We start from the raw sequence: 115,343 nt of genomic DNA, 5'->3' as shown, positions 1-115,343 counted from the left end.
CGATCGGTTCAAGCCGGCGCCGTATGGCATCGCGATGCAGCGGCCACACTAACACCATTCATCGCCCCGGCTGTCGGGGCCGAGCAGAGCGGAGGAATGCTGCCATGACCCCGGCTATGATGTCTCCGGTCGCGCTGCGCCTGGGCGAACGGGAACTAACGATCTCTCACCCGGACAAGCTGCTATGGCCCGACTTGGGCATCGACAAACTCCAGTATGTCCGAACTTTGGCGGATTTAGCGCCTTACATGCTGCCCCACACCGAAGGCCGTTATCTGACGACGATCCGTTTTCCGGAGGGGTATGCGGGCAAGTCCTTTTATCAAAAAAACGCGCCCGCTCCCGTGCCCGAGTTCGTACGGACCGAGACGGAAGGCGGCATCCGGTACGTCGTGCTCGATTCGCTGCCGACGCTGCTGTGGATGGGGAGCTTGTATGCGCTCGAATTCCATGTCTCCTGCGAACGGATCGGGCAGCCGCTGCCCGACCGCTGGATACTCGACATCGATCCGAGTCTCGAGGTCGAGCCGAGAATTATGGAGGCCGCGGACAAGGTCGGGGACCTGCTGCATTCGCTCGGTCTGGAGGCCGTCCCCAAGACCTCTGGCGCGACGGGCATCCAGGTCGTCATGCGCATCGAGCCCGGGCCCAGCTACGACGATCTGCGCCGGTTCGGCAAGTTCATATCCGAGTATTTGACGGCAAAAGATCCGCAGCTCTTCACCGTAGAACGGCTGAAGAAGAACCGCGGATCGCTCATCTACCTCGACTATCTGCAATATTATCCGGGACGCACGCTGGCCGCGGCTTATACGCCGCGGGCCCGCCCGGGCGCGCCAGTGTCGACGCCCCTTGGCTGGGACGAAGTGCGCGCGAACCCGCGCCCGTCCGACTTCAATCTGCTCAACATCGCCGCCCGGCTGCGGCAGCGCGGCGATCTGATCGGACAGATGCGGCCGCAGCGGCTCGCGGACGTGCTGAGCGGGATCGGGCGGACTTGACTTAAGAGCGACCGCCCGAACCGTCTCATCGGGGCAGGCTCAGATTCGCGCCAGATACGGGATCGCCAGCGCGGCGATCCGCTCGTGACCGCGCGCATTCGGGTGGAGTCCGTCGTCGGTGAAGTGCGGCAGCGTCAGACTGTTCAGCCCGCTCTCCGCATACAGATCGAGCACGGGCAGCGCGTATTCGCGCGCCAGCGCGCGCACCGCCTCGGCATAATCGCCGAGCCGATGCCCCTGCGCATTCGGACGAACGACGTCGTAGCCGTCCTTGGCCCGCTGCAGCGGGGTCCACAGGCCGAGTCGGCATCCCGGATTCGCCGTCAGCACGGCTTCGATCGCCGAGCGGTATGCGCCGACGAACGTCAGCGGATCGCGGCTGTCCGGACCGCCGAGCGGCTTGTCCAGCCGATAGTCGTTGGTGCCGGCGAATATCGTCACGCAGTCGAGCCCGGGATCGATGCCCAGCGCCATCCGGTACGTAGCGCCTTCGTCCGTCGGTCCGCCGGCCGTCATGGGGCAGCCGCTCCTGCCGTAGTTCAGCACCTCCGCCCACTCGAGCGCAGCTGCAACGATCGGCTGATAGCCGTTCGCCGCCGTGATGCTGTCGCCGAGCGTGCCCCATCTTTTATTGCGCCACTTCATCGTCTCCATCCTCGCCCTCCGTTAATGACCGCCCGCGGGAGCCGGTTCGCCCAGCCATGCGCCCTGCGCCAGCAGTACGCGCTGCAGCTCCGCAATCTCGACGTCTCTGGCGCCGACGCCGTCCCGCAGCGCCAATGCGGCGGCCGTGCCCGACGCCTGCCCCATCGCCAAGCAGTTCGGCATCACCCGCAGCGAGCCCTGAACCGCCCGGTCTGAAGACGCGGCCCGGCCCGGCACCCACAGATTGTCGATGTTAAGCGGCAGCAGCGACCGGTAGGGCACGCCGTGCGACTCTCCCGGCTTCAGATGGGTGAAGGTCATGTTCGCTTTGCTGTGCGCCATATGAATATCAATATAATACGCGTTGCGCGCAATGTCATCATAGAAGGTTCGCGCCTCCATGAAGTCGTCCGCCGTCAGCACGTAGTCGCCCTGAATCCGGCGGGTCTCCCGGATGCCGACCTGCTCCCCGCTCGCCACCAGATGCGCCTGCTCGAAGCCGGGCACATAGTTCTGGAAAAATTGCAGCTGGCGCTGCGCCAGCCTGCGCCCCTCGATCGCGCCTCGCGTCAGGTCCTCCGCCTTCGTCCCGTCGATGCCGAACACATGGCCGAAGTTGACGCCCACGAGATAGTCGTTCACCCAAGCGAGGCCGGAGACCGACTTGCGTCCTTCGGGCAGCGCGCCGTCGGCGATCGCCCGCTCGACGGTCTTGTGCAGCTGCCCCGTATCTCCCGTCCGCTCCAGAAATTCGCGGAAGCGCCCGCGGTCCACGTTCGCCAGCAGATAACACATCGAGCCAGGCTGAAGCTCGCCCGCCTCTCCGCCCTTCTGGAACGGCGCGCCCGCCAGCGCGGCGATGTCCGCGTCGCCCGTCGCGTCGATGATATAGCGGCACCGCACGACCGAGCGGCCGCTCTTGTTGACGACGACGATGCCCTCGATGCTGCGTCCGTCGGCGGACTTCAGCACGTCGTAGACGAACGAGTGATACAGCGGCTCCGCGCCGCTCTCCAGCAGCGCGTCGTCGTACACGCGCTTGAGCGTCTCGGGGTCGATCGGCACCCAATCGAGCGTGTCGGCGTATTCCCGGCGATAGTCCGCATTGCACGCTTCCTTCATCCGCTCCATCAGCGCCAGGCCGATGCCGCGGATGATCGGCTTCTGCTTGTCCGTGAACGGGCAGAAGGCCGGCACCAGCGATACCGTGCCCATGCCGCCCAGGTAGCCGCGCTGCTCGATCAGCAGCGTGCGGGCGCCGTTGTTCGCGGCAGCGATCGCCGCGCCGACGCCCGACGCCCCGCCGCCCACGACGACGACATCGACCTCGCGGGATACGGGGATCTCCTGTGCGGGTACACTTACATGCTCCTCATTGCTCACTAGCGTTCACGCTCCTCTCATTCGCCTTCCAGACAGAGCCGGATCAGATCGTCGACGTCGGCCGTCGCCAGACATTCCACCGTGTCGGCCGCGCCGTAATAAATCTTGACCTCGCCGCTGTCCTCGAGGACCATGCCGCCGGGGAAGATGACATCGTTGCGGAAGCCGCCGTCCGTCTCGTAGGCCGCCTCCGGCGCCAGCAGCGGCCGGCTGGACATGCCCAGTATTCTGCTCGGGTCCTCCAGATCCAGCAGCATGATGCCTGCGGTATACCGCTTCTTCCAAGATGGCTCCCAGCCGTTCTTGCCGCGGCTGTCGTCAATGTCGACCGCGTGGAAGGTCGTCAGCCAGCCGCGCTCGGTGCGGACCGGCGGCGCGCCGGGACCGACCTTGTCGTTGGCGAACGGCACATGCTCCACGCCGAGCAGCAGCTTGGACCCGCCCCAGTAGCGCAGGTCGGGCGAATCGCTCATCCACATGTCGAAGCGGTCGGCGCCGCCCCGGCTGTACACGGGGAAGGGCCGCTCGAGCCGGACGTACCGGCCGCCGATCCGCTCCGGGAACAGCACCATATTGCGGTTGTCCGGCACGGACAGGCTGAGCACGTCGAACTTGGCGAAGTCATCCGTGACGGCGATGCCGCCGCGCAAGCCGTGCCGCGTGTCCACCGCGAAGCACATATGGCAGCGTCCGTCGATGACGGTCAAGCGCGGATCGTACACACGGACGACCTCCTCGTCATGCCAGCTCCAGCAAGGAGACGGCTGAACCTCCCAGCGAATGCCATCGTCGCTGAACGCCAGTCCCAAATTCGTCGTGCTGTGCGGCTCGATCGTGCCGAGCTCGGCGTTGCCGTAGTCGTTGCGGAATACCATCACGTACTTGCCATTATATTTGGCGACGCCGGCGTTGAACACCATGGCCGGGCCGTAGGGGACGTCGCCCGGGGTCAGGATCGGATTCGCCGGGTGGCGGGAGACCAATGGGCTGGACTTCAGGTCGCCGATCGCGGTCGTTGCGTTCATCAGTAGGTACCCTCCAATTTTTGCGATGATGTTAGAATGGCGCACTCGGCCTCAGCCCTTGACCGATCCGGCCGTCACTTGCATAAAGGACTTGTTGGCCAATATATACACGGCCAGCATCGGCAGGATGGACAGGCAGGCGCCCGCCATCATGAGATTGATCTGCATCGCCGCCGAGGAGCCGTACCGGAGATTGGCGAGCCCTACCGTCAGCGTCTGCAGCTTGGGATCGGTCATCGTGAACACGAGCGGCAGTATATATTCGTTCCAGGCGTGGCGGAAGGCGAACAGGCCCGATACGCCGAGTCCCGGCGCGAGCAGCGGCAGGATAATCCGGTAAAAGGAACGGATGAAGCTGGAGCCGTCGATCATCGCCGCCTCGTCGAGCTCGCGCGGGATGGACTTGAAGAAGCCCAGCAGAATGAAAAACGTGCTCGCATGCGCGCTGATCAAAATGAGGATGACGCCCCACAGCGACGTGTTCAGGCCGAGCGCGACCATCAGGTCGAACTGGGGACGCAGCACGATCGCTCCCATCGAGATGAACATCGTCGAAGCCTGCAGCCCGACGTACACGGACTTGCCAGGGAAGCTCCTCCTGTCCACGACGTAGGCGGCGGCGGCAGCCACGAGCAGCGTGCCGACCGTAGCGGCGACGCTCATGAACAGGCTGTTCCAGGTGTAGCGGGCGAAGTTGCTCTGCTCCCAGGCCTGGGCGTAATTGCCGAACTCCCAGCTTTTCGGCACGATGCTGCCGCCGCCCATCAGCTCCGCATTGGACATCATGGAGCCCGTCACCGTCATCAGGATCGGGAACAAGGTGAGCAGGCCGACGACCAGCAGAAAAATCCATAGGACGGCGCGTCCCAGCACCGCCGCAAGCCGCGCGGCTCCCGGGGATGAGGTCCGCGCTCTGCGGACTTCCGCCGGCTGCCCGAGGATTCCCGTTTGTTGTCTCATCGCTGTATCCTCCTAAAAAACCTTGTTCATTTTGCGGCTCAGCCAATAATAGATCATCGTGATCGCGCCCACGATGAGCGCCGTCGCGAAGCCGACCGCGCTGCCGTAGCCGAACTGCTGGTCGGCCGGCGTGCCGGAGGTCGCAAACGGGAACAGCAGCTTGTACAAATACAGGTACATGACCTCGGTCTTGCCGATCGGGCCGCCCTCCGTCATGACCATGATGCTCTCGTAGCCTTTGAGCGAAGCGATGATCGCCAGCATGATGATGATCTGCATGACCGGGCCGAGCATCGGGATCGTAATGCGCCAGAAGCGCTGCACCGGCCCCGCGCCGTCGATCGAGGCGCTCTCGTACAGGTCCTGCGGGATGCTCTGCAGGCCCGCGATGAACAGCAGCATGTAGTTGCCGACCGCGCCCCAAGCCGCGGCGATGACGACCGTCATCATCGCATGATCGGGTCCGAGCCACGCGAACGGGCTGTCGATAATATGCATGCGGACGAGCAACTGGTTGACCATGCCGTTGTAGGAGTTGAAGATCAGATAGAAGACGACGGAGATGACGGCCGTACTGATGACGGTCGGCATGAAAAATACCGCGCGCATGAAGTGGCGTCCGCGCAGCTTGCCGTTCAGGATGACGGCCAGGATGAGCGATAGCGGCACGGTGATGAGCAGCTTGCCGCCGGCGAATACGAACGTATTGCGCACGGACGCCCAGAACTCCGCATCCCGCAGCAATCTGCGGAAGTTGTCGAGGCCGACGAACAGCTCCTCCCCGTAGCCGGGGTAGTCATAGAACATATACCGGAGCACCCATATCAGCGGATAGATGCCCAGGGCCAGCGTGAGCACGACGCTCGGGAACAGCAGCAGGGAATTTTCCCGCAGTCGGGTCCAGCGTGTCATCTCTTGATCCACTCCCTTCGGAAATGCGAAGGGCCTTCGCCAGTAATTCACGAAAGCCCCCGCTCCCTTTCTATGAATTCGTCTTCAGCTTGGCCGGATCGAAGGACGGATCGGCTTCCGCTTTGACTTCGCCCTTCTCCTTCGCTTTGGCCAGGGCGTCGTTATAGCGCGCATTCAGATCCGCAGTCACCTTGGCCAGGTCTCCGCCGGACAGCATGTACTTGAAGAACGCGTCGCCGTAGTTGGCGCCTTCCGGCGTCACGGTAGGAGATACCGGCCAGATCGAGTCGTTGTCGCCGACCAGGAAGCCTTCCATGCCGGGCACATCCGGATTTTTGGCTTTTTCCGCGATGCTGGGAACAACCGAGATGCCGAAGCCTTGCTCGTGATAAGCGGTCAGCACTTCGTCACGGTACATGTAGGCCATGAACTGCCACGCCGCATCCTTGTTTTTCGACTTGTCGCTGATGCCGAGCCATGTGCCCGCCGATACGATCTCCGAGGTGCCGTCGCGCTTGCCGTCGATCGTCGGCGCGAGCGCCCCGCCCCAGTGGATGTCCGTCGGGAACTGGTCCTTGTAGACGCCGGGCTCGGTGGAGAACGAGAGGTACATCCCGATCTTGCCTGCGGCGAACTGGGCGCGCATCGGATCGATGTCGAGCGTCTCGGCGCCCGGCAGGATGCTGCCGTCGTCCCACATTTGCTTGAAGTATTCGATGACCTGGCTGTACGGGGCGAAGTCGAACTGCGCCGTCTTGAAGTCGTAGCCGAGTCCCTGATGTCCGCTCAGCGACAGAATCTCGCGGACCGAGCGTTCGAAGGCGCTCTTCGGATTTTTGAAGTTCAGCGCAAAGCCGTAAGCGCCTTCGCTGTTGCCGGCCGCGGTGATCTTCTTGGCGTCGTCCACCATCTCCTGCAGCGTTTCCGGCGGCTTCTCGATACCGGCTTTGTCGAACAGGTCCTTGTTGTAAACGAGGCGCAGCGTCTGGCCGGAATTCGGCAGGCTGTACAGCTTGCCGTCGAACTTGTTCACGCCTTCGAGCAGCAGCGAGGAGAACTTGGTCTTCATCTCGTCGGTCACGTATTCGTCGATCGGCGCCAGATAGCCTTTCTTCACGAACGTGCCCGTATTGGCGCTCTTCAGACGCAGCATATCGGGCGCCTTGTTGCTCGAGAACGCGATGTCCACGCTCTGGTTGAAGTTCTCCGAGAGGACGGTCAGCTCCACCTGGATGTTGTCCGTGTTCTCGGCATTGAACTTGTCGATGAGCGACTTGATGTACTCCTGATCGTGACGGTCGTCCGTCCAGTACGAGATGACCTTCTTCTCTCCCGACGGCGCCTGGGACGCAGGCGCGGATGCCGTACCGGACGCAGGCGAAGACGGGCTCGTACTGCCCTCTCCGTTATTCGAGGAATTGCCGCATGCCGCCGTGCCGACCGCCAGCACAGCCGTCAACGCCAGACCTATACCTCTTTTCCACATGTACAAACGACCCCTTTAAACAGTTGATTTGTTGTTCATGTCCTTATTATATAGGCCCGTTTGCAAGGGGAAGGACGGCCACACCACTCTCCAGGGCGACTATTTTATTGTCTTTCCTGCCTCTTGGAGTCGCCCAGGTAGCTGTCCCGGAATTCCGAGGGCGTCATGCCCGTCACCTTTTTGAACGTCTCGCTGAAGTACCGCCGCTCCTCGTAGCCGACCTCGGCCGCCACGTCCTGAACCGGCTTGCCGCTCAGGATCAGCGATTTGGCTTTGGCGATTTTCTCGTTCGTCACATACTGGGTGAAGGTCATCCCGGTCACGCGCTTGAACAGGCTGGAGTAATAGCTGACGCTCAGGTGCACATGCGCGGCGCATTCCCCGACCGTGACGTTGCGGTCCAGCAGCGTCTTCATATGCTCGATCGATCTGTACACGATTGCCTGTCCCTCGGACAGCGTATGACCGCGCACGAGCTCGGCGCCGCCCGCGCACAGCCGGAGCAGCTGCTGCTGCAGGTCCGCCAGCGTGGCGCCGGGCGCCGTACGGTGCGCCTTGTACCGGTCCACGAGCGGCTGGAGCTCCGCCTGGGGGACGAGCTCGTAGAGCGTGCGGATCGCGGCCGCCGCCAATTCCTCGTACAGGCTGCGCAGGTAGTCCGGATTGGGCTGGGGCTTCATCGCGAGCAGCGTCTGCGCGAGCTCGTCCAGCAGCGCGGACACCCGGTCGCCGCTGCCGGCGCGCAGCAGGAGCAGCAGCTCGTCCTGGCGCCCGAGCGCCAGCGGCTCCTGCAGATCCGCCTTCGGCAAGCTGCGGTAGCCGATCGCCCCGTTGCCTCCGGTGAACAGATGATACGCCAGCGCCGATTCGGCCTGCCGGTAGGAATCGGGCAGCTCGTGCACCGCCTCCACCCGTCCGCCCGTGCCGACGGAGACGGTGAACTTGGTGTAGCTCGCGATATTCTGGCAGCACCGCTCCGCAATCTCGTCGGCCGGGAACAGCTGCGGATCGTTCAGCACGGCCGCGAAGCGGTCGTCGCCTGCCCGGAATACGACGGTCCGGGCATGCTTGCCGATCGTCTCCTCCGCGATGTTCTGCAGCGAGAAGCGGATAAGCTCCACCTCGCGCACGGACATGCCGGCCACCCGCTCCGGGAAGCCGTCGATCTTCAGCAACATGACGGTGAAGCCGCGGGGAGCCAGCTCGATGCCGAGAAACGACCAGCGCTCCGCCGCATTCTCCCAGGGCGTGCGATGGCTGACGAGCAGAGAGAAGTATTCCTGACGGAGCAGCGGCATGCTCGCGCGCACTTTGCGCTCCATCTCCTTTTGCCCGAGATATCGCGTCCGGTCTTCCTCGACCTGCTGCCTGGCCCGGAGCACGGCGTCCACAATCTCCTCTTCGGTGAAGGGCTTGACGACAAAGTCGAACGCCCCGAGCTGGACGGCCTGCTTGGCATAGTCGAAATCCGCATAGCCGGTAATCAAAATCACCTTGCACGACTGACCCCGCTCCAGCAGCGCCTTGAACATCGTGAGCCCGTCCATGCGGGGCATTCGAATGTCCGTGACGACGATGTCGGGCTTGATGCGGTCCGCGAGCGCGAGTCCGTCCTCGCCGTTGGACGCGACGCCCGCCAGCTCGATGCCGTGCGCAGCCCAGTCGATAGCGGTCAGACCGGCGACCACGCTCTTGATATCGTCGATAATGACAAGGCTTGCCAGATTAGCTGCGTTCATCTTCGGATCGGCCTCCATTCAGCGGAAATGTTAACGTAACGGCGGTGCCCCGGCCCGGCTCGCTCTCGACCGCAAGCGCGGCCTCGTCGCCGTAGACGAGCTTCAGGCGGCTGATCAGATTGCCGATCGCATAGCCGCCCTCCGCTTCGGGAAGAGCGGACGCCCGGAAGTCCGGCGCCTCGATCCCGCGCCCGTTGTCCTGCACCCGCAAGGTCCATCGTCCGTTCGCCGCGTCCAGGTCCGCCTCGATCCGGATCGAGCCGCCGGATTCCATATTTTCGAAGCCGTGCAGAATGCTGTTCTCGACGAGCGGCTGCAGCATGATCCGCGGCACCGGCTGCTCCATGAGCGAGGGGTCCCCGACCGCGATGTCGTATTCGAACAGATGCTCATAGCTGTAATGCTGAAGCTCCAGATATTGGCGTACGTGCTGGAGCTCCTTGTCCAGCGTCGTCATCTCCTGCCCTTTGTTCAGCCCCAGCTGGAACAGGCGGGACAGCGATACGACCATATGCTGCGAAGGCTCCACCTCGCCGACCTTCAATTTCCAATAGATCGTATTCAACGTGTTGTAAAGGAAATGCGGATCCATCTGCGCGGACAGCGACTTGATCTCCGCCGCGCGCTTGCTCGCCTCCGCGGACTTGACCTCGTCGATCAGCACGACGATCTGCTCCAGCATCCGGTTGAACCGGAAGCCCACCTGCGCCAGATCGTCCTCCCGTCCGCTCTCGAAGCGGGCGGTCAGATCGTTGCCTTCGACCCGCTTCATGACGAGCTGCAGGCTTCTGAGCGGCCGCAGCAGGTAACGCGTGAACCAGCCGGACAACAAAAACGTCACGACGAAGCTGACGCCCGTAATAAACAAAATCGTCCACTTGATCACACTCAGATCCTTGAGCACATGATCCTTGGACTGGATCGCCACGACCGTCCAGTCGTTGAGACTCATCTGCGCATAATTGAGCAAATAGTCTTCCCGGTCGAGCCTGATCGTCGTATAGCCTGCGCCGGGCTCGTCGCGAACAATGCGCGCCGCCTGTCCGCCGCCGGCCGTCTGCACGATCAGCGGGTCCCGCTCGGCGTAGACGAGCGTCCCGTCCGCGTTCAGCAGAAACGTCTTGGAATTGCCGTTCGGGGACGGCGACACGATCTTGCGCAGACCGTCCTCGCGGATGTTGACGACCACATACACGTCCCGCACCGGATACTCCGCAATCGGCTGCAAGATGAGCGACACGACGCGCTGCCCGCCCTTGAACAGCGGGTCCTCGTGGCCTTCGATCCAGATATTGCGCTTCGCCGCCGCCACCCGCCGATAGAGCGCCGTGTCCGTGAACGCGACGGACCGATTGAGATTCATCGGCAGCGGATAGAAGTCTCCGATCGGCGTCGAGATGAAGATGGACTGGATCAGCGGCTCCGCGATGCGCGCCTGGGAGAATACATTGTCCATATTGGTCAGATGGGTGAAGTAGGCGGCGGTATTGCCCCCCTGCGCGTCGCGCAGCATGCTCTGGAACGAATCGCTGATCATGAAGGTCATCATGACGAGCATCAGATTGTTCAGCTTCTCGTCGACGACCTGCGCCGACTTCACGACCGTATCCTGCGTCAGCGTCAGCGCCTTGTCCTCGAGAATGTTGGCTGTCGTCGTATACGAGAACAGGCCGGTGATCAATATCGACAGGATGGAGATGACCATGAAGGCCGACTTGAGCTTGTTGCGAAAGGATAGCTTGCTGATGTCCATCGGGATCTCGCCTCGCGTTCGGGGTCCACAGAATATCACGATTATGTCACTGCCGCGGCGGCCGCACAACTTCGGCGCGAGACAGCATCCTTTATTGTAACCAGGGAGCAAGGCGGGGAGGGAGCGGTGGGTATGCGGCATAGGGGGACAATTCGACGATCGGCTGCTGCCGTTGTGCGTTAGAAAAATCGGCAAAGGACGGCGCAGAATGGCATCTGCACCGTCCCTTGAGGTAAGCATATTCGCTGCGGCATTCGTATGTTTACAGCAGCGGCGACAGCATCCGGCAGAGCGCCTCCGCCGCCTTGCGGCCGCCGGAGCGCTTGCGGAACACCGACAGCTCCAGCTCGCGGCTGTCCTGCAGATCCTGCAGGAAGTCCCGCTCCAGCGCCGCGATCGCGTCCGGATGGAACAGGTAGGCGTTCGTCTCGAAGTTGCTGAAAAAGCTGCGCAGGTCCATATTCGCGGTCCCGACCGTGGCGATCAGGTCGTCGACGATGACGACTTTGGCATGAATGAAGCCCCGCTCGTACTGCCAGAACCGGATGCCGCAGCTGAGCATCTCGTCCACGTAGGACATCGTCGCCGCGTGCACCAGCTTCGTGTCGGGGATGAGCGGCACGATCATCCGCACGTCCACGCCGCTCAGCGCCGCCGTCTTGAGCGCCATCACGACACCCGCGCTCGGGATGAAGTACGGCGTCGTGATCCAGATCCGCCGCTTCGCCGTCGCCAGCGCCGCGAACAGCGTCTCGTGGATCGCGTCCGCCCGCCGGTTGGGCCCGCCAGCGACGATCTGCACGACCTCGTTGCCCGTGCAGCTGTGCTCCGGCAGGAAGCCATCGTCGCTCGGGCGCTCCTTGGTGGCGAGCTCCCAATCCTTCAGGAACACCTCCTGCAGCCCGTATACCGCATCGCCCTCCAGCTCGAGATGGGTATCCCGCCAGAAGCCGAGCTTCTTGTGCCTGCCGAGATATTCCTCGCCGACATTGATCCCGCCGACGAAGCCCTTGGTTCCGTCCACGACCATGATCTTGCGGTGATTGCGATAGTTCATCCGCTTCTTCATGAAGGCCGGACGCAGCGGGAAAAAGCAGGCGAACTCCGCGCCGGCCGCCTCGAAATCGGCAAAAAACGACTTGCTCAGCTTGACGCTGCCGATCCCGTCGTAGATAAGCCTGACCTGGACGCCCGCCTTCGCCTTCTCGATCATCGCATCTCTGAACAAACGTCCGATCTCGTCGTCGCGGTATATGTATGTAGCGAAGTGGATATGATGCTGCGCGCCCCGGATCGCCTCCAGCATCGCGTCGTAGGTCATCTGCCCGTTCGTCAGCACCCTCGATTTGTTGCAGCCGGTGATCGGCGCCGCCCCTGCCTTGCGCAGCGTGCGGAACAGCCGCTCCTCATCCTCGAACTTCCCGCCCGGTATGTCTCCGGGCTCGTTGACGAGATGGCTCTTCTTCAGTATCTCGCCCCGGCGCTGCTCGTCCCAGCCGCCCCGGCGCTTGACCTTGCGGCGCCTGACATACTCGCGGGCCAGGAAATAATACAGAATAAATCCGACGATCGGGAACAAAAACAAAATAAACAGCCACGCCATGGCGTTGGCCGGTCGGCGGTACTCGAGCACGAGGATCGTGCCGGTCTGAAATATAAACACGATAAGCGCCAGCAGCAGCCATGTCGTCACCCGCAACCCTCCTCTAGTGCAAACGATATATGCGTGCGTATGCGTAATGCGTATGTAAGCTCGGATGCTACCTATTCTTACCCACAGTCGTCCCGGACGAGCGCGCAGGGCGATGGCGGGTGGGGCCGGGTGGCGCAGGGCGGGCGCGTCGAGCGGAAACGGCCGGGCCGGCGCGCGATCGAGCGATGCAGGGCGAAACGGCCGGGCGGGCGCGATCGAGCGATGCAGGGCGGGCGCGGGCGCGTGTGCGGGCGGCCCGGGCTGGCGCGATTGAGCGATGAAGGGCGGGCGCGGGCGCGATCGAGCGAATCCTGTCCATCGTTTACCATTATAACCGCGCGAACGAGGTTTAGGCAGATTGCGCGAAGCAGAGGCATGCAAATGCAAAAAGCGGAGCCGCGCCCGCGTCGATAAAAACGACGCGAGCCGGCTCCGCTCAGTTGGACGAGACTTGATACGGCGGTGGCTCGTTCGGAGGCGATCGCCTCTCGTAGTGCAGGCGATGCGGCCTCTGGCGGGCCCGGCGGCGCGATCGCCTCTCGTAGTGCAGGCGATACGGCCTCTGGCGGGCCCGGCGACGCGATCGCCTCTTGTGGTGCAGGCGATGCGGCCTCTGGCGGGTCCGATGGCGCGATCGCCGCTCGTAGTGCAGGCGATGCGGCTGCGGACGGGCCCGAGGGCGCGATCGCCTCTCGTAGTGCAGGCGATGCGGCCTCTGGCGGGCCCGGCGGCGAGATCGCCGCTTGTGGTGCAGGCGATGCGGCCTCTGGCGGGCCCGGCGGCGCGATCGCCGCTCGTAGTGCAGGCGATGCGGCCTCTGACGAGGCCGGCGGCGCGATCGCCGCTTGTGGTGCAGGCGATGCGGCCTCTGGCGGGCCCGGCGGCGCGATCGCCTCTTGTGGTGCAGGCGATGCGGCCTCTGGCGGGCCCGATGGCGCGATCGCCTCTCGTAGTGCAGGCGATACGGCCTCTGGCGGGCCCGGCGGCGCGATCGCCTCTCGTAGTGCAGGCGATGCGGCCTCTGGCGGGGCCGATGGCGCGATCGCCTCTCGTAGTGCAGGCGATGCGGCCTCTGGCGGGCCCGATAGCGCGATCGCCTCTCGTAGTGCAGGCGATGCGGCTGCGGGCGGGCCCGAGGGCGCGATCGCCTCTCGTAGTGCAGGCGATGCGGCCTCTGGCGGGCCCGGCGGCGCGATCGCCTCTCGTAGTGCAGGCGATGCGGCCTCTGGCGGGGCCGATGGCGCGATCGCCGCTTGTGGTGCAGGCGATGCGGCTGCGGGCGGGCCCGATGGCGCGATCGCCTCTCGTAGTGCAGGCGATGCGGCCTCTGGCGGGCCTGGCGACGCGATCGCCTCCCGTAGTGGAGGCGATGCGGCCTCTGGCGGGCCTGGCGACGCGATCGCCTCCCGTAGTGGAGGCGATGCGGCCGCAAGCGGGCCCGGCGGCGCGATCGCCGCTTGCGGTGCAGGCGATGCGGCCTCTGGCGGGGCCGATGGCGCGATCGTCTCTCGTGGTGCAGGCGATGCGGCCTCTGGCGGGGCCGATGGCGCGATCGCCTCTCGTAGTGCAGGCGATGCGGCTGCGGACGGGCCCGATGGCGCGATCGCCTCTCGTAGTGCAGGCGATGCGGCCTCTGGCGGGCCCGGCGGCGCGATCGCCTCCCGTAGTGCAGGTGATGCGGCCTCTGGCGGGCCCGGCGGTGCAATCGCCTCTCGTAGTGCAGGCGATGCGGCCTCTGGCGGGCCCGGCGACGCGATCGCCGCTTGTGGTGCAGGCGATGCGGTCACTGGCGGGCCCGGCGGCGCGATCGCCGCTTGTGGTGCAGGCGATGCGGCTGCGGGCGGGCCCGGCGGCGCGATCGCCTCCCGTAGTGCAGCCGATGCGGCCTCTGGCGGGCCCGGCGGCGCGATCGCCGCTTGTGGTGCAGGCGATGCGGTCACTGGCGGGCCCGGTTGCGCGATCGCCGCTTGCGGTGCAGGCGATGCGGTTAGCGCTCTGCCGGCAGCTTCACGAACGCGGCGAGCATCTTCGCCAGCTCCTGGCGCGTGGCCGAAGCCTTCGGCGCGTAGTCGGCGCCGGTCGCACCGGCCGATGGCCGGCCGGAGACGATGCCCGCGCGCTGGACGGCGCCGACGGCATCGGTGGCATAGGCCGGGATCGACGCGGCATCCGCGAAGGCGACGGACGCCTGCTTGACCGGCAGCGTCAGGCGTTCGGCCGCCGCATACCGGACGAGCATGACCGCGAGGTCCGCGCGCGTGATCGCGGCACGCGGGTCGAACCGGCCGACGGCCGTGCCCGAGGCGATCCCCGCGTCTTCGGCCCAGGCGACGGCGGCCGCGAAGTAGTCGCCGCTCTGCACATCGCCGAAGCGGGCGGACGCGCCTTGGTAAGCCGACAGGTCCGCGCCGGCGATCCGGGCGAGCATGACCGTCAGATCGGCGCGGGTGACGGCGCGCTTCGGCGCGAAGGCGTCCTGCCCTACGCCGTCGATAATGCCGCGCGCAGCCAGATAGGCGATGTCTTCCTTGGCGAAGCTGGCGTCAATGTCGGCGAACGTGCGGACGTTGTAGCCGATGCCGTACATGGAGAAATGCTTGACTGCAAACCGGATCGTGCCCGCGGCAGAATCGTAGTAGCCGCCCGGCATCGTCGTAATCTTGCCGTCGTCCGCGATATACTGCACGATGAGACCGGATGCCTGCTCGCCGGCTGGCTTGACGTACGGCAGCGCAATTTGGACCGTGCCGCTCCCAAAGTCGTGCATCGCCGTATTGCCGGCCATCAGCTTCAGCTCGAGGACTGGCCGATTGCCCACCGCAGCGACAACGCTGGCGCGGGCGCCGGCAGGCAGAGCCGCAGCGGCTTCGTCGGCAGCCAGGCGCCGGATGTCCAGCTTCAAGGCACCGGCGCCCGCTGCCGATCCGATCGCCGCGAGCGCTTCGGCGTCGAAGGAGAGCGCAGCGGTCCCCGTCTCGACGGACAGCGTCTTGACCGCCCCGCTCGTCAGCTTGGCGACGGCCTCTGCCGGCAGCTCGACGACTGCCTGTGCGGCATTGCCGGACGAATCCCCCGTCAACTGGATGACAGCCGTGTTGCCGGACGTACTCATCGTCACATCGCCGTACGTCTCGCTCTGACCGGACGGCTTAGGGGAAGCTGCAGGCGTAGGAGATGGCGTCGGCGTAGAGGATGGACCAGGCGTCGGAACGTACGGTCCGCCGGTGGACGCGACCGTCGCGACAGCCTCTGCCTTCGCGAGCCCGTCCGCCGTCACCGCCGAGATGACAGCGGTGCCGACCGAGACCGGCGTCACAAGGCCTTGACCGTCGACCTTAGCGACCGCCGGATTCGAGCTGCTCCACACGACCGTCGTCGCCGCGCCGTCCGCGCCGGTCGCCGCAGCCTTCAGATCCGCACTCGCGCCGCCCGCCGTCAACGACAGTGCCGTACGGTCCAGCGCGACCTTGGATACGTTCAGCTGCAGCACCGTCACCGTGCCGCCCACTTCGTTGGCGACGAGCAGCAGCGGGTAGCCGGTCGGGCTGTCCGCCGCCGGGATGAACTCCAGCCCTTCCGGCCCGCTGTCGGTGTTGACGCCCGGACCCGCCGCGAAGTCGCGGGTGTTCGTATAGTTCATAAATTGCGGGCTCGCCGGGTCGGTCACATCGTACGTCATGACGCCGCCGATCCGCTCCAGCCCCGCAAACGCCAGCGTTCGCGTGCCGACGAGCGCCGCCTTTACATCCTCGGGCTCGGGTCCCTTTTTGCTGCTGCGCTCGTCGATCCCCGTCTTGCTGCTACTGTTGCTCGCGTTAAAATTCATCGGAAAGCGCTGTGCCGTGATGCGCTCGAAGTCGCTGCCCGTGTCGGACACCTGCGTCATCGTCTCGGCATCCCAGATCGACAGCGAGCGGCCGCCGTACAGGTAGATGCCGTCATGACCCATGTCGCTCATAACCTCTACGCCGTCGTACCGCGTCTTGCCCGCCAGGAACTTGGCGGCCGCAGAATCCGGGTCGAGACTGCCCTTCATCGCCTTGACGGTGCTCGCGGTGACCCGGCCATCCCACTCGGTCGCATCCCCTTCGTTGCCGGTCACGAGATACGTCTTGCCGCCGGCCTGGAACGAAGCGACGCCGTCCGGCATGTAGACGCCGTAGAACGGTACATTCTCAAGCTGAATGACGCCGTCCTTGACCAGATCGAGCTTGTTGCCCGGCAGGCTCAGATCCTTCAGCCCGAGGCCCTTGACCCACAGCACCTTGCCCGCTTGGACATCGATCGCGGCCACTGCGTTGTTCTCTTGCAGGGTCACGTAGGCCGTCCGCTCGTCCCCGGAGAGCGCGATATATTCGGGCTCCAGGTCGCGGATCGCGTCCGCCTTCGAGCCGCTGCCCGTAATCTGGCCGGTAACAGGGTCGCCGGCGCCGCGAATGTGCACGTCGTCCGCGATGACGGACGGATCGTCGAACTTGACCTGCTTGACGACGCCCGTCGTCGTATCCACGATCGTGATGCTGCCTTCTGGATCGCCGGCCTTCGTGCGCGGCTCGCCTTCGTCCGCGGTCAGTATATATCTGCCGTCGCGCGTCGACTTGATCATGTCGGGCTGGACGCCGGCCTCGTAGGCGGCGAGCAGCTTGCCGTCGTAGTCGAGCGTCAAAATTTTGCCTTGCTTGAGGCTGTCCTTCTCCTGCACAGACACGGCGATCCGCTTGGCGGCCGTATTAATGTCGACGCTCGTCAGGTCGCCGTAGACGAAGCCGCCCGTCTCGACCAGCTCCTTGATCTTGACCTCACCGGTCTGCTCGGGATGCGTGCCGTCCCCCAGCGCGACGATCTTCAGCGATGGCGGGTCGCCTGCACCGTCGACCAGATAAAACTTGCCGTTGTCCCTGTTGTACTTGACGATCTCGGCGACGCCGCCATTGTCGTCTGGCTTGCCCGCCACGAAGCCGCCCAGCTTCGTGATCGAGATGACGTCGCGGAACACCTCGCCCGTCGTCGATTCGTTCACGCGCAGCGTCATGCTGGCGATGGCGGCCTTCGTCGCCGGATAAGCGGCGTCCTGCACGGACAGCTGCACCGTCGACTGCCCGGCGGCCAGCGGCATGCCGACGATCTTGCCCTTGGCCGCGTCGAGCGTCAAGCCCGCCGGCAGCCCCTCGGCCGCAAACGTGTAAGGCGCGGTGCCGCCGTATACGGCGATCGTCGCCGAGTATGGCGAGCCTGCATATGCGTCCGCGAGTACGCTCGTCCGCAGCTCGAGCGGCTGGACGACCGGCTTCAGATGCGGTCCGACGGCAGACAGATCGATCGAGCCCGAGGAGTAGTCGATCTGGACGAAGTCCGCCCGGTTGTTGTCCGTATCGCCCCCGCCGACGCGGCGGATCGCCTTCTTCTTGGACGTGCCCTGCGTGTCCCCGCTCGGATACGCCGTCTCGTAGCCGTCGATGTTGCTGCCGCTGTCATTGCTGCCCGTGCCGACCATATCGACATAGCCGGGCGCCTTGTCATGCGACGCGCCAATGTCGAACGGATTGACGGCTTGCAGCAGATCGCGGTTGCTGACGAGCGCTACCTTCAGACCTTTGTTGTTGATATAGCGGTCCCAGGTCAGATCGGCGCGATCGGTCAGGTCTACCGCAGGCGTCTGCGCTCCCGTCGCCCTGCCGGCGATCAGATAGAACCCGTGCGCCGGAATGCTGCCGGTCAGATTGAGCTTTTCCCATCCTTTAGTTGCCCCGGTCGTCTCGCTGCTGCCTCTATCCGCATATTGCAGCGACCAGCCTTCCAAGCTGACGGCGGCCTCCGTCTGGTTGTACAGCTCGATGAAGCCGTGCGACACCCAGGCGTCGGACGCCCCCTTCAATCCCGCCCCGTACACCTGGTTGATGACGATATGCGGCACCGTGCCGTCGTAGCGGCCCGCAGCATCATAAGGCGTGCCGGCCTCGGCTGCCGCGGCGGCTGTCGCCACTGCTCCCGCGCCGCACGCCGAAGCGATCGTTCCCGTCAATATCGCCGCCGCCGCGGTCAATGCCGTTCTTTTGCGCCAATTTTCCAACATGAACTGAAGCCCTCCTATCGATCGATACAGTTCATCGTAGTAGAAAATTATTAACGCAGACATGCCCGGCGCATTAACGGAAGGTTAAATCGTGTCGCTGCATGCAAAAAAAACGCGACCCCCGCCAAGCTGGCGGAAGCCGCGTCCGATACCAGAAGCAAATGCTCCTGCGATCAAGCCGATACGTCGCGCTTGATGAATGCCGTCCAGGAGACGGCGTTAAAAACGATGAAGTAAACGGCCAGCACGCCCAATGAAAAGGCATAGGTCGTCGGATAATCGGAAAGCGGCACACTCCCGTTCAAATAGGTTGTGAGACCCAAGTGCGGGAACAGCACGAACTTGATCCATGCCTGGTCCGCCAGCATGAGCAGCCCTGTAATCATGCTGCCGGCGAACAGCAGGAACAGCGACAGACCGATCGCAAGACCGCTGCTGCGGAACGCCGCGGACAGCATGAAGCCGAAGGAAACGACGACGGCCAGCACGATGAACTCGTCCAGATAGTACCGAAGCATGAAGAGCCACGGCGAGCTGCCCGCGAGCGGCGACTGCGAAGGAATCAGACTGTCGGGGTGGGCGGTATAGCCGAACGCCAGCACATTGGCGAGCCAAGTCACCGCGAAGCTGACGGCGGTGAACAGCAGCGCGAACAGCAGGATGGCGATAAACTTGGACAGCAGAATCGATGCGCGGCTCCACGGCCGGATCAGCAGCAGCTTGATCGTGCCGCGCGAGAACTCTCCGGCGACCGACTCGGCCGACTTGACGACGGAGAAGATCATGACGAGCAGGAACAGAATCTCGGACTCTGTCATCATCGCTCCCCAGTTGTTCGCATTGTTGTCTTCGGCTACCAGTCCGAAAATGATCGTAACGAGCAGCGGAATGGCGACGGTGATGCCCAGCATGATCCACGTGCTGACGCGCCGATAAATCTTCATATTCTCGTTCTGCACGAGCTTCCAGAAGCTAGCCAATCGTCTCACCCCCGGTTACCTCGAGGAATTGATCCTCAAGCGACTTGACCTTGACGCGGATGCCGTAGACACGGATTCCCGCCTGGACCAGCCGGGCGTTCATGTCGGCGATCGTCTCGCGGTCGGCCGTCACGCTGAAGCCGCCTTCGACAAAGCGCGCCGAGCCTCGCCCTTCGAGTACGGTCACGGCCTCGCTCGGCCGGTCGACCTCGAACAGCACGTCCTCCATGCCTGCAGCGGCGCCGGCGGATTCGGCACGGAGCGAGCGAATGTCGATGAGCTCGCCCTTCTGGATGATGGCGACGCGGTCGCACATGAGCTCCATCTCGGAGAGCAGGTGGCTCGAGACGAATACGGCGGTGCCTTCCTCTCTCGACAGCTTGCGCAGATAGTCGCGCAGCTCGCGGATGCCCGCCGGGTCGAGACCGTTGGTAGGCTCGTCCAGGATGAGGAGCGCCGGCCGGTGCAGGATCGCCTGCGCGACGCCGAGCCGCTGACGCATGCCGAGCGAATACTTCTTGACCTTGTCGTGAATCCGGTCCTGCAGGCCTACGAGCGCGACGACCTCGTCGATGCGAGCCTTCGTAATGCCGGGATTCATGCGGCCGAAGTGGATCAGGTTCTGATAGCCGGTCAAATACTTGTACATCTCGGGATTCTCGACGATCGCGCCGACGCGCGAGATCGCCTGGGGAAAGGCCGACTTGACGCTGTGGCCTGCGATCGTGATATCGCCGGCGGACATCGTGATCAAGCCTACCATCATACGGATCGTCGTCGTCTTGCCGGAGCCGTTGGGACCGAGGAAGCCGAACACTTCGCCGGCATTCACCTCGAGCGTCAACCGGTCGATAATCGTCCGGCTGCCGATACGCTTCGTTACGTTCTGCAAGCTGACGACAGGCGCTTGGGACATGAATTCTCCTCCGAATCTCTGATTTCCAATCATCTCCATTATAGCAAATGAAGCCTTCTTGCCAAGTCCAGGTTGTGTCAAGCGACAGCAGACGAGAAAATCCCGGCCTGGGTGCGCCGCCAAAAAAGCCGCAAGGCGGCGAAAAATGTCAACGACGGCGACCGTATAAATAAAAAAACGGCGACGGACGCTAATCCGCGCCGCCGCCAAAAATAAACCGTTCGATCCGATCCGCCGCAAGCCCGGGAACATCCGGCGAATTGTCCACATACAGGACGGCATGGTCCGGGAGCGCCCACTTCACTTCCTTGCGGCCGAGCGTCCGCTTGAAGCGATCCCAATGATCCAGCTTCCACTTGTCCAGCTCGCCGCCCCTGCCTGCAATCCGCTTCCTGTACCTTGACTCGTCTGCCAGATAGACGGAGACGACCTTGATCTCCACCGATTCCGGCACGATCCCGGCGCGAGTCAGCTCGTCCCGGATCCAGTCCGGCTCGTCCAGCTCCCGGGTAAAGGGACCGATCACGATCGCGTCCGTGCCGAGCGCCACATTCTCCAGCGCGGCATCCATCGCGATCCGGTAGCCCAACTCCCGGCAGAGCCGCTTGTAAGCGTCCGAGTCCCGGTCGGACGGATCGAGACCCGCCTGCTTCATGAGGACTTCAGCCGCAGGACGAAGCAGCGTGTCCATGTCGAATACGGCCGTATTCCGCCGCGCCGCAACCAGCTTGGCGAGCGTCGTCTTGCCCGCACCCGCCCCGCCTACCACGAATATCAAGGCTGCCATCCCGGCACTCTCTCCCCGCCGCATGAATTCGCCTTCATTATCGGGCCAACCCCGAAGCCGGTCAAGCCCTGACGTGGACAAGCGAGAGCGTGCCCGCGATTCGAGCGGCGTCACATGGCCAGCATCCCGGGTGCGGGCCTGCCCCAATCCTCGCTTCTCTGCAGCCGCAGCAGCTCCGCCGAGCCGCCGGTATCGCCGAGCCCGTGCCTTGAGCAGCAGCCACCGCAGCAACCGAGCGGATAGATGACCGCATAGTAACCCGACTTGAACAGCAATCTCGCTTCCTTCAACCCGATCAGCTTGTTGCAAGCCACGCAGTAGAAGAGACCTTGGTTCATTTGGGGGGCCGCCTCCGTTCAAGACTCAGGATCGTATCGTATATAACATCACTTGTTAGCTTTTGATACAATTCGTATCTTATGCCTTGATCTTACTTACCCGCTACACGCTTGTCAAGGCATTCCGACAAAAATTATTTTTTGTCGTTAAAATGATGGCGCTTCCAAAATTAAAAAGATGAATCTATCGACGCCGGAGCTTGTCCAGCTGCGTTCGATAGATTCGATGAATGCGCTCCTGGCGCGGGCAAGTCTTGAGAATGAGCGTATTGAGCAGACGAACGAGCAAGATCGTCTCCACGATGCCGGGCGCGAACTTCACGCCGTAACGAATGCCGTATTCCTCCTCCCTGCTCCAGCAGAGCTGGCCGCTCACCCGCAGCAGGATGCCCTCGAGCTGCCATTCGAACCGATAGCGGGCGTCATCCCGTACCGGCAAGCGCAGCCTCGTCCGGAAGGAGCAGCCTTCGGGACTCAGGTCGATCAGCTCGATGGCGGCAGCGGGCAGCTCCGGCTTGATGTTGCCGAGACGAACAATATGTAAGCGGGCGATGACCGGGCCGAGCAGGCGCAGCCGTGTCAGTCTGCGGCGATCGGCGCCGGAGCGCGATTGCGAGTGGGCGCCGTACGCTTCGCCGGATTCATGATACTGAAGATGCATATCCGAACGTGACCTCCGTCCTTTTGTGAAATGCGGCGCGTGCCGCCGTTTTGGCCATCTGCAGCCGACCATGCCGCGACGATCATATGCGGAATTCGCGGTCATGCGAAGTTATGCGCGGGTTATGCATTTTTGTCGCCCCCGGCGCCGTCCCGCACGCTGCGCAGTGCTCTGCGCCGTGTCCGCACCGGTACGACGCACAGTCCGTTCACGCAGTAGCTCAAGCGATACAACATATCGTGGGCTTTTTTCTTGCCGTATACCGGACAATAAACGCCGTCCTTGTACTGCAAGCCCCACTTGACGAGCTTGTCGTTGCCGATCTTCGTTCTCTCCTTCCGCCGGCGGGCAGCCGGAGGTTCTGCATCCGTCCGTATCCCGCCGCATTATTGTTTGTCCGCCAGGATGAGCGACTGCTTCATCAACGCATGAATGCGGTCCCGCTCCTGCTGATCCACGAAGTAATAGTAAATACCGTCAATTGTCCCTCCCTTGCCTTTGACCTCGGTCGTGTCGATCGTGCTGATTCTCGGCCTGTACTTGGCCGCCAGATCCTTCATCTCGTCGAAGCCGAGGTTCGTCTTGACGTTGTCGCCGATCGCGCCCAGCACCTTGGGCAGGTCGAAGGCGTTGGTCCACTTGGCGGCGCGCCGGATGACGTCGCCCACGATCTGCCGCTGCCGCTCGTTGCGGCCGAAGTCTCCCCTCGGGTCGTCGTACCGCATGCGGGAGTACTTGAGCGCCTGCTCTCCGTCCAGATGCAGCGGACCTTGCGCGAACGACGCGCCTTCATAATCGAAGGCGAACGGATTGACGACATCGACGCCGCTCAGAATGTCGACGACCGTCTTGAAGCCTTCCATATTGACCTCTACGTAGTAGTCGATCGGCATATCGAGGAAGCTCTCGACCGTGCGCACCGCACCGCCGATGCCTTCGAACGCGTAGGCGTGATTGATCTTGTCCTGGGTCCCCCGGCCGACAATCTCCGTGCGCGTGTCTCTGGGAATGTTGAACATCAGCACGGACCGCGTCCGCGGATTGACGGTCAGTACGATGAGCGTATCCGAGCGTCCGCGGTCCTGCGGGCGCTGGTCGACGCCGAGCATCAGCACCGAAAAGGATGCGAGCTCGTTCGTCTCCACCTTCGCCACCGGCTTCACCTCGACGTCCCTGCTGACATACGGAGCCTTATCCGTCGGCAGCGGCGCGTACACGCGCTTGGCCGTCGTCTCGAGCGAATGGTAGGCGTAGTAAGCGAGGCCGCCTGCCGCGAGGAACAATACGGCTGTAATCCCGATCCCAATCCGAATCCACCTTTTCACCGCATCTTTTCACCTACGCTTCCGCTTGATAGGCTAGCAATTGCCTGAATACGCCTCTCGTTTCCTTGGACAGCTGCTGGTAGCCGCCCTGTTGGATAATCTCGCCCTTGTCGAGCACGATGACCTGATCGGCATTCCGAATGGTCGACAGACGGTGCGCGATGACGATGATCGTCAGCTTGCCCTTCAATTGGTCGAGCGCCTCCTGGATGCGGGCTTCGTTCTCGTTGTCCAGCGCGCTCGTCGCCTCGTCGAGCACCAGAATCGAAGGCTTGCGCAGGATCGCCCGGGCCAGCACGATCCGCTGCCGCTCCCCGCCCGACAGCCGGATGCCCCGGTCGCCGAGCACGGTGTCGAGACCTTGCGGCAGCCTGCGGACGAAGTCCTGGGCCGCCGCGAATGCGAGCGCCTGCCAGATATCCGCCTCCGTCGCATCCGGAGCCGCCATGACGAGATTGTCGCGGATCGAGGCGTTGAACAAGAACGGGTCCTGAGCGACATAACTGATCGAGCGGCGGAACGCCGGTATCCGATCGCCCGTCAGACGCTCGCCGTCGACGAGGACGACGCCCCGCTCCGGCTGCAGCAGTCCGGTCAGCACGTCGATCAGCGTGCTCTTGCCCGCCCCCGAACGGCCGACGATCGCCGTCGTCTGATTGGCCGGAATGACAAGGTTGATATGGTTCAAGGCGTACGTCGCATCTTGGCCGCTGAATCTGAAGGCGAGGCCTTCGCAGGCGATCGCCTGCTTGAGCTGAACAGCCGGGCCGCCATCGAACTCGGAGACGCCGCCGGCTTCTACGGCTTCCTCGCACTCCCGCTGCAATTCGAGCAGGCTCCTGAAGGCAGGCACGGAAGACATGATCTGCTCGACGCTGCCCTGCAGCTGCGTGAAGCGCGGCCAGAGACGCGTGAAGATCAGAATCACCAGCACCAGTTGCTCGGTTCTGACGTGCATGAGTTCAAAAGCAGAGAAGACAAACACGACGATCAACAAAGCTGATGCCACCTTATAAAAAAACTGGCTCATGGATTGATTGACGACAAATTTGTTCGCATTATCCTCCATCTGTCTGTTCATGACACGGAACCAGTTGAGCTGCGTCATCTCCAGACGATTGCTCTTAATATCTTTGATGCCGTTGAAGCTGTCATTGATCGAAGCATGGTAGCTCTGCGAGAGCTCCGACATTCGTCCGCCGAGTCGCTTGGCGCCACGCACGAATCTTCTGGCAAGCAACATGAAGATAGCACCGCACACGATGACGACCAGCGTCAGTTTAGCGGACAGCATGAATGCAAGCGCAATCTGAATCACGGTAAATATGATGGAGGTCAGAAATGTCATAGCTTGAACTGTAGCCGCTGCAACGCGTGCAAGTTCCGTTGTCAGAATATGATTTAAATCAGACTTCCGCTTTTTCAGGAAAAAATGCCAATTGGCGTTAAGCAGCTGCTGATAGATATCCAATCTTAAATTTCTGATGAATGCTTGGTTAATACGACTGTTCTGGATCTGCTGGAATCGCTGCAATAGTGATTGACCCACGATCAATATCGTGTATGCGAGTAAGATGATTGGCAGCCTATAATCGGTGGGAATATCGTCTAACGCTGCCATCAAGCGATCTGCGTAGGGGATGCTGCCAAGGTTGAGATTAAAGGAGTCCATGAGGCTTAACATCGGGACCAGCAAAAAGATGCCGATGCCTTCGAGGCAACTTACAAATACCATACCGATTAAGTTTAAATACAATTTGCCGCCAGCTGAGGAATGCAGCTTTTTGATATAGACCAACAGTTCCTTCATTTGTAGTCCTCCAGCATCCACGATGGTTCTGCTACAAAGCTTCCCTTTCCCCAAAGAAAAGACCCTGGAAGCGTACTCCAATCCGGATGCAAGTCCTGCAAATCAGCTGGCTCATAGGTCGCGAAAGATGCGGATTGTTCTTGCTTCCGTTTATGCGTCAATCCGAAATCGGCTGAGTATGGTTCCAGATCTGCTTCCGATTCTTTATTCATGCTGATGTCTCCTTCGTCCGCGCTGTTCGGGGACGGTGTGCGCAAATTTACCGACTACGATGAATTTGTTCATTTCATTGGCCCCCGTCAGGTAATAAGCACCACTTCGCAGCCAGGCATGTGCAATCAGGCGACCGTCCTCGTCCTTGGCTGTGCCCAAGTAGAGCGTGCTGTCTACACCACGTCGGTGCAACATGATCATTGCGGCTACTGCCTTCACGAGACATTGACTCTCCCACCAGGTGTACGGGCTCATCTTGTGAATTGCCTTTGAAACGCGCCTGATTGTCTGCTCATGCTCAGTTGAAAGTATATGCGACGTTTCAGCCATGGCTGCTCCGAGCCAAGGTGCGACTTTTGAGAAGGGCAGCAACTTAAGTAAGCGGGCCCACCCTAACAGCAGATACGCTTCTACCAGTAACAGTTTTTGTTCCATTGACATTCGCATGAACGATTTCCACTTTTTTTGCAACATCAGTCGTCCCTTCTGACAAAATCGTTTCCAGGATGCGATCGGCTATATCCATGGCGGAGAACGGCGCAAGTGGCCTTAGAATGCGATGGACACAGGCGAGCCCCGCCAGCTGCGCCGAACTCCGAAAGTGCCACTCTTCAAGCCCCAACAACGAAATCAAAAAATTGCGATACGTATGCTGGCCAATCAAGGACAAGCGCGAGAGCTTAACGACCTTCTCCAATTCGACCGACGATACCGCTTCGCTCGGCAGCAACTCAAAAATCCCTCTAAGTGGCACACGGCTTTTGCAATAGGATGCGCTTGTAGGCACTGCATACTTGGACATCTCGGGGAGGAGCCGCCTAAGATCCGCCGCGTCCATGCCAAGCCGATCGAGGCTTTCCTGCCACAGTTTCTGCTGCGGGTAGGATGGTGTGACGAACGCCATCGTGCGACCTTGTTCGTCTATATCGAATGCTACCGGTATTACGTCGTCGGTGAGCAGCTCATAACCTCGCCCTGTGAATAGAGCGGCAAGCGTCGACTTGCCGGCGCCGGACTCGCCGAGAAAACAGTATGCACCGCCGTCGATGACGACTGCACTGCCATGCAGAGGAAGCACGCCTCTTTGCATGAGCAGAGTGCCCATGCAGGACCCCAGCAGGTAAAGGCGGATCCATTTCTCATCAGCATCTTCAAGCGGATGAATGGTAATAGAATGCCCATTCTTAATCTGATAGATGGCCATTCTAGGCACTGCGAACATGACACCGTCGGCGGTCAGCCGAAAAAAAGAAGCTTGTGTTTCGGAAGACTCCCATGCTTGCCCGAGATCGCCGTATGATATCTCGATATCCGGTATCGAGCTGGCCTGCCCGGGCATCAGCTCCGGAAGCGTTATCTCGCTTTTAATATTCAATCCGAACGCGAAGTATCGATGGAATCGGGTTGTCGGCATCTTCTCACCTGGACTTATTGGAATAATTGCCTTAGCGAGCAATGCCCTCCCCTATACAGGTTGAAGAAGGGAAGGACATTGCCGCAAATAAACATGCAAGTGCTGAGCCTAAGAAATCGGTGGGGCCGGATAGCCGCTCCATTTCGGATCATCGTTTGTCACCAGTTGCAATTTGCCGCCGATATAAGCCCAATCCACGTATTTGGTGCCGGTCCCGGCCATTGTCATACCGATGTCAAGCGACTCGACGATCGGCGTTGTCCACGACTTTTTCATATGTATCACCCCCTCTCACACCGACGAATATGCCTTCTGCTTCAAAAAACGATATACGATCAGACAGCGCATTAAAAAACGGACCTCATCATCCATCGCAAACTCCGATCTAGCCCCGTGCTCGATCCGCCTTATACCTGCTGTAACCAAAGGAATATTTATCAGTCCGGCAACGAGCGAATCCTTGCTCAGCGCCCGAAGTTCACTAATAAACTGCGCCCATACGGGTTGCATGCGATGGATCCAATCTACGCCCTGGACGCCACGCACACGTTGATTCAGGCGGACTATATCCGGCAGGCGACCTTTCGTGGCACGTCTAATTAACGCGCGATCCATGCCTTGCTTGACAAATTGTTCTGTCGGAAGAGAGAGGCAGAAACGGATCACGCGCAAATCGGCTGTTGGATCTCGCTCCCATAGACCAAAGCGTAAAGAGAATTTGGCGCCGCTCGTGCCAATCAAATTCTGAATGGCGGCACTGTCGAAATGCCTCTCCCGTTGGCTCCATACGCCAACCTCGTGAAGGGCCGCATCAGCACCGCCCTCCTTTAGTCGTTCCCGTACGCGCATTCTCAGCGCGAAGTCCGGATGGATCATGGCCGGGAACTCGTCATCCGAATTTTGGAGACTGACCGGCAAGACAGAGCGAACGGCCTCTTTTCCTAGGAGAGGAAGCAGGCGCGAACGGCCGACCCGCATCCTGCGGCTATACGCTCTGAGTTCTTGGTGCAATCTGATCCAACGCATGCGTTTGAGAAGACGTGTATAATAATCCAGCGCAGGCCCCCATGAAATCGTATGATTTCCTTGCGCCCCCGTCAGCAGCACGCCTGCTCCTTGGCGCCCAGCGTTGTCATACAGCGCTTTGACCCAAAAGCTGTTCTCGAACGCCTTGTAAGGCATCTCACGAATGTTCAGCAGTTCGTCCATCTCCGAAAAAGGGTCTTGGCTCGCCAAGTCCAGGTATTCCTCTCGAATGTTCCCACCCACGTGTCGAACCGTAGCCTCGATGAACGGCCGCTCATTGGCAACGAACGACGATGACGTCCAGTCGACGAAGTCGCCGGGCGGCAAATAACTGTAGGTTTGCAACTCCCTGTTGTCCTGCTGAAGCGCCGTCGCGGCATAACTGACGACCGCCCCCGAGTCCAGACCGCCGCTCAGCGATGCGCCTACCGCTTTGTAGGTGCGGAGCTTCGACCGTACGGCTTCGCTGAACACCTCGTGGAATGCCTCAATATATTCATGGTCCCGGCGATAGCGAAGAGTCCCGGACAAAGCTAGCCAGTCGAAGCGACTGAGAATGAGACGGTTGGAGCCTGAAATCATCAAACTGTGCGAAGGCGGAATCTGGCGAACAGCTGAAAAAACCGTACTGGACGGATCGGTCGAATCCAGCATGGTAGGGATGGCTAAATATTCTGACAACCATACCTCGTTGATTCGACTGTCTGTCCGTGGCAATCTCAAGAGTGGCTCTATAGCGGTGCAGAATGCGAAACGCTCCTCATTATCGGTGAAGTAGAGCGTTCGATTTCCTAATGGATCGCGGGCAGCGAACAGACAAGCGGACCTCGAATCCCAAATCGCGAAAGCATAATCGCCTATTAAGTAAACCGGTGTATCGACGCCCCATCTGACGTATGCGTGCAAAATCAGTTCGCTGTCCGTCATTTCTCCTCTGCGCGCAAGCGATATCCCCAACCGTTCGAATAGCTGCTCGCGATTATCTAGGATCGCGTCCGCAGTTATGGCCAGCGCCTGACCGTCAGGGACGTAAGGCAGCTTCTCGCTTCTTGATTCTGGCGTGATCCATTGATGTCTACAGGCGAGTCCAACAGCGCCTTCGCTCCAATATCCCGCACTGTCGCCCGGGAAGCACTGGATACGACGATAGAGCATATCAAGCGTCTGCAGTACCCGATCTTTGCCACGTTTGAAGAACACCCCTGCGATGACACTCATAACTCTTCACCAACACCTTCAAAATGATACTATTCGTATCATTAATATAGCATTATTGTTTACATTTTGTAACCTCCATTTTGATTTTTATTTTCTTTTGTCGAATTCACAGCTAGCATAATCAGGATGCCTGCGGCTGCCCCAGTGACGTCTATCAAAACATCGTCAATTGTCGAGAAGCGGCCGGCTGATCGCTTCTGATTCCACTCATCAACAAAAGCGACTAGGGCTCCCCCCATGAGAGTCAGCAGCGTCCGTACATAGAGCGAATAAATACGCCTTCGCAATTGCAAAAAAAGAATGGCTCCCAGAATGCCGTACATAAACAAATGGGCACCTTTGCGGAAAACGAATTCAATGAAATGGTATGGGTCTCGTTGTATGGAGTAGTGATAGCTCTTGTAAGTAATCCGCCAATCAGGCGCATGTGCGGCAATCTGTGCTTCGGAAAAAAGCTTCTTGAGGATGGGAATGATCGTTTGCTGCTGATATGTCTCCGATGAAAATGAGAAGATTGCAGCAAGCCAGAGGGTGAGCGTCAAAATCATGAATAGTGGCCGGCGATTTGTTTTTCCGATTCTTTTCTTCATTATTTGAACTTAGGATACTTTTGCTTTCAATTTATCAAATGCTGCGTCACTTCTTCCCACGCGCTAAACAACTCCATGGTCCGACTTTTCTCGTCTGTACGACGGCTCTCCACGACGATAATTTCCAAATTTGATATTGCCCGAATGGTATGTAGCGTTTTAGATGGAATATGCAGCATGTTGCCCAGGTTAACGGATAAATAATTGCCGTTGAGAACAAACTCCCCTTGACCCTTGACAACTGTCCATACTTCGTCTCTGCCGGAATGCATCTGATAACTCATACTTTTACCTGCATTTACTCCGACCCTCTTTGTGATAACACTGCGGCCATCCTCGTATATTTGTTCGTCCAGAATACGAGTCCATCCCCATCTTCTTTCCTCATACATGGGACCTTGGTCGTAGTTGATATATTCTTTTATCCGGGGACTTGCCCTCTTGTCCGTCACTAAAATACCATCCGGGCTCGCCGCTACGACAATGTTCGACAGCCCCATAATCGTGATCGGTACCTCAAGTTCATTGATTAAGTGTGTATCGATACAATCCTGGCTGATCGTTCCTTTACCGATCTGATTGTTCGCCATTTCATCGGTCAAAGTGTTCCACGTTCCAAGATCCTTCCAATACCCATCATAAGGAAGAACCGCGATCTGCTTTATTTTCTCGACCACCTCGTAGTCGAAGCTGATCTTGGGCATTGCATGATATTGCTCTGCAAGCGCTTCGTATTCCGTCGGAAAACCACGGCTTTCAATGAGTTGAGTCAAAAATCCAAGCCGAAATGCAAATACGCCGCAATTCCATAGCGACTGACGATTAATGAGCTCGGCAGCTTTGTCTCCATCCGGTTTTTCATGGAATCTGTGTACCCGCTTGTATCCTACAGCAGCGCCATGCCCCGCTTGGTCGATATCCGGCTCGATATACCCATATTTCGAGGAAGGGTATGTAGGCTTGACCCCGATTAATGCGAGATCCGCCCCCGAGAGTTGCAGCACCTTCTCCAACTCGATAATTGTCTGAAAAAAGCGATTTTCAACGTATGGATCGACAGGCAAAATAACGACGACTTCGTCTGAACGCTCCTTCATTACGGAATGCAAATACGCACAAGCCAGGGCGATTGCCGGAAAAGTATCTCTTCTCTCGGGCTCGACAATAATAGGCACATCCGAACCGATCTGACTCCGCATAATCTCGATTTGTGACTGACTCGTTGCAATACAGCTTACGCCGCTCAGCCCGCTCGCTTCAATTTGTCCCCATACCCGTTGGACCATTGAGATACGATTCCCGTCGCTGCCTTCAAGCACTTTCAGAAACTGCTTCGATCTCGCATCATTAGAAAGCGGCCATAGACGCTTTCCGGAGCCGCCTGACATTAAAACCAGCTTCACTTCTATCGCTCCCTTGCATCGTTATTGATTGACGTACCTAACATCATCTCCTCGTGCCGCGCGCTGCTTCCGAGATTGGGCCTCATGGCTAATCATTCCGTTGAATCGACGCCAGAGCCACAAAAAGGGACGAAACGGAAAGTAAAGAAAGTGGAGCCTCCGCGGCAACGGCAATGTCTGTGCATCCATGAAGCTGGGGTACAGCAATCGCTTCAAGTACGCCCATTTATGGCGATGGGACAGCATATGGTACCAATACCGGTTAAATTGTCGCGAACCTTCGACCGAGATCTCGGCGTTGATGAACGGAAGTGTTTCCCTTGCTAACGCCTTTGACTTGGGCGTCAGTGTTAAACGCCGCATGGACGCAGTCAACGGCGTACCAAATAAATCGGAAGTCATTATAAGTGCCTGACCCGCCAACTGGCTGCAATGATACGTCTCAAACATTCGCAAGGTGCGTTCCCAATCGAAGCCGAGATTAATGAGCCGGGCGATATCCTCAAGCCATCTCAGTCTAAACCAGGCATGCTTAGCACCGTGTATGACCAAATAGAAGAAGAGATCTTCTTGGTTCAAAATATGTACTTGCATATTAGAAAACGTAACCGTTTTTTTGCGTGTCCAGAGCTCTTCAAATGTTGGTTCCTTACCAAGATTCGCGTATAAACGCCAGTGCAGTTCGATTTGGATGCCTTTTTCCGGGTGGTAGTACGCGTCGTTTCTTCTTTTGTATTTCCATTCGTTCAGAATACGGGGGCCGTCTCCGTCCACTTTATATCCGGCTTGAAGCAACAGCGCTTCAGCCCTCTCAAAGTCCACGATCGGAACTAATATATCCAAATCCTTTGATGTCCTTTGCGAGATGTCTCCATGCAACAAGTAGGCCAAGCCTGGCCCCTTCAGCGATAAAGCTCGCACATGGTTCTCTTCGAAAATACGATTGATTCGGTCCAGCTCGGAGGTCAGCTGCAACATCTGAAATACGTTGGTCATGCAAAGCTTTTTGATAGCTGCTGTTGCTTCCAGCGGAAGCAGCGTTGCATTCTCGCGGATCACGCGCTCCAATGTCGGATAGATACGATGGCGCTGCGTTAATTCTATAAAAAAATTCCAATCAATTTCCTCAGCCACCAATCGTTCAACATCTGTCAGCCAGCTTGGATGATGAGGCGACCGAAGCAACATAAGAATAAGACGAAGCTCCCTGGGCACTGCATTTATCATGCCTTCCTGTTCCAGCTCCACGCATCAACTCCTCCTTCTCCTCATGGATATGACGAAGAGTCCGGCGCTCCGTCGGAGTCCGAACTCCCGCCTTTTTGATTAAACAGCTACAATGCCGCCGCTTCGTTCAGTTGACCGATGCGGTCCGATACCAAGCCCTTCGCAATCGAATCCGATCGCTCGCAGATGCTCATGATCGAGAAAATTCCGTGTGTCGAGAATGTATGGCTTACGTACGGAAAGTAGTAATTGCTGCCAGTTGAGTTCCTGATATTCATCCCAATGCGTGAGAAGCAAGAGCGCATCCACCTGTCTCGCCGCCTCCCCGGCATTATCGCAATAATCAATATCCAGTTCCGGATTGAGGCGTTTAAACATGTCCATTCCCTGCGGATCGTGAACTTTGACGCGCGCGCCGACCTCAATCAGCTCCCGAATGATAAAGGATGCCTGTGTGTTGCGCGCATCGTCGGTATTCGGTTTAAAGGTCAGACCGAATATGCCGATCGTTTTGCCGTTCAAGGATTGCAGCTTGCGCTTAATTTTGTCGACGACAAAGCTGTGCATCCTTTGATTAGAAGTTACGGAGGCTTCGATAACGCTCAGTTCACAGCTGTATTTGCGGCTCGTCGCCAGTAGTTCAGCTGTATCCTTAGGGAAGCAGCTGCCGCTCCAGCCGCTTGACACTTGCAAGAATTTGTTTCCAATCCGAGAGTCCAAGCCCATACCCGTCGCCACGTCCATAATATTTGCTCCTAGCACCTCGGAGAGCCGTGCCATTTCGTTGATGTAGCTGATTTTCACAGCCAAAAATGCGTTTGAAGCATACTTAATCATTTCGGCGCTCTTAATGTCCGTTTCGAAATATTGCGGTTTTTTGGTGCCCAGCTTATATTCAAAATAAAAGTCCGCACTTTTTTCTTCATAATTATGAGCGTTAACAATGCCTTGATACAGCTGACTCATCACGCTTTTGGCCCGTTCGTTGTCCGCTCCGATGACGATACGGTCTGGGAAAAACACATCCTCCAGCGCAAAGCCCTCCCGCAAAAACTCAGGATTGCTGACGACAGCAAAGTGAGTGTTGCATCGAAGGTTCGAACTCTCTTCAATAATTGAAGCGACAAGATCGGCGGTTCCTACCGGCACCGTAGATTTATTTACGATAACCGTGAATTTGTCTGGATTCATATGCTTGCCGATATCCTGTGCCGCGAACTTGATATACTTTAAATCCGCTGTGCCATCAGGTTTAGAAGGCGTTCCTACGCCTATAAAGACGACATCCGCTTCCCGAACAGCATCATAGTTCGTTGTCGCGAACAGCGTATTACCGATGTAAGCAGAGATGAGCTCGTCGAGTCCGGGCTCGTATATCGGGCTTTTTCCAGAATTAATCAAAGCGACTTTTGTTGCGTCAATATCCAGCACCACAGTGCGATGTCCAAGCGTAGCGAACGCCGCTCCCGTTACGCTCCCCACATATCCCGAGCCGATGCAGACGATATTCACATTGGTTCCTCCTTAAGAAATAAAAATATATTTTAAGCGTCTACCGACATCAACCGCTTTTGATAAGCGGAAATCGTACGCTTCATGCCTTCTTCTAAGTCAATCTCGGGCTCCCAATTCAGAATTGCTCTTGCCTTATCGATGACCGGGCGACGAACCTTGGGGTCATCCTCTGGCAGTGGATGAAAAGTAATTTTGCTTGTGGAATTCGTGAGTCTTTTGACCATTTGCGCGACTTCAAGGATGCTGTATTCCGTTGGATTGCCGACATTAATAATCTCTCCGGTCGCCTCATCCGATGCCATCATGGACCTGAAAGCTCGAAGTGTATCGTCAACGTAACAGAACGATCTCGTCTGGCTGCCGTCACCGTACACGGTAATATCGTTACCTAAGAGCGCCTGGGTAACAAAATTTGAAATGACCCGGCCGTCATCGTTGCGTAGTCCCGCGGAATAGGTATTAAAAATGCGCACCACCTTGGTGCGCACGCCATGCAACCTATTGTATTCGTAGCAGAAAACTTCACCGAGTCTCTTGGCCTCATCGTAGCATGCGCGAGGTCCCCATGTGTTCACGTTGCCTCGATAGCTCTCCGGCTGCGGGTGGACCTCCGGATCTCCGTAGGCTTCGCTTGTACTGGCGTATAAAATCGAAGCGCTGTTCAATTTAGCCAGTTCAAGCATATTGTGCGTGCCAACCGTATTGACATAGATCGTCCCGATCGAATCTGCTTGGTAGAGCGGAGGTGAGGCCGGAGAAGCCAAGTGATATATTTCATCAAGGTCTTGGAGCTCCGGAAAACGAATGACCTCCCGCTTGGACACATCGTAATCGAGAAAAACGAAGTTCGGATGTCCGATCAGCGATTCCAGATTCCTTTTCTGTCCTGTGGACATATTATCCATGCCAATGACAAAGTTGTCCGCCTGTATGAGTGATTTCGACAAGTGCGAGCCCAAAAATCCAGCTGCGCCAGTTATAAGAATTTTTTTCATTTGTATTCTCCCCTCGCATCCTCGATTAACCATATGACTCTTCGGGCACGTCGCCGTTAGGCACCAGCACCTGTCTGCGGGACATGCCGGTCCGCTGGGTCAGCAATGTAAATAAGTAAAGTGGATTTAAATATAAATAGCGTCTCCAAAGGCGCCTCGGCTCTTGGTACAATCGATAAAACCACTCTAATCCCCTGTCCTGCATCCAAGTGGGCGCCTGCTTAAGCGTCCCCGCATGAAAGTCGAAGGCCGCTCCTACAGCCAGCAATGGCATGGACAGCAGTTCGCGGTACTCATACGCCCACACCTCTTGACGCGGACATCCAAGTCCGACGAATACGAGCTTTGCCCCACTGGCTTTAATTCTATTCACTGTCTGTGCCTTCTCTTCGATATTCAATTTCCGAAACCTGGAGGGCTCCATCCCTGCAATAACAAGTCCCGGGAACTGCTTCTTCAAGTTGGCTGAGAACAACTCCAAGGTTTCCAGACGGCTGCCGTACAAATATATGGGAAGATTATGTCTCGCTGCCGCTTCCGCAACTTTTAAAGTCAGGTTTGGACCGTACACCCTATCTTCAAGCTTCGTACCATGCAGAAAGTTAAGCCCCCATCTTACCGGCTGGCCGTCAGGCAGCACGATATCGAGGCCGTTAAGTCTGCGCCGATGAACTGGATCAAGACAACCCGTCATGACCCCATGCACTGCCAGTGCGGAGACCGCGCAGGGCAAGCCGACCAAAGCGGCTTTTACAATATGTTGAACTGCCGCTTCGTAATCCATTGCGCATACATTAACACCGCCTATCGGATATTTGCCTTTATTGATCATATTGCGACTCTCCAGCGATCTTTGTTTTCCTCGACAATACCCTGGATGATCATTCGGATATTATTGTACTGCTGCTGCCACTCCGGATAGTCGGTCTGGAATCTCGTGAGGTCTGAGATATACCATTGGTGATCTCCCGCCCGGGCGGCATCGACATATTGATACTCAAGCTTCCTACCGCTGATATCTTCCGTGAGTCTGATCGCCTCGATCATCGATACATTGGATGCTGGTCCGCCTCCCAGATTGTATACGCGACCTCCTCTAAGCGGCTTCCTGAAGAAAGCGTCAAACGCGGCAATGACATCGCTGGAGTGAATGACGTCCCTCACCTGCTTGCCCTTGTATCCAAAAATCGTATAAGGCGCGCCTGTCATCACACATTTAACAAGATAGTTCGTGAAGCCATGGAGCTGCACACCGGATTGCTTCGGACCGCTGAGCACGCCGCCGCGGAAGCATACGGTCCTCATATTGAAATACTTTCCGTACTCCTGAACCAATACGTCAGCCGCGAGCTTGGAGGCTCCAAAAAGCGAATGCATACTTTGATCGACACTCATTTCTTCGGAGATGCCATGTTCAAAGGCATGCCCTGGCTCAACCTCCCACCGAGTCTCTCCCTCAATGAGCGGGAGCGTATTCGGGCGATCTCCATACACTTTGTTGGTGGAGGTGAAGATGAAGACAGCCTCCGGGCAATGTTTCCTGGATGCTTCGAGCAAGTTCAACGTGCCGTTCGCATTGACACCGAAATCGATGTAGGGATCGCGTGCGGCCCAATCGTGCGAAGGTTGCGCCGCCGTATGAATGATGAGCGATATGTCCGCCTTATATTTGGAAAAAAGCGCATCCAGCTCATCCTGCCGGCGAATGTCGATATGATGGTGTTCATAGTTTTTCCCGAGCACCTCCTCAAGCCTTTGGCGGTTCCAAACGGTAGAGCCCTCGGAGCCGAAAAAAGTCTCTCTCATATTATTGTCGATCCCAATGACCTTATAGCCTGCACTTGCGTAGAATTCGGTAGCTTCCGAGCCAATTAATCCAGCCGATCCTGTGATTATTACGATGGACATTGTTTTTCCTCCTCAGTGACTTATACTTTTTTTATGTTCATGATGTGAGGACAGCACTTCCTCATAGATGCTCAGCGACCGTTCGTAGTAACTATCAGCAGTATATTTTTCCTCAAATTCCCTCCGTGCATGTTCCCTCATCTGACACAATTTTTCGCTTGCATGCCAGTACAACTCGACTTGAGCTGCCAGATGCTGCGCTTTCCCCGGTTCGAAATGCGCGCCTGTCACGCCGTCAATCACGATGCTCTCCATCGCTCCTAGTTTGGATGCGATTACCGGCGTCCCCTTGGCATAGGATTCGATGATCGTTCGTGGTAGCCCCTCATACCACACGGAAGGAAAAATCAGCATCCTTGCTTCTCCCATCAGTCGGTACACTTCTTCGATATCTCGGGCACCTATGTAACTTATATTTCGATGACCAGCGATTTCCTGCTCTACCTGCTTGGTCAGCGGCCCGTCACCCGCTATTTTAAGCGGAATATGTTCAGGAAGTAATTTCCAAGCCTCGAGCATCGTATCGATTCCCTTTTCCGGAGAAAGGCGTCCTACGTAAAGAGCAAATCCTCCTTCTCCGTTACCTTCACCGGGATCCGGGACAAAGTTCGGCCTTACGGTAATCCGATCTGCCGGAAAGCCTGCTTGAATCAGCTTGCCACGAGCAAACTCTGTCAGTACGATGTACTTGCTTACCTTATTCTGGTACGTACCGAGCGCCCTGTGCGTCGTTAGCATGGCCGCTACCGTAGCACTGCCGCCCAGGCTTTCCTTATAGCATTTGTTTTTGACACCAGGCCAAGGCATGAATTTGCCCAAGCAATCTTCACATACTCTCCCTTCTCTGAAGAACAGGGCGTTTGGGCAAATAAGTCGGTAATTCCTCACGTTTTGCACAATCGGCACCCCCATATCCCTTGCGGCATAATATATGGAGGGCGATATGAGTGGAAATGTATTTTCGCACTCAACCAGATCGATCCGATTGTCTCTTAGCAAACTTCGAATCGTCTTCGTGGTTTCTTTGGACCAGATCGTCTTGGCTGCGGTACGAAGCTTGCCAAGCTCCTCGACCCTCGTATTGTTTTCTACATGAAGCACGACGTTGTGGCCGTGTTGCTCAAGCAACGCATTTTTGGCCGCGAAGGAACCGTCCTCTCCGCCGCGTATAAGATATTTGTTATGCACCGAAAGAATATTAAGTTGCATAATGCACCGCTTCGCGTTCCATCGCATACCACTCGACGAACTTCTTAATACCGGTACGGATGTCCGTGTGTGGCAAATAGCCGAGCAAATGCTTGGCCTTGGATATATCCGCATATGTTTGAGGGACATCTCCCGGCTGCTCTCCGAACTGTTCAATTGTCGCCTTTTTGCCCGTCGCCTCTTCGAGTATGCGGATAAGCTCGTTTAAAGTGACGGAGTCATGATTGCCCAGGTTAATGACTTCAAAAAGCGTACGGTCATAATCCATAGCGGCGCGTATACCTTCAACAATATCGGCGACGTAGGTGTAGTCACGCCGCGTTTCCCCGCTGCCGAATTTCGGTATCGGCCTGTCTTCGTAAAGATGCCGCGTAAATTTGTGAATAGCCAAATCCGGCCGTTGGCGAGGCCCGTAAACCGTAAAAAATCTTAGGGCAACAAACCGAATTCCGTACAACGCGCTATACACATGTCCCAGCAATTCACCGCTGACCTTCGTGCTTGCGTAAGGACTGATCGGATTAAGTACATGATCATCTTCCCGCCAAGGGACATTCGGATTGATGCCGTAGACACTGCTGGAAGATCCAAAAACAAATTGTTTGATTCCCCTGGTTTTTGCCCACTCCAATAAACGTTGCGTTCCGTCAACGTTTGTCTTGTTGTATGCGATAGGGTCTTCAATACTAGGCCTTACGCCAGCCTTGGCTGCCAGATGTACAATGACGTCATAATTTGCGTCTAGCCGCGCATCCAGCATATCCAACTGCTGCAAATCTCCTTGGACATACTTGTAAAGCTCCTTATGAATTACATGGTTTATATTCGACATTTTTATTGCCGGATCATAGAATGGGTCCAGGTTATCGAGGCAAGTGACCTCCCAATTGCCCTCCTCGAGCAGACGTTCTGCAAGATGACTACCGATAAACCCGCAGCCTCCAGTTATAAGTGCCTTTTTCAAACGATCTCCTCCTTAATGATTGCCGCCAATCTTCATCTGGTGTGGGTATGCTCGCCTAAGCCGTTTGTTTCTTAGTGGACTGCTCGATGTAGTTCCATTCATTGAATCTATAAGCGTGTCGTCCTGTGCCATACTTTCCTGTCTGTGAGCATCGTACGACAGCGCCAACGCTTGTATCCAAAATAACGGAACGAATCCGAAGTCCCACAGTAAATAGTTGGATGTGTACATAAGGACCGCCGCGCATATTGCTGATGCCCAGCTCGCGAGCATAAATGCGGTTGCTCTTGTTTGGGTTAAAATAAAAAGCCGGACAAGATTGCTGCTCCACAGCAATATCAAGATTACCGCCGCAGGTATGCCTCCCGTTAACAGCACTTCCACCCAGCCCGAATCGTTCGTTTCTGAGGTAAATCCAAGGCGACGTTCCCCATGCGATTTATCTCCGACAAACCCGACGCCATAAATTTTATATAGCCAGACAGGTCCGTCCCACACGGCTTCCAGTCGTGATACATCTCTATTCAAACGCCATTGTATGTTGCCGCTGCCTTGATCGGCGTCTGTCACAGCAGACTGAATCCAGGCCATTCTTCCCTCCAAATTTTGCTCAATACTGCGATAGCCGAATAATAGACAAATGATGAGCCCGCAAAAAAGAGTTGCCAATATCCGCATCCGAATTGCCGAGAAGCCGGCCCCCCTAATAAAAACAGCGACAAGTACAGTAACAAGAAAAGATGTAATACTCGCGATCCAGTATCCGCGAAAATTAATCAGATCGAAAAACACATAAGCCCATCCTAAACAAAGCATGGCATTCAACAGACCGAAGCGAGTCATCAGTCTATACACGCTCAATAAAAAGGCGATCATAATCAATGCCGCCGTCGGCGTGAACATTTTAATGACAACATATCCGCCCTGCCATTCCATATTCGAACGAATGCCGGCAAAATCGTGCACGCCATAGCGCTCTAAATATTGAAATAACGCGGCTATTGCAGGAAAAATAAAAAAGGCCGCTTTTAACATCCTCCATTGGATGTGGCGGACTAACAGAGAGGCAGATAGTAAAACGTAAATTCCCGATACAACCCATCTACGTGACCATTGCAAAGATTGCACGTAGTCGCCCCATATCGCCATGGAGTAAACCACAAGAAAAAGGCTCAGGCCTAAAAACACGAGTGCCAAGCTGAAAACATTTCTTGACCATCTATCATTCAACGGTCGAATCAATCCTCGCTTTAATGCAATTGCACAGACAGTGAATAACACCACGTCGCCAAATATTTTAAAATTGTACGGAAGAATTCCCAGTAGTGACAGCTGCAGACTACCCGCAGTCAATAACATGAATGTTGTTATCGTACTGAATTTCATCATCGTGCGGCCTCCACGAGCATACCGATTTCTATTAATAAGTGTTGCTGCGGAAAATTACTTTTATGGTGTTGATGATGATTTTTAAATCTGTCCAAAATGACAGTTCTGTTATGTAGCCGATATCGTGGTGAAGATTCTCATAAATCGGTTTTTTGCGATCTTCGCTTGTCTGCCACATCCCTGTAATGCCGGGCTTCACCAAAAATCTGTAAAAATCGGTTGGCTTATAGTGCAATTCGACAATGGACTTTTGTTCCGGACGAGGACCGATAAAGCTCATATGACCTTTTAATATATTGATAAGCTGGGGAAGTTCGTCGAGACTCGTTTTGCGGAGAATCCTTCCGAGTCTGGTTACGCGAGGGTCACTCTCGCTCTCTGGGGACCTCCCTTCCTTCGGAACGTGCAAATGCATCGTTCTAAATTTATAAATAGAAAACACAGCGCCGTTCAATCCGATACGTTCTTGCCTGAAAATACCTCCTCCTGTCGATTCCAGCCTAATGCACACATAAATAACAGCCATTAAGGGGGCACACAAAACTAGCAAGACGACAGCTGCGATTCGATCTAGAATTGGTTTCAAATATTTTGAATATCCGCTGCTTCTGCCGACAAGCGCTTCTCTCATCGGCATCGGAGAGAGTGCTAGGTCTGCAATACCTGAAGCAGAATCCAAGTGTGGCCACTCTCCAAGTTTTTTCATTTTCCTCCCCTCCGTCTCAGTAGTTTGAAGAATTTGCGTAATAAAGATTATCAGTTCTCTGCGCCTGCCATAATATGGCGGTCAATTGATCGAGATCTTGATCTTGCCGCCGAGAAACAGCATCATAAACCCTCCTGGCCCGATTAATCAGCGCTTCTCTTTGAGGAGCATCCAACATCATACTTAAAATCCGAGTTTTCAATTCTTCAATACTGAACGGATTGAAGTACATAACGCCGTCTCCGCAAACTTCCGGCACGGACGTAATCGACGAAGCTATGACAGGAACACCATATCGCATGCTCTCAAGCGGTGGATATCCGAAACCTTCGTTTAATGTCGGATATATGAAGCAAAAAGCGCTGCGATAAAAATAATCGAGTTCACCCGAACTGATATAGTCGAGGAAAACGAATTGGTCCGGATTTCGAATGAATTTGTAAAATCGCTTGGAATCTTTGACGCCCAGCACGACCGTCTTAATATCTGTATCAAAATCGTCGTAAATTTTGTCTAACGCTTTAACTGCACGAAACCCGTTTTTTAACCACCGATTTCCACTTATGATTAAAAAGTACTTCCCAGGCGTCAAACCGTGCTGTACTAAATCATATTCTATGCTATCAATATCCGTATTTCGCGGGCTATACATCACTTTAAGGAGATCCGGATTCAAACGAGGGAAATAATTCAGGAGACTGAATTTAGTGTGACTGGAAGGAACCACAACTTCAAGATCGGCATCCGTGTACAGTATTTTCTCGATTTGATTTTTTTTATGCCGAACAAATCTGTCCTTAAACATATTTTTGACGACATATTTTAACTTCTCGCGGACACCTTGCCTGAATTTGATTTCGTAACGATCCGTAGGCTGCTCTAGCTGTCTTAGTCCATGGATCGTATAGATCAGTTTCGGACCCGGCTTACGTATATTCAGATCGTGATAGTGATAAGGCAATGCGCTGTAAAACGTATGATAATAGCCACTGTTCAATAAATCCGATATTTCTTTATGCGACTTTACGGAAAATAGTTCAATTTGATTCGTTTGCAAAAGAATACGAATCTCCTCATCCAGTTCCAGCTCCGGATCATAAAAGCATGATAGCTGGGATGCATATCCTTTGTTCACGATGAACTTAAAAATGATCTTGGCATATTCTCCACCCCCATGGTACTTGGATTCTCCACAGGGCTGAGTAGCTATCAGGTCAAACAATAGCTTCATGAACATTCACCAGCTTCTTGTCATAATTGACTTGCATTTTTCTAGTTATAGCGCGCAGCGCGAGCCACTGAGCAGCCAATCTAACCAGACTTGAGATTGCGAGCGAATAAGCGGCACCGAGGATGCCAAACAGCGGAATCATAAATCCACATGCAGCTATGATCGCGATCGTCCATAACAGACCTAAATAGGGCTGTACACCGAAGCGTTTTGTGGCCGAAAGGCCGTAACCGGTGAAAACAGCAATATAATCAATAAGCCCGGCAATCGTTACAATGATGAACACATCAGAATAATGCGCATATTCGTCAGTGTACAAAATCGAAAGAATATGCTCTCCCCCAAAAACCGAGGCCGCAATGCCAGCCAGACCGAGCGCGAAGCCCATTGCCATTAATTTAAAGATTAATCGATAAAAACGATTGTAATCATGTCGGTCAAGGCAAACAGCCAATCTGTTGGTGGCTGCCTGCCCGAGCGCCGAGACGATCGTACTGCCGGCAACAAGCAGATAAGTAAGCGCAGAGAAAATGCCCAGCTGCTCCACACCAGAAGACTTTTCAATAAATAGTCTGGGTATGTTGGTGTTTAATGATGTAAGCATGAAAACAATACCCAAGGGAAGGCATATTTTCATCAAACGATAACTGGATTTAAGCTGGATCCGAAGTCGCAACGTCTCGTATTTCTTCGTCATGGGCAAGTCGAACGCCAGGAACGAGATGAACCACATCAGCCCCCAACCTACTGCTGCAAAGATTAAATTTTTGTACAAGACAAGCGCAAAGATAAAAGCCGGCACAACTAGCGTTCCTTTTACTATTTTGGACATGGCGACCAGTTTCATTCGGTCGTATTTTTGAAATACGCCTTGACTAACATCACTCGCACCCTCGACCGCCTTGGCTAGCCATACCAACCAGAGTAAAACAGTCGTATCCCGATCGTAATGAAAAATTAATACGGCTCCTTCAGCCAAAATAGCAGCCACAACAATAGAGAGCAATCGTAGTCCCATCATATCGCGAAAAGCATATTGATTTTGTGTATCCGTCGCCTGTACGACCCTGAGTTGAAGGTTCGTCAGGGTCATAATCGGCGTAACCACCGCCAAGCATAAAGAAAATTGGCCGACCATAGAAGTCGATCCCCATTTGGCAATGATAACCAGCATAAGCCACTGTGTTGCAGCGTAATATACGTTTCCAGCCAAGCTCCAAGATAGGCTCGCGCGCAATGTTGAGCTTTTCATACAACTTCTCCGATCTCAAGTTCGTTATGCATCGGTACCGTTGACCTCAAGTTTTATCAACGACGACCGCTTGCCCGAATATCAGGTATTGCGCCAAGAACATTTAAACCAAGCGTCCCCGACAAGTCCGCTTCGTTTCTGATGGAATTGTCCAGGAAATACTTGAGCAGTACGAGTCCTACCGTGATCGTGCTGCTCAATAGAAACGCCAGCATCACATTAAGATAAGGGCTTGCAGCAATATTGACCACCGTATAACCATGATCTTCGGTCGTTAACAAGGTAAAACCATCATTTGTGTTCATAATATTCCGAATATTCTGTTGGAACGTTTTCGCAATATCGTTGCATAGCTTGGCGGCAACATTCGGGTCTTGATGAACTGCCATAATCGTCATAACCTGAGAATCCGGCTGTGAACTAACCGACAGATGACGCTTAAACTGTTTTATATTCATATTTAAATCGGGATTTAGCTTAATAACCTTTTGAAGAATCGTTTCCGATAATATGATTTCTTTATACGAGTTCATTAAAAGAAGACTTGCACTTAAATTGTAAAGATCGATTTTGTTTAAACCGTTGATGGACTGGTTGGAATTAATCAATATTTGGGCCGATGTCCTATACAACGGCGTATAGGAGGTGTAGCTTCTATATGCTGACCATGAGCTTGCAATCGTCACAACTGCAAGCATGAACCAAAAGTATTTTTGCAGCGTCAGCAAAGGTCCTTTGAGCCCCATGACGAGCCTCCATCTCAGCTTGCTATTTCTATTTCCTTTTGCAATGAGTCAGTCTGCGGAGAGCATCAGCAGCTTTTTACGCTCGCGTTCGAGCATTTCTTCCATAGCTGAGATAAGCTGCTGTTTAAGCTCTGTATGACGAATAGCAAAATCGAGGGTTGTCAAAATAAACCCAAGCTTCTCTCCAACATCGTATCTGACACCTTCAAAGTCATACGCACAAACGCCTTGTTTCTGATTCAACTTTTCTATCGCGTCCGTAAGTTGTATTTCTCCGCCAGCGCCGGCTTCTTGTTCCTCAAGGCAATCAAATATTTCCGGCGTTAAAACATACCGACCCAATATGGCCAAATTAGACGGTGCATGGCCGATTGCCGGTTTCTCTACGAGTTTATTGACATAGTACAGGCGGCCTTCCGACACAATCGGATCAACGATCCCGTATCTCGACGTTTCATTGATTGGAACGCCTTGAACGCCGATGATCGATTTCTGCACCAGTTCATACTGCCGTATCAGTTGCTTCGTACAGGGCACCTCTGCCTGCACGATGTCGTCGCCCAGCAGTATTGCAAAAGGTTCGTCACCGATGAATTTACGAGCGCACCATACCGCATGACCGAGGCCTTTGGCTTCCTTTTGCCGAATATAATGAATATCAACATTAGCAGACTTGCGTACTTCTCGGAGCAGTTCGTGTTTCCCCTTCTCATTTAGCGTATGTTCAAGCTCAAAGGCATTGTCGAAGTGATCCTCTATGGCTCGCTTGCCTTTCCCGGTCACGATGATGATATCTTCAATGCCGGATTCGATCGCTTCCTCAACGATATACTGGATGGTGGGCTTGTCGACAATCGGCAACATCTCCTTTGGCATAGCCTTGGTGGCCGGCAAAAATCGTGTTCCGAGGCCCGCCGCCGGAATGATGGCTTTACGAACTCGCTTCATCCACTCACTTCCTCTCCATGGTTTTCTCTATCATTGCTCATTTTGCTTTTTCTAAAAAAGCGAGCTACGCTTTCTATAAACAACGTCGCAATTATAAAAAACGTAGCTCGTTTTTTCAGAAATAGGGCATCAAACCCCTCCTCACATCGCACCCTCGACGATGAACGTCTAAGGTCTAAGACCCACAGCGCGACCGAGTGCCTACAGTGATAAAGGTGCAGTAGGCATAACCTAAGCGTTAAGCATGCTTTTTAGTAATAGGTAAATACAGCCCCGCGCTCTCTGCGGTTGATACGATTAAGCACAGTACCGATCAGACGCGCATTCACATGAGACAGACTGGCTGCGGTCTTTTTTACCAGGTTTTTGTCGACCTTGCCGGCGAGTACAACCAGAACGACACCGTCGCACAAACCGTTGAGGACTAAACTGTCTGTAACTGCCAATACCGGCGGAGCATCGAGAAAAATAACGTCATAGTGATTCCTCAACTCATCGATAAGGTCATGCATTCGCTTGGAGCTTAACATCTCTGCCGGATTCGGTGGGATGGGTCCGCTTGTCAAAAGAGAGAGTGTGTCGGCCGCTGTATCACGCACGATCTCCTGCCACGGATGCTGGCCCGCCAGGATGCTGGAGAGACCGGCATGGTTTACCTGAGAAAAGACTTCATGTATGGAAGGGGAACGTAAGTCGCAATCGATGAGAAGAACCTTTTTGCCTTCTTGCGCGTAGGCGACAGCCAGATTGCTTATAGTCGTCGTCTTGCCTTCCCCTTTGACCGAGGAGGTCACCATAATGACCTGATGCTGAGTATCTATGGAGGAGAATTGGATATTCGTGCGTAAAGTTTTGTAAACCTCAGAAACGGGCGACGAAGGGTTGAGCAATGAGATGAGGTTGTTTTTGCTAGTTGACCGGTGTCGCATAGGTTCCTTCTCCTACCTTTTGTTTTTTGGATAGCTTTTGTCTTTTCCGATCGGATTTACGAATTTCCGCAATACTCGCAAGTATCGGCAGAGCGAGCTCACTCTCCAATTCCTCGCCGGACTTGAACGTATGATCGAAATAATCGAGCAAAAACACGAGACCCAGCGACAGCAGGATGCTCAGGACGAACCCAATAATAATGGTGAACACGGGATTCGTATTAATCGGACTGCCGGCAGCTTCGGAATTCGCTTCGTTGAGCACCGTGATGTTATCGACTTTCATGATCGAGGGGATTTGCTGCTTGAAAACATTTGTGATAGCATTGACGATTTTTGCTGCGTTTTTATACGAGGTATCGACATAAGAGATGTTCATTACTTGGGACTGGTTAGCCGCGGTTACGGATATTTTACCGGCCATCTCGGCCGGGGTTACGTTAAAGTCCGGATATTGTTCGGCTACTTTGTTCAGGATTGCGGATGAACGGATAATTTCCTTGTAGGAGTTAATGAGCATAATGTTCGTTTGTACATCGCTGTAGTTGACAGTGGCGGCCCCATTTGCCTGAGAGGTTTGATTCACAATGACCTTGGCATTCGCTTCATAAAGCGACGTCGTAAGCAGATAGCCCTTGATACCTGCTAGCACCGTAATGACCACGATGACCAGAGCAACGAGCCACCAACGTTTTCGTATGACTTGCAAGTATTCCTTGAGTCCCACTATTCATTCCTCCAATACGTTGAGCTTAGATCACCATATTTGATACATTTCGTATCAGTTCATGCCCTTACTTTAAGTTACATTCCGTATCGTGTCAATGACTTTTTCATACAATTTGTCGTAGCCATTTATTTTTCGCAATGAAAGCGATTCACCTATTTAATGAAGGAAAATTCGTACCACTTAGCTCGATAGAGCCGTTTAGGTACTCCGATAAGAAGGGGCTGGTTCTGTAGCAGGAGACTTGCATTATTTTTCAACCTATCGGAGAGTTCCCGGCCAAATTCTTTTTCCAACATCTCATATGCTTGACCGAGTCGATTGCTTCTCTGACTTGTATCGTGGGCGTCCGATGCCAGCAGATGAGCCAAATTATATTCAGCAATTGTGTACGCTGTTCGTTGAACAGCCGGTCCGAATTGCCCTGTCAACGATCCAGCCGTTAATTGAAAAAAGGCTCCTTCTCTGAGCCAACCGGAAAGCAAAGAGAGATTCTCAATAACCGGCTCGTATCTTTCTGGATGCACAATGATCGGAATCAGTCCTCTACTTTTTAAAACACGCAAATAAGGCAGTACAAGTTTCGGGAGATTACGGGAGGAAAGCTCGACAAGAATATACTTCGTTCGCTCGACACTTTGAATCTCGCCGCTGGCAAGATCCGCCATGATCATTGAGGTCATATGGTATTCCTGACCGGTGCAGATGTGTATCGGGATCTTCGCATCACTAAGCTGTTTATTAAGTCGGGTCACCAACGATTGAATATGCGACGGACGGTTTAAAAATATGCCTTTACGATGATGGGGAGTCGCAACGATGATCTTGACTCCTTGTGCGGCAGCTTGCCTTGCCATTTGCTCGGCCTGGCGCCAATTACCGGCCCCGTCGTCGCAGTAGGGTAGAATATGACTATGCGTATCGATCATGTTTTCACCCTTCGCACGTAGAACAAGGGCCTGGCCAAACGGCGGAAGAAGGCCTTTATTCTACTATTTTCGATACTTTTTGTATCTATTTTGATTTCAGCATATATACAAATTGTATCTATGTCAATAGTCTTACTTGTTTGGGAATGATGCGTACGAAAGATGTCTATAATTGATATTAGGTGTCTTCAATACTTTTGCGACATTTTGTATCAACTGGTGCATATGTATCGCCAAAAGTTTATCATGAAGTTAACACGCTTAGAGGGGGGAATTGAGATGAGTATAGGCAGCCGTATCGCCTTTCTTCGCGATCAATCCGGCTGGACGCAGGAAGAGCTATCGTCTTCCTTGGGGATTACTAGAGCCGCTCTCTCCCACTACGAAAAAAACCGGCGCGAGCCGGACACGGAAATGTTGACGAAGCTGGCGGATTTATTCCATGTGTCCATCGACTATATCGTAGGCAGAACACAGCATCCTCAGATGACGCTGGACGACAACGTCAGACGATTTAGCGAGCAATTGGAGTTGACCGATGCCGAAAAATTACTGGAATCGTTCGCGCTAACGGTCGACGGGCGGAAGTTATCGAAGGAAGAAGCGCTCACATTCATCCACTTTATTCGGGCCCAAAGGGCGTCGCAATAATAAAGTTGGGTCCCACGCTCCCCCCGCAAGGAGGCTTATTCTACTTGCCTGCTTGCGGGGTCTGTATCTTGGAGGGCAGTTCTATCCCATATTCTGAACACTGGCGCTGTCTATCGTAATTAGCTGTTGTCGGACTAACTGCTCCAGGAACAATTGAACTTGAGCCTGACAGACCGAACGTTCAACAGCATACTCCTCCAGCAGATGATCGACGATCGCTTCTGCTGTTTGCGGTTTATTGATTAATTCCCAAATCCTCCCTCCCACTTCGCCCAAATTATAATAATTTCCTTTTTGAACGCTAAGCATTACCTTTTCGCCTGCCATGTCACTCACAATATTACCTGGGACCTGGCTGATCACGGCATGTGGTGGGAAATGAGTTTCGAGCGTCATCGACTTTAACCTTCCTTCAATATAGTATTTAGGATTTTTTGAACCATTTTATCCGCCGTAAATCCGCTGCTCGGGCGCTGTAACCGATAAATATCTACATGAGCGGCGGTTGACGCCGTCATCTGGAAATGCCAAGTTGTCAATCCCATCCGGTCGAGCCAAAATTGACGATACGTATGACTTCGCAGCAATGGGAGACTGCTTAGCTTCGATACAGAAGACAAGATCGGTTCGATTTCTTCCGTTTTTGACAGCACGAATAATCCGGACAGCGGAAGCGGCCGATCATCATAACTTTCGTTCACAGGCACGGCGAACTTGGTCTCCCGCTTGAAGATCGGCCGCAGCCTGTCGGACGGCATGCCGAAGCCGTCGAGGCTCTGCTGCCACAGCTTCTGCTGCGGATAGGAGGGAATGACGAGCGGCCTGTCCGAGCCTGGCTCGAACTTCAGTGCGATCACATCGTCGCTCGCGAGCCGGTAGCCTGCCTGCAGGAAGGCCGCGGCCAGCGTCGACTTGCCCGCGCCGGATTCGCCGACGATGCCGTATGCGCGTCCGTCGATAACGACGGCGCTGCCATGGAGCGGCAGCAGCCCGCGCTGCATCAAGACGGCGCCCATGCAGGAGCCGAGCACGAACAGACGCAGCTCGTCCGGATCCGCATTCGGCTCGGGGCAGACTTCGATGACCGCGCCGTCCCGTATCTCGAAGATTGCGGCGCCCGCGATCCGGAACATGAACCGCTTGGCATCCGCCCGCCAGATACCGCCCTGACGGGTCCACTCGGCCCATTCATCCGCCAAATACGCGAACCGGACGACCACCTCATCCGCCACCGTCTCCTGCATCCCATTTTCCCATGCCGGCAGCTCGGGGAATTCAATGTCGCTATGAATACGCAAACCAAAAGCCCGGTAATGCTGCTTGTTAAGAATGCTCGTCGCCATCCGTATCACTCCCGTGCCCGATAGATATAAAAAGGCCCTAATACGCAGCGTATAGGGCCTTGCATGTTTTAGCTATGGTGCTGAGTCGCTTCGTCCGGATCAAGAGAGTCCGGAATCGTCACGCCAGGACCGGCGAACGTTTGATTGACTTCAAGCACTTCCAATGAGGGCTGCTTCCATTCCTTGTTCATTCGTCTCACCTCCCTTCAATCGACCGATGAACCGACCGAGAATTAAGCTGCGCATCAGCAGCGTGAATCCCGGTTCATAAATCGCTTGGGGACCGGGTATGTCCTTGTACCTGGCGATCGTCTCGCGCAGCACGGGCATATGGATCCACTCCGCCAGCTCCCCGCCGGCTGCCGCACGCTCCAGCTCTCCGATAAACGCAGGCCATGCCGCAGTCAGACGCGCGATTCCGTCCGCTCCCTGGATGCCGCGCGTCCTCCCGTTCAGCCTCACCGAATCCGGGAGCAGTCCGGCCGTCGCCCGGCGGATCAGCGCGCGATCCATGCCGTCCCGCACATATTGGTCGAGCGGCACCGACAGGCAGAAGCGGACGACCCGCAGATCGTTGGTCGGATCCCTGTACCATACGCCGTGCCGGAGCGACAGCTTCGTACCGCTCGTCCCGCTGTTCGTCCAGTGATGGACCTGCTCGAACTGCGCTGCCCGCGCTGCGATCATATCCGGGATCGCGCGGCCGGAGAGGTCGACGCCGGCATCCCGGAGCCGATCGAACAAGCCGGTCCGCTCCGCGAGTCCCGGTGCAATCAGACGCGTCAGCTCGCTCCTCTCGCCCGCGTATACCGAAGACGGCAGCAGCTGGTCCCGGATGCGGCGCGCTATGTTTTTCCGGCTCGTTCCCTTGAAGCGGCTGTAGCGGTACATCTCCCGATACAGTCTCGCCCACCGAAGCTGCTTGAACAGCTTCGCATAATACTCGATCGCGGGACCGAAGGAGACGGTATAGTTCCCGCGAGCCCCGTTGAGCAGGACGCCGACGCCGTCTGCGCGCGCCTGCTCGAATATGCCGCCGAACCAATACGAATTTTCGATGAATTTGTAAGGCATCTCCATCGTATCCAGCCAGCCGTCCATCTCGCTGAGCGGGCTGCGGTCCTCGAACCGCAAATACCGGTCACGTATGTTGCCGACATGCTCCACCGTCTGCCGGATCATCGGGCGTTCGTCGGCCAGCCTGGTCTTGGAGGTCCAGCCGCCCTCGGATGCGAGCGGGATCGAACTGTATGTATGCAATATCTTGCCCTCTCGCCCCAGCTCGCGGGCGGCAAGACTGACGACCGCGCCCGAATCGAGCCCACCGCTTAGGAACGAGCCGACTTGCTTGCAGGTACGCAGCCTCGACCTGACCGCCTGCGAGAATACGTCGAGAAAAGCTTCCTCGTACTCTCGGTCGGATGACAGCTTCAGCGGTCTTGAAGGCTCCGGCGACGCATACCTTGTGAGATGAACCCGGCCATTGTGAACCGTAATGGCATGGGAAGGCGGCACCTGCCTGATCCGACGGTATACGGTAGACCCTGCGTCGATGGTCTCCAGTCTGGACGGGCTGCCGATATATTCAGCCACCCATGCTTCGTTGAGATCCGTTCGTGCTCCCGGCAGACATAGCAGCGGGCGGATCAAGGTGCAAAAGGCGAAGCGTTCGCCGGTATCGTCGTAATAAAGCGTGCGATTGCCCGAAAAGTCTCTTGCGCCGAACAATCGGCGTTCCCGCTCGTCCCAGATCATGAAGGCGAAGTCGCCGATCAATTGCTTCGGCATCTGCACGCCCCACCGGGTATACGCCAGCAGGAGCAGACGGCTGTCGGGATATCCGCCGAGATCGGCCGTCCGGATTCCCAGCTTCGCAGCCAGCTCCTCCCGGTTGTCCAGAATGACATCCGCAGTAATGGCCAGCCCCTGCTTTTCTTCATAATAAGGGAGCGCCTCACGGACCGATTCCGGCGTGACCCATTGCGCGTGACAGCCCAGGAACAAGTCCCGGTTGCTCCATGTGCGGATGTCGTCGGCGGGGAATTCCGCCAGGGCGGACATCATGGTTAAGCCTTGATGGTATACGCTGCGCGTCTCTTCGCCGCCGCCGTATTGCAGAACACCTGCGATCGCGCTCACCGTGCCATCTCCCCCAAACCGTTTCATGAATGTTTCTATCTGTATCATATTTAGCTAATGATACTAATTGTATCGTCGCAAGGACGATCATGTCAATCTATTTATGTTAAATACAAGCTGACATGACAATCCCCCGTTTCGTTGGGGACGGAACGGGGGATTGTCTTCGCATCTTCGATTGTGCAAATCTTCAACTCTTTAAATGACAGCTTTTCATTTCGCGCTGTTCTCTTTCTCGCATGCCTCCCATTGTTTCGGGTCGATGCCAAGCTGAGTAAGAATTTTATAAATGTCAATTTCTACGGGTCTTTTCTCCCCGGACGATTCTAAGCGTGGATCCCTCTCCATCTCCGCACCAAAATCCCCTCTCTGGAAAATAAAACCTAAATCAGCTAATCCTTATTATATCGGACAAGAATTGCAGAGGGTGTCGAGTAATGTATGTCGGCAAATTTTTTTTGAGATGCGGATAGTCGCAGCGGACGCGGGATGTCTATGCAATCCATACAGCGATGTTAAGCAGGGCGCAATCTGCAAGGCGGGAGAGGATGCCGAGAGAGCTTAGCTGACAAAGGAAGAGGCGGTAAAACCGCGCGGCAAGCGGGATTGCGGGCGTAGGACCGCTTGCCCGGCGCAAGCCCCGAAGCGTCTGACAGTTCAGGAATAGACGCTTCGAAAGTCCATTAAAAAAAGCGGGACGCTGCGAAAATGGATCGCAGCGCCCCTCGTTATAGACAGTCTTTTTTGTTCATTTTCTCAAATCTCGCCCGATTCCGCACGGTCTGCGGGAGCAGGCGTTGTCGTCATAACGCGAATATCGTCAGTTGCCGCCGACACGCGACAAGTCTCGCATGTTGGCTTCGAAGGCGGCCAGCAGCGCTTGCTCGCCGCTTAGACCCTGGGCCTTGACCTTCTCGATCTGCTCCATCATCCGCTTGTAATCCTTCGGGATGACCTTCACAATCTTCGGCAATACCGAATCCCAATCGCGCAGGACGCGTTCGCCAAGCTCGCTGTCCGTATAGCGGACATGGTTCTCGATCAGACTGCGGACTTCGGCGATCTCGCGCTCTTCCTCGAGGGACTCCAGACTGACCATCTCGAAGTTGCACTTCTTCACGAAGTCGCCGTTCCAGTCCACGACGTACGCGATGCCGCCGGACATGCCGGCCGCGAAGTTGCGGCCCGTGCGGCCCAGGACGACGACGCGGCCGCCCGTCATATATTCGCAGCCGTGGTCGCCCACGCCCTCAACGACGACGCTCGCGCCGCTATTGCGCACCGCGAACCGCTCGCCCGCGACGCCGCGAATGTACGCCTCGCCGCCCGTGGCGCCATACAGCGCCGTGTTGCCGGCGATGATGTTGTCCTCGGCCTTGAAGGTCGCCGCCTGCGCCGGGAATACCGCGAGCTTGCCGCCCGACAGGCCCTTGCCGATGTAGTCGTTGGCGTCGCCCTCGAGCGTCAGCGTCATGCCCTTCGGGATGAAGGCGCCGAAGCTCTGGCCGGCCGTGCCGACGAAGTGGAATGCGATCGTGTCCTCGGGCAGTCCGGCCTTGCCGTGACGGCTCGTCACCTCATGGCCGACGATCGTGCCGACGACACGGTTCGTATTCTTGATCGGGAACGTGCCGCGCACGCGCTCGCCGTTCTCGATCGCAGGCAGGGCCGCTTGCAGCAGATGCTGCATGTCGAGCGACTCCTCGAGGCCATGGTTCTGCGACTTGCGGTTGAAGCGGGCCGAGCCTTCCGGCAGTTCCGGCATGTACAGCAGGTCGGTCAGGTTCACGCCCTTCGCCTTGAAGTGCGAGATTGCCTTCTTCGTGTCGAGACGATCCGTGCGTCCGACCATCTCCTCGATCGTGCGGAAGCCCAGCTGAGCCATAATCTCGCGCAGATCCTCGGCGAGGAAACGCATATAGTTGACGACGTATTCGGGATCGCCCATGAACTTCTTGCGAAGCTCGGGATTCTGCGTCGCGACGCCGACCGGACAGGTGTCGAGCTGGCAGACGCGCATCATGATGCAGCCGAGCACGACGAGCGGCGCGGTAGAGAAGCCGTACTCCTCGGCGCCGAGCAGCGCGGCGATCGCGATGTCGCGGCCGGTCATCATCTTGCCGTCCGTCTCCACGACGACACGGTCGCGCAGATTGTTCAGGATGAGCGTCTGATGCGTCTCGGCCAGGCCGAGCTCCCACGGCAGACCGGCGTGACGGATCGAGCCGATCGGCGAAGCGCCGGTGCCGCCGTCATAGCCGCTGACGAGGATGACGTCCGCGCGGCCCTTGGCGACGCCCGCCGCGATCGTGCCGACGCCGACCTCGGAGACGAGCTTGACGTTGATGCGCGCCTTCGGGTTCGCGTTCTTCAGATCGTGGATCAGCTCCGCCAGATCCTCGATCGAATAGATGTCGTGATGCGGCGGCGGTGAGATGAGGCCGACGCCCGGCGTCGTGCCGCGCACCTCGGCGACCCACGGGTACACCTTGCGGCCCATCAGCTGTCCGCCTTCGCCCGGCTTCGCGCCCTGCGCCATCTTGATCTGGATCTCGTCGGCGTTGGACAGGTAGTAGCTCGTGACGCCGAAGCGGCCCGAGGCGACCTGCTTGATCGCGCTGCGGCGGGAATCGCCGTTCGCATCCGGAATGAAGCGCGCCGGGTCCTCGCCGCCCTCGCCGGAGTTCGACTTGCCGCCGATGCGGTTCATCGCGATCGCCAGCGATTCATGCGCTTCCTTCGAGATCGAGCCGAACGACATCGCGCCGGACTTGAACCGCTTGAAGATCGACTCGGCCGATTCGACCTCCTCGAGCGGCACCGGCGGCTGGTCGAGCTTGAAGTCGAGCAGCGAGCGCAGCGTGCGGATCTCCTCGTACTCGCCCTGCACGAGCGCGGCGAACTTCTTGTACAGCTTGTAGTCGTTGGAGCGCGTCGCCATCTGCAGCGTGTGGATCGTCTTCGGATTGAAAAGATGATCCTCGCCGTCCTTGCGCCATTGATAGTCGCCGCCGGAGTCCAGCTCGCGCTCGGCGCCCTCTTGGATCGCGAACGCGCGGGCATGCGCCTTGAGCGTATCCGCCGCGATCGTCTCGAGGCCGACGCCCCCGATCCGGGACGGCGTCCAGGTGAAGTACTGGTCGATCAGATCGCCGCGCAGGCCGATCGCTTCGAAGATCTGCGCGCCGCGGTACGACTGGATCGTGGAGATGCCCATCTTGGACAGCACCTTCACGACGCCCTTGTTCGCGGCCTTCAGGTAGTTCTTGACCGCCTTCTCGTGCGAGATGTTGCGCAGCATGCCCTGGCGGATCAGGTCGTCGAGCGTCTCGAACGCCAGATACGGATTGACCGCGCTGACGCCGTAGCCGATCAGCAGTGCGAAGTGATGCACCTCGCGCGGCTCGCCGGACTCGAGCAGGATGCTGACCTTGGTCCGCGTGCCCTGACGGATCAGGTGGTGATGCACCGTCGATACGGCCAGCAGCGACGGGATCGCCGCATTGTCCGCGTCGACGCCGCGGTCGGACAGAATCAGGATGTTGTGACCGTGCTTCATGACGCGGTCGACCGCTTCGCACAGGCCGTCAAGCGCCCGCTTCAGTCCGGCTTCGCCTTCGCTCGCCGTGAAGAAGATCGGCAGCGTGATCGACTTGAAGCCCGGACGGTGGACGTGGCGGAGCTTCGCGAAGTCCTCATTGGACAGAATCGGCGACACGAGGCGGATGTGGCGGCAGCTCTCGGGCTCGGGATTGAGCAGGTTGCGCTCCGGACCGACCGTCGTGTACGTCGAGGTGACAATCTCTTCGCGGATCGCGTCGATCGGCGGGTTCGTCACCTGCGCGAACAGCTGCTTGAAGTAGTTGAACAGGCGCTGCGGACGATCCGACAGCACGGCGAGCGGCGCGTCGTAGCCCATCGAAGCGAGCGGCTCGACGCCTGCGGTCGCCATCGGCTCGATGATCTTGCGCACGTCTTCGAACGAATAGCCGAACGCCTGCTGGCGCAGCTGCACCGTCGCGTGATCGAGCTCGGGCAGCTCAAGCGCATCGGGCAGCTCCTCGAGATCGACGAGATGCTCGTTGAGCCACTCGCGGTACGGATGCTCGGATACGATCGCCTTCTTGAGCTCCTCGTCGGCGATGATGCGGCCTTCCTTGGTGTCGACCATGAGCATGCGGCCCGGACGCAGACGGTCCTTGAGCACGATCTCTTCCTGCGGAATCTCGATGACGCCCGCTTCGGAAGCCATGATGATGATATCGTCCTTGGTTACGCAATAGCGCGCAGGACGCAGGCCGTTGCGGTCGAGGACAGCGCCGATCTGGACGCCGTCGGTGAAGCCCATCGCGGCCGGACCGTCCCACGGCTCCATAAGCGTGCTGTGATATTCGTAGAAAGCGCGCTTGTCGTCGTCCATCAGCTCGTCGTTCTGCCAAGGCTCGGGCACCATCATCATCGCGCAGTGCGCGAGCGGGCGGCCGGCCAGGTACATGAACTCGAACGTATTGTCGAACTTGCCGGTGTCGGAGCCGTCGTGGTTGATGACCGGCTTGACCTTGTCCAGATCGGCGCCGAACAGCTCGGATTCGAACAGCGTCTGGCGGGCGTGCATCCAGTTCTCGTTGCCGCGCAGCGTGTTGATCTCGCCGTTGTGGATCAGATAGTGGAAAGGATGCGCGCGCTCCCAGCTCGGGAACGTGTTCGTCGAGAAGCGCGAGTGAACGAGCGCGATCGCGGACACCAGTGCAGGGTCGTGAAGCTCCGTATAGAAATGGCCGACCTGCTCCGTCGTGAGCATGCCCTTGTAGATGATCTTCTTGGAAGACAGACTCGGCACGTAGAAAATCTCGCCGTCCGGAATGCCGGAATAGCGGATCGCCTTCTCCGCGCGCTTGCGCAGCACGTACAGCTTGCGCTCATAAGCCAGGTCGTCGGCGAGCGCGGCAGGGCGTCCGATGAACACTTGGCGGACGCATGGCTTGACGCGCTTGGCCGAGATGCCGAGCGTGCTGTCGTCCGTCGGCACCGTGCGCCAGCCGAGGATGGACAGGCCTTCTTCGGCGGCGATGTCCGCGAGCAGCGCTTCGTGCTCGGCGCGGCGGGAAGCGTCCTGCGTCAGGAATACCATGCCGACCGCATACTGCCCCGCCTCCGGCAGCGCAAATCCGAGCGCACCCGTCTCCCGCGCGAAGAAATCATGCGGAATCTGCAGCAGAATGCCCGCGCCGTCGCCGGAATTCGGCTCGCTGCCCTGGCCGCCGCGATGCTCCATGTTGATGAGCAGGCTCAAGGCTTGCTCGACGATGTCATGTGACTTCCGGCCCTTGATGTGGGCGACGAACCCCATTCCGCAGGCATCCCGCTCGTATTGCGGATCGTACAACCCCTGCTTCGGGGGCAACCCATTCACGAATTGTGTCATGATGAAGCGCAACCTTTCTATAGGAAAAATGGGGTGTCGACTGTCAAAGATTCGCCGGTGTCAGGCCGGTCGGAAAAAAGGGACGGCAGACGGCAGGCGAGCGGCGCGCGGAATCATATTTTCTGCTACAATATGAATGGCAACGCAGTAACGCCCGAATAATCGAAGGAAAACGGCGAGGGAACGGGAGATCGTTCGGAATTTGCTTCGAAAATTCGTGTAAAGCTTATAAATATACATGTTTATTGTTATGCTATTTTAACATTAGCGCGCAAGCTATGGCAATTTAATATTTTTATGAAGGCGATAATCAATGCTTGGCTGATTCCCGCAGCCTGACCTGCCTTCGAGAGGAGAATTCGATGTCCATTCATCACGGACGCCGCCCGGCGGCCATCTTGCTCGGAATCGCGATCGGCGTCCTGCCCGCCGCGACTGCAGCGAGTGCGGCCGATACGGCGCAGCAGACGGCCGCAGCGGCCCACGACGAATTCAGAATTGTCGCGCTCGGCGACTCGATCAGCCTCGGCTACGAGCCGGGCGTCACGCGCGCCGCCGACATCTACGGCTATGCCGACAGATTGTATGTGAACGCGCTGCTGGGCGGCCGCGCCCGGCTCGACAACTATGGGGCGCTGGGCCTGCAGAGCGCGGGTCTCACGAAGCTGCTCGAAGGCGCGACCACCGGAACAAAGCTGACGGCAGACGAGCTGCAGGACTATTCCGCATACGCAGCCGACGCCAAGGCGCAGGCCGACTCGGTCGCGGCCAGAGCGCCCGAGATTCGCGACAGCCTGGCCGACGCCGACCTCGTGACGCTGTCCATCGGCGGCAACGACTTCGCCGCTCTCGTGCGCGGGCTGACGGGCGAAGCGAACGGAGACGCGCTCTCCGCCTTCGAAGCCGCATTTGACGATAAATTGAATATTTATGCAGAACAACTGCAAGCCAACCTGCGCACGCTGCACACGCTGGCCCCGCAAGCCCGCATCGAAGTGGCCGACCAATACTCGCCCGTGTCCAAGATCGCAGGCGATACGATGTACAAGGCGCTGAATGCCGCCATCGACAAGCTCAGCGCCCGGCTGGACGATATTCAGACGAAGCTCGCAGCCGAAGGCGTGCAGGTGGACGTCGCCCATGTCGGCAGCGTGTTCAGAGGTCAGGAAGTGCTGTACAGCCATTTCAGCCCGCTGTTCGGGATCATCGATATCCACCCGACCCAGGCGGGCTACGAGCAGATCGCTCGCGCGTTCGCGGCGCCGATCTGGCCCGCTTACACCGAGATCGCCCCCTCGGACAAAGCCGCGAATCCCGCGCCGGCCGTCTACATCAAGGGCAAGCTGCTCGCGACGGCGAACAAGCCGCAGCTCAAGAGCAACACGACCTTCCTCGCCCTCAGCGACGTCGCCGCCGCGACCGGCGCCGAGCTCAAGTGGGACAACAAGACCAAGACAGCCGTCTTCAAGCAGAACGGCCGCGAAGTCAAGCTCACAATCGGCGCCAAGACAATCCTGGTGAACGGCGTGGCCCGTACGCTGAACGTGCCCGCCTACCTCCAGAAGGTCGGCAAAGAAAACAAAACCTACGTACCGCTCGCCGCCATCACGGAAGGCCTCGACTACCAGGTCGCCTACCAAGCGAAGCTGCATACTGCATTCATCAATTCATAAACCGCTGTCCCGCCGACAAGCCCGCGACCCGTTCGCGGGCCTTTTTTTGCGCTGGTAAGCCTTCTCCCCGATTCGCGCGAATACCCACTCAAGCCTGCATGTACAAAGGTTGCCATTCAGTCCGCGTGACTATGCAGAAGCTTGCGGAGAACAGCGGGCCGGGCGGTGCAGGGGGGATCGGCGGGGAAACGTGTGAAGTTGGCGAGACTTGGGCAGCGGAACCGCACAAAATGGGGTGGCTGCGAGGGGCTCGAAGGGGCGGCGAAGTGGCGAGGAAGTGCGGATGTGCGGATGTGCGAATGTGCAAGGTAGCGCGGATGTATAGATCGGAGTGTCGTCGGTGCGATTATGGGCGCAGCCGCACAAAAGCCGCCAGACGTCCTGATGGACGCCTGACGGCTTAAATAAAGAAGCGACTGTGTTACTTTACTTTGACGCGCACATTGACCGTCTTGCCGCCGTAGGACGCTTTGACGGTGACGCTGCCTTTGCCGACGGCGGTTACGACGCCGCCGGACACCTTGGCGACCTTCGTGGACGAAGCCGTCCATGCGGAGTAGGCGGTGGCATCCAGCGTGCGGCCGTTCTCGTAGATCGCCGTCACCTTCACCGAATCCGCGGCGCCGACGGCCAGATCGAGCGCGCTGTCGGATACCGTCAGCTTGGTCAGCTTGGCCTTCACGGTCGCGGGCACGGTCAGCGTCTTGCCCTGGTAAGACGCGGTGAGCTTGGTCGAGCCCTCGGCGAGGGACTTCGCGGAGCTGCCCTTCACGGTGACGATCGACTCGTCCGCCGAGGTCCAGGTCAGGCGCGAGCTCAGGTTGACGAGTTTGCCGCTCTTGGTCTTGCCCGTCACCTTGATGCTCTGCGACTTGTTCAGGGTGAGCGACAGCGCAGCAGGCTCGATCTGATAGCTTGTGTATTCTTCTTCGACGGTAACCGTGACCTTCACGGTCTTGTTCAGGTAGGTACCCGTCAGCGTCGTCTTGACCGCGAGCAGTCCCTTCATGTTCGCATCCTTGACGATCAGGCTGGTCGAAGCCGACTTCCATACGATATCGGCACCGATATCGTTCGCCTCTTCGCCGTCTTCATAGACCGCCGTCACCTTCGGCAGCGCGACCGTCTGCCCGATGATGAGGCTGATGTTGTCCTGATCGGGCAGCAGCGTCAGCACCTTTTTGCTGACCGTGACTTCAACAGTATCCGTGGCGGTAGAACCGGAGCCCTTCGATACCGTCGCGGTCAGCGTTGCCTTGCCGGTCTTGAGCGCCGTCCACTTGCCGTCTGCGTCGATGTTGATTACCGACGTGTCGGAGGAAGTCCACTTGGCCAGCTTGGATACGTCGACCGTCGATTCGTCCAGCGCCGTGCCTTTGACCTGCGGCAGGTCCCCGGTGTCGTCCACGAATACGTCCATCTTGTCCTTGGCGAGCTCGATTTTGCTCACGGTCGGATAGACCGTCACGGACAGCTCCTTGGATACGCCTTTGTAGGTCAGCTTGACCGTTGCCGTCCCCTTGCCCCACGGCGTGATCGTCGCACTGTTGCCGCTGCCGTTCACGGAGATCACGTTCAAATTCGTAGATTCCCATACGGCATCCTGCAGATCGAGCACCTTGCTCGCGCCGTTAACCGCCTTGGCGGTGATCGTCAGCGGGCCGCCGGACAATGACAGATGCTGCGCGGCGCTCGGCGTGAAGATCAACGCTTCGAACGGCGTGCGCACCGCCACGATCGCGGTCGCGCTGACACCGAGATAACTCGCGGTGATCGTCGCCGTCCCTGCCGCGAGCGGCGTGATGACGCCGTGCTCGTCGACCTTGGCCACCGCCTCGTTGCTGCTCTTCCAGGTCGCATCGTCCGTTACGGACACGCTCTCTCCGTTAGTGGGCAGCACGTTTGCGACGAGCGGCTTGGGATCTTCGCCGACCTGCATTTCAAACGGACCTTTGTTCGCTTCCTCCGCATCCACGATCGACATCGACTTGTAGGGCGAAGCCACCGTGAGAGCGAGCGTATCCGTGCGGCCCTGATACTTCGCGGTGATCGTCGCCTTGCCGGCCGCATTCACCGTCAGTTTGCCTGCGGATACGCTGACGACGGACGAATCCGAGGATGTCCAGGTCGCTTTGTCGGTCAGTTCGGTGCGATCGCTGCCGTTGATGCCGAACGCCTGAAGGTCGACGTCCTGACCCATCTTGACGTCCAGCTTGTCCGCAGCGTCCGCAGACGCGCCCTTGACCTTGAGCTTCAGTTCGGAATAGTGATACTTGGCGTTCAGCGTCACGCTGGCCGAGTAGCCTTGATACTTGCCGGTGACGACGACGTTCGAAGCCTCGCCGGTCGCCGTCACGACGCCCTTCGAGACGGTCACGGCCGAGTTCGACGATACCCAAGTGGCATCGTTCGTCACATTGGTCGTCGAGCTGCCGCCGGTGGAGCTGTCCGTCGTCGTCGCCCACAGCAGCAGGCTCAGCGAGCCGTCGTCGACATAGATCGTCTTCTCGCTGGCGCTCAGCTCATCCAACTTCACCGAAGTGATCGTCGTAGCGGCCATGGCGGCTCCCGCCGACCCGAGCAATCCCGCGACCAGCAGCACCGCCAGCCAAGCCGCCGTCACTCGCGGCAGCCATCCGCTGCGGCGCTCGGGCGGTCTGTCAAATTTCATCATCTTGTGTGAATTCCTCCCATGTCGTTGTTCTAGCTTGCCAATGGTCAGTCCTTATTCTCTTTAACGGCGCATGTCCTTCGAAAATGAATAAAATCGCGAATAATCGGGACATTAGTCGCAAATTGCGGCTCAAAATATATGCATTGTCCTGACGACAAGCAAAAGAGCGACACCCCGAGCGGCCCGAAGGCCGCCGGCAATGTCGCTCAAGTCGCCGCGGTTTACGCCTGCAGCGTGCCCAGCTGCGATTGGATCGGCTTGATCTTGCGGCTGCGAACCGCGAACAATGCCAGCGTCAGCGCGATGAAGACAACCGCGAACGCAGCCAGATCGAGCAGCTGCTCGCCGATCAGGGACACCGACCGTCCGGCCAGCGCCAGACGCAGCGCCTCGATCGCATGGGTCATCGGCATCCAGTCGCCGATCACCTGCAGCCAGTGCGGCAGCAGCTCCTTCGGATACGTGCCCTCGCTTGAGGCCAGCTGCAGCGTGAGCAGCACGACCGCCACGAAGCGGCCGACCGTGTCGGCCAGCGACACGAGGAACTGTACGATCGTCATAAACGTCAGGGCGATGACCGCGCTGATGCCGTAGAAGGCCGCGACGTCAGGCACCTTGAGTCCGATGCCGTAGAGCAGCACCGTGTCGGCCAGCGCCACCTGCAGCAGCACGACCGGCGCGAACAGCAGCAGCTTGGACAGATACCAGCTCCAGCCGCTCCTCACCTTGCCGGCCGCGTCGCGCAGCGGCAGGATGACGGTGGACATCAGCACGCCGACATAGAGGCCGAGCGCCAGAAAATACGGCGCCATGCCCGTGCCGTAGTTCGGCACGTCCGCCAGCTTGTGCTCGGAGACGGCGATCGGATCGGCGAACATCTCCGTCTGACCGTCGCCGCTCTTGACGCCGGCCGCTTCCTTGGAGGCGTCGTGCAGCTTCGCGCCAAGCTCGCTCGACCCGCTCTCCAGCTGCCGCAGGCCGTCCTGCAGCTTGACGGAGCCGTCCGCCAGCTGCGACGCGCCGCTGCCAACCGTGCCCGCGCCTGCGCCGGCATCCCGGATGCCGCTCGCGAGCGTACCGGCGCCGGCGGCCAGCTGGCCCGCGCCCGCCGCCAGCTGCGACGCGCCCGTCTCCGCCTCTGCCAGCTTCGCGCCGAATTGGCCGAGCCCCTGGCGCAGCGTCGTCGTACCGCTATGCAGCCGGGACGCGCCGTCCGCCAGCTGCTGCTGCCCCGCAGCCAGCTGCGACGCGCCGCCCGCCACCGACGCCGCGCCCTGCTGCGTCTGCGAAGCGCCGTCCGCCACGCGCTGCGAGGCGGCCAGCAGCTTCTGCAGCGCCTCGTCGTCCGGATGCGCGGCCGCGTATTGCGCCAGCCCGGCGGCGAGCTGCCCTGCGCCGTCCGCGACCTGCGCCGTGCCGGCCTGCACCTGCCCGGCTCCCGCCTCGAGCTTCGCGGCGCTGTCCGCCAGTTGTCCGGCGCCGGCGGCCAGCTGGCCCGCAGCCGCATCCGCATCCGCCGCGCCCGACGCCAGCTTGCCCTGCCCTGTCGTCAGCTGCTTCAGGCCGCTGTCCAGCTTCGCCGAGCCGCCCGCCAGCGTGCCGGCGCCGCTCGTGAGGCTCGCGGCCCCGTCCGCCAGGCGGCCCACGCCCTGCTTCAGCTTGATCGTGCCGTCCGCCAGCTTGGCCAGATTGTCGTGCAGCGTCTGCGCGCCGCCCGCCGCATCCTTGGCGCCGTCGGCCAGCTTCGTCGCGCCCGCCGCCGCATCGCCGAGGCCGCTCGCCGCGTCGCCGACCGATTCGAGCGCCGCCTTGGCGTACGCCTTCGTCACCTCGCGGCCGACGTCGCCCTTCAGCTTGGCGGCCGCCGACTCTCCGATCCGGCTCGTCAGATAATTCCAGCCGTCGTCGACATAGAATTGGACGTTCGCCTGCTGCGGCGCATCGTCCTGCAGCGTTGCCGTCTTCGCCGAGAAGTCCTCGGGCACGACGAATGCGAGCGAATACCGATGCGCCTCAAGCCCATCCATCGCATCCTTTTCGTCGGTGAACACCCATTTGAACTCCGGGTTCTTTTTCAGCTCGTCGACCAGATCGCTGCCGACCGTCAGTTTTTCCCCGTTCAGCTCCGCGCCCTTGTCCTGATTGACGACCGCGACCGGCATGTTGTCCAGCTTGCCGTACGGGTCCCAGAAGGCTCCGATCAGCATGCCGCTGTACATGAGCGGGATGAGCGCCAGACCGAGTATCGAGATCATCGCCATCTTGCTGCCCGTCAGCCTGCGGAATTCGCCGGATATAACGCCGCCGGCCGCCTTTAACTTGTTCATGACCATCTCTCCTCAAACGTTTGCGTTAACATTGAAGACCTGCGTCCTCAAACCAATTGACCAACACTCTCAAACAGTCAGTATGAAGCAAAAAAAGAAGCGATCAGCCGACCGCCAGCCCTTCCAGGCAATACAAGCGGAAATTCGCAAGCACCTCGTCCGCGTCGAGCGGCTCGTGCAGATGTCTGCCCATGTCCGTCAGCGCCAAGTACATCTTCAGCATCATATAAGCGGTCAGCGCCGGATCGACCGAGCGAATCTCGCCCTTGTCGATCGCTTCGGTCACATGCCCGGCGATATAGGCGATGATGGAACGCTCCACCGCCTCGAGGCCGCCGGTCGCCATCGGTGTGCCGAACTCCTTGACCTCCTGCGACAGCTTGACGATCAGACCGTGCCTGTCGCGATAGGCCAGCACCTGCTGAAGAATGCGCAGCAGATTGTCGGCAAAAGGAAGCGCCGGATCAAGCGTACGCTCGGCGACAGCCTTGAGCTCGCCGATCAGATCCTTGACGATCTGCTCGAACAGCTCTTCTTTGTTGGAGAAAAAAGTATAAATCGTCCCTTTTCCCACGCCGGCGGTCTTGGCCACCCGGTCCATCGTCGTCGCCTTGTAGCCGAACGCGGCAAACGAGCGCGCTGCCGCTTCGAGCACTTGCTTGCGCCGGTCGACCGGTCGCCGCTCGCTCGTCGTATCCACTTTTGTTCCCCCTGACCGTCATATTCCAAATGAAATGACCAAAATAACAATTTGGTCATTTCGTTCTAGAAAGTAGAATATCATACCTTCCCCTTACTTTCAACCGATGATATGCGATCAGTTCTGCAAGCCGTAATCGCGCCCGACGGCATCCAGCCGCACAAGACACTGCTCCGCCCAACGCCGCATGCGGTCCATGCGACGGACCTCCGCTTGCCATGCGGCAGCCAGCGAATCCCGGTAGTCAGGCACATCTCCCGCGAACGGGGCGGCATCCTTCAGCATCACCCATACCTTCTCCCGCTCGGCCGACGCCCGGCGTTCGTGGAAGATCGGCGCATCCGGGTTGTACGCGCTGTGCAGATCGCCCTGCTCCGGATGGCGCAGCACCGCCATAATCTCGACCAGCGCGCGCCGGCCGTCCGCACTTGCGATCTTTCCGATATATTGTCCGGTTTTATGCTCCACCTTGACGATTTGTCCCTCTATTTGTCCCTCTGCCAGCATCGCTTCAGCCTCCAGTTGTTTATCGTTTATTCATTTTACAGCAGCGGCGTCCGTATTGCATGTCCAGATGGCGTATTCTGTCTAAGCGCATAAATCTTGTAAACGTTATCGTTCGGACTTGTACGGGAGCTTCCATATCGCGTAATATGGTAGTAGGTAAAGTGGGGGATCTGTTCCGATGCGCAAAAAACGAATTCTACTGCTCTCCGAAGGCTTCGGCACCGGACATACACAGGCGGCATACGCGCTATCCGTGGGTCTCAGACAACTGTCTCCCCGCGTGCAGACGCGCGTCATCGAGCTGGGGACGTTCCTGAACCCCGTGATCGGTCCGCTCATCTTGTCCGCCTACCGCAAGACCGTCATCAAGCAGCCCAAGCTGGTCGGCAAGCTGTATCGCGGCCACTATCACAAATCATTGAACCGTCTGACCCGGTTCGCGCTGCATCGGCTGTTCTACAATCATGTATCCGATGTCGTGCGGCAGCTCAAGCCCGACATGATTGTATGCACGCATCCCTTTCCGAATGCGGTCGTCAGCCGGCTCAAGCGCCTTGGCTTCGACGTGCCGCTCTATACATTGATAACGGATTATGACGCTCACGCCACCTGGACCAATCCGGAGGTGACCGCCTATCTGGTCAGCTCTCCGACTGTCCGCAGCCGTCTGATCTCCCAGGGCGTATCGCCTTCGCAGGTGGTCGTCACCGGCATTCCGGTCCACCCGAACTTCTGGCATCCGCACGACCGCGCGGAGATTCTGGCGCAGTTCGAGCTCGCGGACATGCCGACCGTGCTCGTCATGGGCGGCGGCTGGGGGTTGATGACGGAGGAACAGATGGTCGAGCATATGACCACGTTCGCCGATCGCGTACAGCTGATTCTGTGTATGGGCAGCAACGACAAAGCCCGGGAGAAGCTGCTCGCGGAGCCCAAGTTCCAGCACAAGAACATCAAGGTGCTCGGCTTCACCAAGGAGATCAGCAAGCTGATGGACGTGTCGGATCTACTCGTCACCAAGCCGGGCGGCATGACCTGCACCGAGGGGATGGCCAAGGGCATTCCGATGCTGTTCTACGAACCGATCCCGGGTCAGGAGGAAGAGAACCTCGAGTACTTCGTGACGCACGGCTTCGGCGAACCGCTGACTTCGACGGAGGCGATCGACCGCTGGTTCCGTCTGATCCAGGAGCCCTACGCATCCGATCAGCACAGGGGCATCCTGCTGGCGCTTCGCAACGCAGAATACAACCCTGCGAAGTGCGCCGAATCCATCCTGTCCCTGCTGCAGGAGGACGTCGCGCCCGCTGCGGAGTAATCGCATCCGCCGCTCACAGAAAAATCGGCCTGCCGTCCGTGGACGGCAAGCCGATTTTTTTGTGTGGTAACCGGGCGATACAGATATCTCGGATGCCAGCCGCCTCAGAGCACGCTGCCGCCGAAGAGGAATCTGTACTCCCAATGCTTGCCCGCCATGCTGTCGATGCGCACGCCGCCGGATGCGACGGAGTAGGTCTGCAGCACCTGTCCGTCTCCCAGGTAGATGCCCGTGTGGGTGACCGTTTCGCCGAACGGCTGCTTGTCTGCGTAGAGCGAAGCCTTGGAGCCGATATAGCTCATGAAAAACATGATGTCTCCGCGCTTCAGATTGTGCCAGTCGGTCGTAATGCCAGTCCCGCGCTCCCGCAAGTAGGCCGCCTGCTTGCGCGAGTCTGCCGGAAGCACCAGACCGAGCGCATCCTTGAACGCCTGCCGCACGAAGTCGGAGCAGTCGAAGGTGTCCGTGTTGCCCCGATCCGAGCCATATTCGTACGGCGTGCCCAAGTACCGGAGTCCGGCTGCGATAACAGCCTCTGCCTTGTCCGACGCGGACGGTGTTGGCGTCGGTGTTGGCGTCGGCGTCGGCGTCGGGGTCGGCGTCGGGGTCGGGGTCGGGGTTGGGGTCGGGATCGGCGTCGGGGTCGGCGTCGGTTTTGGTGTTGATGTAGGCGTTGGTGTCGGGGTCGGCACCGCATTGTTCAGGATAATATAAGTGTCAGACGAACTCACGTAGCCCGACAAGCCGTTCGCGTCCTTAACCGCGTACCAGTAGCCGTTCGGCTGGCCCGTCACGACAACCGTCTCCCCGGCCTTCAGCATGCGGAGCTTGTCCCCGGAAGTAGAGGGCTGCGACCGCAGCGTGACCGTGGCTTGGACGGTCGCCGTCTGCGCCTGCGCCGGCTTTGATGCGGGCGTCGGGGTCGGGGTCGGCGTTGGGGTCGGGGTAGGTGTCGGGGTAGGTGTCGACGTCGGTTTTGGTATGGACGGCGGTGTCGGGGTCGGCATCTCGCCAGTCAAGATTATGTAATCCTCCGAGGTACTGACGTAGCCGGTCTTCCCGTCGTTGTCCCGGACCGCATACCAGTAGGCGTTAGGCTTGTCCGTCACGATGACGGTTTCTCCCGCTTTGAGCATACGGATCTTGTCTCCGGAGGTCGCAGGCTGCGTCCGAAGCGTCACCGTCGCGCGGATGATGGCCGTTCGCTCCGCAGCTGCCGATTCGGTCGCCGTTTTTACGTATTTGGCATCCGAGGATACATAGCCCGTCTTCCCGCCGCCGTCCCGGACCTGGAGCCAGCTGCCGTTCACGACTTGCAGCAGCGTCAACGACTCTCCGGCTTTCAGATAACGGATCAGATCGCCGCTCGTGCCGGGCGCTTCGCGCAGGCTGACTGTGGCTACGACCTCCACCGCCGCAGCGCCAGAGACTGCAGCCCCAGCCACTCCCGGTACCGCCACCGTCAGCATCGTGAGCAATAATAATCTTGCCACCCAACGCTTCTTTCTCATGCCAACGCCTCCCATGATGTTTTGGAGAATATTGTCGAATTGCTTGCCCATTCATTATAAGAAGGAAGACGATTCGAGCCATCATGCGGAATGCTTAGGCCGAGCTGGATATATAGGAAATAGGCGCCATGGAAATATAGGAAATAAGATGGATTGCCTTAGGCCCACAAGACTTTCCAATTGTTGATTTCATTTATTTACCAGATTCAAAATTCAGCTCAGTGGGTATTCGCAGCAGCTCAGGTGCGCTTCACACTCTTAATCGTCCTATATACATCGTATGACCGTACTTCAACGTCCCGCGCTTGAGGCTGGACCGAGCGCCGTTATATGACAGCACATCGCTGCAGACAGATCTGAGGCTGGCTCATGTACGGCCCTATGGACGAACCTGGCCATGCCCACGCCTGGAGCTGTCATTTGTACCGTTATACGGAGGCAATTGGCCGCCCCTCATGCTCGCGGCCGTCCCATGAACAAGTCCACAAAAAAAGAGAGCCCCCGGCATCCGGCCGGTGGGCTCTTAAGAAAAGATATATTGAAAAGGGGGGTCATAGATACATTGTACAAAACGAACCTGAATGAAACATAAAACGCATATTACATTTGTGTTACAAAGATGTCGAACGCGATTGCGGACGATTACGCCGGCAGCATCCGGGCGCGGAGTGCCGCGATCTCCGGGTTCTCCAGGTACTCGTCGTACGTCGTCATCCGGTCGATCAGGCCGTTCGGCGTAATCTCGATGATCCGGTTGGCGATCGTCTGGATGAACTGATGGTCATGCGAAGTGAAGATCATCGTCTCGTCGGTATCGACGAGCGCATTGTTGAGCGCCGTGATCGACTCGAGGTCCAAGTGGTTGGTCGGCTCGTCGAGCAGCAGCGTGTTGGCGCTGGTGAGCATCATCTTGGACAGCATGCAGCGGACCTTCTCGCCACCGGACAGCACTGACGCCTTTTTCAGCGCTTCGTCGCCGGAGAACAGCATCCGACCGAGGAAGCCGCGGATGAACGACTCGTCCTGGTCCTTGGAGTACTGGCGCAGCCAGTCGACGAGCGAGTCGTCGTTGCCCTCGAAGTACGCCGAGTTGTCCTTCGGGAAGTAGGCCGGCGTGATCGTCACGCCCCACTGTACCGAACCGGAGTCCGGCTCCAGCTCGCCCATCAGCACTTGGAACAGCGCGGTCTTGGCTTGTCCGTACGGACCGACGAGCGCGATCTTGTCGCCCTTGTTGACGACGAAGGACACGCCGTCCAGCAGCTTCTCGCCGTCGACGGTGAGGGTCACGTTGTCCACGGTCACGATCTGCTTGCCCGCCTCGCGCTCCGGCTTGAACTGGATGAACGGGTACTTGCGGCTCGACGGACGGATGTCGTCCAGCGAGATCTTGTCGAGCATCTTGCGGCGGCTGGTCGCCTGCTTGGCCTTGGACTTGTTGGCCGAGAAGCGCTGGATGAACGCCTGCAGCTCCTTGATCTTGTCTTCCTTCTTCTTGTTCTGGTCGCGCATCAGCTGCGTGGCGAGCTGGCTCGACTCGTACCAGAAGTCGTAGTTGCCCACGTACATCTGGATCTTGGCGAAGTCGATGTCCGCGATATGCGTACACACCTGGTTCAGGAAGTGCCGGTCATGCGATACGACGATGACGGTGCCGGTGTAACGCGCCAGGAACTCTTCGAGCCAGTTGATCGATTCGAGGTCCAAGTGGTTGGTAGGCTCGTCGAGCAGCAGAATGTTCGGCTGGCCGAACAGCGCTTGCGCCAGCAGCACGCGTACCTTCTCGTTGCCGCCGAGCTCGGACATCTGCTTGTCGTGCAGGTCGGTCGTGATGCCGAGGCCGTTGAGCATCTCGGCCGCGTCGCTCTCCGCTTCCCAGCCGTTCATCTCCGCGAACTCCGCTTCAAGCTCGCCCGCACGCATGCCGTCCTCGTCGGTGAAGTCCGCCTTTGCATAGATGGCGTCCTTCTCCTTCATGACTTGATAGAGGCGCTCATAGCCCATAATAACGGTGTCGAGCACCTTGAACTCGTCGTACTCGAAGTGGTTCTGCTTGAGCACCGCGAGGCGCTCGCCCGGCGTCACATGCACTTCGCCGCTCGACGGCTCCACTTCGCCCGACAGAATCTTCAGGAACGTCGACTTGCCGGCGCCGTTCGCGCCGATCAGGCCGTAGCAGTTGCCCGGGGTAAACTTGATGTTGACATCCTCGAAGAGCGGTCGCTTGCCGAACCTGAGGCTGACATTGTTAACTGTGATCAATCCAATCCATCCTTTGCTTCATTATCGATGACATGGCTCCGCGAGAAGCGCATGGTCTCTCCGTGCTGGAGCAGGCAAATCTTGTCCTGCGGAATGCCCAGGCGCGCGCGCTCGGTCTCGAGCCGCTCAAGCGCCTCCATCGGCGTATCGTCCGACAGCTTGAAGGCACCGTAATGCATGGGCACGAAAATATCGGCCTTGAGATCCTGGTAGGCCCGGAGCGCCTCCTCGGGACTGACGTGCTGCGCGGCCATGAACCACTCGGGATCGTACGCGCCGATCGGCATGAGCGCCACGTCGATCTTGAAGCGGCGGCCGATCTCCTCGAAGCCTCTGAAGTACCCGCTGTCGCCCGCGAAGTAAATCGTCGGCCCTTGGTGCGTCTCCATGACCCAGCCGCCCCAGTGGGAGTTGTTCATGTCCCAAGGATTGCGCCGGGTCCAGTGCTGGGCCGGTACGAAGGTAAACTTGACGCCGTGTACAGTGCAGTGCTCCCACCAATGCATCTCGTGGACCTCGCCGAAGCCCCGGATCGTCATCTTGCGCTTCAGGCCGGCCGGCACGTACAGCCGCTTGGGGCCCCGCAGACGGCGCAGCGATCCGAAGTGCAGATGATCGTAGTGGGAATGGGAGACGAGCACGAGGTCGACCGACGGCATGTCGGCCAGCTCGACGCCGGGTGGCGCCAGCCGCTTCTGCAGCGCCATGCGGCGCGCCCAGACCGGATCGGTGACGATATTGAGCCCGCCCATCTGCAGCAAAAACGTAGAATGCCCAATCCAGGTGACGGACGACTCTTGACGGTTATGATGAAGGAAAGGCAAATCCGGCTTCACGTTCGGGACGCATTCCAGGTAACCCTTGTTCCTCATCTTCTGCAGGCGTTCCTGACGCCATCGCGCGAACTGGTCTCTTCCCGCAGCTCCTGCGCGGATAGCGTCCAGATTGCCGAAGCGGCTTTTAGGCATGGTACCCCTCCGTTGACGTACTAATCTTACTATAGCAGGAATCAGGCCAATGTTCCAAGGCCGCTCTGTCACTTAAATACCCCTCCTTTGGCAATACGGAACGCGGTGCGGTATTGTATAGAGAGAGATTCGCGAGATCACCATATGCAAAGCGAGGTCGTATGTACATGAAGCTGCTGTCAATTGAGCCGACGCCCAGCCCGAATTCGATGAAGCTGAACGTGGACGAGAAGCTCCCCGCCGGAGAGCGGCACACCTACACGATGGACAAAAAAGATCAGCTGCCGCCATTCGCGCTGAAGCTGCTTGAGATTCCCGGCGTGAAGTCGGTATTCCGGACCGCCGACTTCTTCGCGGTCGACCGCAGGCCGAGCGCCGACTGGGCCGGCATCCTGGCTGCCGTACGCGAGCTGTTCGGCGCGGCTGCGGGCGCAGGAGGCGCCGGGGCCGGCGCGGACGCGCTGGCCTACAGCTTCGGCGAAGCCCGCGTGCTCGTGCAGATGTATCGCGGCATCCCGATGCAGATCCGCGTGCAGAGCGGCGGCCAGGAAGCGCGGGCCGCGCTGGGGCCGCGGTTCACGGACGCCGTGAACGAAGCCGCCGGCGGCACGTTCATTCGCGAGCGGCGGCTCGCGGAGTTCGGCGTGCGCTACGGCGAGCCGCAGGAGATACTGGAGGAGGTCGCGCGCGAGCTGGACGCGGCGTACCCCGACGAGCGCCTGCGCGAGCTGATCGCTGCCGCGCAGGCGGCCGGCGCAGCCGGAGCCGGCGACGCTGCCGCGCAGGCGGGCGAGAGCGAGGGCGGGCCGGGCGGTGTCCGGGCGACGACGCCGGACGAGCTGGCCGAGGCACTGCGCGCGCCGGACTGGCAGACGCGCTATGCCGCGCTGTCGCGGGCGAAGCCGGACGCGGAGCTGCTCCCGCTGCTCGCGCAGGCCGCGCGCGACCCGCAGGTATCGGTGCGCAGACTCGCCGTGGTGTACCTCGGCGATCTGCGCATTCCCGAGGCGCTGCCGCCGCTGCTGGCCGCGCTGCAGGATACGTCGGCGGCCGTGCGCCGGACGGCCGGGGACACGCTCTCGGACATCGGCGATCCCGCCGCAGGTCCGGCGATGGCGGAGGCGCTCGGCGACGTCAACAAGCTCGTGCGCTGGCGCGCCGCGCGCTTCCTGTACGAGGCCGGGGACGAGGGGGCGCTTGAAGCGCTGGAGCGGACGGCCGCGTCCGAGTCCGAGTTCGAGGTCAAGCTTCAGGCCGAGATGGCCATCGCCCGCATCCGCAGCGGCGAAGAGGCCGCCGGCTCCGTCTGGCAGCAGATGACGCGCATGCGGGAGCAGCGCCAAGGCGACGACGAAGCGAACAAATAAGGTTGGCGCTGTTCACCGGCGGGTTGGTGCATGGGGCCGCGCTTGTCCCGTTTGTCAGATCACCACCGTATGGCTAAGGTGCCGGATCGCTGAGTGTCCGATGAGCAGGATCGCCTGATCATCGAGCCGCCGGATTACGAATCGCCGGTCATGCACATGCCTGCGGAAATACGTTTGAACAATATCCCCTTGGGTCAGGAATCCGCTCTGCATACGGAGATGAGGGTTCATTTTCCTGCTGCACAAGATCATAGTTCTTAAAAAAGAGGGCGGGTGCGGACAGAGTCTGCATTCGCCTTCCTGATTGAAGGGGATATCGTTAAAACGGAAAAAACGAGGTTTGCAGCCGCAAACGCAAATACGAGGCGTACCTCCGCAGCAGCAACTCCCAGTTGACAAGAAACCATTCGGTTTCGTATTATGTCATTATGAAACCAAGTGGTTCCCATTAGAACGAAGGAGGAATTCCAATTATGTCCGCTTCCCGCACACTCCCTGATATCGTACGCACCCTGGAGCTGAACGCACCCATCGAAAAGGTATGGGGCCTGGTGTCCACAGTCGAAGGCATATCCGCCTGGTTCATGCCGCCTGCCGGATTCGAGCCGATCGTCGGCCACGAATTCACTCTCAACGCCGGGCAATTCGGCATGTCCCCGTGCAAGGTCACTGCGTTCGATCCGCCAGAACGGCTCGCCTTCACTTGGGGCAAAGATTGGACGCTGTCGTTTGAGCTGAAGGCGCTGTCCGACACGCGAACAGCGTTCACGTTGACCCATGGCGGATGGAGCGAAGATACAGTGACCGAATTCGGGCAACCGCATACGGTCATTCGCGAAAACATGTCCGGCGGATGGAACGGTATCGTCGCCAAGCTGCAGCGCGTGGTCGAGGCCTAATGGGTCAAGCGCTGCAGCAGCATGACGTCTACCAGGCGATCGCCGACCCGAGCAGACGGCGGCTGCTGCGTCTGTTGACACAGGGCGAGCAGCCCCTGTCGGCGCTTGCCAGCCAGTTCGATATGAGCCGGCCCGCCGTCTCCAAGCACCTTCGCGTTCTGCGGGAAGCCGGCCTCGTCACAGAGCGCCGAGCCGGGCGCGAGACGCGATACGCCTTCCGTCCCGAGCCGTTGGCCGAGCTGAAGGACTGGCTCGCCTACTTCGAGCAATTTTGGGACAACAAGCTGGCCATGCTGCGTCATCTCGTCGAAGAAGAGGACAACGCGAAGTAACCCCAACCAAAAATAGACGCCAACGCTTCCGGATGTGGAATGCGATGGCGTCTTTTTGATGCCGGCTCGGCCTTTCGACGTCACCGCGAGAGGCGAGATGCCCTTCATGGCGCCTCCATTACGCAAGGCGATACGCCTCTTCGCACTGCCGACGGCCGACGGCCGCCGGCCGGGCCCTCTCTATCCCTTCCAATGCGCCAGCAGCACCTTTTGGATCAGGTCTGCGGGCTGCGGGCGGTAGAACAGGAAGCCCTGGATATCGTCGCATTCGTGTTCGGCGAGGAAGTCGTACTGCGCCCGGGTCTCGACGCCCTCGGCCACGACGGACAGGTTCAGGCGGCGGGCGACGAGCAGCATCGCATGGATGATCGCCTCGTCCCGTTCGTCTTTGCCGATGCCGCTGACGAAGGAGCGGTCGATCTTGATGCGGCTGATCGGCAGACGCTTCAGATAGCCGAGCGAAGAGTGCTGTGTGCCGAAGTCGTCAATCGACAGCGTGATGCCCATGTCCCGCAGCTGTTCGAGCGTCGGGAGATTTTCGTTTTTCATCGCCATGTTCTCCGTAATCTCTAGTTCGAGGTACTGCGGATCGAGCCCCGTCTCCGCCACCACGCTGCGCACGGAAGCCGCGACGTCGCTGGCGAACTGGCGGGCCGACAGGTTCACCGCCATGCGCATCGCCGGGAAGCCCGCATCCTGCCACGTCTTGTTCTGGCGGCATGCCTCGCGCAGCGCCCACTCTCCGATCTCGACGATCAGCCCCGTCTCCTCGGCGAGCGGGATGAAGCGCAGCGGCGATATCGGACCCAGCTTGGCGTGATTCCAGCGCAGCAGCGCCTCCATGCCGACGAGGCGGCCGCTCCCCGCCTCGATCTGCGGCTGGTAGTGGAGCTCGAATTCGTCCCGCGCCAGCGCCTTGCGCAGGCTGCTCCGCAGCTCCATCTGCTCGCCTGCGCCCGTAGGCGCCGAGCCGTCGAACCAATTGTACCGGTTCTTCCCCGCTTCCTTCGCAGCGTACATGGCTTTGTCCGCATGCTTGATCAGCGTCGGCGCATCGGCCCCCTGATCGGGATAGAGGGCGATGCCGACGCTGGCCGTCAAGTAATACTCGGCGTCCTGCAGCCAGAAGGGCTGCCGGAACCGCTCGATCACTTGCTCCGCAAGACGCGTCCCTTCCTCCGTGCGCTCCACCATCGGCAGGACGATCGCGAACTCGTCTCCCCCGATGCGGAAGATCGCAAGTCCGGCGTGCGTCTCGCCCTGAATGCTCTCGAGCCGCTTGGCCGCCTCTTGCAGCAGCATGTCGCCGTACGAGTGGCCGAGCGTATCGTTGACCAGCTTGAATTGGTCCAGATCCAGATACAGCAGCACCAGCTTCCCGTCCAGCCTCCGGGCGACAGCGGTCTGCTCCTCGAGATGAATATTGAAGTACGTCCGGTTGTACACGCCTGTGACCGCATCGTAATAAGCCATATGGCGGAGCGCCTGCTCCTTGCTCTCGAGCACCCGGTTCTGCTCGCGAAGCTCCTCCTCGATAGCGAGAAGCTCCTCGTTGGAGGCTTCGATCACCTCGTTGGCAAGCTGCAGCTCGCGCGTCCGCTCGCGGACTTTGATATCCAGCTTGGCCTTGCCCGTCAATTGACCGTAGAGCACATACAGCAGCATGATCATGAAAACCAGGCTGATGCCCCGAACCGTCCAAACTTTGTTCGAGAGCTCGCGCAGCCGATCTTCGTTGAGCGCTCCAGCGAGCTCCCATTCGCCCTCGGGCAGCTCCACCCGCTCCCGCAGGCCGCCGCGGTTTAACAGCGCCTGATTGCCCGAGAGCATATTCCCGTTGGCGCGGAGCGCGACGTTCGTAGCGCCTGCCTCGGATGACCCGAGCCCTTCTTGTACGAGCGCGGGCAGATCGAGCACGATCGAGGCGAAGCCCCAGAAGCGGTCTCCCACATAGATCGACTGCCGCGTGATCAGGCCGAGTCCCCCCTGCGTCAGCTCCAGGGGACCGAGCAGTGTGACCGCTTCGGTATTTTTGGTGCGCTCTGCGTTTTCCCGGACTTCAGGATTCTGGTGCTTGAACAGGTCGACCCCGAGCAATGCCTCGTTGCCGCGATGCGGATACACATATCTCGCGATGCCGTCCGGATACAGCGAGATATTGCGCACGTCCGGAATGGCCGGAATGAAGTGGCCTGCAAATGAGCTGAACCGCTCCTCGTCGATATGACCGCCGTTCAGAAGCTCCGTGGCTGCGAACGCCTTGAGACTCTCGGCAAGCAGGAGACGCCGCTCGAGCGCCAGCTTGAGCGAGTTCGCGTCGGAAGCGAGCTCGAGCGAAGCATCCTGATCGGCTTGACGGAAGAGCCGGTCCTCATACAGCGAGGTGCTCCAGACAATCAGCACGATGACGACAAGGCAGATGGTGAGCAGCAGCGCCCATGTACCGAATACCGCTTTTCTGATGTTGTTGGCTGTGGGTGCTTCTGCATGCATGAATGACTGTTCCCCCGACACGGATTGATCTTAGCTAATTCTACATAGATCGACATATTCCTGCCAGATCCGCGTCTCCCGCTACAATTCCGTTCATGTCCGTACATGCTTCCTCGTGATTAAAAACGCATTGCCATCCCTTAACGACGGCAATACATTTTGAGCGGAGACAACTCAGCGAACTAGCGTGAGGGGCTCAGACCTGCTCAATCATGCAAAAAAAACGGCCTGAACTCCGGATCGGAGCTCAGGCCGTCGCACTCATCCCGTCGAGCGCGCCATGACCAGCAAGTTGTTGGCCCGTTCGTAGTCGGATTCGTTGCGGATCTCGAACGTGAAGTCGTGGCTGCCCTGCTGCTCCAGGTCGGCCTCGGCAGGTACGCCGAGCCACTGCAGGTGACCGAGCAGCGACTGCATGCTCTCTTCGCCAACGGTCAGCAGCCCGGCGACGGCTTCGGAGCAGCGGCTGTCGTACAGGCCGTGCAGCGGCACCGGCCTCTCCCGCACGATCGGGATGACGGCCTGGACGCCGTCGGTCAATCCCGTCATGAGGCGCCTGGCCTCGTCGGCCGATACGAACGGCATGTCGCTCCCCGCGATCCATACCAGCGGATTGCGTGCCAGGCGCAGCGCCGAATGCATGCCGCCGAGCGGACCGCGCCCCGGATAGTAATCCGTAATGATGCGTACGGAGGAATCCAGCACGTCAAAAAAAGGCTTCGGCGTATCGGTGACGACGATGACTTCTTTGCAAAGCTTCCGCATCTCCCGCACTTGCCGCAGGACGATCGCTTCTTCTTGAAGCGTAAGAAGCGCTTTCAGCGTTCCCGCGAGCGAAGCATGCTTCCCGCCTGCCAGAATCGCACCGGTTACGGATGTGGTAGACATGTCATTTCTCTCCCTTCTCAAAATGCAGTGAGGACGCTCCTGCCTCCGCCGTGACCGGCGGCGGAGAAGCGTCCGTCCCGCTTATCGAACGGCATTCGCCGTCCGCCTGCCTTGCTCGATCAGCCGATACGCCCGGTCGACCTCATCGGGCGACGGCTCCGGCACGCCGTCCAGCCTGTAGGCTCTGCCGAGCTGCTCCCACTTGTAGACGCCCATCCGGTGGTAGGGCAGCACCTCCAGCTTGTCGACGCCGCGCAGGCCGCCGACGAACTCGCCCAGCGCCAGCAGCTCGGCCATGCCGTCCGTCCAGCCCGGCACGAGCACGCGCCGGATCCACATCTTGATGCCGGCGTCCGACAGGTGACGGGCGAAGGCGAGGATGCGGTCGTTCGGCTGCGAGGTGAGATGCTCGTGGCCGGCGCGGTCGATCATCTTGAGATCGAGCAGCACCAGATCCGTGGCCGCGAGCAGCCGGGCTGCATGATGCGGATCGCAGAAGCCCGAGGAGTCGAGCGCCGTATGCAGCCCCCACCGCTCCTTGCATTTCTCGAACAGCTCCGCCACGAACGACGCCTGCAGCGTCGGCTCGCCGCCCGTCACCGTGATGCCGCCGCCGGAGCGCTTGTAGAACGGCACATAAGGCTCGATCTCCGCCAATATTTCGTCTACCGTCCGCAGCTGGCCGCCCTTCGTATCCCAGGAATCGGGATTGTGGCAGTAGGCGCACTGGAGCGCGCAGCCCTGCATGAAGAGCACGAAGCGGATGCCCGGACCGTCGACCGTCCCGAACGTCTCCAGAGAGTGAATTCTTCCAGCGTGATGCATCGTCAAGTCTCCCCTCCGAACTATCGAATACGCGGTCGGCGTTCCTCGCTTCCGCCGTCTGCTCCGCCTTGAAGGCGATTTTAACCGTCTACTATCTTCCTGACTTCACGTCTTCATGTCTTCACGTCTTCACGTCTTCACGTCTTCACATCTTCTTGCCTTCACGACTTCAAGTCTTCTTGCCTTCACATCTTCACGTCTGCCGCCTCTCCGCTCCCGGACTCCGCGCTGCGGGCGCCCGGGGACGAGGAAGCTGCAATCAGATCGCGCCGTGGAACGTTCTGTTAATGACGTCGAGCTGCTGCTCGCGCGTCAGCTTGATGAAGTTGACCGCATAGCCCGATACGCGAATCGTCAGCTGCGGGTACTGCTCCGGGTGCTCCATCGCGTCGAGCAGCTGCTCGCGGTTGAACACGTTGATGTTGAGGTGATGCCCGCCCTTGTCGGCATAGCCGTCAAGCAGCGATACGAGATTGCCCACGCGCGTGTCTTCCTCGCGACCGAGCGCCTTCGGGATGATCGAGAACGTGTTCGAGATGCCGTCGAGGCAGTTGTAGTACGGCAGCTTGGCGACCGAGCTGAGCGAGGCGAGCGCGCCCTTGCGGTCGCGGCCGTGCATCGGATTCGCGCCCGGCGCGAACGGCTCGCCGGCCTTGCGGCCGTCCGGCGTGCTGCCGGTCTTCTTGCCGTAGACGACGTTGGACGTAATCGTGAGCACCGACAGCGTCGGCATCGAGCCACGGTACGTCTGACGCTGGCGCAGCTTGGACATGAAGACGTCCGTCAGGTCGACCGCAATATCGTCGACGCGCGAGTCGTTGTTGCCGAACTGCGGGTATTCGCCTTCGATCTCGAAGTCGACGGCGAGACCCTTCTCGTTGCGGATCGGCTTGACCTTGGCGTACTTGATGGCGGACAGCGAGTCGGCCACGACGGACAGGCCCGCGATGCCGGTCGCCATCGTGCGGAGAATCTCCGTATCGTGCAGCGCCATCTCGATGCGCTCGTAGCTGTATTTGTCGTGCATATAGTGAATGACGTTCAGCGTGTTGATGTACAGCTTGGACAGCCACTCCAGAATCTCGTCGTAGCGCGCCATGACTTCCTCATAGTTCAAGGTGTCGCCGGTCAGCGGCGCGACCTTCGGTCCGACCTGTACGCCGAGCTTCTCGTCCATGCCGCCGTTGATCGCGTACAGCAGCGCCTTGGCGAGGTTGGCGCGGGCGCCGAAGAACTGCATCTGCTTGCCGATCCGCATCGCGGACACGCAGCAGGCGATGCCGTAGTCGTCGCCGTAGATCGGGCGCATCAGATCGTCGTTCTCGTACTGGATGGAGCTTGTGTCGACGGATACTTTGGCGCAGTAATCCTTGAAGCCCTCCGGCAGTTCGGTCGACCAGAGCACCGTCAGGTTCGGCTCGGGCGCCGGACCGAGATTGTACAGCGTGTGCAGGAAGCGGAACGAGTTCTTCGTGACGCGCGTCACGCCGTCCTTGCCCATGCCGCCGATCGATTCGGTCACCCATGTCGGGTCGCCGCTGAACAGCTCGTTGTAATCCGGCGTACGCAGGAACTTGACCAGCCGCAGCTTCATGACCAGGTGGTCGATCAGCTCCTGGGCTTCCACTTCGGTCAGCGTTTCTTCCTGCAGGTCGCGCTCGATGTAGATGTCGAGGAAGCTGGACACGCGCCCGAGGCTCATTGCCGCGCCGTTCTGCTCCTTGATCGCCGCCAGGTAGGCGAAGTACAGCCACTGCACCGCTTCGCGGGCGTTCGTCGCCGGTCCCGAGATATCGTAGCCGTAGGCGGCCGCCATCTGCTTCAGCTCGCCGAACGCGCGGATCTGCTCGGACACTTCCTCGCGCAGCCGGATGACGTCTTCGCTGATGACGTCCTTCTCGAGCAGGTCGAGGTCCGCCTTCTTCGCCGCGACCAGCTTGTCGACGCCGTACAGCGCCAGCCTGCGGTAGTCGCCGATGATCCGGCCGCGTCCGTAGGCATCGGGCAGGCCGGTGATGATGGCCGCCTTGCGAGCGAGCCGCATCTCGGACGTATAGGCGTCGAATACGCCTTGGTTGTGCGTCTTGCGAATGTCGGTGAACGTGCGCACCATCTCGTCTGGAATCTTGTAGCCGTACGCCTCCGCGGCGTCCTGCGCCATCCGGATGCCGCCGAACGGCTGCACGGAGCGCTTCAGCGGCGCATCCGTCTGCAGGCCGACAATCTTCTCGAGCGCCTGGTCGATGTAGCCCGGGCCGTGGGAGACGATCGTGGAGACGGTCTCCGTGTCAACGTCCAGCACGCCCCCGTTGTCCCGCTCGCGCTTCATGAGACCGAGCACTTGGTCCCACAGCCGCTTGGTCGCTTCGGTCGGATCGGCCAGGAAGTTCGCGTTGCCCGTATAGGGCTTGAGGTTGCGGCCCAAAAAGTCGTTCACGTCGACCGACTTCTGCCAGGCCCCCTCCTCGAATCCCCGCCAGCCGTCCAGTCGGCCGGATTCGCCAATCGTTTTATTCAGGATGCTCATGATCGTTAACCTCCCGTAATCGACTTCGCCCGGACCGGAGCGAGGCTCCGGCCCAAGCGACATGTCCGTAGATGCTGATGTTAGAACTTGCCGTAGAAGGCGTTCCGGTACACGTCCGCAAGCTCGGTGACGAGCGGCATGCGCGGGTTGGCGGTCGTGCATTGATCCTCGAACGCCCGGTCGGCGAGCTGATCGACCCGCGATTCAAAGTCCGCTGCATCGAAGCCGAGCGCCTGGAACGACTCCGGAATTTGCAGCGACAGGTTGAGCTGGCGAATCGCGTTGATCAGGCTGTTCACGCCCTCCTCCGTCGTGCGGGCTTGCAGGCCGAGCAGACGGGCGATGTCCGCGTAGCGCTTGTCGGCGACGAAGTGGCTGTACTTCGGGAACGATGCGAACTTCGTCGGCTGCTGCGCATTGTAGCGGATGACATGCGGCAGCAGAATCGCGTTCGTGCGGCCGTGCGCCGTATGATACTGTCCGCCCCATTTATGTGCGAGACTGTGGTTGATGCCCAGGAAGGCGTTCGCGAACGCCATGCCGGCGATCGTCGAAGCGTTGTGCATCTTTTCCCGCGCATAGGGGTCGGCCTTGTGATACGAAGCCTCCAGGTTGTCGAACACGAGCTGGATCGCCTTGAGCGCGAGGCCGTCGGTGAAGTCGTTGGCCATGACCGAGACGTACGCTTCGATCGCATGCGTCAGCACGTCCATGCCGGTGTCGGCGACCGCCGTCTTCGGCAGGCTGTATACATAATCCGGGTCGACGATGGCTACGTCAGGCGTGAGCTCATAATCGGCAAGCGGGTACTTGGTATTGCCCTTGTTCTTGTCGGTGATGACCGCGAACGACGTCACTTCCGAGCCCGTGCCCGATGTCGTCGGGATCGCGACGAACTTGGCGTTTTTGCCGAGCCGCGGATACTTGTAGATCCGCTTGCGGATATCCATGAACTTCTGCTTGAGCGAGTCGAAGCTCGTGTCCGGATATTCGTAGAACAGCCACATCGCCTTGGCAGCGTCCATCGGCGAGCCGCCGCCGAGGGCAATGATGCAGTCCGGCTTGAACTGCGCCATCATCCGCGTGCCCCGTTCGACCGTGTCGACCGACGGATCGGGCTCGACGTCGCTGAAGATCTCGACCGACACCGGATTTTTGCGCTTGCGCAGGTAGTAAGCGACCTTCTCCACATAGCCGAGCTTCACCATCGCTTCGTCGGTGACGATCATGACGCGGCTGATGTCCGGCATTTTCTCCAGATACTGCGTCGCGCCCTTCTCGAAGTAGATCTTCGGCGGCACCTTGAACCACTGCATGTTGACTGTGCGGTACGCCACACGCTTGACGTTGATCAGGTTGACGGCGGTGACGTTCGAGGTCGTCGAGTTGTGGCCGTACGAGCCGCAGCCGAGCGTGAGCGAAGGCAGGTTCGTGTTGTAAATGTCGCCGATCGCCCCATGCGTCGAAGGCGCGTTGACGATGATCCGGCCGGTCTGCAGGCGAGCCGAGAATGCCGCGATGACCGCCTGATCGTTCGAATGGATGACCGACGAGTGGCCCATGCCGCCGAAGGCGATGACCTGTGCGGCGCGCTCGATGCCCTGCTCGGCCGTCTTGACCTTGTAGCAGGCGAGCACGGGGCTCAGCTTCTCTGCGGACAGCGGGAACTTGTCGCCCACGCCGGCCAGCTCGGCTACCAGCACCTTCGTCGCCGGCGGCACCTGGATGCCCGCCATCTCGGCGATCTTGACGGCCGGTTGTCCGACGATGACGGCGTTGACGGCGCATTTCTCTGCATTGATGACCAGCTTGGATACCGCCTCGACTTCCTCTTTATTGAGGAAGTAGCAGCCTTGTCGCGACATAAGCGCCTTCGCTTGGTCGTAAATCGGTTCGTCGAGGATAACCGCCTGCTCCGAAGCGCAGATCATGCCGTTGTCGAACGTCTTGGACAGGATGAGGTCGGTGACGGCTTGATCCAGATCGGCCGTGCGTTCGATGAAGCATGGCACGTTGCCTGGACCGACGCCGAGCGCCGGCTTGCCGGTGCTGTAGGCTGCCTTGACCATCGCGGAGCCCCCGGTCGCCAGCACGAGCGCGATGTCCTTGTGGTTGATCAGGAGGCCCGTCGCCTCGACCGAAGGATGCTCGATCCATTGAATGCAGTGCTCCGGCGCGCCTGCGGCTACTGCCGCCTCGAGCAGCGTTCTCGCCGCCGCCGCGCTCGACTTCTGTGCCGACGGGTGGAAGGCGAAGACGATCGGGTTGCGCGTCTTGGCTGCGATCAGCGACTTGAACATCGTCGTGGATGTCGGATTCGTGACCGGCGTGATGCCCGCGATGACGCCGACAGGCTCGGCGACCATCCGATAGTTCTCATACACATTCTCTTCGATGACGCCTACCGTCTTCTCGGCTTTGATGCTGTGATAAATATACTCGGTGGCGAAAATGTTTTTGGTGATCTTGTCCTCGTATACGCCCCGTCCCGTCTCTTCAACCGCGAGCTTCGCGAGCGGCATATGCTTGTCGAGACCCGCCAGCGCCATTGCCTGCACGATCCGGTCCACTTGCGCCTGGTCGAGCTTCATGTAGGCTTCGAGCGCCTTGCGGGCACGCTCGGCGAGCAGGTTCACCTCATCCTGCGCAGAGATGAATTCGACTTGCGCTTTTTCCTTCGTTGCCATATGTGCGGCCTCCATTCAAGTAAGTTTCTCTCCCGTCCGGACCAGCGTGGCCGGATTATGTCTGACGGCGGCCGGATCAAGACCCGGCCGCCGTGTCAACCAAGAAGTGTCAGCGAATCGTCAGTGCGCTACAGGCTTGCCGTGCGTGCCGTCGTGATGCGTCTTGTCGTTCACCCAATGCTTGATCTTGCCGCCTGCCTTGCGCAGCAGCGGGAGCAGGTAGTAGTCAAGTCCGAAGCGTCCGGCGTTGGCGCCGGCCGTGAAGACGATGAAGCCGAGGATGAGCAGCCAAGGGTTCGTGCTGACGGTGCCGGCGAAGAGGAACAGCGTGTTGAGCATCATCCCGAAGAATGCGGCCGTGACGGTGAGTCCACCTACGATCAGCCCTACGCCGATCAAGAATTCGCCGAGCGGGATCAGGATGTCGATGAGCTTGACGTTCGGCAGTGCGAAGTGCTGAATGAAGTAGGTGTAGTTAGGGAAGATGACTTCATTCGTCGCGTGGTCGGCTACCGGCTTGGTGACCGCTCCTTGCAGGAATCCTTTTGCCGTGAATCCGCCCGTCAGCTTGTGCCAGCCTGCGTCGATCCATTGCCAGCCGACGTAGATGCGAAGGAGCGTGACTGCGACTGCTGCCCATACATTTTCTCTGAACCATTTGGTGACCATATTGGCCATCTCCCTTTCGCCTTTAAGGCGTTTATTAGTAGCGTTTCGGTTGTCTTGCTTGCCTTACACCCTCAGTATGAGGCTTGCGGCGATTGCCGAATGTGATGGATATCACACTTTGCGTTATTTTCTTGTGAATTTTTTCACTTAAGTTTGCTCAGAAGCTGTACACGTTCGAGTGATCCTCCAACGTCTCGATAATCTCCTCCTCCTCGTTAAGCCGGTTTTTCAAAAACGCGTAAGCCTGAAGCAAGTAGGACGACAACGCCTTGGCCTCATCCGGAGAGATCGGGAGCACCGATTGCTCCAGCGTGTTCAGGAACGAGGAGATGAACCGCTCCGCCAGCCCGTAATCCTGCTCCATCAGCGTGAACAGATCCGGTTCTGTCTCGAGATACCATACCGCGTAGGGGAAGAGTTGTGTCTTCTCCCAGGAGATATGCGCGCTCCACTCGCTCATAAAGTGCTTCACCCGCTCGTTCAGGACGCGAATATGGTCGTTCAGGTGAAGGATGTCATCATCCTTGCGGACGGTGCACACTTGCGCGTACAGGTCTGCAAGTTCTTCCTCCAGCGCATCGTGCTCCTGTCTGGCTCTCACAACTGCATCGCTCAGTAGCTCGTAACGCTCGTCGTCACCGCCGTATGGCTGAAGGGGTTGCTGCGTATCGGCTGTCGTTTTCATTTGTTTGTGCCTCCTTCACTGTCTCGCGTGTTGCTTTCTTTGATGAGTTCAATATATCGCACATGCGGCGGTAGGAATGTGAAAAAAATCACATTTCGAGTCTCGACATAAATTTGCCATAAATCGGTACTGGGCCCGGGGTTGCTCCTGCTTTTTTCCCGTTTTAACGATATCCCCTTCGGTCAGGACGCTCCAAGCGGCAGGCAACCTCCAGTCGTATCTCCGACCGCCGTATCTCCAGCCGCCATCTCACCTTCACCCTCTCCTGCCCCCCATCCCGCTCCAGCGCTATCCCTTTTCGCCTGCACCTTAATCCTCGCCCTGTTCTCGCCGCCATCGACGCCTCCCCGTCCGTTTGACCGCGCACTCACGCCCCGATTTTCCCAGAATCCTTCTGAACAAAAGCGTGCATTCAAGTCCATTTTTTGTTACAATGAGAACAGGAGTTCTGTTTGGAGGAATGAGCATGCCGAGCCACTTTTCCGTACGTGAATCTTTGCCGGTTTATAGCGAGGACGACTGCGCCGGAGCTTTGTTCGCGGGCAAGTGGCCGAGTGGGTTCCGCTGCCCCCGCTGTGCGCATTCGCATTATTATGCGGTGACGTCGCGCGGGCGCAGGCTATTCGAGTGCCGTTCCTGTGCGCACCAGACCTCGCTCACGACAGGCACGATACTGGAGGGGACGCGTACGCCGCTGGTGAAGTGGTTTCAAGCGATGTATCTGATGCAGTTTGGCATCAGCGCCGTGCTGCTGGCCGAGCTGATCGTGGTGACGTACAAGACTGCCTGGCTAATGAACCACAAGCTGCGCCATGCGATCGGTGCGTGGGACCTCGACCGGCCCCTCGAGGGAGATCTGCAGCTGTTGGGCGAATATTATGGCTACGAGTATCATCGCTACTTCAGCAGCCGGACCGCTCAGGAGGACCTCAAGCCGCAGCCTGTCGTGATCGGCGCCTCCCTTAACGAGGCGAAGAGGATCGTTCATTTGAAAATGAAAGTCGTGGACGGCCCGGAAGGATGTGCCGCGACCGTCGGCAGCGCGGGCAGCGAGGATATGACGGAATGTTTTATACGACAACATGTGGCCGGCGAGACAGCGCCCGCACATGCGGAGATGCTGGAGCCAGGCCATCGAGGTCAGGCAGCGCCGCATGTTGCCTGGCGTGAAGCCGTGCGCTGGATGGCTTGGACGTTCGGCGGGATCGGCCCGAAGCATCTCCAGGCCTATCTCAACGAGTTCTGCTGCCGTCGCCTGTGCCGCAACGATATGCTCGCAGAGCTCATCGCCAGTTGCGGATCCACCAGGACAATTACCTACCGGGCTCTCGTCGGCGCACGTGCAGGCATCCGCCCCCTCAAGTGGGGACACAGACACCGGTCACGGAGCGCATGGCGCGCCGGATGACCCGACTGCCGCATAAAATCGAACGGCTTGATGATCCGTAGTGTTGTCCTGACGGAAGGGGATATTGTTCAAACGTGAAGGAGGAGGATACTGCTTTTACCTTACACCATTTTATGGAAATTTAGCATTCATTAGCTTGCCCCTTCTGGAGCGGGCGCTCCGGCGGCGCTCACTCGGTTTGCGCCGCCGGCACAGTCAGTATCACGGTCGTGCCGCGGCCCGGCTCGGACCGCAGCTTCAGCTCGCCGGATACGGCGCGCGCGCGTTCCTCCATGCTGAACAGGCCGACGCCGGCGCCGCTCGAAGCGCGGACGAAGCCGACGCCGCGGTCCTCAATGACGGCTCGAACCTGGCCTTCTTCTTCGGTTAGCGATATAGAAGCCTCGGAGACGCCGGCGTACTTGCCGATATTGGTCAGCGCTTCCTGCACGACGCGATAGATCGTCGTCTCGGCGAGCAGCGACGGACGTCGTCGCAGTCCGCACTCGAAGCGCACTTTGATCCCATAGTGGCTCTCGAAGTGCCCGATATACGTACGAAGCGCCGGCACGATGCCCAGGTCATCCAGCACGGACGGACGCATCTCCCATGCGAGCCCCCGCACCTCCGCCATCAGCTGCGACACCTGCTGCTCCAGCATCGCGAGTCCCTCGTCTTCTTTCTCAGCCAGCAATCGATCGATCGTGATCTTGAAGGAGAACAGACTCTGGCCGATCCCGTCGTGCAGATCGCGCGAGAAGCGCCGCCGCTCCTCCTCCTGGATCTGCATCATCTGCGCCAGCATGGACTGCAGCTCCGCCTCCGTCTCCTTGAGCCGAGTCACCTCGTGACGGATGGCCAAATATTGATAAGGACGACCGTCGCTGTCGATAAACGGGACAATCGTCGTATCTACCCAGTATTCGCGCCCGTGCTTGGATCGATTCCTGATCTCCCCGCGCCAGACCCGGCCGGAGGCGATCGTAGACCACAGCTCCCGCATGAACGCTTTGCCGTGATAGCCCGAGTTCACGAGCCGGTGATCCTGGCCGATCAGCTCGGTGCGGCTGTAGCCGGAGATCTCGCAGAACTTGTCGTTAACGTAGCGAATCTGACCCCGCCGGTCGGTGATGGCGACGATCGCGGATTCGTCCAGCGCGAACTTCACGTCGGCAAGCTGCTTGAGCGAGCGCCTGAGCTCTTCCCGGTAGCCCGCATCCGCCACGCCGTCATCCAAGCCCGACAGCAGTCCCTCCACCTGCGCGGCCAGCATCTCCGCATGATACGCCGGCCTTGCGTTGTTGTCCGGTTCAGTCAAAGGTCAACAGCCCCTTTTTCATCGCGAATTTGACAAGGTCCGGCCGCGTCCGCAGCTCCAGCTTTTCCATCAGGTTGCTCTTGTGGGATTCCACGGTTTTGACGCTGATGATCAGCTGCTCGGCGATCTCTTTGTTGGAGTAGCCCTGAGCGACCTTGGCCAGTATCTCCTTCTCCCGGTCGGACAACGATTCATAGGTGCCGGCATGCTCTCCGTTCTTGAGCTTGTCCAGATAATCGCTCATCAGCCGCTTGGTCGCGGAAGGGTACAAGTACGCCTGCCCGCCGGCCACATGCCGGATCGCGGAGAGCAGCTCATCATGCGGCGCGCTCTTCAATATATAGCCTGAAGCTCCAGATTGAATCGCGCGGAACAAATAACCTTCGTCGTCGTGCATAGTCAGAATGAGAACGGCGGTATCGGGCAGCGTCTTCTTGAGCTCGGCCGTGGCGGTCAATCCGTCCTTGCCGTGCGGCATGCTGAGATCCATGAGAACGACATCCGGCCGCAGCGCCTCCGCTTGGGCGATCGCTTCGTCCCCGTCCGCGGCTTCGCCTACGACCTCCATCTCTTGCTTGCCGCCCAGCAGCATGATCAATCCCGAGCGCACGATGGCGTGATCGTCGACGACCAATATCCGGATCATATGGTCCCTCCCCCGCTGCGAATGTATTGTTCCCATTCTAACATAGGGCAGGCCGTTCAGTCAGCGCATGACACCATGCGGTACTACACGGATCGCGCGGCGTGCTTGCCCGCGAGCAGTGCTCCGATTCGATCTGCTGCCTCCGAGATGAGGCGGCGTTCGTCGGTTCGGTACACTCTTTTGCGGCGGTCCCCGGCGATCAGCACGCCGCAGGGCGCGGACTCCCGGTACAAGGGCGCAGCGTATGCGGAACGGAGATCCTCAGCGAGCAGCAGCGGGTATTCGTGGAGTTGGCGGGAACAGACGAGCTCTGACATCTGCAGCGGCATCGCCCTGCCGACCTTGAGCACGGTAGCCGACAAACCGCGTCCGGGCCGCTCCGTGATGGCGAAGCAGCGTTCGCTCGTATGCCCGGATGCGAGCAGCCACTTGAGCGCATGCGTCGAAGCATCCGTCAAGCCGATCGCGCAGCAGTCGCAGCCTGTCTCGGCGCGGACCAACGCCATCTGCGCCATAACCGCTTCGCGGCGGTCCTGTTCGATCATCTCAGATTCCTCCCAAGCCTTCGAATAGCAACCTTATTGTTATAGTGTATCGCAGCGCGCCGCTAGCGTAAGTCGGGGAATTCCCCGAATTCGTCAGGGGGAAACTCCTGAATCGCACGGCCGCTGTGACGATTCTCACAAAAAGATAAGGGAATTCCCGCCGGAAGATCAGGAGGTTCCCCGATAAAACGAAAAAGCGGGATACGATATGATGGAGTCATCAAAGGAATCGGATGGGGGACGCGGTTATGGCAGTAGCGATGAAGAACAAGGCGGCCGGAGAACGGCAGCAGGATAATGGTCTGGGGATTCACCGCTTCTTTTCCGAGGACCAGTTCGCCCGTCTCGAAGAACTGATGTATCCGAAGCGTGCGGAAAAGGGAAGCTATCTGTTCTGGGAAGGCGATGCGGCCGGCAAGCTCTACTATCTGCGCTCGGGCAAGGTCAAGCTGCGCAAGTCGACGGATGAAGGCAAGGACTTCACACTGTCGATCATGCAGACCGGGGATCTGATCTGGGAGCCTGAGCACGGACTGTCGTCCGTTCATACGTTCAGTGCGGAGGTGCTGGAGGATGCCGAGGTCGGCGTCGTGCAGTGGAAGGATCTCGAGATTCTGCTGTACCGGTACGGCGACTTCGCCGTCCGCTTCATGAACTGGATGGCCATCGCACAGCGGGTGAGCGAGTCGAAGTTCCGCGATCTGCTGTTGTTCGGCAAGCCCGGCGCGCTCGCCTCGACGCTGATCCGCATGGCCAACACCTACGGTGTCGCCACCGCTGAAGGCATCAAGATCTCGCTCAAGCTGACGCATACGGAGTTCGCGGACCTCATCGGCACCTCGCGCGAGAGCGTCAACCGCATGCTGAACGGCCTGAAGGAAGAAGGCATCATCGATATACGCCAAGGGCGCATTATCATCATGGAGCTGAACAAGCTGCGCGAGATCTGCCACTGCCCGACGTGCCCCGGCTGTCCGAAGGAAATCTGCCGGCTGTAATCCGATTCCTCATAGGTCCGGCGATTATTGTAACGCAATCGTAATATGCGCTTCATCTTAGCTTCATGTTCGGCGGTTACAATACAGACATGACCCCCCTTTTCAATAATATAAACTTTGGGCTTGCAGCTTTTGCTGCAGGCCCGCTTTTTTTTGTCCGGCAAACCTTCGCACCTTCTTCTGGGCGGGCGCATACCGTATGTTAGCGTCATTCGCCCAGCCGAGGAGGTACTTGCATGACCCATAAAGGGAAGAACCGCAGCCGGTCCGCCGCCAAGCCGACGGTGCAGTCGCGGCCTGCAAAGAGCGAAGTCAAGCTCCATGCCAAGACGAACGTCAAGAAAAAAGCAGGCGTCGCAGTCAAAAAGAGCCGGCCAATAGACGATCTGGAACAAGCGATGCCGGTCAGGCAAATTCCATGGTGGTTCACGCCCGAGCATCAGCGCGCGCTAGGTCATGGCGGAGGCGGCACATTGGGCCACCTGGTGCCGCCACGTCCACCGCGTCCGCCGGGACCTCCGGGGCCGGGGCACGGACCGTTCCCGCCAGGGCCGGGGCCGTTCCCGCCAGGGCCGGGGCCGTTCCCGCCAGGGCCGGGGCCATTCCCGCCAGGACCGGGGCCGTTCCCGCCAGGGCCGGGGCCGTTCCCACCAGGGCCGGGGCCGTTCCCACCAGGGCCGGGGCCGTTCCCGCCAGGGCCGGGGCCGTTCCCGCCAGGACCGGGGCCATTCCCGCCAGGACCGGGGCCATTCCCGCCAGGACCGGGGCCGTGGCCGTGGCCGGGGCCCGGACCGTTCCCCGTCCCGATCCCGATCCCCCTGCCGATTCCGGTGCCGGGACCCGGGCCTGGACCTGCTCCCGGTCCTGCCAGCTTCGTCGCGGTTACGGTCGAGGGCGGCCTCACGTTCCCGAACGTGTCCGGCACCAGCTATGTCACGTTCTACCCGGGCATGACCTTGCGCCAGGCGCTGTTTGCCTCGGGCCGGGTCCAGTTCGGACCGAACGGCTTCATCGTCAGCGTCGCCGGCATCCCGGTTGGCGGAGCGATCGGACTGACGGTCCGCTACAACGGACGCGTCATCCCGCAGACGCTGCTCGACCAGGCGATCACACCGGGCAGCACGATTACGCTGAGCCTGTTCTATCTGTAAGCGGAGGCTCCCGCAGAGTGACCGGGACGCGCTCTCGCAGCCGCCGGAGCGTCTCGGCGAGCCGCAACAAAAAGCAGGGACGGAGCGGAATACACCGCTTCGTCCCTGCTTTTTGTTCGCTGCAGCACAGCCGCCCATTATCCGATCTCCCGGCTCACTCTGCGCTTCAGCAGCAGCGGGACGAGCATCGCGACGGCGAACACGACGCCTCCGAGCGCGATCTCGCGCCAGTCTCCGTGCGTGAGGCTCGCGCCGAGATAGCAGAACGCGAAGGTGCCGGGCAGCGTACCGATTGCCGTCGCAGGCACATAGGCGCGAAGCGGCACCCGGGCGGCGCCGGCCGCGTAGCTGACGAGGTCGAACGGCACGAGCGGCGCGACGCGCAGCATGAGCACGATCGGGAAGCCTCTGCGCTGCATGGCGGCTTCCAGCTTGCGCAGCCGCGGATCGTCGCGGCCCTTGAAGAAGCCGAGCCCGACCTGCCGCGCCAGCAGGAAGGACAGCACGGCGCCGGGCAGCTCGCCGAGGAACGTATACAGCATGCCGTGCCACGTACCGAAGGCGAGCCCGCCCGCCAGCGTGAGCACGGAGGCGGGGAACAGGACGAACGGCCGGACCATGAACAGGCCGATGTACAGCACCGGCGCGATCCAGCCGAAGGACAGCATCCAGTTGCGGAGCGTGAGCGGCGTTATTTTCAGATAGTGGAAATTCACCCACAGCAACACGCACGCCGCCGCGGCGATGAGGAGGGACAACAGGATGACCTTGCGGCTCACACGAACACTCCTGTCTAGCGCTTCATGCAAGCATCATACAGGAATTTCCCTTCATTTCCAAATCGGACGCGGCGGCCCGCCGACTACCGGAAAAACAGTAGTCCGAAGCGGCGAGGCAGCGCATCTTGTCGGGCCGGGCGCCGCCGCCCGCTATTGCCGCAGCTTGAACGTAACGGTCAGCAGGCTGTCTCCCGGCTCGCCGCCCGCCATCGATTCCATCGTGTAGCGGACCGAAGACAGCTCGGGCATGAGCTTGAGGAGCGCGTCCAGATCCGGCTTGTCCTCGGACGTATAGCGCATCTTGGCCTCGGACCGGCCGCTGGCCGCGGCGGATCGCAGCTGGGCTGCGATCTCCTTGACTGTCGAGACGGTGCGCGACGGCTCCAGGTAGTCGGCGCCGATATCCTCCCGGACCGACTGATAAAAGGCGGTCCGTCCCTTGTCCTTGGCGATCAGCGAATCGAGCGTGTTCTTGTATGCGGTGACGGCCTGCGGATAGCCTGTCTTCCAGCTGTGATCCTGCTTGAGCTGACCGTCGGTCACCAGGTAATAGCCGTATGTCGTACGTCCCTTGACGTCCGGCACCGGATCGTCGAAGGTCGTATCGAGCTGGTACCAGACGCCGTCCAGCTTCACGAGATTCCAGGCATGCGCTCCCGTGTTCACAGTGCCTTCGACGATGCGCGCCGGAATGCCGGCGTCCGTGAGCAGACGGTATGTCAGCGTCGCGTAGCCCTGACAGACGGTGAGGCCGCTCTTCAGCGCATCGTAGGCGGAATGCCTGACAAGCGTCCTGTCATAGGCCACATTGAGCAGCACCCAGTCGTGGATGGCCTTCACCTTCTGATGCGCGTTCATATCCTTGGTGACGATTTTCGCGAGTATTTCCTTGGAGCGGGCGTTTACATAAGCGGTCTGAGCCGCGTTTTCCCAATATTTCATCGTAAAAGTAAGCGTGGAGGCGCGTCTGTCCGTGCTGACGGCGAACCGGTAGGAGCGGATCGCAAACTTCAGATAGTCGTCTCCGGCGAGTACGGCATCGAACGCCTTGGACACCTCGGCCGTCGTCGCCTTGCCCTTGAGCGAGACGGAGAACGATTCGCTGCGGGCGCCGAGCTTCTGCTTCAGACTGCTCTGCAGCGTAGCCATCTCGTCCGCGGCGATCGCGGCGACGGCTCTATCCCGATGCGGCCAGCAGGAAGCAGCCAGCAGCAGCGCCGAAGACAACACAAATCCGGTAATGGCTCTAAATCTTCGTTTGGACGCACTCATCGCGCGCACTCCTTTCGGACCTGCAGCCCTGTCCTCGGTCGACCTCATTGCATCGTAATCACGTTCTGTCCTTACATGATATAATTTACCATGAATGCGCACACGGAAGGATGGGCCGTTTGAATCGAATTGAGTCGATCGATCTGGGACCTGACGCTTTTTTTATGTCTTACCGCCAGACGACGGGCGACCGGGACTGGCTGGCATACCACGCCCACCAGGGCATCGAGCTGCTCTATGTGCATCAGGGACACGGTCAGGCCGTGACCGAGAACGGGCGGCATCCGATCCGCCCCGGCACGCTGCTCCTGTTCCTGCCCTATCAGCTGCACAAGGTCGAGGTGCCCTCCGTGCCCGGCGCGCCGTATATCCGCTCGCTCGTCAAGTTCGATCCCCGTATCGTCGAGCCCTATCTGATGCCGTATCCAGGTCTGAGCCGCTGGTTCCTGAAGCTCAAACGCGGGCTGCTGGCCCGCTCTCACAGCGAGCTTGATGCGGCATCGCGGCTGCCCGGCATGCTACAGGATTTCTATGGCTTGTACGGCAGCCTGCCGGACAGGGACAAGGAGGAGGAACGCTCGTTGTTCCTGATCTCGCTGCTCCGCGAGCTGCGGCACCATGTGTTCCCGCCGGACAGCCTGGACGACTCGCCCGAGGGCGAAGGCCGCTCGCTGCATATCGACCGGATGATGGACTGGCTTGAGCTTCATTACGCCCGCCCCTTCGATCTCCAGTCGCTGTCAAGCGACCTGCACCTTTCTCCTTACTACTTGTCCCATCTGTTCAAGGAGCATACGGGCAGCAGCATCCGGGACTATATCACCGCCCGCCGGATTCGCGAAGCCTGCAGACTGCTCGTCTCGACCCCCTCATCGATCCAATCGATCGCCGAGCAGGTCGGGGGCTTCAGCGCCTCCCACTTCTGCCAGCTGTTCAAGAAGAGCAAAGGGATGAGCCCAGAGACGTTCCGGAGGAGCGCGCAGCAGAGCTTCGACTCCGCCCCATGACCGCAACTTAGCCATATACTCCCGCAACCCGCCCGAAGCCGGCCTCTATATAATGGGGGTGAAAAGACTATCGGATGGAGGCAAAACGATATGTGGCAGGAAGCGATCAACGACGCGCTCGGCATCACGGCCCGCAATCTGGCGCAATTCGGGGACCGGTTCCCCCATGTGAGCGACGGCAGCAATAAATATGTGCTTAACGACAACACCGACTGGACCGACGGCTTCTGGTCGGGCATTCTGTGGCTGTGCTACGAATATTCGGGGGACGAGCAATATCGCGAAGGCGCCGTGCGGACGGTCGCGAGCTTCCGCGACCGGCTGGAGCGGGGCGTGCAGCTGGACCATCACGATATCGGCTTCCTCTACTCGCTCTCGTCCAAGGCGCAGTGGATCGTCGAAAAGGACGAATCCGCGCGCGAGCTGACCCTGGCTGCGGCCGACGTGCTCCTGCGCCGCTGGCGCGAGGATGCCGGCATCATCCAGGCTTGGGGCCCGAAGGGCGACCCGGACAACGGCGGCCGCATCATCATCGACTGCCTGCTGAACCTCCCGCTCCTGCTGTGGGCGAGCGAGCAGACGGGCGATCCCGAATATCGGCGCGTTGCGGAAGCGCATGCGCTGAAGAGCCGCCGCTTCCTCGTGCGCGGCGACGATTCGAGCTATCATACGTTTTACTTCGATCCGGAAAACGGCAATGCGATCCGCGGCGGCACGCACCAGGGCAATACGGACGGCAGCACGTGGACGCGCGGTCAAGCATGGGGCATCTACGGCTTCGCGCTGAACAGCCGCTATCTCGGCAATCCGGACCTGCTGGAGACGGCGAGGCGCATGGCGCGCCACTTCCTCGCGCGGGTGCCCGAGGACGGCGTCGTCTACTGGGACTTCGAGGTGCCGCAGGAGCCGTCCTCGTACCGCGACAGCTCCGCCTCCGCCATCACGGCGTGCGGCCTGCTGGAGATCGCGAGCCAGCTGGACGAGAGCGATCCCGAGCGGCAGCGCTTCATCGACGCGGCTCAGGCGACCGTGGCCGCGCTGCGCGAGGGCTATGCGGAGCGGGACGACGGCGAGGCCGAGGGCTTCATCCGCCGCGGCTCCTATCACGTGCGGGGCGGCATCTCGCCCGACGACTACACGATCTGGGGCGACTATTATTATCTGGAGGCGCTCATGCGGCTCGAACGCGGCGTGACGGGGTACTGGTACGAGCGGGGACGTTAAACGTTAGCAGGGCAGCAAAAACGGCAAGCCGGGCGGCTTGCCGTTTTTGGGTTTGACTGCTTTGCCGTTGCCTGACTGCCTGTCGCTCGGGTACCCGCTGCTTGACTGCCTCGTGCCTGCCGCTTGACTGCCCGCTGCCAGCTGTTTGACTGCCTGGCGCCTGTGTGCTGCCCCGTCTCTTGCTGGACAATTGGAACGACGAACACATCCGGACGATTCGCCTGACGCATCCGACCCCGAGCCAGGACATCTGCCTGATCTATCGCAGCGACCGGTACGTCGGCTACGCGATGCGGACGTTCATCAAGACCCTGCGGCAGTTCATCGAGACAGCGATGCTGCATGCAAATGCAAAAACGTCCTAGGCGTATGCGGCTCGACCAGCGGAAAATGCCAAAGACCCGCGATTCGCCGCCCCGAGGGACAACGCGAACGCGGGTCTTGCGCTCTAGCATCTTGCAGCTCCAGCATCTTGCAGCTCTGGTACCTTGCCGCACTGCTAGCTTGCCCTCGCTTAATCCGGCGCCTCAGGGCACCGTCGTCAGCTTCAATACCTTGACCTCTTCCGGCTGCAGCGTCAGCGAGAGCTGATCGCCTGTCATCGCCACGGGCGTATTGTCCGTCAGCTCCTGCGCCGCCACTTGCGCACCCAATCCCATTCCCGTGCGGTCGATCGTGATCGTAGACGTCGCCGCCGCGCTGCCTTGATTCATGAGCGTGAGATAGACGGTGCCGTCTGCGCCGTAGCGCTCCATCGCAATCGCCGGATTGCTGGCGCTTGCTCGCGTCACCGGCTGCCAGCCCGCTTCAGCTACCGCCTTGACGAGTGGAATATAGGTGAGAAATAGCCCTCTGTCTCGATCATAGAAGCTCGCATTTTTCCAATAGTTGGACGCATTGTCCGCCGTGGCGCTGAACGCGCTCGGATACATGCCGTAAAACAGCAGCTTCTCCATATAACGCTCCATGTAGGCATGGCCGAACTTGGTGAAGTCGGTATTTTGCAGCATGAGATACGGCTTCGGTCCGGACAGCGTGCGGTACTTGCTGAGCGTCTCGTCCGAATCGGGATTAAAGGTGTCGCCTGCGCCCAGCCAGTTGCGTTCGTTGCCCATCGCGTCGAGCCACGGCATATACATCGAGTAGACATGCGGCGTCCCGTTAGCCATCAGGTACCGTCCGTCGGCATGAAGCTCGTCCGCAAGCCGCGTCGTCGCTTCCCAGCTTGAGAACGCCCGGTGGACGGCAGGCTGCAGGGTTACTTTGGAGTATGCGAGCGGCGCGATCGCATAGGCGAAGTGATCGCGGTTGTAGTTCAGCGTGTAGGGCCAACCGTCCAGCGTATCCAGGTACTCCCCGTCGGGCTTCGGACCGGTCGTATTGTAGCGCGCGTCCATCTTGTCTGCGCTGAAATACATCCGGTAGCCGTTCGAGTCGCCCGGCAGGTCCGGATTCGCGTTGATCATCCAGAGCGCGCCCACATTCCACGGCGTATCCAGCCATTGGAGATACGGGTCGCCTGCGGCATTGCGCATCGCTGCAGCCTGCGCCATCTGCGCCTTCTCCTCGCCGAGCGCGGCCGCGGCATCGCGCGCACCCTCCGCCGTCGCGACCGACTTGGGCAGCTGAGGATTGATGCTCTGCCACCACGAAGACAGCTCCTGGTAATGGAACACCAGTATATCGTTCGCATTGGCATAGGCGGTGTCTACAGGATCGTCGTCTCCTTCCTTGAACCGGAAGCCGAAGTCCTCGTTGTCCGGCACATCGGAGATCGAGGCGAACGGCATCCAGATGCCTTGATCCGGAATTCTGACCTCGTAGAACTCGGGGAATAGCTTCATATACTTATCGAAAGCGCCTCGAAAGCCCTGCGTGCCGTCAAAACCGTAAATGACAAAGCCGAAATCCGCGGCCGACGGAAAGTTGTCCGTATCCGGAGACAAGCCCAGCTCGAACGTAATCAGCATTTGCCGCGTGCTGCCGTTGTAGTCGAGCCGGTAGTGGGTCGGGTGACGGTAATCCACGCCCAGCGACAATCCTTTACCCGTTGCAGGATTATAAATGGCGGACATCGGATAGATCGACAGCGGCCCCGTCTCGAAATCCGGAGCTTGGCTGTTCGTGAATATATCGCCCGCCTGTCCGGTATGAATCGTCCGCTCTCCGCGGACATAGTCGCCCCACTTCCAGCCGTCCGCATTTACCGGGAGCGCGTAGGTAAGCGTGACAGCCCGGTCCGCACCGCGCATATCCGTCAGTCTGCCCGATACCTTGATCCCCTCCGGCACGGCCTCGAAAGCTGCGTCCACGCTCAGATCGAGCCCGGCCGCGGTGCCGCTGAAGCCGTCGGTCCGGCTGCCCGCCGTGCGCTCGAAGCCGTAAACGTCCGAATCCGCCGCTTGATCGCGCACCAGGAAGCCGGACGCCGTGCCTCCCGACGCCAGCTCGCTGCCGCCCAGCTTCAGCGAGGAGACGCCTCGGCTGCCGAGCGACAGCGCCAGACCGCCCTGGGATTGATACGTTGCGTAGGCGCTTCCCGCGTCATACGGCAGCGGCGTGACAAGCGCGTCTTCGAAGACGGCAGCCTCCGTGGCGATCTCCTTGACCGAAAAGTCGTCGAACCAGACTTCGCCCGTATGTCCGTCCCGGAAGATGCCGTAGACGGAGATCGTCTGCACCGCCTTTTGCGGCTGAAAATATAGCTGGCCGTATTGCCAGTCGTGGCTGCCCGTGCGAAACGGCATCGTCTGTGCGAATTGGCTCGTCCCGTCCGTATAGAACACGTCCATATAAAGCGCGTAGCCGCGGTCGATGTCGCCGCTGACATTCGATGCCTTGCTCCAGCCGCTGAACACGATCAGCTGCGGCGCGGATTGGTTCAATTGCAGCGTCTGGTAGATGCCCGAGGCGTCGGTCCCGGCGGCGTTCGCCAGCTTGATCCCCCGGCTGCCGCCGCGTCCGCCGCTTGCCTCTACGGTATAGCCTTGTCCGAACGAACCCCAGCCGTCGATCGTCGCGCCAGTCCCATTTTGCAGCGAGCCGTTCTGCAGGCGCTCCGTGCCGGTCGCGGACAGCTCCCGCCGCTGCATGGCGATGCCCGCCTCGCCTGCATCCGGCAATTCCTCCAGCGTGACGTTGTCGAACCAGACCGTGCCCGCGCGGTTGTTGAACAGCGCATACACGGTGATCGCCTTGATTGGCTTCGCCGGATTAATATAGAGCTGCCGGGGCTGCCAATCGTGACTGCCGGCGTCGAACGCGGCGTAGTGTCCCCATTCATGCGTATCGTCCGCATAGGTCAAGTCTGCATAAAGCGCGTACGAAGCGTCCGGCGTGCCCGCGACGCCGCTTGCCTTGCTCCAGCCGCGCACGAGCAGCGGCTTGATCGCCGTGCGGTTCAGCGTCGCCGTATGGTAGATGCCGTACTCGCCGCTACCCGACGCATTCGCCGCTTTGACGGCGACGCTCGCTCCGCGGCCCTCCCCGGCGGCGACCGCATAGCCGTTCTGCCAGCCGCCCCAGCCGGCGATGCTGCCGGAGGAGACGGTCTCAAAGGCTCCGTTCGCCAGCAGATCGGCAGGCAGCTCCTGTACGGATACGTCGTCGAACCACACTTTTCCCGTCTTGCCGCGCATGAGGAGATACACGGTCATCTCTTTGACCGGCTTCTCCGGATCGATATACATTTCGGCTTTTTCCCAATCGTGCGTGCCCGTCTGGAATCCTTTGGCTTCGCCGTACAGATGCGTATTGTCCATGTAGGTCAGATCGACCCACAGCGAATAATCCGTGGAGACGCCGCCGCTGACATTTTGCGCTTTGCTCCAGCCGACGACCTTGAACGGCTTGACCTCGGCGCGGTTCAACGCTATAAATTGGTAGCCGCCGCACTCTCCGGCGCCAGTCAGCTCGCAAGACAGGGAGCGCGAGCCGGAGCGGCTGACGGACGAATCCGCCGCATAGCCGCTGTACCAGCCCAGCCAACTGCCGGCTGTGCCTCCTGCCCCGGACTCCATGCCCCCGTTCGTCAGCAGCTCGGCTGCCGCATGCGGATAATCTGTCTCCGCGTAGTAGGCAGCTGCCGGCGAGTTCGGACCGGCGACACCCCCGAGCAGCAGCAGGCCGATCATCATTATCGTCAATCCTCGAATGGCAGCACGCATAGAGCGATTCCTCCCGATTTTCAGTAATGGATCGTCAAGCTCATTCCCGCCTCCAGCTTGGCGGGCTTATCCAGCATCGCGATGCCCCCGGCAACGATACTCCGTCTGTCGACACCACCCAAGGTCACCCTGGCCTCGGATACGCCTGCGAGCCTGCCGCTGCGGATGCCGCTCAGCTCCATCCTGCCGCCCAGCACTGTCAGTCGCAGCGTGCCTGCCGACATGTCCACCTCTCCCCAGCCGCTGCCGAGCGACCAGAAGCAGCGGAATCGCCCGCCCTGCTCCGCCGCAGGCGTAAAGCCGATCACCCCGCTCGTCATATCGAACTCCGTCCCGCTCATGGCGAGCAGCAGCGCATAGGAGGACATCGCCCGCGCATAGTGGCTGCCGCATTCGAATTCGTTCCACGGATTGCGCTTCTCCCCGTCGTACCGCTCCCTGACGGCCTCTACGACAGCCAAGCCCTCTGCCACCATGCCTGCGTAGATCATATGGCTGGCCGCCTGATATTCGAAGCCGGACATACATTCGTCCGCATAAGGTACGGGAACGAGCGGCCGTCCGCCGTGCGGCCATGTGCATACGAGCAGCCCGCGCTCGTCGTTGAGCGCGTACACCCGGTTCGCATTGGCATGGCCGCGCATGGACACAAAATTATAGCGATAAATGCTGGCGAGCGCCCGGCCGACTTGCCCGGGATCGAAAATATCGCCCAAGCCCGCGACTGTCGCATGCCATTGGCCGATCACCTGGTCGATATGGCAGCCTTCGCCAATCTGGTATTTGACCTGGCCCAGCTCGGGATCGATCGGGCAGCAGGCATCCGTCAGGTCGAGCATCTGACGATAATACTCGCCGTTAAACGTATGGCTGTCGATCCAGGCCCTGCCGCGCGCATACAGGTCGGAATACGCGGCCGCGTCTTCGTCCCCCAGCGCCTCGCCCATCCGCGCTGCCGCAAGCAAAGCGGCCTGGTAATAGCCGTTCAGGTAGGCGCTCGGACCGTACTGCTCGACATCGAGCGTATGGTGCTGCGCGCCCTCCAGCACGCCGTCGCGGTCGCGATCCCAGCCGTGCTCGTTGTCCGGATGCCAGGCATAGGCGAGCGCCCTTTTGACCGCCGGCCACAGCGAACGCATCCAGGCCGTATCGCCCGACAGCTTCCACTCGCGATAGGTCCGCACGATGGCGCCCATCTGTCCGTCGACGGCCGCATGATAATCCGACTTCTCTCTGCCCGGCGGCAGCATAAGGCGAAATGCCATTTTGCCGCTCGGGTACTGGTTGTACAAATAGTCGGCGCTGCGCATCGTTCTGGCGAGTCCGGGGAACAAAAAAGCAAGCGCCTGCTCGTAGTTCCATACATGCGTACAGCTCCCTTCGCAAGAGCCTTCGTCCGTATGACAGCCTTCGAAGCCGTACAGCGTGCCGTCCGTCAAACGCAGGACCGTGGGCGATTTGAGCGTCGACAAATTGGCGGATACCGCGTCCAGCACCGCCTCCGGCAGGCTGGAGCCGAACAGGGCTTCCTTAAACAACTGCGTCTCGCCGGACAACCGCTCGTAGTTCGCAAACAGATAGGAAGCGGTCTCCCTGGCGTCTTTAAACCGTACGGCATAGTAATTTTTCCAGGCGGCCGCCCGCCCGCCGTCGGAGTCCGCGGGCGGATTCCAGTAATTGTACGCCCATGGGAAGTGCCAGCTGATGGCGAACCGGAACACCGCGCTCTCCCCGGGCTCCAGCGTGCGATGCGCGCCCAGACTGCATGTATCGTAGTTTTTTTCGACGACGCGGTAAGCGTCCAGATCTCTGGGCGCCGTATATGTCCGTTCCCGAAGACGACCAGGAGACGCGAACTCTCTCCAGAACACGGTCACGTTGTCGAACCACTCGCCTCTGTACCAGTAGGTCTGCCTGCTGGTATCGTCGGCGTCCGTAGTCAGCGCCAGCTCTCCGTAATCCGGACTGTCCGGAGTCTGCGCAGCCGTAGATAACACAACCCCGCTGACGCCGTCCGCATCGAAGGCTGCGTTGAACGACTGCTCGGTGAACGGATTGGAGACACACCCGACGAGCGAGACGTCAAGCGCTTGCCCGGATTCGTTGAATACTTCGTAAGCGAACACCGCCGCCGGCAGCGACGAGTCCGCATCGTTCATCGGGATAAACGGATTAAACGCCGTCAGCTTCACGCGCAGCGGGTCTCCCGCATCCTTGAATTCGAGCTCGGCAACCGGGAACTGCCCCCGGAACGTCCAGTCGCGGTAATGAGGGAAGCCCGTCATCTGGCCTCGGCGAGGTCCGAAGCCGTAGCCCTCGAATCTCCCGCGTCCCTCTCCCGAATACGGCGGCTGCTTGTCGCCCTGCACAATCTTGGCCATCACTGTCTGTCCGTCCCGCTCTGCCTTGACGGCAAAAAAAGAGAAGCCGTTCAGATTCATATGAGAGGGGCGGTTGCGGATTTGCCAATCGACAAGACCGCCGTTGCCCGCCAGACCGATGCTTCCCGTCCCGATCCCGCCTAGCGGAAAGGAAATTTCCTGCGTATGCCGTCCTGTGTACACAAAGCCTTTTTTCATGTCCGTCGTCTCCTTCTATCCCTTGAGCGAACCGGAGGTCATGCCCGCAATAATATAGCGCTGAAGAAAGAGATAGAATAACAGCAGCGGCGCAATCGAGAGGAACAGCATCGGAAACAGGCTGGTCCAATCTACCGAAAATTGTCCGATATTTCTGAATACTTCCAGCAGGAGTACGCCCTTGTCGCGCGATTGCAAAAACAGCAGCGGCGTTATGAAGTCGTTCCAGGTGCCGAGCACGTTCAGAATCGTGACTGTCGCCAGGACGGGCATCAGCAGCGGCAGCGTCACCGCGCCGAAAGTGCGAAACACGGTGCAGCCGTCAATCTTGGCCGCTTCCTCCAGCTCCAGCGGCACGGTCGATTCGATGAATCCCTTCAGCAGAAAAATAGAGAAGGGCAAGCCATAAGCGATCTCGATCAAAATAACGCCCGTCAGCGTGTTCATGAGGCCCAGCTCCGACACGAGCCGGAACAGCGCCAGAATGCCCATCTGGTAGGGAACCATCATGCCGGCTAGGAACAGCATAAAAATCAGGCGCGTATAGCGGCGAGGTCTGCGAGCCAGCGTGTAAGCCGCCATCGCGGCGAACAGGACGATGCCGGCTACTGCGCCGGCGCTGATCGTGACGTTGTTCGCGAGCGCCCGGCCGAACCGCATCGTATCAAGCGCGACCGCATAGTTGTGCCACGACCACTCGGACGGCAGCCCGAGCGGACGGCGCAGCGCTTCGGCCGGCGACTTGAAGGTGGTGACGAACAGATAGTAGACAGGAATGATAAACACGGCAGCCGCAAGCCACATGGCCGCTTCGGCGAGCCTGCTCGTCCATGGCCTGCGGCCTCCCGACCGTCGATCGATTGTCATGTCAGCGATTCCCCCAGAGCTTGACCAGCCTTAGCTGCAAATACGTGATGATGCCGACCATCGCGACGAATACGATGCCGAATGCGGAGCCGAAGGCATAGAAGCCTTCACCGAGCCCTTTTTTGACCATCAGCGACACGATCGTCTCCGTCGCATGTCCCGGCCCGCCGGAGGTCAGCGAGTAGACGATGTCGAATACCTTCAGGCCGCTGATCATGACCGTGACCGTGCAGAAGGTGATGGCCGGCGCCAGCAGCGGCAGGGTAATGCGCCCGAACGACTGCATCGGTCCGGCCCCGTCCAGCTTCGCGGCTTCATAGTATTCCGGATTGATGCTCTGCAGGTTGGCCAGGTAAATGACCATATTGTAGCCGACCCACTGCCATACTTGCGTCAAGATAACGGCATAGATCGCAATATCGGAATCGCCCAGAAAATTGATCTTGCCGATACCGAGCGACACGAGTCCGCGGTTGATCAGGCCAAAGTCGGAGGTGGAATAGAGGTAGCTCCACAAGAAACCGATGATCAGCGGGCTGAATACGGCGGGCATGAAAAAGACGGAGCGCAGCAAGGCGCGCGTCCTGAACCGATGGTTCAGCGCCGCGGCGAGCGGTATGGCGAGCGCATTGATCAGAATCGTGGAAATAACGGCGTAGGTCAGCGTATTGCGAATGCCGGTCACATAGATGTCTTCCTGGAAGATGGCGCGATAATTGCGCCAGCCGACGAAGGAGACATGCCGCGGATGAACGTCCGACCAATTCGTAAAGCTGAAATAAAACGTGCTGGCGGCCGGATAGACGAAAAACAGAACGTATACAGCCAAGGCCGGGAGCAGCAGCAGCGCATAAGCGGGCTCCAGGCGGCCCTGCCGTCTCGATAAAATACGTAACATCAAGCTCTGATCCTTTCGCGGAGAGGGAAGCGGCGATTGGATACGCCGCTCGAATATGCCGCTCCTTCTCTCAGCAGGTTATTTGCTGCGCAGCGCGGCGGCCTTTTTGTCCACCGAGGCGAGCGCCTGCTCCGGCGTCGCCTGTCCGCCGACGACCGCCTGAATCATCTTGCCGAGCTCGTCGATGATCGGGTTGCGCAGCACGCCCCAGCCGTTCGGCGGGAAGTACACATTGCCCTGCTTGAACGCTTCCTGCGCATCGCGGTACTCGGCGGGCATCTCGAACTCGACGCCCTTGAGGAAGGAGGAGCCGCCTTTGTTATCGTTCCAGTAGGCTTCCTGGCCTTCTGGCGTAGACAGCAGCTCCAGCACCTGGAACGCCGCTTCCTTCGCCGTCGACTTGGCGTTGATGCCGAAGGCTACGCCGGGTCCGCCGACCATCCAGCCCGGACCGCCCTTGGTGCCGAGGTTAGGGAACATGCCGATGTTCATATCCGGATTTTTCTGCTTAAACGTATCCATGTACCAGGGGCCCGTCTGGAACATGGCCGCCTTGCCGCTGGTGAACTCGTCGATCGCCTGCTCTTCCTCCAGACCGAGCATGTCCTTCGTGAAGATGCCCAGCTTCAAATACTCGGTCCATGTGTTCAGGGCGGGCAGCAGCGCCTCCTTCATGGATGCGCTCCCGGTCCGGAACGCTTCGTCGAAGCTCTTGCCTTCCGGCAAACCGATATAGTCGTTCAGCGCCAGCGCGATGAAGGACTGCATGGCGACGTTCGCGTTTTTGAGACCGATCGCCTGCGGCTTGATGCCGTTGTCCTGGAACGTCTTGGCGACCGCAAAATATTCGTCCAGCGTCTTCGGAATTTGGAGATTGTATTTGTTGAAAAGATCGACGTTGTAATAAATACCGTTGAACCAGCTGGCCTGCGGAAGTCCGTACAGCTTGCCGTCAAACGTCACGTACGAGGTGCCGGAGTCGTAATATTTCCCGGCAAAGCGCGGAGTAAGGTCCTCGAAATAGCCGAGCTTGACCGTCGTCTCGTCGATCAGCCCGCCGATGATGTCCGGAGCTTCTCCGGCCGCGAGCTGCGTCTTGATGATCGTGTCGTACTGGGTCGCATCGATAAACTGGTATTCCAAGTCCACGTTCGGCAGCTTGTCTTCGATAAGCTGGAGCAGCGTCTTCATGCTGTCTTCCTTGTTCCAATACGACATTCTGACCTTGACCTTCGTACCGGCATCGCTCGACCCGTCGGATGAAGCGCTTGCATGCGATGCTTGTTGCGAGGCCGTACTCGAAGCTCCCGCGTTGTCTTTGCCGTCGGATCCGCAGCCCGCCAGAATCGGAGTAAGCCCCAGCAAGATGGATGCGGCGGCAAGCAGCTTTTTTGTCATAACGACGAACATCCCCTTCTCTTCTCGTTGATGCGGCGACCCCGGGTTATCGCCGCGTGCTCCTGCCAGTCCAGTATACGAAGAAGGAGAGACCCTCCGAAATACAACAATTTATCGATCTCTATCGGAAAATCGCTGGATGTGGACTTCGCTGCCCCCCCGGCAGCCGCACTTCGACCGTCGTGCCGAGGCCGACCCGACTCGATATCTCGAGTCCGTACGGCTCCCCGAAATAGAGGCGCAGCCGCTCGTGGACGTTGGTCAGGCCGTAGCCGGAGGACCGGCTCGTCAGCAATCCGGAGACGGTCTCCTCATCCATACCGACCCCCGTGTCGGAGATCGACAGCACGAGATCGCCGTCCTGGATGCGCCCGCCGACCGTCAGCATGCGGAGGCCCTCCGTTTTCTCCTTCAGGCCGTGATCGATCGCATTCTCGACCAGCGGCTGCAGCACCAGCCGAACGATGCCGAGCGGATATATGCGGTCTTCCAGCTCGTACACGACGTCGAAGGCATGGCCGGACATGATCTGCTGCAGCTCGACGTAGCTCCGCACCATCGACAGCTCGTCGCGAACCGAGATGTATTCTTTTCCTTTGTTCAGCGCGGTCCGATAGAACTTCGCCAGCAGCGTCACCGTACGGCTGATGTCGTACGCTTCCTTGCCGATCGCCTGCGAATTGATGAGCGACAGCGAGTTGTACAAAAAGTGCGGATTAATCTGTGCCTGCAGTGCGATCAGCTCCGCTTCCTTTCTGGCGATCCGATTGACGTACGCCTCCTCGATCAGCTGGTTGATCCGTCTCAGCATCAGTCCGAAACGGTTCGTAAGCTGGCCGATCTCGTCCCTGGAGACGGCGGTCACAACGAGGTCCAGCTCGCCTTCCTCCACCCGCCTCATGCGATCGTTCAACTTCATAAGCCCATGCAGCAGCGTGCGAGAAAACAGCGCAATAATAACCGACAGCACCGCCATGCACAGCACGATCATAACGGCGGTCGCCTCGATAATGCCCGCCGTGCCTTCTGCGATATGCTCGGTCCCGGCATAATAGGACAACGTCCAGCCCGTCTGCGGAATGGCGCGATCCATGCGAAGGAAGGCGTCCGGCGCAGCAGCCTCCCCTTCCTTAAGCGAAGAATAGACAACCTCGCCGCCGCTGTCCTTCAGGACAACGCCGTCCGCGCGGTTGATTTTGTTCATCACTTCGCTGACCATGCGCTCAAAGTCGAAGCGAATGTAAAGCATGCCCTGACGCTCACCGTTGCCGGGCTCGTAGATATTGCGGGTGGCGAACAGCGTGCGGCCGTCGCTCCACCAGCGCGTCGCCGTCGACGTACCGGTTGCCGCGTACCAGGCTTCGCTGCGAACGAGGGAGGCCGGCTGAAAAAAATTGCCGAATGCCTTATCCCTGCGCTCCGAATAGATCGCGATCTCCTTCATCTCCGACATAAAGAACAAATAATTCCAAAAAATCGGTTCGACATCTTCGTTCAGATCCACGGCCAGCTCGTACACGTCCTTGTCCGTGTCGGCGACCGCGCTGATGACCTGCGGATTAAAAACGATGGACTTGATCGGATACGCCTGCCGCTCAAAGCGATACGCCAACTCGGAAGAAAGCTGATCCGCCGTCGTCGCGGCGGATACGCGAAGCTGGCGCTTCAGATCCTGATTCGAGCTGCTGTAGGCATAAGCGCCGAGGAGGCACAACGGGATAATGATAACCGCGCAGTAAGACAGGATGAGCTTCTTGCGGAGCGAGAGATCGCGGAACGCCCGGAGCAGCCCTCTCATGGCTGAATGCCTTTCTCCCTGTACTGGGCCGGCGAGCAGCCGAAGTGCATTTTAAACAGCATGGAAAAATACGAAGGGTTGCCGTAGCCGACCGACTGTCCGACATCCGCCACTTTAAGATGTGTCGAGGCCAACAGCCGGCTGGCTTGCTCCATCCGTATGCGAATGATGTGCTTGCCCAAGTTTTCTCCCGTATCGGCTTTGAACAGATGCCCCAGGTAGCTGGCGGACAGAAAGACTTTGGCGGCCAAATAATCGATATTGAGATCCGCGTTCCCGTATTCTTCCTGAACGAGCCTCCTGACATCGCGGATCACCTTGCGGACGCCATCGCCCGAAGCTTCGTCCGACGATGCCGCGCTTGTCCCCGATTCCGCATCTCCGGCGGCGCAGCTATCGGCTTGAGCCTCCCGCGCACGTTCGGCGAGGCCGATTGCTTTGTCCATGACAGCCAAGAACTCCTCGATATCAAGCGGCTTCAGCAAATAGTGGATGGCCCCCAAACCGATCGCTTCCTTGGCATATTCAAATTCGCCGAAGGCGCTGTAGATCACCAACTGCACCGCCGGATTGAGCAGCTTGGCATGGCGGGCCAGATCGAGGCCGTTCATACGCGGCATCTTGATATCGGTGAATAAAATCTCGCAGCTGTCCCGGCGAAAATGCGCAAGCGCCTCCTCTCCGTTCGCAGCCGTCGAAACACGCAAGGGCAAACGATGAATTTCAATCAATTTGCGAATCGTTTGCGTCTCGATCGTTTGATCGTCCACCAGCAAGATCGCGTAAGGAGGAACCATAATTTTGCCGCTCCTGTCGAATGAGGTTAAATTTTCTGAATATCTTAACAGACAACTGCGGAACTGGAAAGCGACGAATTCGCCGGGCGAATGCGCCCGGCAGGCTAAAATGCGATACATGAGCATGCAAAAAAACCGCATCCGCCGCTCATGGGAGCAGACAAATGCGGCTATAGTCGTATTGCAATGTGTTATGCAGACGCCTCTTCCTTCAGCGCCTTCAGACGCTTCATGACGTCGTTCGCCCCGCGTCCGAAATAGTCGTGCAGCGTCCGGTACTCGGCATACAGCCGCTCGTACACCGCCACGTTGTCGGGGATCGGCTTGAACGTCTCCTCGCGCACGCGCGCCATCGCCTTCGCCGCGTCGACGACGCTGTCGTAGCCGCCCTTCGCCGCGCCTGCGGCTACCGCGCCGAACATCGCAGCGCCGACTGCCGGCGTCTGCTTGGAGTCCGCCACCTTGATCTCGCGGTTGGTTACGTCCGCGTAGATCTGCATCAGCAGCGCATTTTTTTGCGGCAGTCCGCCGCAGGCGTACACTTCATGCACCGGCACGCCGTTGTTATGGAACGCGTCGATGATCGTGCGCGTCCCGAACGCCGTCGCCTCGAGCAGCGTGCGGTACAGCTCCTCCGGCTTCGTCAGCAGCGTGTAGCCGACGACGACGCCCGTCAGGTTCGTGTCCACTAGCACCGAGCGGTTGCCGTTCCACCAGTCCAGCGCCACAAGCCCCGTCTCGCCCGGCTTGTACTGCGCCGCGCGCTCAGTCAGCCACTGGTGGACGCCGACGCCTTCCTTCTCCGCCGCTTCCTTGACATAAGCCGGCACGGCCTCCTCGACGAACCACTCGAAGATGTCGCCTACCGCCGACTGCCCGGCCTCGTAGCCGAGATAGCCTTCGATGATGCCGTCCTCGACGACGCCGCACATGCCTTCGACTTCGACCTCTTCCTTGCCGAGCAGCATATGGCAGATCGACGTGCCCATCGCCATGACGAGCTTGCCTTCGTCGACGACGCCGACCGCCGGCACCGCCGCATGCGCGTCCACATTGCCGACCGCGATCGCCGTGCCGGCCTTGAGGCCCGTCAGCGCCGCCATCTCCGCCGTCAGCTCGCCCGCCTTCGTGCCGAGCGGCTTGATGTCGCCGCGCAGCTTGGTCGCCGTCAGGCTCTCAAGCCGCGGATCGAGCGCCTTGAAGAAGTCCGGGCTCGGATAGCCCTCCTGCTTGTGCCAGATCGACTTGTAGCCGGCCGTGCAGCTATTGCGCACGAACTCGCCCGTCAACTGCGAGATGACCCAGTCGGTCGCCTCGGTGAAGCGGTCCGTCGCCTCGTACACTTCGGGCGCCTCGTTCAGAATCTGCCACACCTTGGCGATCATCCACTCCGAGGAGATCTTGCCGCCGTAGCGGGGCAGGAACCGCTCGCCGCGCTCCGCCGCGATCGCGTTGAGGCGGTCGGCCTCGTCCTGCGCGGCGTGGTGCTTCCACAGCTTGACCCAGCCGTGCGGGTTGTCCTGCCACTCGGGCGTCAGGCACAGCGGCGTGCCGCTCGCATCCACGGGCAGCATCGTGCAGGCCGTGAAGTCGATGCCGAGGCCGATGACGTCCTCCGGCGAGACGCCGGATGCCTGCAGGACGGCCGGCACCGAGCGGCGCAGCACCTCCAGATAGTCGTCCGGGTGCTGCAGCGCCCAGTCGTGGCCAAGCTCGAGGCCCGAGCCCGGCAGCTTCTCGTCGATGACGCCGTGCGGGTAGGGCGTGACGTGGTCCGCGATCTCGTGCCCGTTGGCCAGGTCGACCAGTACGGCGCGGCCGGACTGGGTGCCGTAGTCGACGCCGATGGCGTATTTTGCGCTCATGATAGTACCTCCTCGTATGATGGCTGGGAATTGACGGTTTCTTGCTCGGGATAACGCTTAGTGCTTATCGCCCGGCTGACCGTAATACGCGTTGGCGCCGTGCTTGCGCAAATAATGCTTGTCGAGCAGTTCCTGCTGCATGGACGGAATGCCGGCGTTGAGCTGGCGGGTGTGGTAGGCCATCTTGGCGACCTCCTCCAGCACGACGGCGTTGTGCAGCGCGCCCATCGCGTCCTTGCCCCAGGCGAACGGCGCATGGCTGTAGACGAGCACGCCCGGCACCTGCTGCGGATCGATCCCGCGGAACGCCTCGACGATGACATTGCCCGTCTCATGCTCGTACGCGCCCTCGATCTCCGCCGGCGTCATCGCCCGCGTGCACGGGATCGTGCCGTAAAAGTAATCCGCCTGCGTCGTGCCGAGCGCCGGGATGCCCTGCCCCGCCTGCGACCAGATCGTCGCCCAGGGCGAGTGCGTGTGCACGATGCCGCCGATGCCGGGAAACGATCGGTACAGCACGAGATGCGTCGGCGTATCCGACGAAGGACGAAGATCGCCCTCCACGACGTTGCCGTCCAGATCGAGCACGACCATCTGCTCCGGCTTCAGCTCCTCGTACGGCACGCCGCTCGGCTTGATGACCATCAGTCCGGATGCCCGGTCGAAGCCGCTGACATTGCCCCAAGTGAACGTGACCAATCCGTACTTCGGCAGCTCGGCGTTCGCCCGGCACACCTCCGCTTTTAATTGCTCCAGCATGTACGCACATCCTTTGCATGGTAGATATAGCAAGATTGCCGATGCATAAGTTCGGTTGACTATACGAATGATTCGTTTTGGCTTCGTTAACATTATAACTTGTACGTACATGTGTGTCGAGATCATCGGTTCGGACGGGGCTGCGGCAGGCAAAGTGTACACTTAGATCAACAGTTTGCGCATCGGCGAAGCTGCAGCGTACCAAGTGTGCAAGCAGGTCAACAGTTTGCGCAACGGCGGAGCTGCGGCGGGCCAAGCGTGCAAGCAGGTCAACAGTGTGCAGATTCGTTCACGGCTTCGCTTGTACAGTCCACAAAAAAATGGCCCGCATCGCTGCGGGCCCAGTCTTCCTATATATCAAAGGGGGGGTTGAGTACATATTATCCCCGCAATCTTAATTCTCAATGAGCGCAAGCTGAACGGTTGCTTAAAATAACGAATCGCGTCCCGCTAGCTGTCCCGCTAGCCGTCTGCAAGCGGAGCAGTCGACGACCGCAGCACGAGCTGCGGCGCGAACACATGCCCGCGAGCCTGCCGGCCCGCGTCCTTGTCCAGCATCGCCACGAGCAATCCGGCGGCCGTCTCGCCCAGCTCCGCCTTCGGATGCGTGATCGTCGTCAGCTTGATCTCGGTCGCGGTCGCGAGGAACGAGTCGTCGAAGCTGACGATGGACAGATCCTCCGGCACCCGCAGTCCCGCCTCGCGGATGACGTCCAGCAGCGCGACGGCGAGCTGATCGTTGTAGCAGACGATCGCCGTCGGCGGCTGCTCGCGGCCGAGCAGCTCGCGCAGCGCGTCAAGCGGCCTCGTATCGCGATCCTCGGACCGGTAGCGCACGATCAGATCCGGCTCCACGGCCAGGCGCCGTTCGCGATGAGCCCGCACGAACCCCTTCATCCGGTGCACGCCCTGCAGGTCGTCCGTCTTGAACAGGCCGGCGATCGCACGGTGTCCCGCTGCCAGCAGATGCTCGGCGGCCGCGAAGCCTCCCGCTTCGTCGTCGACCTTCACGCACGGCCAGTCCAGATCGGCATACTGCTCGTTAATCATCAGCATCGGAATGCCGTGATACTCGAGCGCCATAAACGCCTCGTAGTTCGGATTGCCCTCGGCGCTCTTCGTCGGCTCGACGATCAGTCCGCACACGCCTTGCGACAGCATCGTCTCCAGGCTCTCCCGCTCCTTGTCCTTGCTGCCCTCCGTGCTCGAGAGCAGCAGCCTGTAGCCCTGCTGCTTGAGCGCCGCCTCGACGCCGCGCACAATCGAGGGAAATATATAATCGGAGATATGCGTCGTGATCAGCCCGACCATCCGGCTCGCGCCCGGCCCCCTGCGGTCGCCCTGCAGCTTGGCCACGAAGGTCCCCTTGCCCTGCTCGCGGGACAGCCAGCCCTCGGCGACCAGGTCGCCGATCGATTGCCTGACCGTCTGGCGGCTCAGCCCGAACTGCTCAGCCAGCTCGTTCTCCGACGGCAGCTTGTCGCCGGGACGGTACTTGCCAGCGGCGATCCAGGATGCGATCTCTTCTTTGAGCCGCTGATACTTCGGGAACTGCGAATTCAAACCCGTCACCTCGCGCAAAACATATAGCTACTATTATAGCATACAGCCGCACTTGTACGTACAGGACACCGCAGGCCAATCCGGCGCTCCGCGGATAACTCTTGTGTCGCTATTCGTTCCACCTGGCGACCAGCATCTCCAGCTTCTGTCCGTCGAGCGTCGGCACGACGAGATCCGCCTCGGAGAAGTCCAGACCCGCAGTCATCGCGTTGGGCACGACGATGCCGTACAGGCCAGCGCCCTTGGCGGCGCGAAGCCCGTGAAGCGAATCCTCGATCGCGACCGCCTCGCCGGGCTCTACGCCGAGCGAACGGACCGCGAGCCGATACAGGGCCGGATCGGGCTTCACTCTCTCCACGTCATCCGCCGTATGGATGACGTCGAAGTACCGGTGCAGGTCGAGCCGGTCCAGATGAGGCTCGATCCAGGCGCGGTATGAGCTCGTCGCCAAGCCTACGGCGAGGCCGAGCCGCTTCGCTTCCTCCAGCGCGTCCCGAATGCCCGGCAGCAGCGGCACTTGATGCACCATACCCGCGTACAGCTCTCCGAACCGGGCATCGAACCACTCGCGCTCCACGCTCTGCCCCGTACAGGCGGACAATTCGGAGCAGCCGTCGAAGCCGCCCAGCGTGCCGATCGCACCGGTCCATTTATCCAGCGGCAGCTCGTGCCCCCGTTCCCTGAACACGCCGTTAACCGCCTCGTAGGCTACGGTCTCCGTGTCCAGTATCGTCCCGTCAAAGTCGAATACGACCGCCTTGATCATCGCTACCGTCGCTTCCCCTCTATATAGAAATCTCGAGAGATACTGTACCATGATAAAGTCAGACCCGGCAAGCGCGATCGGCAGCCGGAAGCCCGTCCCGCAGGCGATCATAGGCTTCCGCATGACGCCTGATGATGCCCGAACCTGATTCGACTATCCGACATACATTGCGATTAGCGGCAAATTGACTCCATATCGTCAAAAGGTGTAAGGTGACCATAGTCGGAAAGGAGCAAGTACGCATGGTGACGCTGAAATCTCCCAGGGAGATCGAGCATATGAGAGCAGCGGGCGCCGTCGTTGCCGCCTGCCACAAGGAAATCCGGAAGATGATCAAGCCCGGCGTTACGACCTGGCAGATCGAGGAGCTCGTCGAGGACGTGATGGCCAGCTACGGCGCACGGCCGTTTACGAAGACGTACAAGGACTATAAATTTGCGACCTGCGCCTCGGTGAACGATGTGATCGCGCACGGCTTTCCCAACCATACGCCGCTTAAAAACGGAGATATCGTCACGATCGACACGGTTGCGGAGCTGAACGGTTGGCTCGGAGACTCGGCCTGGACATACGCGGTCGGCGAGCTGTCGCCGGTTGCCGAGAAGCTCATGCGCGTGACCAAGGAGTGTCTCGACATCGGTATCCGCCACGCCGTCATCGGCAACCGGATCGGCGATGCGATGTATCCGCTGCAGAGGCACGCAGAAGCGAACGGATTCTCCTGCGTCCGGGAGCTGGCGGCGCACGGCATCGGCATGGAGCTGCACGAGGAGCCAAGCTTCCTGCACGTCGGACAGCCGGGCAAGGGCTTCCGCTTCAAGGAAGGCATGGTCATCACGATCGAACCGATGATCAACGAGGGCACATGGCGGATGATGATCGACGAGGACGGCTGGACCGCGCGCACGATGGACGGCAAGCTGTCCGCCCAATTCGAGCATACGATCGCGATTACGAAGGACGGCCCCGTCATTCTGACGTCGCAGGAAGATTGATATCGTCGAAAAAAAGAAGCCTTCGGCAGCCGCTGGCAGCGGCGCCGAAGGCTTCTATTCGCAGTGTGGCGGTCAAGCGCGGACGGTCAGCAGCACACGGTTGGACGAAGGATCGCTGGCGATCCAGCCGTCCTCGCGCCGCTCGGCCGTCACGCCGTTCTCCTGCAGGGCGCTCAGCACCCGCGCCAGTTCCGCATCATCCGGCAGACGGACCGTGAAGTGGATCAGGCCCGGGGCGTTGACCGGCGGAGGCGGCGCGCCGACGCCCGCCCATGTATTGAGGCCGACATGGTGATGATAGCCGCCCGCCGATACGAACAACGCCTGGCCGCCGTAGTTTGCGACGATATCGAAGCCGAGCGTATCGACGTAAAACCGCTTCGCCTCCTGCAAATCTCTGACGTGCAGGTGCACATGGCCCATGATCGTCCCGGCCGGCAGTCCCGTCCACGGCTTGTCGCCCGCCAGCGCGAGCAGCCCTTCGATGTCGACCGGATCGGTCGCCATGACGACTTCGCCCTGCGGCGTATAGCTCCACGTGTCTCGCGGACGATCCGCGTATACCTCGATGCCGTTGTCGTCCGGGTCGCTCAGATAGATCGCTTCGCTGACGAGATGATCCCCCTGTCCGACCGGTACGCGCCGCTGCAGGAAGTTGCGTACCGCCAGTCCAAGCGCTTCACGCGTCGGCACGAGAATCGCGAAGTGGTACAGCCCCGTACGTCTGCGCGGCGCCTGGACCGCGCCTGTGGGCAGCTGCTCGAGCTGCAGCAGCGCCTCGGAGCCGCCGGTTCCGAGCCGCGCCACCGCGCCCTCGCGGGAGATCAGCTTGAGGCCGATGACCTCCTCATAATAACGAATGGAGCGATCCAGCTCCGCAACTTTCAAGTATACAGTGCCAAGATCGGTATCGGGATGAATAGAACGAGTCATATAGATCGCCCTCTCTTATCACGTTTAAGTAAATTACTTTTAGTAAGTTACACTATATCCGATACCGAATCCGCTGTCAAGCAGCACCAAGCAGGCCGCGCTCCAGAGCAGCTTCATTCCATGCGGCAAACACCGCTCTATCGCGTTTTAACAGTATCCCCTTCCGTCAGGGACGGCCCAACCGGCACTGCTCCGCGCCATTTTAACAGTATCCCCTTCCGTCAGGGACGACCGGACCGGTACTCCTCCGCACCGTTTTAACAGTATCCCCTTCCGTCAGGAACGACCGGACCGGCACTGCTCCGCGCCATTTTAACAGTATCCCCTTCCGTCAGGAACGGCCCAGCCGGCACTGCTCCGTACCGTTTTAACAGTATCCCCTTCCGTCAGGGACGACCGGACCGGTACTCCTCCGCACCGTTTTAACAGTATCCCCTTCCGTCAGGGATGGTCGGCATGAGGATCGAACGGACGACCTGACCGAAGGGGATATCGTTAAAACGGGAAAAATAGGTATAACACGGATCGAGCCGTGCTCGACCCGCGCCGCGCCTCAGACTGTCCTGCTCATCGTTCGGCCTCTGCTTGCTCCCTTAATGTCTTGATTCCGGCGATAAACGTCTCCACCAGCAGCCGAAATGTAATATCCAGATCCAGCGGCATGCCGAAGCCTCCCTGTCGCTCGATCGTCACGAATCCGTGCAGCAGGCTCCGGATGCCGCGCACGGCGTGGATA

91 protein-coding genes and 1 pseudogene (1 of these 92 only partly in view) are annotated in these 115,343 nt (G+C 59.0%); 15 read left to right on the top strand and 77 right to left on the bottom strand.

Going from position 1 to position 115,343, the window contains the following annotated elements; translation table 11 throughout:
* The first annotated feature begins 104 nt into the window (after positions 1 to 104).
* Positions 105 to 1,001: a non-homologous end-joining DNA ligase gene (gene ligD / locus VQ071_RS15755; protein WP_340515041.1), complete on the top strand. Its 897-nt coding sequence runs from the start codon at positions 105 to 107 to the stop codon at positions 999 to 1,001.
* Positions 1,002 to 1,040: 39 nt separating this feature from the next.
* On the opposite strand, the gene VQ071_RS15750 is transcribed toward ligD, so the two are convergent.
* From VQ071_RS15750 to VQ071_RS15555, 40 genes are all read right to left on the bottom strand, one after another.
* On the bottom strand, positions 1,041 to 1,655 hold the full coding sequence (locus tag VQ071_RS15750) for an SGNH/GDSL hydrolase family protein (RefSeq protein WP_340515039.1): 615 nt from the start codon (positions 1,653 to 1,655) through the stop codon (positions 1,041 to 1,043).
* Positions 1,656 to 1,667: 12 nt separating this feature from the next.
* Complete coding sequence (locus VQ071_RS15745; RefSeq protein ID WP_340515037.1) at positions 1,668 to 3,029, bottom strand: FAD-dependent oxidoreductase; 1,362 nt, start codon at positions 3,027 to 3,029, stop codon at positions 1,668 to 1,670.
* Between the two features lie 17 nt (positions 3,030 to 3,046).
* A complete protein-coding gene (locus VQ071_RS15740; RefSeq protein ID WP_340515036.1) occupies positions 3,047 to 4,054 on the bottom strand; it encodes a glycoside hydrolase family 130 protein in 1,008 nt (335 codons plus the stop codon).
* A gap of 51 nt (positions 4,055 to 4,105) precedes the next feature.
* A complete protein-coding gene (locus tag VQ071_RS15735; protein WP_340515035.1) occupies positions 4,106 to 5,014 on the bottom strand; it encodes a carbohydrate ABC transporter permease in 909 nt (302 codons plus the stop codon).
* 12 nt (positions 5,015 to 5,026) lie between these two features.
* Positions 5,027 to 5,926, bottom strand: a complete 900-nt coding sequence (locus VQ071_RS15730; RefSeq protein WP_340515034.1) for a carbohydrate ABC transporter permease — start codon at positions 5,924 to 5,926, stop codon at positions 5,027 to 5,029.
* Between the two features lie 70 nt (positions 5,927 to 5,996).
* Entirely contained in the window at positions 5,997 to 7,412 is a 1,416-nt protein-coding gene (locus tag VQ071_RS15725) for an ABC transporter substrate-binding protein (protein WP_340515033.1), read from the bottom strand.
* Between the two features lie 104 nt (positions 7,413 to 7,516).
* Positions 7,517 to 9,151 carry a response regulator gene (locus VQ071_RS15720; protein ID WP_340515032.1) on the bottom strand — a complete coding sequence of 545 codons (1,635 nt, stop codon included), beginning with the start codon at positions 9,149 to 9,151 and terminating at the stop codon, positions 7,517 to 7,519.
* A complete protein-coding gene (locus tag VQ071_RS15715) occupies positions 9,138 to 10,904 on the bottom strand; it encodes a cache domain-containing sensor histidine kinase (protein WP_340515030.1) in 1,767 nt (588 codons plus the stop codon). The genes VQ071_RS15720 and VQ071_RS15715 overlap by 14 nt, the downstream gene beginning before the upstream one ends.
* A 262-nt stretch (positions 10,905 to 11,166) precedes the next feature.
* A complete protein-coding gene (cls, locus tag VQ071_RS15710; RefSeq protein ID WP_340515029.1) occupies positions 11,167 to 12,597 on the bottom strand; it encodes a cardiolipin synthase in 1,431 nt (476 codons plus the stop codon).
* 1,987 nt (positions 12,598 to 14,584) lie between these two features.
* Positions 14,585 to 18,670, bottom strand: coding sequence for a choice-of-anchor I family protein (locus VQ071_RS15705; RefSeq protein ID WP_340515028.1), 4,086 nt, complete (start codon positions 18,668 to 18,670; stop codon positions 14,585 to 14,587).
* A 173-nt stretch (positions 18,671 to 18,843) separates the two neighbouring features.
* Positions 18,844 to 19,650, bottom strand: coding sequence for an ABC transporter permease (locus VQ071_RS15700; protein ID WP_340515027.1), 807 nt, complete (start codon positions 19,648 to 19,650; stop codon positions 18,844 to 18,846).
* Positions 19,643 to 20,566, bottom strand: coding sequence for an ABC transporter ATP-binding protein (locus VQ071_RS15695; protein ID WP_340515025.1), 924 nt, complete (start codon positions 20,564 to 20,566; stop codon positions 19,643 to 19,645). Before VQ071_RS15695 ends, VQ071_RS15700 begins: the two co-directional genes overlap by 8 nt.
* 190 nt (positions 20,567 to 20,756) lie before the next feature.
* Positions 20,757 to 21,353 carry an AAA family ATPase gene (locus tag VQ071_RS15690; RefSeq protein ID WP_340515024.1) on the bottom strand — a complete coding sequence of 199 codons (597 nt, stop codon included), beginning with the start codon at positions 21,351 to 21,353 and terminating at the stop codon, positions 20,757 to 20,759.
* Positions 21,354 to 21,463: 110 nt separating this feature from the next.
* Entirely contained in the window at positions 21,464 to 21,691 is a 228-nt protein-coding gene (locus VQ071_RS15685; protein ID WP_340515023.1) for a hypothetical protein, read from the bottom strand.
* Positions 21,692 to 21,875: 184 nt separating this feature from the next.
* A complete protein-coding gene (locus VQ071_RS15680) occupies positions 21,876 to 22,352 on the bottom strand; it encodes a PilZ domain-containing protein (RefSeq protein ID WP_340515022.1) in 477 nt (158 codons plus the stop codon).
* Between the two features lie 386 nt (positions 22,353 to 22,738).
* Positions 22,739 to 23,677, bottom strand: coding sequence for an LCP family glycopolymer transferase (locus tag VQ071_RS15675; protein WP_340515021.1), 939 nt, complete (start codon positions 23,675 to 23,677; stop codon positions 22,739 to 22,741).
* A gap of 13 nt (positions 23,678 to 23,690) precedes the next feature.
* Positions 23,691 to 25,487 (bottom strand): ABC transporter ATP-binding protein, encoded by a 1,797-nt coding sequence (locus VQ071_RS15670; RefSeq protein WP_340515020.1) that lies wholly within the window; start codon positions 25,485 to 25,487, stop codon positions 23,691 to 23,693.
* Positions 25,484 to 25,699 (bottom strand): hypothetical protein, encoded by a 216-nt coding sequence (locus tag VQ071_RS15665; RefSeq protein WP_340515019.1) that lies wholly within the window; start codon positions 25,697 to 25,699, stop codon positions 25,484 to 25,486. The genes VQ071_RS15670 and VQ071_RS15665 overlap by 4 nt, the downstream gene beginning before the upstream one ends.
* Positions 25,692 to 26,177 (bottom strand): lasso peptide biosynthesis B2 protein, encoded by a 486-nt coding sequence (locus VQ071_RS15660; RefSeq protein ID WP_340515148.1) that lies wholly within the window; start codon positions 26,175 to 26,177, stop codon positions 25,692 to 25,694. Before VQ071_RS15660 ends, VQ071_RS15665 begins: the two co-directional genes overlap by 8 nt.
* The gene (locus VQ071_RS15655; protein ID WP_340515018.1) at positions 26,074 to 27,156 is read right to left on the bottom strand and encodes an aldolase; all 1,083 of its coding nucleotides are present in this window, start codon (positions 27,154 to 27,156) and stop codon (positions 26,074 to 26,076) included. The genes VQ071_RS15660 and VQ071_RS15655 overlap by 104 nt, the downstream gene beginning before the upstream one ends.
* Before the next feature lie 66 nt (positions 27,157 to 27,222).
* Positions 27,223 to 27,390 carry a paeninodin family lasso peptide gene (locus VQ071_RS29325; RefSeq protein ID WP_445293295.1) on the bottom strand — a complete coding sequence of 56 codons (168 nt, stop codon included), beginning with the start codon at positions 27,388 to 27,390 and terminating at the stop codon, positions 27,223 to 27,225.
* 15 nt (positions 27,391 to 27,405) lie between these two features.
* On the bottom strand, positions 27,406 to 29,358 hold the full coding sequence (locus VQ071_RS15645) for an asparagine synthase-related protein (RefSeq protein ID WP_340515016.1): 1,953 nt from the start codon (positions 29,356 to 29,358) through the stop codon (positions 27,406 to 27,408).
* 59 nt (positions 29,359 to 29,417) lie between these two features.
* A complete protein-coding gene (locus tag VQ071_RS15640; RefSeq protein WP_340515015.1) occupies positions 29,418 to 29,948 on the bottom strand; it encodes a VanZ family protein in 531 nt (176 codons plus the stop codon).
* A gap of 26 nt (positions 29,949 to 29,974) precedes the next feature.
* Positions 29,975 to 31,351 carry a sugar phosphate nucleotidyltransferase gene (locus VQ071_RS15635; protein ID WP_340515014.1) on the bottom strand — a complete coding sequence of 459 codons (1,377 nt, stop codon included), beginning with the start codon at positions 31,349 to 31,351 and terminating at the stop codon, positions 29,975 to 29,977.
* Between the two features lie 21 nt (positions 31,352 to 31,372).
* Positions 31,373 to 32,599: a nucleotidyltransferase domain-containing protein gene (locus VQ071_RS15630; protein WP_340515013.1), complete on the bottom strand. Its 1,227-nt coding sequence runs from the start codon at positions 32,597 to 32,599 to the stop codon at positions 31,373 to 31,375.
* A 78-nt stretch (positions 32,600 to 32,677) separates the two neighbouring features.
* Positions 32,678 to 34,090, bottom strand: coding sequence for a UDP-glucose dehydrogenase family protein (locus VQ071_RS15625; RefSeq protein WP_340515012.1), 1,413 nt, complete (start codon positions 34,088 to 34,090; stop codon positions 32,678 to 32,680).
* Positions 34,091 to 34,122: 32 nt separating this feature from the next.
* Complete coding sequence (locus VQ071_RS15620) at positions 34,123 to 35,088, bottom strand: UDP-glucuronic acid decarboxylase family protein (RefSeq protein ID WP_340515011.1); 966 nt, start codon at positions 35,086 to 35,088, stop codon at positions 34,123 to 34,125.
* 25 nt (positions 35,089 to 35,113) lie between these two features.
* A complete protein-coding gene (locus tag VQ071_RS15615) occupies positions 35,114 to 35,920 on the bottom strand; it encodes a WecB/TagA/CpsF family glycosyltransferase (RefSeq protein ID WP_340515010.1) in 807 nt (268 codons plus the stop codon).
* Positions 35,917 to 36,996: an NAD-dependent epimerase/dehydratase family protein gene (locus VQ071_RS15610; protein ID WP_340515009.1), complete on the bottom strand. Its 1,080-nt coding sequence runs from the start codon at positions 36,994 to 36,996 to the stop codon at positions 35,917 to 35,919. The genes VQ071_RS15615 and VQ071_RS15610 overlap by 4 nt, the downstream gene beginning before the upstream one ends.
* Before the next feature lie 12 nt (positions 36,997 to 37,008).
* Positions 37,009 to 38,205 carry a glycosyltransferase family 4 protein gene (locus VQ071_RS15605; RefSeq protein WP_340515008.1) on the bottom strand — a complete coding sequence of 399 codons (1,197 nt, stop codon included), beginning with the start codon at positions 38,203 to 38,205 and terminating at the stop codon, positions 37,009 to 37,011.
* Positions 38,195 to 39,169, bottom strand: a complete 975-nt coding sequence (locus tag VQ071_RS15600) for an NAD-dependent epimerase/dehydratase family protein (protein ID WP_340515007.1) — start codon at positions 39,167 to 39,169, stop codon at positions 38,195 to 38,197. Before VQ071_RS15600 ends, VQ071_RS15605 begins: the two co-directional genes overlap by 11 nt.
* 12 nt (positions 39,170 to 39,181) lie before the next feature.
* Entirely contained in the window at positions 39,182 to 40,558 is a 1,377-nt protein-coding gene (locus VQ071_RS15595; protein WP_340515005.1) for a hypothetical protein, read from the bottom strand.
* A 31-nt stretch (positions 40,559 to 40,589) separates the two neighbouring features.
* Positions 40,590 to 41,264, bottom strand: a complete 675-nt coding sequence (locus VQ071_RS15590; protein WP_340515004.1) for a sugar transferase — start codon at positions 41,262 to 41,264, stop codon at positions 40,590 to 40,592.
* Between the two features lie 16 nt (positions 41,265 to 41,280).
* Positions 41,281 to 42,495: a glycosyltransferase gene (locus tag VQ071_RS15585; RefSeq protein ID WP_340515003.1), complete on the bottom strand. Its 1,215-nt coding sequence runs from the start codon at positions 42,493 to 42,495 to the stop codon at positions 41,281 to 41,283.
* Positions 42,479 to 43,747 (bottom strand): lipopolysaccharide biosynthesis protein, encoded by a 1,269-nt coding sequence (locus VQ071_RS15580; protein ID WP_340515002.1) that lies wholly within the window; start codon positions 43,745 to 43,747, stop codon positions 42,479 to 42,481. Before VQ071_RS15580 ends, VQ071_RS15585 begins: the two co-directional genes overlap by 17 nt.
* Positions 43,748 to 43,803: 56 nt before the next feature.
* On the bottom strand, positions 43,804 to 44,493 hold the full coding sequence (locus VQ071_RS15575; RefSeq protein ID WP_340515001.1) for a YveK family protein: 690 nt from the start codon (positions 44,491 to 44,493) through the stop codon (positions 43,804 to 43,806).
* Positions 44,494 to 44,541: 48 nt separating this feature from the next.
* Positions 44,542 to 45,441: a UTP--glucose-1-phosphate uridylyltransferase GalU gene (galU, locus tag VQ071_RS15570; RefSeq protein ID WP_340515000.1), complete on the bottom strand. Its 900-nt coding sequence runs from the start codon at positions 45,439 to 45,441 to the stop codon at positions 44,542 to 44,544.
* Between the two features lie 251 nt (positions 45,442 to 45,692).
* Positions 45,693 to 46,370, bottom strand: coding sequence for a CpsD/CapB family tyrosine-protein kinase (locus tag VQ071_RS15565; RefSeq protein WP_340514998.1), 678 nt, complete (start codon positions 46,368 to 46,370; stop codon positions 45,693 to 45,695).
* Entirely contained in the window at positions 46,351 to 47,097 is a 747-nt protein-coding gene (locus VQ071_RS15560) for a YveK family protein (RefSeq protein WP_340514997.1), read from the bottom strand. Before VQ071_RS15560 ends, VQ071_RS15565 begins: the two co-directional genes overlap by 20 nt.
* A gap of 155 nt (positions 47,098 to 47,252) precedes the next feature.
* The gene (locus VQ071_RS15555; RefSeq protein WP_340514996.1) at positions 47,253 to 48,026 is read right to left on the bottom strand and encodes a tyrosine-protein phosphatase; all 774 of its coding nucleotides are present in this window, start codon (positions 48,024 to 48,026) and stop codon (positions 47,253 to 47,255) included.
* A gap of 279 nt (positions 48,027 to 48,305) precedes the next feature.
* On the opposite strand from VQ071_RS15555, the gene VQ071_RS15550 reads away from it, so the two are divergent.
* A complete protein-coding gene (locus tag VQ071_RS15550) occupies positions 48,306 to 48,677 on the top strand; it encodes a helix-turn-helix domain-containing protein (RefSeq protein ID WP_340514995.1) in 372 nt (123 codons plus the stop codon).
* A gap of 81 nt (positions 48,678 to 48,758) precedes the next feature.
* Here the strand turns inward: VQ071_RS15550 and VQ071_RS15545 are convergent, their stop codons facing one another.
* The 5 genes from VQ071_RS15545 to gltB all read right to left on the bottom strand — a co-directional run bounded on the left by VQ071_RS15545 (position 48,759) and on the right by gltB (position 57,584).
* Positions 48,759 to 49,073: a lasso peptide biosynthesis PqqD family chaperone gene (locus VQ071_RS15545; protein WP_340514994.1), complete on the bottom strand. Its 315-nt coding sequence runs from the start codon at positions 49,071 to 49,073 to the stop codon at positions 48,759 to 48,761.
* 5 nt (positions 49,074 to 49,078) lie between these two features.
* Positions 49,079 to 50,020 (bottom strand): aldolase, encoded by a 942-nt coding sequence (locus VQ071_RS15540; RefSeq protein WP_340514993.1) that lies wholly within the window; start codon positions 50,018 to 50,020, stop codon positions 49,079 to 49,081.
* A 68-nt stretch (positions 50,021 to 50,088) separates the two neighbouring features.
* Positions 50,089 to 50,211: a paeninodin family lasso peptide gene (locus VQ071_RS15535; RefSeq protein ID WP_340514991.1), complete on the bottom strand. Its 123-nt coding sequence runs from the start codon at positions 50,209 to 50,211 to the stop codon at positions 50,089 to 50,091.
* The gene (locus tag VQ071_RS15530; protein WP_340514989.1) at positions 50,171 to 52,159 is read right to left on the bottom strand and encodes an asparagine synthase-related protein; all 1,989 of its coding nucleotides are present in this window, start codon (positions 52,157 to 52,159) and stop codon (positions 50,171 to 50,173) included. Before VQ071_RS15530 ends, VQ071_RS15535 begins: the two co-directional genes overlap by 41 nt.
* Positions 52,160 to 52,979: 820 nt before the next feature.
* On the bottom strand, positions 52,980 to 57,584 hold the full coding sequence (gltB, locus tag VQ071_RS15525; protein ID WP_340514988.1) for a glutamate synthase large subunit: 4,605 nt from the start codon (positions 57,582 to 57,584) through the stop codon (positions 52,980 to 52,982).
* A gap of 362 nt (positions 57,585 to 57,946) precedes the next feature.
* On the opposite strand from gltB, the gene VQ071_RS15520 reads away from it, so the two are divergent.
* Positions 57,947 to 59,257 (top strand): stalk domain-containing protein, encoded by a 1,311-nt coding sequence (locus VQ071_RS15520; protein WP_340514987.1) that lies wholly within the window; start codon positions 57,947 to 57,949, stop codon positions 59,255 to 59,257.
* A gap of 421 nt (positions 59,258 to 59,678) precedes the next feature.
* On the opposite strand, the gene VQ071_RS15515 is transcribed toward VQ071_RS15520, so the two are convergent.
* The 4 genes from VQ071_RS15515 to kapB all read right to left on the bottom strand — a co-directional run bounded on the left by VQ071_RS15515 (position 59,679) and on the right by kapB (position 65,465).
* Positions 59,679 to 61,931 carry an Ig-like domain-containing protein gene (locus VQ071_RS15515; protein ID WP_340514986.1) on the bottom strand — a complete coding sequence of 751 codons (2,253 nt, stop codon included), beginning with the start codon at positions 61,929 to 61,931 and terminating at the stop codon, positions 59,679 to 59,681.
* Between the two features lie 221 nt (positions 61,932 to 62,152).
* Complete coding sequence (locus tag VQ071_RS15510; protein ID WP_340514985.1) at positions 62,153 to 64,258, bottom strand: YhgE/Pip domain-containing protein; 2,106 nt, start codon at positions 64,256 to 64,258, stop codon at positions 62,153 to 62,155.
* A gap of 103 nt (positions 64,259 to 64,361) precedes the next feature.
* Complete coding sequence (locus VQ071_RS15505) at positions 64,362 to 64,958, bottom strand: TetR/AcrR family transcriptional regulator (RefSeq protein WP_340514984.1); 597 nt, start codon at positions 64,956 to 64,958, stop codon at positions 64,362 to 64,364.
* A 117-nt stretch (positions 64,959 to 65,075) separates the two neighbouring features.
* On the bottom strand, positions 65,076 to 65,465 hold the full coding sequence (kapB, locus tag VQ071_RS15500) for a sporulation phosphorelay system protein KapB (RefSeq protein WP_340514982.1): 390 nt from the start codon (positions 65,463 to 65,465) through the stop codon (positions 65,076 to 65,078).
* Positions 65,466 to 65,643: 178 nt separating this feature from the next.
* On the opposite strand from kapB, the gene VQ071_RS15495 reads away from it, so the two are divergent.
* Positions 65,644 to 66,783, top strand: a complete 1,140-nt coding sequence (locus tag VQ071_RS15495; RefSeq protein WP_340514980.1) for an MGDG synthase family glycosyltransferase — start codon at positions 65,644 to 65,646, stop codon at positions 66,781 to 66,783.
* A 104-nt stretch (positions 66,784 to 66,887) separates the two neighbouring features.
* Here VQ071_RS15495 and VQ071_RS15490 read toward each other — a convergent pair whose 3' ends face one another.
* From VQ071_RS15490 to VQ071_RS15480, 3 genes are all read right to left on the bottom strand, one after another.
* Positions 66,888 to 68,294 carry a C40 family peptidase gene (locus VQ071_RS15490; RefSeq protein ID WP_340514979.1) on the bottom strand — a complete coding sequence of 469 codons (1,407 nt, stop codon included), beginning with the start codon at positions 68,292 to 68,294 and terminating at the stop codon, positions 66,888 to 66,890.
* A 642-nt stretch (positions 68,295 to 68,936) separates the two neighbouring features.
* A complete protein-coding gene (locus tag VQ071_RS15485) occupies positions 68,937 to 70,556 on the bottom strand; it encodes an ABC-F family ATP-binding cassette domain-containing protein (protein ID WP_340514978.1) in 1,620 nt (539 codons plus the stop codon).
* Complete coding sequence (locus VQ071_RS15480) at positions 70,553 to 71,524, bottom strand: MBL fold metallo-hydrolase (protein WP_340514977.1); 972 nt, start codon at positions 71,522 to 71,524, stop codon at positions 70,553 to 70,555. Before VQ071_RS15480 ends, VQ071_RS15485 begins: the two co-directional genes overlap by 4 nt.
* 167 nt (positions 71,525 to 71,691) lie before the next feature.
* Here VQ071_RS15480 and VQ071_RS15475 point away from each other — a divergent pair, with 167 nt between their 5' ends.
* The 3 genes from VQ071_RS15475 (at position 71,692) to VQ071_RS15465 (ending at position 74,122) form a co-directional block, all read left to right on the top strand.
* The gene (locus VQ071_RS15475; RefSeq protein ID WP_340514975.1) at positions 71,692 to 72,891 is read left to right on the top strand and encodes a conserved virulence factor C family protein; all 1,200 of its coding nucleotides are present in this window, start codon (positions 71,692 to 71,694) and stop codon (positions 72,889 to 72,891) included.
* Between the two features lie 473 nt (positions 72,892 to 73,364).
* Positions 73,365 to 73,790 (top strand): SRPBCC family protein, encoded by a 426-nt coding sequence (locus tag VQ071_RS15470; RefSeq protein ID WP_340514974.1) that lies wholly within the window; start codon positions 73,365 to 73,367, stop codon positions 73,788 to 73,790.
* Entirely contained in the window at positions 73,790 to 74,122 is a 333-nt protein-coding gene (locus VQ071_RS15465) for an ArsR/SmtB family transcription factor (RefSeq protein WP_340514973.1), read from the top strand. The genes VQ071_RS15470 and VQ071_RS15465 overlap by 1 nt, the downstream gene beginning before the upstream one ends.
* 180 nt (positions 74,123 to 74,302) lie before the next feature.
* Here the strand turns inward: VQ071_RS15465 and VQ071_RS15460 are convergent, their stop codons facing one another.
* The 7 genes from VQ071_RS15460 to VQ071_RS15430 all read right to left on the bottom strand — a co-directional run bounded on the left by VQ071_RS15460 (position 74,303) and on the right by VQ071_RS15430 (position 84,896).
* Positions 74,303 to 76,615 carry a putative bifunctional diguanylate cyclase/phosphodiesterase gene (locus VQ071_RS15460; protein WP_340514972.1) on the bottom strand — a complete coding sequence of 771 codons (2,313 nt, stop codon included), beginning with the start codon at positions 76,613 to 76,615 and terminating at the stop codon, positions 74,303 to 74,305.
* A 261-nt stretch (positions 76,616 to 76,876) separates the two neighbouring features.
* Positions 76,877 to 77,503, bottom strand: coding sequence for a molybdenum cofactor guanylyltransferase (gene mobA / locus VQ071_RS15455; RefSeq protein ID WP_340514970.1), 627 nt, complete (start codon positions 77,501 to 77,503; stop codon positions 76,877 to 76,879).
* 81 nt (positions 77,504 to 77,584) lie between these two features.
* Entirely contained in the window at positions 77,585 to 78,328 is a 744-nt protein-coding gene (pflA, locus tag VQ071_RS15450; RefSeq protein WP_340514969.1) for a pyruvate formate-lyase-activating protein, read from the bottom strand.
* Between the two features lie 259 nt (positions 78,329 to 78,587).
* Positions 78,588 to 80,855: a formate C-acetyltransferase gene (pflB, locus tag VQ071_RS15445; protein ID WP_340514968.1), complete on the bottom strand. Its 2,268-nt coding sequence runs from the start codon at positions 80,853 to 80,855 to the stop codon at positions 78,588 to 78,590.
* A gap of 80 nt (positions 80,856 to 80,935) precedes the next feature.
* A complete protein-coding gene (gene adhE, locus VQ071_RS15440; RefSeq protein WP_340514967.1) occupies positions 80,936 to 83,542 on the bottom strand; it encodes a bifunctional acetaldehyde-CoA/alcohol dehydrogenase in 2,607 nt (868 codons plus the stop codon).
* Positions 83,543 to 83,662: 120 nt separating this feature from the next.
* Complete coding sequence (locus tag VQ071_RS15435) at positions 83,663 to 84,211, bottom strand: DoxX family protein (protein WP_340514966.1); 549 nt, start codon at positions 84,209 to 84,211, stop codon at positions 83,663 to 83,665.
* A 157-nt stretch (positions 84,212 to 84,368) separates the two neighbouring features.
* Positions 84,369 to 84,896 carry a hemerythrin domain-containing protein gene (locus VQ071_RS15430; RefSeq protein WP_340514965.1) on the bottom strand — a complete coding sequence of 176 codons (528 nt, stop codon included), beginning with the start codon at positions 84,894 to 84,896 and terminating at the stop codon, positions 84,369 to 84,371.
* A 433-nt stretch (positions 84,897 to 85,329) separates the two neighbouring features.
* On the opposite strand from VQ071_RS15430, the pseudogene VQ071_RS29320 reads away from it, so the two are divergent.
* Together VQ071_RS29320 and VQ071_RS15425 are read left to right on the top strand one after the other, a co-directional pair.
* A pseudogene (locus VQ071_RS29320) lies at positions 85,330 to 85,533 on the top strand (transposase); the annotation flags it as partial.
* 60 nt (positions 85,534 to 85,593) lie between these two features.
* Positions 85,594 to 86,304: a hypothetical protein gene (locus tag VQ071_RS15425; protein ID WP_340514964.1), complete on the top strand. Its 711-nt coding sequence runs from the start codon at positions 85,594 to 85,596 to the stop codon at positions 86,302 to 86,304.
* A gap of 169 nt (positions 86,305 to 86,473) precedes the next feature.
* On the opposite strand, the gene VQ071_RS15420 is transcribed toward VQ071_RS15425, so the two are convergent.
* The 3 genes from VQ071_RS15420 to VQ071_RS15410 form a co-directional block, all read right to left on the bottom strand.
* Positions 86,474 to 87,601 carry a PAS domain-containing sensor histidine kinase gene (locus VQ071_RS15420; protein WP_445293294.1) on the bottom strand — a complete coding sequence of 376 codons (1,128 nt, stop codon included), beginning with the start codon at positions 87,599 to 87,601 and terminating at the stop codon, positions 86,474 to 86,476.
* The gene (locus VQ071_RS15415; RefSeq protein WP_340514963.1) at positions 87,594 to 88,247 is read right to left on the bottom strand and encodes a response regulator transcription factor; all 654 of its coding nucleotides are present in this window, start codon (positions 88,245 to 88,247) and stop codon (positions 87,594 to 87,596) included. Before VQ071_RS15415 ends, VQ071_RS15420 begins: the two co-directional genes overlap by 8 nt.
* Before the next feature lie 83 nt (positions 88,248 to 88,330).
* Complete coding sequence (locus VQ071_RS15410; protein ID WP_340514962.1) at positions 88,331 to 88,792, bottom strand: GAF domain-containing protein; 462 nt, start codon at positions 88,790 to 88,792, stop codon at positions 88,331 to 88,333.
* Positions 88,793 to 89,040: 248 nt separating this feature from the next.
* Between VQ071_RS15410 and VQ071_RS15405 the strand changes: the two genes are divergently transcribed.
* Both VQ071_RS15405 and VQ071_RS15400 read left to right on the top strand, forming a co-directional pair.
* Positions 89,041 to 89,790, top strand: a complete 750-nt coding sequence (locus VQ071_RS15405) for a Crp/Fnr family transcriptional regulator (protein ID WP_340514961.1) — start codon at positions 89,041 to 89,043, stop codon at positions 89,788 to 89,790.
* A gap of 236 nt (positions 89,791 to 90,026) precedes the next feature.
* A complete protein-coding gene (locus tag VQ071_RS15400; RefSeq protein WP_340514960.1) occupies positions 90,027 to 90,941 on the top strand; it encodes a hypothetical protein in 915 nt (304 codons plus the stop codon).
* Positions 90,942 to 91,078: 137 nt separating this feature from the next.
* On the opposite strand, the gene VQ071_RS15395 is transcribed toward VQ071_RS15400, so the two are convergent.
* The gene (locus tag VQ071_RS15395; protein WP_340514958.1) at positions 91,079 to 91,720 is read right to left on the bottom strand and encodes a TVP38/TMEM64 family protein; all 642 of its coding nucleotides are present in this window, start codon (positions 91,718 to 91,720) and stop codon (positions 91,079 to 91,081) included.
* A gap of 150 nt (positions 91,721 to 91,870) precedes the next feature.
* Positions 91,871 to 92,992: a transglutaminase domain-containing protein gene (locus VQ071_RS15390; RefSeq protein ID WP_340514957.1), complete on the bottom strand. Its 1,122-nt coding sequence runs from the start codon at positions 92,990 to 92,992 to the stop codon at positions 91,871 to 91,873.
* 119 nt (positions 92,993 to 93,111) lie between these two features.
* On the opposite strand from VQ071_RS15390, the gene VQ071_RS15385 reads away from it, so the two are divergent.
* The 3 genes from VQ071_RS15385 (at position 93,112) to VQ071_RS15375 (ending at position 95,588) form a co-directional block, all read left to right on the top strand.
* Positions 93,112 to 93,999 (top strand): AraC family transcriptional regulator, encoded by an 888-nt coding sequence (locus VQ071_RS15385; RefSeq protein WP_340514956.1) that lies wholly within the window; start codon positions 93,112 to 93,114, stop codon positions 93,997 to 93,999.
* Positions 94,000 to 94,089: 90 nt separating this feature from the next.
* Positions 94,090 to 95,223 (top strand): glycoside hydrolase family 88 protein, encoded by a 1,134-nt coding sequence (locus VQ071_RS15380; protein ID WP_340514955.1) that lies wholly within the window; start codon positions 94,090 to 94,092, stop codon positions 95,221 to 95,223.
* A 164-nt stretch (positions 95,224 to 95,387) separates the two neighbouring features.
* On the top strand, positions 95,388 to 95,588 hold the full coding sequence (locus VQ071_RS15375) for a hypothetical protein (RefSeq protein ID WP_340514953.1): 201 nt from the start codon (positions 95,388 to 95,390) through the stop codon (positions 95,586 to 95,588).
* A 162-nt stretch (positions 95,589 to 95,750) separates the two neighbouring features.
* Here the strand turns inward: VQ071_RS15375 and VQ071_RS15370 are convergent, their stop codons facing one another.
* The 11 genes from VQ071_RS15370 to VQ071_RS15320 all read right to left on the bottom strand — a co-directional run bounded on the left by VQ071_RS15370 (position 95,751) and on the right by VQ071_RS15320 (position 112,802).
* On the bottom strand, positions 95,751 to 99,389 hold the full coding sequence (locus VQ071_RS15370) for a hypothetical protein (RefSeq protein ID WP_340514952.1): 3,639 nt from the start codon (positions 99,387 to 99,389) through the stop codon (positions 95,751 to 95,753).
* Between the two features lie 20 nt (positions 99,390 to 99,409).
* Positions 99,410 to 101,968, bottom strand: a complete 2,559-nt coding sequence (locus VQ071_RS15365) for a GH116 family glycosyl-hydrolase (protein ID WP_340514951.1) — start codon at positions 101,966 to 101,968, stop codon at positions 99,410 to 99,412.
* 15 nt (positions 101,969 to 101,983) lie between these two features.
* Positions 101,984 to 102,835, bottom strand: a complete 852-nt coding sequence (locus tag VQ071_RS15360) for a carbohydrate ABC transporter permease (protein ID WP_340514950.1) — start codon at positions 102,833 to 102,835, stop codon at positions 101,984 to 101,986.
* Between the two features lies 1 nt (position 102,836).
* Positions 102,837 to 103,733, bottom strand: a complete 897-nt coding sequence (locus VQ071_RS15355) for a carbohydrate ABC transporter permease (RefSeq protein WP_340514949.1) — start codon at positions 103,731 to 103,733, stop codon at positions 102,837 to 102,839.
* Positions 103,734 to 103,811: 78 nt separating this feature from the next.
* Positions 103,812 to 105,131 (bottom strand): ABC transporter substrate-binding protein, encoded by a 1,320-nt coding sequence (locus VQ071_RS15350; RefSeq protein ID WP_340514948.1) that lies wholly within the window; start codon positions 105,129 to 105,131, stop codon positions 103,812 to 103,814.
* 121 nt (positions 105,132 to 105,252) lie between these two features.
* On the bottom strand, positions 105,253 to 106,929 hold the full coding sequence (locus VQ071_RS15345; RefSeq protein WP_340514947.1) for a cache domain-containing sensor histidine kinase: 1,677 nt from the start codon (positions 106,927 to 106,929) through the stop codon (positions 105,253 to 105,255).
* Entirely contained in the window at positions 106,926 to 107,726 is an 801-nt protein-coding gene (locus VQ071_RS15340) for a response regulator transcription factor (RefSeq protein ID WP_340514946.1), read from the bottom strand. Before VQ071_RS15340 ends, VQ071_RS15345 begins: the two co-directional genes overlap by 4 nt.
* 191 nt (positions 107,727 to 107,917) lie before the next feature.
* Entirely contained in the window at positions 107,918 to 109,591 is a 1,674-nt protein-coding gene (locus tag VQ071_RS15335) for a ribulokinase (RefSeq protein WP_340514945.1), read from the bottom strand.
* A 57-nt stretch (positions 109,592 to 109,648) separates the two neighbouring features.
* Complete coding sequence (gene araD / locus VQ071_RS15330; protein ID WP_340514944.1) at positions 109,649 to 110,350, bottom strand: L-ribulose-5-phosphate 4-epimerase; 702 nt, start codon at positions 110,348 to 110,350, stop codon at positions 109,649 to 109,651.
* A 462-nt stretch (positions 110,351 to 110,812) separates the two neighbouring features.
* A complete protein-coding gene (locus VQ071_RS15325) occupies positions 110,813 to 111,913 on the bottom strand; it encodes a GntR family transcriptional regulator (RefSeq protein ID WP_340514943.1) in 1,101 nt (366 codons plus the stop codon).
* 109 nt (positions 111,914 to 112,022) lie between these two features.
* Positions 112,023 to 112,802, bottom strand: a complete 780-nt coding sequence (locus VQ071_RS15320) for an HAD family hydrolase (RefSeq protein ID WP_340514942.1) — start codon at positions 112,800 to 112,802, stop codon at positions 112,023 to 112,025.
* 119 nt (positions 112,803 to 112,921) lie between these two features.
* On the opposite strand from VQ071_RS15320, the gene map reads away from it, so the two are divergent.
* Positions 112,922 to 113,674: a type I methionyl aminopeptidase gene (gene map / locus VQ071_RS15315; protein ID WP_340514941.1), complete on the top strand. Its 753-nt coding sequence runs from the start codon at positions 112,922 to 112,924 to the stop codon at positions 113,672 to 113,674.
* 72 nt (positions 113,675 to 113,746) lie between these two features.
* On the opposite strand, the gene VQ071_RS15310 is transcribed toward map, so the two are convergent.
* Positions 113,747 to 114,607: a VOC family protein gene (locus VQ071_RS15310; protein ID WP_340514940.1), complete on the bottom strand. Its 861-nt coding sequence runs from the start codon at positions 114,605 to 114,607 to the stop codon at positions 113,747 to 113,749.
* A 567-nt stretch (positions 114,608 to 115,174) separates the two neighbouring features.
* Positions 115,175 to 115,343, bottom strand: the end of a protein-coding gene (locus VQ071_RS15305) for a TetR/AcrR family transcriptional regulator (protein ID WP_340514939.1). It continues 419 nt past the right edge of the window; the window shows 169 of its 588 coding nt (coding positions 420–588); its start codon lies beyond the right edge, outside the window — the gene reads right to left on this strand; the stop codon is at positions 115,175 to 115,177.

The sequence above is a fragment of the Cohnella sp. 56 genome, from assembly GCF_037963805.1.
In the GTDB taxonomy this organism is placed as follows: Bacteria; Bacillota; Bacilli; order Paenibacillales; family Paenibacillaceae; genus Cohnella.
Note: the sequence above shows the minus strand (reverse complement) of the source record. Positions and strands in the feature narration are given on the sequence as shown.

Excerpts from the sequence above, each read along its gene's own strand:
- ligD (WP_340515041.1), top strand. The coding sequence starts at position 105 with ATGACCCCGGCTATGATGTCTCCGGTCGCGCTGCGCCTGGGCGAACGG.
- VQ071_RS15750 (WP_340515039.1), bottom strand. The coding sequence starts at position 1,655 with ATGGAGACGATGAAGTGGCGCAATAAAAGATGGGGCACGCTCGGCGAC.
- VQ071_RS15740 (WP_340515036.1), bottom strand. The coding sequence starts at position 4,054 with ATGAACGCAACGACCGCGATCGGCGACCTGAAGTCCAGCCCATTGGTC.
- VQ071_RS15735 (WP_340515035.1), bottom strand. The coding sequence starts at position 5,014 with ATGAGACAACAAACGGGAATCCTCGGGCAGCCGGCGGAAGTCCGCAGA.
- VQ071_RS15730 (WP_340515034.1), bottom strand. The coding sequence starts at position 5,926 with ATGACACGCTGGACCCGACTGCGGGAAAATTCCCTGCTGCTGTTCCCG.
- VQ071_RS15725 (WP_340515033.1), bottom strand. The coding sequence starts at position 7,412 with ATGTGGAAAAGAGGTATAGGTCTGGCGTTGACGGCTGTGCTGGCGGTC.
- VQ071_RS15720 (WP_340515032.1), bottom strand. The coding sequence starts at position 9,151 with ATGAACGCAGCTAATCTGGCAAGCCTTGTCATTATCGACGATATCAAG.
- VQ071_RS15715 (WP_340515030.1), bottom strand. The coding sequence starts at position 10,904 with ATGGACATCAGCAAGCTATCCTTTCGCAACAAGCTCAAGTCGGCCTTC.
- VQ071_RS15705 (WP_340515028.1), bottom strand. The coding sequence starts at position 18,670 with ATGTTGGAAAATTGGCGCAAAAGAACGGCATTGACCGCGGCGGCGGCG.
- VQ071_RS15695 (WP_340515025.1), bottom strand. The coding sequence starts at position 20,566 with ATGTCCCAAGCGCCTGTCGTCAGCTTGCAGAACGTAACGAAGCGTATC.
- VQ071_RS15690 (WP_340515024.1), bottom strand. The coding sequence starts at position 21,353 with ATGGCAGCCTTGATATTCGTGGTAGGCGGGGCGGGTGCGGGCAAGACG.
- VQ071_RS15685 (WP_340515023.1), bottom strand. The coding sequence starts at position 21,691 with ATGAACCAAGGTCTCTTCTACTGCGTGGCTTGCAACAAGCTGATCGGG.
- VQ071_RS15680 (WP_340515022.1), bottom strand. The coding sequence starts at position 22,352 with ATGCATCTTCAGTATCATGAATCCGGCGAAGCGTACGGCGCCCACTCG.
- VQ071_RS15670 (WP_340515020.1), bottom strand. The coding sequence starts at position 25,487 with ATGAAGGAACTGTTGGTCTATATCAAAAAGCTGCATTCCTCAGCTGGC.
- VQ071_RS15665 (WP_340515019.1), bottom strand. The coding sequence starts at position 25,699 with ATGAATAAAGAATCGGAAGCAGATCTGGAACCATACTCAGCCGATTTC.
- VQ071_RS29325 (WP_445293295.1), bottom strand. The coding sequence starts at position 27,390 with ATGAAAAAGTCGTGGACAACGCCGATCGTCGAGTCGCTTGACATCGGT.
- VQ071_RS15645 (WP_340515016.1), bottom strand. The coding sequence starts at position 29,358 with ATGAGTGTCATCGCAGGGGTGTTCTTCAAACGTGGCAAAGATCGGGTA.
- VQ071_RS15640 (WP_340515015.1), bottom strand. The coding sequence starts at position 29,948 with ATGAAGAAAAGAATCGGAAAAACAAATCGCCGGCCACTATTCATGATT.
- VQ071_RS15620 (WP_340515011.1), bottom strand. The coding sequence starts at position 35,088 with ATGAAAAAAATTCTTATAACTGGCGCAGCTGGATTTTTGGGCTCGCAC.
- VQ071_RS15615 (WP_340515010.1), bottom strand. The coding sequence starts at position 35,920 with ATGATCAATAAAGGCAAATATCCGATAGGCGGTGTTAATGTATGCGCA.
- VQ071_RS15610 (WP_340515009.1), bottom strand. The coding sequence starts at position 36,996 with ATGTCCATCGTAATAATCACAGGATCGGCTGGATTAATTGGCTCGGAA.
- VQ071_RS15605 (WP_340515008.1), bottom strand. The coding sequence starts at position 38,205 with ATGCAACTTAATATTCTTTCGGTGCATAACAAATATCTTATACGCGGC.
- VQ071_RS15595 (WP_340515005.1), bottom strand. The coding sequence starts at position 40,558 with ATGATGAAATTCAGTACGATAACAACATTCATGTTATTGACTGCGGGT.
- VQ071_RS15590 (WP_340515004.1), bottom strand. The coding sequence starts at position 41,264 with ATGAAAAAACTTGGAGAGTGGCCACACTTGGATTCTGCTTCAGGTATT.
- VQ071_RS15585 (WP_340515003.1), bottom strand. The coding sequence starts at position 42,495 with ATGAAGCTATTGTTTGACCTGATAGCTACTCAGCCCTGTGGAGAATCC.
- VQ071_RS15580 (WP_340515002.1), bottom strand. The coding sequence starts at position 43,747 with ATGAAAAGCTCAACATTGCGCGCGAGCCTATCTTGGAGCTTGGCTGGA.
- VQ071_RS15575 (WP_340515001.1), bottom strand. The coding sequence starts at position 44,493 with ATGGGGCTCAAAGGACCTTTGCTGACGCTGCAAAAATACTTTTGGTTC.
- galU (WP_340515000.1), bottom strand. The coding sequence starts at position 45,441 with ATGAAGCGAGTTCGTAAAGCCATCATTCCGGCGGCGGGCCTCGGAACA.
- VQ071_RS15565 (WP_340514998.1), bottom strand. The coding sequence starts at position 46,370 with ATGCGACACCGGTCAACTAGCAAAAACAACCTCATCTCATTGCTCAAC.
- VQ071_RS15555 (WP_340514996.1), bottom strand. The coding sequence starts at position 48,026 with ATGATCGATACGCATAGTCATATTCTACCCTACTGCGACGACGGGGCC.
- VQ071_RS15550 (WP_340514995.1), top strand. The coding sequence starts at position 48,306 with ATGAGTATAGGCAGCCGTATCGCCTTTCTTCGCGATCAATCCGGCTGG.
- VQ071_RS15545 (WP_340514994.1), bottom strand. The coding sequence starts at position 49,073 with ATGACGCTCGAAACTCATTTCCCACCACATGCCGTGATCAGCCAGGTC.
- VQ071_RS15540 (WP_340514993.1), bottom strand. The coding sequence starts at position 50,020 with ATGGCGACGAGCATTCTTAACAAGCAGCATTACCGGGCTTTTGGTTTG.
- VQ071_RS15535 (WP_340514991.1), bottom strand. The coding sequence starts at position 50,211 with ATGAACAAGGAATGGAAGCAGCCCTCATTGGAAGTGCTTGAAGTCAAT.
- gltB (WP_340514988.1), bottom strand. The coding sequence starts at position 57,584 with ATGACACAATTCGTGAATGGGTTGCCCCCGAAGCAGGGGTTGTACGAT.
- VQ071_RS15520 (WP_340514987.1), top strand. The coding sequence starts at position 57,947 with ATGTCCATTCATCACGGACGCCGCCCGGCGGCCATCTTGCTCGGAATC.
- VQ071_RS15515 (WP_340514986.1), bottom strand. The coding sequence starts at position 61,931 with ATGATGAAATTTGACAGACCGCCCGAGCGCCGCAGCGGATGGCTGCCG.
- VQ071_RS15510 (WP_340514985.1), bottom strand. The coding sequence starts at position 64,258 with ATGAACAAGTTAAAGGCGGCCGGCGGCGTTATATCCGGCGAATTCCGC.
- kapB (WP_340514982.1), bottom strand. The coding sequence starts at position 65,465 with ATGCTGGCAGAGGGACAAATAGAGGGACAAATCGTCAAGGTGGAGCAT.
- VQ071_RS15495 (WP_340514980.1), top strand. The coding sequence starts at position 65,644 with ATGCGCAAAAAACGAATTCTACTGCTCTCCGAAGGCTTCGGCACCGGA.
- VQ071_RS15490 (WP_340514979.1), bottom strand. The coding sequence starts at position 68,294 with ATGAGAAAGAAGCGTTGGGTGGCAAGATTATTATTGCTCACGATGCTG.
- VQ071_RS15480 (WP_340514977.1), bottom strand. The coding sequence starts at position 71,524 with ATGCCTAAAAGCCGCTTCGGCAATCTGGACGCTATCCGCGCAGGAGCT.
- VQ071_RS15475 (WP_340514975.1), top strand. The coding sequence starts at position 71,692 with ATGAAGCTGCTGTCAATTGAGCCGACGCCCAGCCCGAATTCGATGAAG.
- VQ071_RS15470 (WP_340514974.1), top strand. The coding sequence starts at position 73,365 with ATGTCCGCTTCCCGCACACTCCCTGATATCGTACGCACCCTGGAGCTG.
- VQ071_RS15465 (WP_340514973.1), top strand. The coding sequence starts at position 73,790 with ATGGGTCAAGCGCTGCAGCAGCATGACGTCTACCAGGCGATCGCCGAC.
- VQ071_RS15460 (WP_340514972.1), bottom strand. The coding sequence starts at position 76,615 with ATGCATGCAGAAGCACCCACAGCCAACAACATCAGAAAAGCGGTATTC.
- mobA (WP_340514970.1), bottom strand. The coding sequence starts at position 77,503 with ATGTCTACCACATCCGTAACCGGTGCGATTCTGGCAGGCGGGAAGCAT.
- pflA (WP_340514969.1), bottom strand. The coding sequence starts at position 78,328 with ATGCATCACGCTGGAAGAATTCACTCTCTGGAGACGTTCGGGACGGTC.
- pflB (WP_340514968.1), bottom strand. The coding sequence starts at position 80,855 with ATGAGCATCCTGAATAAAACGATTGGCGAATCCGGCCGACTGGACGGC.
- adhE (WP_340514967.1), bottom strand. The coding sequence starts at position 83,542 with ATGGCAACGAAGGAAAAAGCGCAAGTCGAATTCATCTCTGCGCAGGAT.
- VQ071_RS15435 (WP_340514966.1), bottom strand. The coding sequence starts at position 84,211 with ATGGTCACCAAATGGTTCAGAGAAAATGTATGGGCAGCAGTCGCAGTC.
- VQ071_RS15430 (WP_340514965.1), bottom strand. The coding sequence starts at position 84,896 with ATGAAAACGACAGCCGATACGCAGCAACCCCTTCAGCCATACGGCGGT.
- VQ071_RS15415 (WP_340514963.1), bottom strand. The coding sequence starts at position 88,247 with ATGATCCGGATATTGGTCGTCGACGATCACGCCATCGTGCGCTCGGGA.
- VQ071_RS15410 (WP_340514962.1), bottom strand. The coding sequence starts at position 88,792 with ATGATCGAACAGGACCGCCGCGAAGCGGTTATGGCGCAGATGGCGTTG.
- VQ071_RS15405 (WP_340514961.1), top strand. The coding sequence starts at position 89,041 with ATGGCAGTAGCGATGAAGAACAAGGCGGCCGGAGAACGGCAGCAGGAT.
- VQ071_RS15400 (WP_340514960.1), top strand. The coding sequence starts at position 90,027 with ATGACCCATAAAGGGAAGAACCGCAGCCGGTCCGCCGCCAAGCCGACG.
- VQ071_RS15390 (WP_340514957.1), bottom strand. The coding sequence starts at position 92,992 with ATGAGTGCGTCCAAACGAAGATTTAGAGCCATTACCGGATTTGTGTTG.
- VQ071_RS15380 (WP_340514955.1), top strand. The coding sequence starts at position 94,090 with ATGTGGCAGGAAGCGATCAACGACGCGCTCGGCATCACGGCCCGCAAT.
- VQ071_RS15370 (WP_340514952.1), bottom strand. The coding sequence starts at position 99,389 with ATGCGTGCTGCCATTCGAGGATTGACGATAATGATGATCGGCCTGCTG.
- VQ071_RS15365 (WP_340514951.1), bottom strand. The coding sequence starts at position 101,968 with ATGAAAAAAGGCTTTGTGTACACAGGACGGCATACGCAGGAAATTTCC.
- VQ071_RS15360 (WP_340514950.1), bottom strand. The coding sequence starts at position 102,835 with ATGACAATCGATCGACGGTCGGGAGGCCGCAGGCCATGGACGAGCAGG.
- VQ071_RS15355 (WP_340514949.1), bottom strand. The coding sequence starts at position 103,733 with ATGTTACGTATTTTATCGAGACGGCAGGGCCGCCTGGAGCCCGCTTAT.
- VQ071_RS15350 (WP_340514948.1), bottom strand. The coding sequence starts at position 105,131 with ATGACAAAAAAGCTGCTTGCCGCCGCATCCATCTTGCTGGGGCTTACT.
- VQ071_RS15345 (WP_340514947.1), bottom strand. The coding sequence starts at position 106,929 with ATGAGAGGGCTGCTCCGGGCGTTCCGCGATCTCTCGCTCCGCAAGAAG.
- VQ071_RS15340 (WP_340514946.1), bottom strand. The coding sequence starts at position 107,726 with ATGGTTCCTCCTTACGCGATCTTGCTGGTGGACGATCAAACGATCGAG.
- VQ071_RS15335 (WP_340514945.1), bottom strand. The coding sequence starts at position 109,591 with ATGAGCGCAAAATACGCCATCGGCGTCGACTACGGCACCCAGTCCGGC.
- araD (WP_340514944.1), bottom strand. The coding sequence starts at position 110,350 with ATGCTGGAGCAATTAAAAGCGGAGGTGTGCCGGGCGAACGCCGAGCTG.
- VQ071_RS15320 (WP_340514942.1), bottom strand. The coding sequence starts at position 112,802 with ATGCGGAAGCCTATGATCGCCTGCGGGACGGGCTTCCGGCTGCCGATC.
- map (WP_340514941.1), top strand. The coding sequence starts at position 112,922 with ATGGTGACGCTGAAATCTCCCAGGGAGATCGAGCATATGAGAGCAGCG.
- VQ071_RS15310 (WP_340514940.1), bottom strand. The coding sequence starts at position 114,607 with ATGACTCGTTCTATTCATCCCGATACCGATCTTGGCACTGTATACTTG.